The 115,343-nt window shown below is 60.7% G+C and carries 96 protein-coding genes and 4 pseudogenes; 53 read left to right on the forward strand and 47 right to left on the reverse strand.

Features of this window, described 5'->3' with window-relative positions; translation table 11 throughout:
• Positions 1 to 1,062: 1,062 nt before the first annotated feature.
• Positions 1,063 to 2,865, forward strand: a complete 1,803-nt coding sequence (locus AO240_RS27250; protein ID WP_099240815.1) for an acyl-CoA dehydrogenase — start codon at positions 1,063 to 1,065, stop codon at positions 2,863 to 2,865.
• Between the two features lie 11 nt (positions 2,866 to 2,876).
• Here the strand turns inward: AO240_RS27250 and AO240_RS27255 are convergent, their stop codons facing one another.
• Together AO240_RS27255 and AO240_RS27260 are read right to left on the reverse strand one after the other, a co-directional pair.
• Positions 2,877 to 3,170, reverse strand: coding sequence for a cell division protein ZapA (locus AO240_RS27255; RefSeq protein WP_058411785.1), 294 nt, complete (start codon positions 3,168 to 3,170; stop codon positions 2,877 to 2,879).
• Positions 3,167 to 3,397: a hypothetical protein gene (locus AO240_RS27260; RefSeq protein ID WP_058411786.1), complete on the reverse strand. Its 231-nt coding sequence runs from the start codon at positions 3,395 to 3,397 to the stop codon at positions 3,167 to 3,169. The genes AO240_RS27255 and AO240_RS27260 overlap by 4 nt, the downstream gene beginning before the upstream one ends.
• Positions 3,398 to 3,690: 293 nt before the next feature.
• Between AO240_RS27260 and AO240_RS29460 the strand changes: the two are divergent.
• The 6 genes and pseudogenes from AO240_RS29460 to AO240_RS27285 form a co-directional block, all read left to right on the forward strand.
• Positions 3,691 to 4,446, forward strand: a pseudogene (locus AO240_RS29460) (MCP four helix bundle domain-containing protein); the annotation flags it as partial.
• The gene (locus AO240_RS29465; RefSeq protein WP_371918681.1) at positions 4,438 to 5,301 is read left to right on the forward strand and encodes a methyl-accepting chemotaxis protein; all 864 of its coding nucleotides are present in this window, start codon (positions 4,438 to 4,440) and stop codon (positions 5,299 to 5,301) included. The pseudogene AO240_RS29460 and the gene AO240_RS29465, both read left to right, overlap by 9 nt.
• A 232-nt stretch (positions 5,302 to 5,533) precedes the next feature.
• Positions 5,534 to 7,276: a potassium/proton antiporter gene (locus AO240_RS27270; RefSeq protein ID WP_058411788.1), complete on the forward strand. Its 1,743-nt coding sequence runs from the start codon at positions 5,534 to 5,536 to the stop codon at positions 7,274 to 7,276.
• A gap of 57 nt (positions 7,277 to 7,333) precedes the next feature.
• Positions 7,334 to 10,717 carry a mechanosensitive channel MscK gene (gene mscK / locus AO240_RS27275; RefSeq protein WP_099240819.1) on the forward strand — a complete coding sequence of 1,128 codons (3,384 nt, stop codon included), beginning with the start codon at positions 7,334 to 7,336 and terminating at the stop codon, positions 10,715 to 10,717.
• Between the two features lie 48 nt (positions 10,718 to 10,765).
• Positions 10,766 to 12,229, forward strand: coding sequence for a protein adenylyltransferase SelO (gene selO, locus AO240_RS27280; protein WP_099240821.1), 1,464 nt, complete (start codon positions 10,766 to 10,768; stop codon positions 12,227 to 12,229).
• Between the two features lie 11 nt (positions 12,230 to 12,240).
• Positions 12,241 to 12,810 carry a GNAT family N-acetyltransferase gene (locus AO240_RS27285; RefSeq protein WP_099240823.1) on the forward strand — a complete coding sequence of 190 codons (570 nt, stop codon included), beginning with the start codon at positions 12,241 to 12,243 and terminating at the stop codon, positions 12,808 to 12,810.
• Here the strand turns inward: AO240_RS27285 and AO240_RS27290 are convergent.
• Together AO240_RS27290 and AO240_RS27295 are read right to left on the reverse strand one after the other, a co-directional pair.
• Positions 12,803 to 13,204, reverse strand: a complete 402-nt coding sequence (locus tag AO240_RS27290) for a type II toxin-antitoxin system HigA family antitoxin (RefSeq protein ID WP_099240825.1) — start codon at positions 13,202 to 13,204, stop codon at positions 12,803 to 12,805. The genes AO240_RS27285 and AO240_RS27290 overlap by 8 nt on opposite strands.
• Entirely contained in the window at positions 13,201 to 13,497 is a 297-nt protein-coding gene (locus AO240_RS27295; protein WP_099240827.1) for a type II toxin-antitoxin system HigB family toxin, read from the reverse strand. The genes AO240_RS27290 and AO240_RS27295 overlap by 4 nt, the downstream gene beginning before the upstream one ends.
• Before the next feature lie 234 nt (positions 13,498 to 13,731).
• Here AO240_RS27295 and trxC point away from each other — a divergent pair, with 234 nt between their 5' ends.
• Positions 13,732 to 14,166, forward strand: a complete 435-nt coding sequence (gene trxC, locus AO240_RS27300) for a thioredoxin TrxC (protein WP_099240829.1) — start codon at positions 13,732 to 13,734, stop codon at positions 14,164 to 14,166.
• 41 nt (positions 14,167 to 14,207) lie between these two features.
• On the opposite strand, the gene AO240_RS27305 is transcribed toward trxC, so the two are convergent.
• Both AO240_RS27305 and AO240_RS27310 read right to left on the reverse strand, forming a co-directional pair.
• Positions 14,208 to 14,429, reverse strand: coding sequence for a DUF6124 family protein (locus tag AO240_RS27305; RefSeq protein ID WP_099240831.1), 222 nt, complete (start codon positions 14,427 to 14,429; stop codon positions 14,208 to 14,210).
• Between the two features lie 589 nt (positions 14,430 to 15,018).
• Positions 15,019 to 15,789: a ParA family protein gene (locus AO240_RS27310; protein WP_099240833.1), complete on the reverse strand. Its 771-nt coding sequence runs from the start codon at positions 15,787 to 15,789 to the stop codon at positions 15,019 to 15,021.
• Between the two features lie 349 nt (positions 15,790 to 16,138).
• Between AO240_RS27310 and AO240_RS27315 the strand changes: the two genes are divergently transcribed.
• The 19 genes from AO240_RS27315 to AO240_RS27405 are packed head-to-tail and all read left to right on the forward strand — an operon-like array spanning position 16,139 to position 33,013.
• Positions 16,139 to 16,858, forward strand: coding sequence for a beta-ketoacyl synthase chain length factor (locus AO240_RS27315; protein ID WP_058411795.1), 720 nt, complete (start codon positions 16,139 to 16,141; stop codon positions 16,856 to 16,858).
• The gene (locus tag AO240_RS27320; protein ID WP_058411796.1) at positions 16,834 to 17,646 is read left to right on the forward strand and encodes a 1-acyl-sn-glycerol-3-phosphate acyltransferase; all 813 of its coding nucleotides are present in this window, start codon (positions 16,834 to 16,836) and stop codon (positions 17,644 to 17,646) included. Before AO240_RS27315 ends, AO240_RS27320 begins: the two co-directional genes overlap by 25 nt.
• Entirely contained in the window at positions 17,624 to 17,893 is a 270-nt protein-coding gene (locus tag AO240_RS27325) for a phosphopantetheine-binding protein (RefSeq protein WP_058411797.1), read from the forward strand. The genes AO240_RS27320 and AO240_RS27325 overlap by 23 nt, the downstream gene beginning before the upstream one ends.
• A 9-nt stretch (positions 17,894 to 17,902) precedes the next feature.
• Positions 17,903 to 18,157, forward strand: a complete 255-nt coding sequence (locus AO240_RS27330; RefSeq protein WP_058411798.1) for an acyl carrier protein — start codon at positions 17,903 to 17,905, stop codon at positions 18,155 to 18,157.
• Positions 18,154 to 18,708, forward strand: coding sequence for a hypothetical protein (locus AO240_RS27335; RefSeq protein ID WP_099240835.1), 555 nt, complete (start codon positions 18,154 to 18,156; stop codon positions 18,706 to 18,708). The genes AO240_RS27330 and AO240_RS27335 overlap by 4 nt, the downstream gene beginning before the upstream one ends.
• Positions 18,696 to 20,366: an acyl-CoA synthetase family protein gene (locus tag AO240_RS27340; protein WP_099240837.1), complete on the forward strand. Its 1,671-nt coding sequence runs from the start codon at positions 18,696 to 18,698 to the stop codon at positions 20,364 to 20,366. The genes AO240_RS27335 and AO240_RS27340 overlap by 13 nt, the downstream gene beginning before the upstream one ends.
• Positions 20,359 to 21,093, forward strand: coding sequence for a glycosyltransferase family 2 protein (locus AO240_RS27345; protein WP_099240839.1), 735 nt, complete (start codon positions 20,359 to 20,361; stop codon positions 21,091 to 21,093). Before AO240_RS27340 ends, AO240_RS27345 begins: the two co-directional genes overlap by 8 nt.
• A complete protein-coding gene (locus AO240_RS27350) occupies positions 21,090 to 22,025 on the forward strand; it encodes a glycosyl transferase (protein ID WP_099240841.1) in 936 nt (311 codons plus the stop codon). Before AO240_RS27345 ends, AO240_RS27350 begins: the two co-directional genes overlap by 4 nt.
• On the forward strand, positions 22,009 to 23,550 hold the full coding sequence (hutH, locus tag AO240_RS27355; RefSeq protein ID WP_099240843.1) for a histidine ammonia-lyase: 1,542 nt from the start codon (positions 22,009 to 22,011) through the stop codon (positions 23,548 to 23,550). The genes AO240_RS27350 and hutH (AO240_RS27355) overlap by 17 nt, the downstream gene beginning before the upstream one ends.
• Positions 23,543 to 23,968, forward strand: coding sequence for a thioesterase family protein (locus tag AO240_RS27360; RefSeq protein WP_099240845.1), 426 nt, complete (start codon positions 23,543 to 23,545; stop codon positions 23,966 to 23,968). The genes hutH (AO240_RS27355) and AO240_RS27360 overlap by 8 nt, the downstream gene beginning before the upstream one ends.
• A 29-nt stretch (positions 23,969 to 23,997) precedes the next feature.
• The gene (locus AO240_RS27365; RefSeq protein ID WP_099240847.1) at positions 23,998 to 24,648 is read left to right on the forward strand and encodes an outer membrane lipoprotein carrier protein LolA; all 651 of its coding nucleotides are present in this window, start codon (positions 23,998 to 24,000) and stop codon (positions 24,646 to 24,648) included.
• The gene (locus AO240_RS27370; RefSeq protein WP_099240849.1) at positions 24,632 to 26,950 is read left to right on the forward strand and encodes an MMPL family transporter; all 2,319 of its coding nucleotides are present in this window, start codon (positions 24,632 to 24,634) and stop codon (positions 26,948 to 26,950) included. The genes AO240_RS27365 and AO240_RS27370 overlap by 17 nt, the downstream gene beginning before the upstream one ends.
• A gap of 33 nt (positions 26,951 to 26,983) precedes the next feature.
• Complete coding sequence (locus tag AO240_RS27375; RefSeq protein ID WP_099240852.1) at positions 26,984 to 28,231, forward strand: NAD(P)/FAD-dependent oxidoreductase; 1,248 nt, start codon at positions 26,984 to 26,986, stop codon at positions 28,229 to 28,231.
• Positions 28,228 to 28,962 (forward strand): class I SAM-dependent methyltransferase, encoded by a 735-nt coding sequence (locus AO240_RS27380; protein WP_099240854.1) that lies wholly within the window; start codon positions 28,228 to 28,230, stop codon positions 28,960 to 28,962. Before AO240_RS27375 ends, AO240_RS27380 begins: the two co-directional genes overlap by 4 nt.
• Positions 28,959 to 29,441, forward strand: coding sequence for a DUF3261 domain-containing protein (locus AO240_RS27385; protein ID WP_099240856.1), 483 nt, complete (start codon positions 28,959 to 28,961; stop codon positions 29,439 to 29,441). The genes AO240_RS27380 and AO240_RS27385 overlap by 4 nt, the downstream gene beginning before the upstream one ends.
• Entirely contained in the window at positions 29,438 to 30,604 is a 1,167-nt protein-coding gene (locus AO240_RS27390; RefSeq protein ID WP_099240858.1) for a beta-ketoacyl-[acyl-carrier-protein] synthase family protein, read from the forward strand. The genes AO240_RS27385 and AO240_RS27390 overlap by 4 nt, the downstream gene beginning before the upstream one ends.
• Complete coding sequence (locus AO240_RS27395) at positions 30,601 to 31,062, forward strand: hotdog family protein (protein WP_099240860.1); 462 nt, start codon at positions 30,601 to 30,603, stop codon at positions 31,060 to 31,062. Before AO240_RS27390 ends, AO240_RS27395 begins: the two co-directional genes overlap by 4 nt.
• A complete protein-coding gene (gene fabG, locus AO240_RS27400; protein WP_099240862.1) occupies positions 31,059 to 31,787 on the forward strand; it encodes a 3-oxoacyl-ACP reductase FabG in 729 nt (242 codons plus the stop codon). Before AO240_RS27395 ends, fabG begins: the two co-directional genes overlap by 4 nt.
• A complete protein-coding gene (locus AO240_RS27405; protein ID WP_099240864.1) occupies positions 31,787 to 33,013 on the forward strand; it encodes a beta-ketoacyl-ACP synthase in 1,227 nt (408 codons plus the stop codon). The genes fabG and AO240_RS27405 overlap by 1 nt, the downstream gene beginning before the upstream one ends.
• Positions 33,014 to 33,399: 386 nt before the next feature.
• On the opposite strand, the gene AO240_RS27410 is transcribed toward AO240_RS27405, so the two are convergent.
• Complete coding sequence (locus tag AO240_RS27410; RefSeq protein ID WP_099240866.1) at positions 33,400 to 34,293, reverse strand: LysR family transcriptional regulator; 894 nt, start codon at positions 34,291 to 34,293, stop codon at positions 33,400 to 33,402.
• 171 nt (positions 34,294 to 34,464) lie between these two features.
• Between AO240_RS27410 and AO240_RS27415 the strand changes: the two genes are divergently transcribed.
• Positions 34,465 to 35,691 (forward strand): MFS transporter, encoded by a 1,227-nt coding sequence (locus AO240_RS27415; RefSeq protein WP_371918682.1) that lies wholly within the window; start codon positions 34,465 to 34,467, stop codon positions 35,689 to 35,691.
• Between the two features lie 64 nt (positions 35,692 to 35,755).
• Here AO240_RS27415 and hemE read toward each other — a convergent pair whose 3' ends face one another.
• The 10 genes and pseudogenes from hemE to pilM form a co-directional block, all read right to left on the reverse strand.
• Positions 35,756 to 36,823: a uroporphyrinogen decarboxylase gene (gene hemE, locus AO240_RS27420; protein WP_058411818.1), complete on the reverse strand. Its 1,068-nt coding sequence runs from the start codon at positions 36,821 to 36,823 to the stop codon at positions 35,756 to 35,758.
• A gap of 180 nt (positions 36,824 to 37,003) precedes the next feature.
• Positions 37,004 to 38,422, reverse strand: coding sequence for an FAD-dependent oxidoreductase (locus tag AO240_RS27425; protein ID WP_099240870.1), 1,419 nt, complete (start codon positions 38,420 to 38,422; stop codon positions 37,004 to 37,006).
• 123 nt (positions 38,423 to 38,545) lie between these two features.
• Complete coding sequence (gene gltB / locus AO240_RS27430; RefSeq protein ID WP_099240872.1) at positions 38,546 to 42,991, reverse strand: glutamate synthase large subunit; 4,446 nt, start codon at positions 42,989 to 42,991, stop codon at positions 38,546 to 38,548.
• A 351-nt stretch (positions 42,992 to 43,342) separates the two neighbouring features.
• The gene (locus AO240_RS27440) at positions 43,343 to 44,917 is read right to left on the reverse strand and encodes an SPOR domain-containing protein (RefSeq protein ID WP_099240874.1); all 1,575 of its coding nucleotides are present in this window, start codon (positions 44,915 to 44,917) and stop codon (positions 43,343 to 43,345) included.
• A 10-nt stretch (positions 44,918 to 44,927) separates the two neighbouring features.
• Complete coding sequence (gene aroB, locus AO240_RS27445; protein WP_099240875.1) at positions 44,928 to 46,028, reverse strand: 3-dehydroquinate synthase; 1,101 nt, start codon at positions 46,026 to 46,028, stop codon at positions 44,928 to 44,930.
• Positions 46,029 to 46,150: 122 nt separating this feature from the next.
• A complete protein-coding gene (gene aroK / locus AO240_RS27450) occupies positions 46,151 to 46,669 on the reverse strand; it encodes a shikimate kinase AroK (protein WP_058411823.1) in 519 nt (172 codons plus the stop codon).
• Positions 46,670 to 46,673: 4 nt separating this feature from the next.
• Positions 46,674 to 47,927: pseudogene (locus tag AO240_RS27455) on the reverse strand (type IV pilus secretin PilQ); the annotation flags it as partial.
• Positions 47,928 to 48,068: 141 nt separating this feature from the next.
• Complete coding sequence (locus AO240_RS27460) at positions 48,069 to 49,040, reverse strand: pilus assembly protein PilP (RefSeq protein ID WP_099240878.1); 972 nt, start codon at positions 49,038 to 49,040, stop codon at positions 48,069 to 48,071.
• On the reverse strand, positions 49,037 to 49,588 hold the full coding sequence (locus AO240_RS27465) for a PilN domain-containing protein (protein WP_099240880.1): 552 nt from the start codon (positions 49,586 to 49,588) through the stop codon (positions 49,037 to 49,039). The genes AO240_RS27460 and AO240_RS27465 overlap by 4 nt, the downstream gene beginning before the upstream one ends.
• Entirely contained in the window at positions 49,585 to 50,241 is a 657-nt protein-coding gene (pilM, locus tag AO240_RS27470) for a type IV pilus biogenesis protein PilM (protein ID WP_177445879.1), read from the reverse strand. Before pilM ends, AO240_RS27465 begins: the two co-directional genes overlap by 4 nt.
• 220 nt (positions 50,242 to 50,461) lie before the next feature.
• On the opposite strand from pilM, the gene AO240_RS27475 reads away from it, so the two are divergent.
• Positions 50,462 to 52,924, forward strand: coding sequence for a penicillin-binding protein 1A (locus tag AO240_RS27475; protein ID WP_371918683.1), 2,463 nt, complete (start codon positions 50,462 to 50,464; stop codon positions 52,922 to 52,924).
• A gap of 193 nt (positions 52,925 to 53,117) precedes the next feature.
• On the opposite strand, the gene AO240_RS27480 is transcribed toward AO240_RS27475, so the two are convergent.
• Both AO240_RS27480 and rpmE read right to left on the reverse strand, forming a co-directional pair.
• Positions 53,118 to 54,386, reverse strand: a complete 1,269-nt coding sequence (locus tag AO240_RS27480) for a malic enzyme-like NAD(P)-binding protein (RefSeq protein ID WP_099240886.1) — start codon at positions 54,384 to 54,386, stop codon at positions 53,118 to 53,120.
• Between the two features lie 303 nt (positions 54,387 to 54,689).
• The gene (gene rpmE / locus AO240_RS27485; RefSeq protein WP_003237330.1) at positions 54,690 to 54,926 is read right to left on the reverse strand and encodes a 50S ribosomal protein L31; all 237 of its coding nucleotides are present in this window, start codon (positions 54,924 to 54,926) and stop codon (positions 54,690 to 54,692) included.
• Positions 54,927 to 55,322: 396 nt separating this feature from the next.
• Between rpmE and AO240_RS27490 the strand changes: the two genes are divergently transcribed.
• The 6 genes from AO240_RS27490 to AO240_RS27515 all read left to right on the forward strand — a co-directional run bounded on the left by AO240_RS27490 (position 55,323) and on the right by AO240_RS27515 (position 62,770).
• Positions 55,323 to 57,542 carry a primosomal protein N' gene (locus AO240_RS27490; RefSeq protein ID WP_099240888.1) on the forward strand — a complete coding sequence of 740 codons (2,220 nt, stop codon included), beginning with the start codon at positions 55,323 to 55,325 and terminating at the stop codon, positions 57,540 to 57,542.
• Between the two features lie 110 nt (positions 57,543 to 57,652).
• The gene (gene argS / locus AO240_RS27495) at positions 57,653 to 59,389 is read left to right on the forward strand and encodes an arginine--tRNA ligase (protein WP_099240890.1); all 1,737 of its coding nucleotides are present in this window, start codon (positions 57,653 to 57,655) and stop codon (positions 59,387 to 59,389) included.
• 1 nt (position 59,390) lies between these two features.
• Entirely contained in the window at positions 59,391 to 60,092 is a 702-nt protein-coding gene (locus tag AO240_RS27500) for an SPOR domain-containing protein (protein ID WP_058411831.1), read from the forward strand.
• Between the two features lie 246 nt (positions 60,093 to 60,338).
• Complete coding sequence (gene hslV / locus AO240_RS27505; protein WP_017738857.1) at positions 60,339 to 60,869, forward strand: ATP-dependent protease subunit HslV; 531 nt, start codon at positions 60,339 to 60,341, stop codon at positions 60,867 to 60,869.
• 37 nt (positions 60,870 to 60,906) lie between these two features.
• The gene (gene hslU / locus AO240_RS27510; RefSeq protein ID WP_099240892.1) at positions 60,907 to 62,244 is read left to right on the forward strand and encodes an ATP-dependent protease ATPase subunit HslU; all 1,338 of its coding nucleotides are present in this window, start codon (positions 60,907 to 60,909) and stop codon (positions 62,242 to 62,244) included.
• 148 nt (positions 62,245 to 62,392) lie between these two features.
• Positions 62,393 to 62,770, forward strand: coding sequence for a gamma-butyrobetaine hydroxylase-like domain-containing protein (locus AO240_RS27515; protein ID WP_099240894.1), 378 nt, complete (start codon positions 62,393 to 62,395; stop codon positions 62,768 to 62,770).
• 188 nt (positions 62,771 to 62,958) lie between these two features.
• Here the strand turns inward: AO240_RS27515 and AO240_RS27520 are convergent, their stop codons facing one another.
• The 3 genes and pseudogenes from AO240_RS27520 to AO240_RS27530 form a co-directional block, all read right to left on the reverse strand.
• Positions 62,959 to 63,855, reverse strand: coding sequence for a phasin family protein (locus AO240_RS27520; protein WP_099240896.1), 897 nt, complete (start codon positions 63,853 to 63,855; stop codon positions 62,959 to 62,961).
• Positions 63,856 to 63,867: 12 nt separating this feature from the next.
• Positions 63,868 to 64,289 (reverse strand): annotated as a pseudogene (locus AO240_RS27525) (phasin family protein).
• 105 nt (positions 64,290 to 64,394) lie between these two features.
• Complete coding sequence (locus tag AO240_RS27530; protein ID WP_099240898.1) at positions 64,395 to 64,670, reverse strand: polyhydroxyalkanoic acid system family protein; 276 nt, start codon at positions 64,668 to 64,670, stop codon at positions 64,395 to 64,397.
• Between the two features lie 144 nt (positions 64,671 to 64,814).
• Here AO240_RS27530 and ubiE point away from each other — a divergent pair, with 144 nt between their 5' ends.
• The 12 genes and pseudogenes from ubiE to AO240_RS27585 all read left to right on the forward strand — a co-directional run bounded on the left by ubiE (position 64,815) and on the right by AO240_RS27585 (position 75,945).
• Complete coding sequence (gene ubiE, locus AO240_RS27535) at positions 64,815 to 65,585, forward strand: bifunctional demethylmenaquinone methyltransferase/2-methoxy-6-polyprenyl-1,4-benzoquinol methylase UbiE (RefSeq protein ID WP_058411836.1); 771 nt, start codon at positions 64,815 to 64,817, stop codon at positions 65,583 to 65,585.
• Entirely contained in the window at positions 65,585 to 66,208 is a 624-nt protein-coding gene (locus AO240_RS27540; RefSeq protein WP_099240900.1) for an SCP2 domain-containing protein, read from the forward strand. The genes ubiE and AO240_RS27540 overlap by 1 nt, the downstream gene beginning before the upstream one ends.
• The gene (ubiB, locus tag AO240_RS27545; RefSeq protein WP_099240903.1) at positions 66,205 to 67,809 is read left to right on the forward strand and encodes a ubiquinone biosynthesis regulatory protein kinase UbiB; all 1,605 of its coding nucleotides are present in this window, start codon (positions 66,205 to 66,207) and stop codon (positions 67,807 to 67,809) included. The genes AO240_RS27540 and ubiB overlap by 4 nt, the downstream gene beginning before the upstream one ends.
• A gap of 41 nt (positions 67,810 to 67,850) precedes the next feature.
• Positions 67,851 to 68,243 carry a phosphoribosyl-AMP cyclohydrolase gene (hisI, locus tag AO240_RS27550; protein ID WP_012721796.1) on the forward strand — a complete coding sequence of 131 codons (393 nt, stop codon included), beginning with the start codon at positions 67,851 to 67,853 and terminating at the stop codon, positions 68,241 to 68,243.
• A 2-nt stretch (positions 68,244 to 68,245) separates the two neighbouring features.
• Complete coding sequence (locus AO240_RS27555) at positions 68,246 to 68,578, forward strand: phosphoribosyl-ATP diphosphatase (RefSeq protein WP_003209299.1); 333 nt, start codon at positions 68,246 to 68,248, stop codon at positions 68,576 to 68,578.
• A 25-nt stretch (positions 68,579 to 68,603) separates the two neighbouring features.
• Positions 68,604 to 68,894, forward strand: a complete 291-nt coding sequence (locus AO240_RS27560; protein ID WP_058411839.1) for a twin-arginine translocase TatA/TatE family subunit — start codon at positions 68,604 to 68,606, stop codon at positions 68,892 to 68,894.
• Positions 68,895 to 68,904: 10 nt separating this feature from the next.
• Positions 68,905 to 69,336: a Sec-independent protein translocase protein TatB gene (gene tatB / locus AO240_RS27565; protein ID WP_099240905.1), complete on the forward strand. Its 432-nt coding sequence runs from the start codon at positions 68,905 to 68,907 to the stop codon at positions 69,334 to 69,336.
• Complete coding sequence (gene tatC / locus AO240_RS27570; RefSeq protein ID WP_099240907.1) at positions 69,333 to 70,139, forward strand: twin-arginine translocase subunit TatC; 807 nt, start codon at positions 69,333 to 69,335, stop codon at positions 70,137 to 70,139. The genes tatB and tatC overlap by 4 nt, the downstream gene beginning before the upstream one ends.
• Entirely contained in the window at positions 70,136 to 70,843 is a 708-nt protein-coding gene (locus tag AO240_RS27575; protein WP_099240909.1) for a 16S rRNA (uracil(1498)-N(3))-methyltransferase, read from the forward strand. The genes tatC and AO240_RS27575 overlap by 4 nt, the downstream gene beginning before the upstream one ends.
• A 1,235-nt stretch (positions 70,844 to 72,078) precedes the next feature.
• A pseudogene (locus AO240_RS29470) lies at positions 72,079 to 73,047 on the forward strand (methyl-accepting chemotaxis protein); the annotation flags it as partial.
• A 144-nt stretch (positions 73,048 to 73,191) separates the two neighbouring features.
• Positions 73,192 to 73,905, forward strand: a complete 714-nt coding sequence (locus tag AO240_RS29475; RefSeq protein WP_371918684.1) for a methyl-accepting chemotaxis protein — start codon at positions 73,192 to 73,194, stop codon at positions 73,903 to 73,905.
• A gap of 135 nt (positions 73,906 to 74,040) precedes the next feature.
• Positions 74,041 to 75,945, forward strand: a complete 1,905-nt coding sequence (locus AO240_RS27585) for a methyl-accepting chemotaxis protein (RefSeq protein ID WP_099240913.1) — start codon at positions 74,041 to 74,043, stop codon at positions 75,943 to 75,945.
• A 17-nt stretch (positions 75,946 to 75,962) separates the two neighbouring features.
• Here the strand turns inward: AO240_RS27585 and AO240_RS27590 are convergent, their stop codons facing one another.
• The 19 genes from AO240_RS27590 to hutC form a co-directional block, all read right to left on the reverse strand.
• Positions 75,963 to 76,697, reverse strand: a complete 735-nt coding sequence (locus AO240_RS27590; protein WP_099241080.1) for an amino acid ABC transporter ATP-binding protein — start codon at positions 76,695 to 76,697, stop codon at positions 75,963 to 75,965.
• Complete coding sequence (locus AO240_RS27595) at positions 76,690 to 77,649, reverse strand: amino acid ABC transporter permease (protein WP_099240915.1); 960 nt, start codon at positions 77,647 to 77,649, stop codon at positions 76,690 to 76,692. Before AO240_RS27595 ends, AO240_RS27590 begins: the two co-directional genes overlap by 8 nt.
• 47 nt (positions 77,650 to 77,696) lie before the next feature.
• Positions 77,697 to 78,494 (reverse strand): transporter substrate-binding domain-containing protein, encoded by a 798-nt coding sequence (locus tag AO240_RS27600; RefSeq protein ID WP_099240917.1) that lies wholly within the window; start codon positions 78,492 to 78,494, stop codon positions 77,697 to 77,699.
• 211 nt (positions 78,495 to 78,705) lie between these two features.
• The gene (locus AO240_RS27605) at positions 78,706 to 79,515 is read right to left on the reverse strand and encodes a transporter substrate-binding domain-containing protein (RefSeq protein ID WP_099240919.1); all 810 of its coding nucleotides are present in this window, start codon (positions 79,513 to 79,515) and stop codon (positions 78,706 to 78,708) included.
• A 188-nt stretch (positions 79,516 to 79,703) separates the two neighbouring features.
• Positions 79,704 to 82,274 (reverse strand): glucans biosynthesis glucosyltransferase MdoH, encoded by a 2,571-nt coding sequence (mdoH, locus tag AO240_RS27610; RefSeq protein ID WP_099240921.1) that lies wholly within the window; start codon positions 82,272 to 82,274, stop codon positions 79,704 to 79,706.
• Positions 82,267 to 84,042, reverse strand: a complete 1,776-nt coding sequence (locus AO240_RS27615) for a glucan biosynthesis protein G (RefSeq protein ID WP_058411861.1) — start codon at positions 84,040 to 84,042, stop codon at positions 82,267 to 82,269. Before AO240_RS27615 ends, mdoH begins: the two co-directional genes overlap by 8 nt.
• Positions 84,043 to 84,308: 266 nt before the next feature.
• Complete coding sequence (gene dtd, locus AO240_RS27620) at positions 84,309 to 84,746, reverse strand: D-aminoacyl-tRNA deacylase (protein ID WP_099240923.1); 438 nt, start codon at positions 84,744 to 84,746, stop codon at positions 84,309 to 84,311.
• A complete protein-coding gene (gene pip / locus AO240_RS27625) occupies positions 84,743 to 85,714 on the reverse strand; it encodes a prolyl aminopeptidase (protein ID WP_058411849.1) in 972 nt (323 codons plus the stop codon). The genes dtd and pip overlap by 4 nt, the downstream gene beginning before the upstream one ends.
• 179 nt (positions 85,715 to 85,893) lie before the next feature.
• Entirely contained in the window at positions 85,894 to 86,694 is an 801-nt protein-coding gene (gene hutG, locus AO240_RS27630; RefSeq protein WP_099240925.1) for an N-formylglutamate deformylase, read from the reverse strand.
• A gap of 11 nt (positions 86,695 to 86,705) precedes the next feature.
• Positions 86,706 to 87,911, reverse strand: a complete 1,206-nt coding sequence (hutI, locus tag AO240_RS27635) for an imidazolonepropionase (protein ID WP_099240927.1) — start codon at positions 87,909 to 87,911, stop codon at positions 86,706 to 86,708.
• 42 nt (positions 87,912 to 87,953) lie between these two features.
• Positions 87,954 to 89,492, reverse strand: coding sequence for a histidine ammonia-lyase (gene hutH / locus AO240_RS27640; protein ID WP_099240929.1), 1,539 nt, complete (start codon positions 89,490 to 89,492; stop codon positions 87,954 to 87,956).
• 19 nt (positions 89,493 to 89,511) lie between these two features.
• The gene (gene hutH, locus AO240_RS27645; RefSeq protein WP_099240931.1) at positions 89,512 to 91,020 is read right to left on the reverse strand and encodes a histidine ammonia-lyase; all 1,509 of its coding nucleotides are present in this window, start codon (positions 91,018 to 91,020) and stop codon (positions 89,512 to 89,514) included.
• Between the two features lie 95 nt (positions 91,021 to 91,115).
• The gene (locus AO240_RS27650) at positions 91,116 to 91,940 is read right to left on the reverse strand and encodes a glycine betaine/L-proline ABC transporter ATP-binding protein (RefSeq protein WP_099240933.1); all 825 of its coding nucleotides are present in this window, start codon (positions 91,938 to 91,940) and stop codon (positions 91,116 to 91,118) included.
• Entirely contained in the window at positions 91,937 to 92,788 is an 852-nt protein-coding gene (locus AO240_RS27655; RefSeq protein ID WP_099240935.1) for a proline/glycine betaine ABC transporter permease, read from the reverse strand. The genes AO240_RS27650 and AO240_RS27655 overlap by 4 nt, the downstream gene beginning before the upstream one ends.
• Before the next feature lie 71 nt (positions 92,789 to 92,859).
• Entirely contained in the window at positions 92,860 to 93,825 is a 966-nt protein-coding gene (locus AO240_RS27660) for an ABC transporter substrate-binding protein (RefSeq protein WP_099240937.1), read from the reverse strand.
• Positions 93,826 to 93,894: 69 nt separating this feature from the next.
• Positions 93,895 to 95,364: a cytosine permease gene (locus AO240_RS27665; RefSeq protein ID WP_099240939.1), complete on the reverse strand. Its 1,470-nt coding sequence runs from the start codon at positions 95,362 to 95,364 to the stop codon at positions 93,895 to 93,897.
• A 43-nt stretch (positions 95,365 to 95,407) separates the two neighbouring features.
• Positions 95,408 to 97,090, reverse strand: a complete 1,683-nt coding sequence (gene hutU / locus AO240_RS27670; RefSeq protein ID WP_099240941.1) for a urocanate hydratase — start codon at positions 97,088 to 97,090, stop codon at positions 95,408 to 95,410.
• A gap of 473 nt (positions 97,091 to 97,563) precedes the next feature.
• Positions 97,564 to 98,124, reverse strand: coding sequence for a HutD family protein (locus tag AO240_RS27675; protein WP_099240943.1), 561 nt, complete (start codon positions 98,122 to 98,124; stop codon positions 97,564 to 97,566).
• Positions 98,121 to 98,831, reverse strand: coding sequence for a histidine utilization repressor (gene hutC / locus AO240_RS27680; RefSeq protein WP_173668614.1), 711 nt, complete (start codon positions 98,829 to 98,831; stop codon positions 98,121 to 98,123). The genes AO240_RS27675 and hutC overlap by 4 nt, the downstream gene beginning before the upstream one ends.
• A 147-nt stretch (positions 98,832 to 98,978) precedes the next feature.
• Here hutC and AO240_RS27685 point away from each other — a divergent pair, with 147 nt between their 5' ends.
• Complete coding sequence (locus AO240_RS27685; RefSeq protein WP_099240945.1) at positions 98,979 to 100,343, forward strand: formimidoylglutamate deiminase; 1,365 nt, start codon at positions 98,979 to 98,981, stop codon at positions 100,341 to 100,343.
• A gap of 68 nt (positions 100,344 to 100,411) precedes the next feature.
• Here AO240_RS27685 and AO240_RS27690 read toward each other — a convergent pair whose 3' ends face one another.
• The 4 genes from AO240_RS27690 to AO240_RS27705 all read right to left on the reverse strand — a co-directional run bounded on the left by AO240_RS27690 (position 100,412) and on the right by AO240_RS27705 (position 105,139).
• Positions 100,412 to 100,981: a lipocalin family protein gene (locus tag AO240_RS27690; protein ID WP_099240947.1), complete on the reverse strand. Its 570-nt coding sequence runs from the start codon at positions 100,979 to 100,981 to the stop codon at positions 100,412 to 100,414.
• Between the two features lie 30 nt (positions 100,982 to 101,011).
• Positions 101,012 to 101,266, reverse strand: a complete 255-nt coding sequence (locus tag AO240_RS27695) for a hypothetical protein (protein ID WP_058413157.1) — start codon at positions 101,264 to 101,266, stop codon at positions 101,012 to 101,014.
• Positions 101,267 to 101,451: 185 nt separating this feature from the next.
• Positions 101,452 to 102,462 (reverse strand): class 1 fructose-bisphosphatase, encoded by a 1,011-nt coding sequence (locus tag AO240_RS27700; protein WP_099240949.1) that lies wholly within the window; start codon positions 102,460 to 102,462, stop codon positions 101,452 to 101,454.
• Between the two features lie 226 nt (positions 102,463 to 102,688).
• Positions 102,689 to 105,139, reverse strand: a complete 2,451-nt coding sequence (locus AO240_RS27705; protein ID WP_099240951.1) for a glycogen/starch/alpha-glucan phosphorylase — start codon at positions 105,137 to 105,139, stop codon at positions 102,689 to 102,691.
• 237 nt (positions 105,140 to 105,376) lie between these two features.
• Between AO240_RS27705 and AO240_RS27710 the strand changes: the two genes are divergently transcribed.
• Complete coding sequence (locus tag AO240_RS27710) at positions 105,377 to 105,811, forward strand: YkgJ family cysteine cluster protein (protein WP_058413154.1); 435 nt, start codon at positions 105,377 to 105,379, stop codon at positions 105,809 to 105,811.
• A 202-nt stretch (positions 105,812 to 106,013) separates the two neighbouring features.
• On the opposite strand, the gene typA is transcribed toward AO240_RS27710, so the two are convergent.
• On the reverse strand, positions 106,014 to 107,834 hold the full coding sequence (typA, locus tag AO240_RS27715) for a translational GTPase TypA (protein WP_058413153.1): 1,821 nt from the start codon (positions 107,832 to 107,834) through the stop codon (positions 106,014 to 106,016).
• Between the two features lie 139 nt (positions 107,835 to 107,973).
• Complete coding sequence (gene thiI / locus AO240_RS27720) at positions 107,974 to 109,428, reverse strand: tRNA uracil 4-sulfurtransferase ThiI (protein WP_099240953.1); 1,455 nt, start codon at positions 109,426 to 109,428, stop codon at positions 107,974 to 107,976.
• A gap of 334 nt (positions 109,429 to 109,762) precedes the next feature.
• Here thiI and glnA point away from each other — a divergent pair, with 334 nt between their 5' ends.
• The 4 genes from glnA (at position 109,763) to ntrC (ending at position 114,789) form a co-directional block, all read left to right on the forward strand.
• Positions 109,763 to 111,169, forward strand: coding sequence for a glutamate--ammonia ligase (gene glnA, locus AO240_RS27730; RefSeq protein ID WP_058413151.1), 1,407 nt, complete (start codon positions 109,763 to 109,765; stop codon positions 111,167 to 111,169).
• Positions 111,170 to 111,378: 209 nt separating this feature from the next.
• The gene (locus AO240_RS27735) at positions 111,379 to 111,918 is read left to right on the forward strand and encodes a chorismate mutase (protein WP_099240955.1); all 540 of its coding nucleotides are present in this window, start codon (positions 111,379 to 111,381) and stop codon (positions 111,916 to 111,918) included.
• A gap of 352 nt (positions 111,919 to 112,270) precedes the next feature.
• On the forward strand, positions 112,271 to 113,356 hold the full coding sequence (gene glnL / locus AO240_RS27740) for a nitrogen regulation protein NR(II) (RefSeq protein ID WP_046034638.1): 1,086 nt from the start codon (positions 112,271 to 112,273) through the stop codon (positions 113,354 to 113,356).
• Positions 113,353 to 114,789: a nitrogen regulation protein NR(I) gene (gene ntrC, locus AO240_RS27745; protein WP_099240957.1), complete on the forward strand. Its 1,437-nt coding sequence runs from the start codon at positions 113,353 to 113,355 to the stop codon at positions 114,787 to 114,789. Before glnL ends, ntrC begins: the two co-directional genes overlap by 4 nt.
• The last annotated feature ends 554 nt before the right edge of the window (positions 114,790 to 115,343 follow it).

Genomic DNA, 115,343 nt, shown 5'->3' on the forward strand with positions numbered 1-115,343 from the left:
CAAAAGTAACCAAAACGCTCTTGCCCCACCACTCGGCACCTCGCTTAGGCTCGGTGTGCCCTCACTCCGACATTACGGAGCGGGCCGCCGCGACGGGGCGTCCCTGCCCCGTCGCGGCTAAACCGGCGTCCTGCCGGTTTACCCGCTCCGTAATATCTGCGTTCGGCCATCGTGGTTTAACGGGGCGCCTTAGATCAAGATCACAATCAAAAGCAGGCGGCCTGAAAGCCGACCCAATCTCACATGCTGAATGCGGTCAACTGTGGGAGATTCTATGGCTGAAAAAGCCAGACGCAGAGCGTCCGAAGCGGCATTACCACGCAGAGCGTGGGAACGATCATCTAGGCGGCCCGAGAGCCGACCCAATCCCCAAGCCGAATGTGGTCAAACTGTGGGAGGGGGCTTGCTCCCGATGACGGTGTGTCAGATAAATATTTTTCAACTGACACACTGCTATCGGGAGCAAGCCCCCTCCCACAAAAAGCAAAAAAAAAGCAGATCTACTGTGTATGCAAAACCCGCCTTTGATCTGCTTCTGATCTGCTTCAACCACTCAGGTCGGCTTTCAGGCCGCCGTGCTCTTGCTTTTGATCTGCTTTTGATCTGAGAAGCGCCCCGTTAAACCACGATGGCCGCACGCAGGCTTGAATCCGTGGGTAACCCGGCAGGACGCCGGGTTAGCCGCGCTGGGCCAAGGATGGCCCATCGCGGCGGCCCACGGATTCAAGCCTGTGTGCGGGCATGCCGAGCCTAAGCGAGGCACCGAGTGGTGGGGCAAGAGCGTTTTGGTTACTTTTGCGCTGTTCAAAAGTGACTCGCTGTAAGAGCGAAACCGATACAAGCCATCCCCCCAAAGAACGGATATGCACGAAAATCCAAAGACACCCCAAGCCCGCTTGCTGCGCCACAGCGCCACATCAAAGATGCAGTAAAGCCCCCCACAGTTGATAGCATGTCAACTCCTCACCCACGTTTTGCCCCTGCATCACCCAGATCAATCTTGCTATCCAGCATCCATTCGCACACTTAAACTCAAGCGATTCCCTTTAAAGGTAAACCGCCATGTCCGAGACGCTGCTCAGTTCCCGCAATCTGGCTTTCGAGCTGTACGAAGTCCTCGATGCCGAGGCCCTGACCCAGCGCGAACGGTTTGCCGAGCACAACCGCGAAACCTTCGACGCCGCCATCAGCACTGCGCGCAGCATTGCCGAAAAGTACTTTGCGCCGCACAACCGTAAAAACGACGAAAACGAACCACGCTTCGAAGACGGCAAGGCGATTCTGATTCCCGAGGTCAAACCGGCGGTCGACGCGTTCCTCGCGGCCGGCTTCCTCAATGCCGCGCGCAGTTTCGAAGCGGGCGGCATGCAGTTGCCGACCTTGCTCTCCCAAGCGTGCTTTGCGCACTTCCAGTCGGCCAACGCGGCGTCAACGTCCTATCCGTTCCTGACCATGGGCGCCGCCAACCTGATCGAAAGCTTCGGCACCGAGGCGCAGAAACAGCGCTTCCTGCAACCGATGATCGACGGCCGTTTCTTTGGCACCATGGCCCTGACCGAGCCGCACGCCGGTTCATCCTTGTCGGATATTCGTACGCGCGCAGAGCCTGCGGCTGACGGTACTTATCGCCTCAAGGGCAACAAGATCTTCATCTCCGGCGGCGACCATTCGCTGTCAGAGAACATCGTGCACATGGTGCTGGCCAAGCTGCCGGACGCACCGGCCGGGGTTAAGGGCATTTCGCTGTTTATCGTGCCCAAATTCCTGGTCAAGGACGATGGCAGCCTGGGCGCGCGTAACGATGTGCTGCTGGCCGGGCTGTTTCACAAGATGGGCTGGCGCGGCACCACATCCACCGCGCTTAACTTCGGCGATAACGGCAACTGTGTCGGCTACCTGGTGGGTAAACCGCACCAGGGCCTGAGCTGCATGTTTCAGATGATGAACGAGGCGCGCATCGGCGTCGGCATGGGTGCGGTGATGCTCGGTTACGCCGGCTACCTGTATTCCCTGGAGTACGCCCGCGAACGCCCGCAAGGTCGCCTGCCCGACAGCAAAGACCCGGCCACTGCACCGGTTTCGATCATCCAGCACGCCGATATCAAGCGCATGCTGCTGACCCAAAAGGCTTACGTGGAAGGCGCCTTTGACCTCGGCCTGTACGCCGCGCGGTTGTTCGATGACACCACCACGCTGGAAACCGACGCCGAGCGCAAGCACGCCCACGAATTGCTTGACCTGCTCACGCCCATCGTCAAATCCTGGCCGTCGGAGTTCTGCCTCAAGGCCAACGAACTGGCGATCCAGATTCTTGGTGGCCACGGCTACACCCGTGAATACCCGGTGGAACAGTACTACCGCGATAACCGCCTGAACCCGATCCATGAAGGCACGCATGGCATTCAGTCGCTGGATTTGCTGGGGCGCAAGCTCGCGCAAAACGGCGGTGCCGGCTTGAAACAACTGATCCGCCTGATCGCCGAAACCGGCGCACGCGCTCAGCAATACGCGCAACTGACGGCGCTGCGAGAGCCACTGGAACAGTTGGTGGCGCGCCTGCAAAGCGTAACGCTGGGCCTGCTGACCGATCTTGCGCAAGGCAAGGTCAACAGTAGCCTGGCGAATTCGGCGCTGTATTTGAAAGTGTTTGGGCACACGGTGATTGGCTGGCGCTGGCTGGAACAGGCGATTCGCGCCGAAGAAGGCTTGGCCAAGGGCGATGCGGCCGATGTCGCCTTCTATAAAGGCAAGCTCCAGGCCGCCCGGTACTTCCTGACCTGGGAAGTGCCGAGCTGCCATCATGAACTGGCGATTCTGGAGGCACGCGATGACACGTGCCTGGGGATGCAGGATGAGTGGTTCTAACCCCTAGACGCTCACGGCTGCCCGATAGCCTTGGAGATCACGTCGACCGTGGCGCTGACTTGCTCTTGGTAACGGTCGAGTTCCTGCTGGTGATGCTTTTGCATTTCGATCTGCTCGGCACACAGGTTCAGCGCGGCCAGTACCAATAATTTGTCACCGATCAGCGTCGGGTACTTTTTCTTGGTGGTGGCCAGGGAGGCCTTGAGCATGGTCACAGCGTGCATCAGGGTTTGATCTTCCCCTTGCGGCGCCTTGATCGAGTAATCCTCTCCGAGAATCGAAACGACCTTTATTCCTTCGTTCATGCGCCGACAGGACCTGCGCTCACACGCTCAACCAATGCCTGGATGCGCGCGGCCGTGGCGCCGTTTTTTTCTTCCTGCTCCATCAAGTTCAGTTGCAGGCTGTCGTTGTCGTCCTTGGCGCGGGCCAGTTCGGCCTTGAGCGATTCATTGCTGCCCAACAGGTCCTGATTCTGTTGTACCAAGTCGCTGACCAGTTGTTCCAGCTGGCTGAGGGATGCTTCTAACATTTTGATTTCTCGGGCATTTTTAAAGGGCGGTGACGATAAAGAAAATTCACCTCGGATGCCAGGGTTATCCCCGGCGCGCAGCCCGTTTTTTAGCCGCCGGGCCGCGCTTTCGAGCCTTAGTGACTGCAATTACCCCATCTGGTTCCTGAATCCACCCAACCCCCGGTCAGATGCGACAAAAGCGCGCGCCCCCTTAAGACTTTAGTCGCATCGCCGATAGGCCATTCACACCCCGTCTGATGGCCGCATGGATCGCGCTTCTCCCCCAGGATTCCAGCATGTCACTTCGTCATATGAATATTGCTCCAAGAGCCTTTCTCGGTTTCGCTTTTATTGGTGCACTCATGTTGTTTCTCGGTGTGTTCGCCCTGAGTCAACTGGGCAAGATGCGCAGTGCGACCCAAGACATCACCCTGAGCAGTGTGCCGAGCATTCGCGCCCTCGATGAGTTCACCCAATTGACGCTGCGCCTGCGGGTGTTGTCGTACCGTTTGCTGACTAACCGCGAGCCGGAAGTGCAGCAAAAGACCCTCGAAGCCTTTGAGCTGCGCAACCAGCAAATTCGTGCTGCCCAAGGCGTCTACGAAAAACTGATCGAAGGCAACGAGGAGCGCGTCGCCTACGACGAATACGTTCGGCTGCTTGCCCAGTATCATCAGATCGAAGAGCGCATGAAAAGCCTGTCGCGCGCAGGCCAAGTGGATGCGCTGCGCGGCCTGCTGAATACCGAGTTGCTGAGCAACTCCGAGCAAGTCAACAGCGTGCTGACGCGCTTGTTGGACCTCAATAACAAGATGGTCCTGGCCACCAACCGCGACGCCGAAGACCAATACACGTCGGCGTTTTCGATGGTGGTCGGCCTGCTGATTATCGCCACGGCATTGACGATACTGTTCGCGTGGCTACTGACCCGCAGCATCACCCTGCCGATCGCGCAAGCGCTGGAAGCGGCTGAAGCGGTGGCTGAAGGCAACCTGACGCGCCCGATCAAGGTCGACGGCAACGACGAAGCCGGCCGCCTGCTCGCCGCCATGGCCAAAATGCAGGACAAGCTGCGCGACACCCTGCAACGCATCGCAGGCTCCGCCACTCAGTTGGCCTCTGCCGCCGAAGAACTGAACGCCGTCACCGACGAAAGCGCGCGTGGCCTGACGCAGCAAAACAATGAAATCGAACAAGCCGCCACCGCCGTCAACCAGATGACCAGCGCCGTCGAAGAAGTCGCGCGCAATGCCGTCAGCACCTCCCAAGCCTCGCGCGAAGCCACCACGTCTGCCGGTGACGGCCGCGACCTGGTGCAAGAAACCGTCAGCGCCATTGAGCGCATGAGCGGCGAAGTGCAAGCCACCGCCACCTTGATCAGCGACTTGGCCAATGAGTCGCGTGATATTGGCAAAGTGCTCGACGTGATTCGTGGCCTGGCCGACCAGACCAACCTGCTGGCGCTCAACGCAGCGATTGAAGCCGCGCGGGCGGGCGAAGCGGGCCGTGGTTTTGCCGTGGTTGCAGATGAAGTGCGGGCGTTGGCCCATCGCACCCAGCAATCGACCAGCGAAATCGAACGGATGATCGGCAGCATTCAATCCGGCACCGAACACGCCGTGGACTCGATGCGTAACAGCACCGAGCGCGCGGAGTCGACGCTGAGCATCGCCAAAGGTGCAGGTTTGTCGCTGGATACCATTAATACGGCGATTGTGGAGATCAACGAGCGCAACTTGATGATCGCCAGCGCAGCCGAAGAACAAGCGCAAGTGGCGCGGGAAGTGGACCGCAACCTGGTGAATATTCGGGATTTGTCGGTGCAATCGGCGACCGGTGCCAGCCAAACCAGTGCAGCGAGCAATGAGCTGTCGCGACTGGCGGTGGATTTGAACGGGATGGTGGGCCGTTTTCGCCTATAACTGACGCCTCGGCAAAAAATGTGGGCGCGGGCTTGCTCGCGACAGCGGCGTGTCAGATGAGTATTTTTCAACTGACACAGCGCAATCGCGAGCAAGCCCGCTCCCACATTTGGATGTGTGCGATTCAGAAAAACCTTTTTGACAGCACAGCAATTCAACAGGTTAGAATCGCTGGCACGCAGACTGCATGGTCAGTTTGTGCCCGTCTTTCCTGCTCATGGAGTACTGCCCTTTGAATGCGACAACCATCAACAGCCTGTTCTTGATCGGCGCGTTGCTGGTGAGTGCGAGCATTCTGGTCAGTTCTTTATCGTCGCGCCTGGGCATCCCGATCCTGGTGATCATCCTGGCCGTGGGCATGATCGCTGGCGTCGATGGCGGCGGCATCATCTTTGATAATTACCCAACCGCCTACCTGGTGGGCAACCTCGCCCTGGCCGTGATTTTGCTCGACGGCGGCCTGCGCACACGCGTCGCCAGTTTCCGCGTGGCACTGTGGCCGGCGTTGTCGCTGGCCACGGTGGGCGTATTGATCACCACCGGCCTCACCGGCATGGCGGCCGCGTGGCTGTTCAACCTCAATATCATTCAAGGCTTGCTGATCGGCGCCATCGTCGGCTCCACGGACGCCGCAGCGGTGTTCTCGCTGCTCGGCGGCAAAGGCCTGAACGAGCGGGTCACCGCCAGCCTGGAGATCGAATCCGGCAGCAACGACCCGATGGCGGTGTTCCTCACCGTTACCCTGATCGACATGCTCGCCAGCGGCCAGACCGGCTTGCACTGGAGCCTGCTGACGCACTTGGTGCGCGAATTCGGCATCGGCGGCGTCGTGGGCCTCGGCGGCGGCTGGCTGATGCTGCAGATGGTCAACCGCATCAACCTGGCCAACGGCCTTTACCCGATCCTGGTGATCGCCGGCGGCCTGTTCGTGTTCGCCCTGACCAACGCCCTGCACGGCAGCGGCTTCCTCGCCGTGTACCTGTGCGGCCTGGTGATCGGCAACCGCCCGGTGCGCAGCCGTCATGGCATTTTGCACATGCTCGACGGCATGGCCTGGCTGGCGCAAATCGGCATGTTCCTGGTGCTGGGTTTGCTGGTCACACCGCACGACTTGCTGCCCATCGCGCTGCCGGCATTGGGCCTGGCGCTGTGGATGATCCTGTTTGCGCGGCCGCTGTCGGTGATGATCGGCCTGCTGCCGTTCAAGGCGTTCCACGGTCGCGAAAAAGCCTTTATCGCCTGGGTCGGGCTGCGCGGCGCAGTACCGATCATTCTGGCGGTGTTCCCGCTCATGGCCGGCCTGCCGCATGCGCAGTTGTACTTCAACCTGGCCTTTTTTATCGTGCTGGTTTCGCTGCTGGTACAAGGCACCAGCCTGCCGTGGGTGGCCAAGCTGCTGAAAGTGACCGTACCGCCAGACCCGGCGCCGATTTCCCGCGCAGCCCTGGAAGTGCACGTCACCAGCGAGTGGGAGCTGTTCGTGTACCGCCTGGGCGCGGAAAAATGGTGCATCGGCGCGGCCCTGCGGGAGCTGAAAATGCCCGAAGGTACGCGCATCGCCGCGCTGTTTCGTGGCCAGCAACTGCTCCATCCGTCGGGTAGTACGGTGTTGGAAGTGGATGATTTGCTCTGCGTCATCGGCCACGAACACAACCTGCCGGCGTTGGGCAAACTGTTCAGCCAGGCACCGCAACGCGGCCTCGACCTGCGTTTTTTTGGCGACTTCGTACTCGAAGGCGACGCGCAACTGGGCGCGGTTTCCGCCCTGTATGGCCTCAAGCTCGAAGGGATCGACCCGGACATGCCACTGAGCCGCTTCATCACCCAAAAAGTCGGCGGCGCGCCCGTGGTGGGCGATCAGGTAGAGTGGAACAACACTCTGTGGACCGTCGCGGTCATGGACGGGAACAAGATCGGAAAAGTCGGCGTCAAATTCCCCGAAGGAAGTCGTCCAGGCCCTGGACTCTTCCTCTAAACTGCGGGGCTACGGCGTCACGCCCCCAACCTTCTTTACCTTGCTCGACCGGTAACCATGACGACTTTGCGCACTTTTTTAGCCACTGCCCTGCTCGGCCTGACGCTTTGTGTCGGCAGCGTTTACGCCGCCGACCCGCCCAGCGCCGACGCCATCCAGCAATCTCTGGACAAGCTGCCTGACCGCAAGCTGCCCGACGCCGACATGAAGGCGCTGCAATCCATTCTGCAGCAGACCCTGACCTTTCTGGGCAACCAGCAGGATTACGAGCAGCGCCTCACCGACCTCAAGCGCCAGTTGGCCGATGCACCGCGTGAGACCACCGAAAACCAGCGTGATCTGGTGCGGCTGAAAGCCACCAAAATCACCCCGGTCGCACAGCGCTACGCAACACTTGCGGTGCCGCAGCTTGAGCAATTATTGGTGCAGCGCACCACCCAGCAAGGCGATCTGCAAAAAGAGTTGGCCGACGCCAACAGCCTGACCATCGCGGCGCAAACCCGCCCCGAGCGCGCGCAAACCGAAATCAGCAGCAGCCAAACGCGCATCCAGCAGATCAATTCGATCCTCAAGGCGGGTAAAGACAACGGCAAAGCCATCAGTGGCGACCAGCGCAATCAGCTGAATGCTGAACTCGCCGCGCTGAATGCGCTGATCCCCCTGCGCCGCCAGGAGCTGGCCGGCAACAGCCAGCTGCAAGACCTCGGTAACAGCCGGCACGATCTGATCCAGGAACGCACCTCGCGCCTGGAGCAAGAGATTCAAGACCTGCAAACCCTGATCAACCAGAAGCGCCTGGCGCAGTCTCAACAGACCGTTACCCAACAGTCCATCGAAGCGCAAAAATCCGGCGGCAGCAGCATTTTGGCCTCGGAGAGCGCAGCTAACCTGAAACTCTCCGACTACCTGCTCAAAAGCACCGACCGGCTTAACGACCTGACCCAGAAAAACCTGCAGACCAAGCAGCAACTGGACACAGTGACCCAAAGCGACTCGGCGCTGGACGAACAGATCAACGTACTAAAGGGCAGCCTGCTGCTCTCCAAGATCCTCTATAAACAGAAACAAGCGCTGCCGCGCCTTACCGTCGACCGCGACCTGGCCGACGACATCGCCAACATTCGCCTGTACCAGTTCGAGGTTAACCAACAGCGCGAGTTGATCAGCTCGCCGAGCGCCTATGTGGACAACTTGCTGGCCAACCAGCCGCCGGAAGACGTCACCCCGCAACTGCGCCGCACCCTGCTGGAGCTGGCGATCACCCGCAGCGACCTGCTCGAGCGCCTGAGCCGTGAACTGAGCGCACTGCTTAACGAATCGATCACCCTGCAACTCAACCAGAAACAATTGCTGAGCACCGCCAGTACGCTGCGCGCGACCCTCGACGAGCAAATGTTCTGGATCCCCAGCAACAAGCCGCTGGACACCGAGTGGCTGGAAACCGTACCGGCACACCTGAGCAAGCAAGTCACCACGCTGCCGTGGGCTTCCAGCGTCAGCGAACTGTACGACGGCCTGACCCAGCGCCCGCTGCTGTTCCTGCCGCTGTTGCTGTTGATCGGCGTGTTGTTGTGGCGGCGCAAAGCGCTGTACCAGCGCCTCAACAAAGTCCACCTCGACATCGGCCACTTCAAGCGCGACAGCCAGTGGCATACGCCGCAGGCCATCCTGATCAATATTTTGCTGGCGATGCCCGTGTCGCTGGGCCTCGCGCTGTGCGGCTACGCACTGCAGATCGACGCGCGTGGGCAAAACGCCAACCTCGGCGCGGCGCTGCTGCAAATCGCCCAGGCGTGGCTGGTGTTCTACACCGCTTATCGCATTCTGGCGCCGGGTGGCGTGGCGGAACTGCACTTTCGCTGGGAAAAACCCCAGGTCGAATTCCTGCAAGGCTGGGTGCGCAAACTCGGGCTGGTGGTCTTGGCCCTGGTGGCCGTGGTGGCAATCGCCGAACACCAACCGGCGGCGCTGGCCGACGATGTGCTGGGTATCGGCGTGGTACTCACCTGTTACGCGTTGATGGCCTGGCTGCTGGGCCGCCTGTTGCTGCACAGCCCGGCCCACGAAAAGGCCTCGCTGTTTCGTAAAGCCGTGGGCCTGATGTTCACCGCGCTGCCCGTCGCGCTGTTTATCGCCGTGTGTTTTGGCTATTACTACACCGCACTCAAACTCAGCGACCGCTTGATCAACACCCTGTACCTGCTGATGTTCTGGCTGGTGATCGAAGCTACCTTTGTGCGCGGCCTCGGGGTTGCCGCACGGCGCCTGGCCTATGCGCGCGCCTTGGCCAAACGCCAGGCCGCCAAGGAAGCCGGTGACGGTGATGCCGTGATCGAGGAGCCGACGCTGGACATCGAACAGGTCAACGAACAGTCCATGCGCCTGATCCGCCTGGCCTTGCTCTGCGGCTTCATCGCGGCGTTGTACTGGGTGTGGAAAGACCTGATCACCGTGTTCTCCTACCTGGACAACATCACCCTTTACGAATACTCCAGCGGCACCGGCGTGAATATCACCATGGTGCCGATCAGTATCGGCGACTTGCTGGGAGCGTCGATCATCGTCGGCATCACCGTTGCCCTGGCGCGCAACTTGCCTGGCCTGTTGGAAGTACTGGTGCTGTCCAAGCTGGATCTGGCACAAGGCTCCGCCTATGCCACCACCACCTTGCTGTCGTATGTGATTGCCGGCATCGGCGCCGTCTCGGCCTTAGCCACGCTCGGCGTGACCTGGGACAAATTGCAATGGCTGGCGGCAGGCCTCACGCTGGGGTTGGGCTTCGGGTTGCAGGAGATCTTTGCCAACTTCATCTCCGGCATCATCATCCTGTTCGAACGCCCGGTGCGCATCGGTGACACCATCACCATCGGCAACCTGTCGGGCACGGTGAGCAAGATCCGCATCCGCGCCACCACCATCACCGACTTCGACCGCAAAGACATCATTGTCCCGAACAAAACCTTCATCACCGGGCAACTGATCAACTGGTCGCTGACCGACACCATCACCCGCGTCACCCTGAAACTCGGCGTGGACTACGGCTCCGACCTGGACCTGGTGAAGGAGCTGTTGCTCAAGGCCGCCAGGGAAAACCCACGGGTGCTGAAAGACCCGGAACCCCACGTTTACTTCCTCAACTTCGGCGAAAGCACCCTCGACCACGAGCTGCGCATGCACGTGCGTGACCTCGGCGACCGCAACCCGGTGCTGGATGAGGTCAACCGCTACATCAACCGTGAGTTCAAGAAGCAGCACATCAACATCTCGTTCCGGCAGATGGAGGTGTACCTCAAGAACATGCACGGTCAGGAATACAAACTGGTGCCGGCCGAGGACGACCGCAAGACCATCGTCGGCCCTGCGGTTGTGCAGGACGCCCCCGAGCCGCCCGCCGGCAAAGTCGAAGATGCACCGGAACCGCCACCGAGCAAACTCGACTAAACGCCCTATCCCCAGCAGAATGCTCAAACATTCTGCTGGAGATGGCCGGTGAAAGCCCTCGACGAATTGACCTTCGACAACCGCTTCGCACGCCTCGGCGACGCGTTCTCAACCCACGTACTGCCTGAGCCACTCGACGAGCCGCACCTTGTAGCGGCGAGCAGCGCCGCCATGGCCCTGCTCGACCTCGACCCGGCCGTGGCCGAAACGCCGGTGTTCGCCGAACTGTTCAGCGGGCACACGCTGTGGGCCGACGCCGAGCCGCGTGCGATGGTCTATGCCGGGCATCAGTTCGGCGGCTACAGCCCGCAATTGGGCGATGGCCGTGGGTTGTTGCTCGGCGAGGTCTATAACGCCGCTGGCGAACACTGGGACCTGCACCTCAAAGGCGCCGGCATGACGCCTTACTCGCGCATGGGCGATGGCCGCGCGGTGCTGCGCTCTTCGATTCGCGAATTTTTGGCCTCTGAAGCGCTGCATGCGCTGGGTATTCCCAGCAGCCGCGCAGCGTGCGTGATCGGCTCCAGCACCCCGGTATGGCGCGAGAAACAGGAACGCGGCGCGATGGTGCTGCGCCTGGCGCCCAGCCATATTCGCTTCGGCCATTTCGAGTATTTCTACTACACCAAAAAGCCCGAGCAGCAGGCCGAGTTGGCCGAACACGTGTTGAACCTGCACTACCCCGAGTGCCGCGAACAGCCAGAGCCTTACCTGGCGATGTTCCGCGAGATCGTCGAGCGCAACGCCGAAATGATCGCAAAATGGCAAGCCTATGGCTTCTGCCACGGCGTGATGAACACCGACAATATGTCGATCCTCGGCATCACCTTCGATTTCGGGCCGTTCGCGTTTCTGGATGACTTTGACGCGCACTTCATCTGCAACCACTCCGATCATGAAGGGCGCTACTCGTTCAGCAATCAGGTGCCCATCGGGCAGTGGAACCTCAGCGCATTGGCGCAGGCACTGACGCCGTTTATCAGCGTCGATGCATTAAAGGAGGCGCTTGGCCTGTACCTGCCGCTGTACCAGGCACACTACCTGGATTTGATGCGCCGCCGGCTTGGCCTCACCACCGCTGAAGACGATGACCAGGCACTGCTCGAGCGCTTGCTCAAACTGATGCAGAACAGCGGCGTCGACTACACGCTGTTCTTCCGCCGCCTGGGCGATGAACCGGCAGCGCTGGCCGTAACGCGGCTGCGCGATGACTTCGTCGACCTCGCCGGGTTTGATGCCTGGGCCGAGCTGTACACCGCCCGCGTAGCCCGCGACGGCGACCGCGACGAGGCAAAACGCCGTGCGCGCATGCACGCGGTGAACCCGCTGTACATCCTGCGCAATTACCTGGCGCAAAACGCAATTGCGGCCGCCGAGTCAGGCGATTACAGCGAAGTACGCCGGCTGCATGAAGTGCTGAGCAAGCCGTTTGAGGAACAACCGGGGATGGAGCAATACGCCCAGCGGCCGCCGGATTGGGGCAAGCATTTGGAAATTAGCTGTTCGTCATAAGGAGACGCTCGATGAAGCTTTCGGACATCCCGGCAGGGCTATTACGCGGTACGCGCCTGCACCTTGCGGCACCGGCACTCGACAGAGTGTCGGCCATGCATTGCCTGATCAGCGATTTCAGCCAACCCCACGCTGAGTTTTTGATATGGGCGAATGGCACGGCCAGCCTGGAAGATGCCCACGCCAATATGCAAACGGCTGTGGATAACTTCAGCGCCGACAAGAACGAATACAAGTTTTTGATTATCGAAAACAGCTCCGACGCACTGGTCGGCTGCATCAGCCTGTTTATTCACGACCTGCGCATTCCTTACCTGGAAATAGGCTATTGGATCGGCAGCGCCAGCATGGGCAAAGGCTACGCCAGCGAAGCGTGCGCCCTGGTGCGAGACATCGCTGTGGAGTTCTTCAACGCCAAGCGAATCGCACTCACCACGGCCGCGCGAAACACTCGCAGCATTAGAGTGGCAGAACGTTGCGGGTTTGAATGTGAGGCAGTGCTTTCAAATGCGCGTATCGATAAAGCCGGTGTGGTCGATGACACCTGTGTGTATGTGTTCAAAGGTGCCTCGGCTAAATAAAGGTCTCCACCGACACGCCAAACCGCTCGGCCAGCCAGCGAATTTGCCGCACGTTCAGCTGGCGCTTGCCGCTCAACACCTCGGAGACGACCGATTGGGCGCCAATCCCTGGCAGGTCGCTCTGGTTCAAACCGTGCTCGCGCATCATTGCGCGCAGCACGTCGACACCACTGGCAACAGGCATCGGGCGATGCTCAAGATCGTACGCTTCGATCCAGTCGCTGAGAATGTCCACCAAGCTCATCAGCGGATTTGATTCATCCTCACCGACCAAGTCCAGCAGTTCGTCGAGAGCAATCACCAGTACGTCGTAGTCCGCCTCGTTTTTTGGCTTGCGCAGCAAAGGTGAAACAAATTGCCAATGTTCAGCAGCGAGCCGGATGAGTGCACTCATCTGATTTTCTCCTTCCAGTTGTGTTGTTCATATTGGCGGTGATCGAGCAGATACTTGATGTAAATTCTTTGCGTTTGGTAGCGCACGAAAGCGATTAGCCTCAGCTTGTTTCCCCCAATGTCGAACACATGGAACTGCCCAACTTTATCCGTCGCGGGAAAAATGCCTTTCATTGATGCGAAGTCAGCAGGGCTGTTGCGCTTTATCCGACGGTACCATTCATCTAAAGCATTCGCTGAACGTGGCCACTTCTCCTTTGCTTCCCAGATTCTTTTCTCGCTGATCACTCGCATGCAACATCCTTATCGCATCTTGCTATGAAGGTTAAACCTGAATTCGAACTATCGCAATTTGCTATATTCGCAAACAGACGGGTGGCGCAAAACAGGACAAGCTCCAACAGGCTAGATAGGCGATCTCACATCAGCTTGGGTAAACTGTGAGTGGATGAGTCGTTTGCTCCACACCTTGATAAACCCGCTCGCCGACTCCAAATTCACTCCATGGCCAATTCCAAGGAGCCCCCGATGTCCGAACCCCTTGTCATCCCCTGCCCGCATTGCAACGGCCTCAACCGTATCCCCGGCGAACGCCTGAGCGATGCGCCCAAGTGCGGGCGGTGCAAGCAGCCGGTGTTGTTGAGCAAACCTTTTGAGCTGAAACAGGGCGACTACGCCAGCCAGATCAAGGGCGACCTGCCGTTGCTGGTGGATGTGTGGGCCGAGTGGTGTGGGCCGTGCAAGTCGTTTGCGCCGGTGTTTGAACAGGCGGCTGGGCAACTGGCGGGCAGGTGCCGGTTGGCCAAGCTCGACAGCGAGGCCAATCAGCAGCTTTCGGCGCAGCTGGGGATTCGTTCGATCCCCAGTTTGATTCTGTTCAAGAATGGCCGCGAAGTGGCGCGCCAGAGCGGGGCATTTGCGCTGGCGCAGTTGATGAGCTGGCTGCGTAGCCAAGGTGTCTAGTGCGGGAGGCGGCTTGCTGCCTCCCACATTTCGAGCGCGTTTTACCTTGAGGCTGCGGGGGTTTCGCGGTCCATTATCTGGCTTACCAACATGACGCCGAGTTCGCTCAGTTGATGAATCGCCAGGGCCACGTCGCGGTGTTCGCCGGTGAGGTCGTTGGACAGGTTGAGTAACAGCGTGCGGACGGAGGAAAAGGTTTCGTAACTGTTGAGCACGAGGGTTTCGGTGGGCAGGTTGGGTGCAACGGTATAAAGGTTAACCATGGATCGTCTCCGAGCGGGAGCCGCAACCAGCCGCTACTAAACGGAGGGTGGCATCTGTACGCAGGTTAGTAGACCGGGGAGACGCAACCGGCGCGCTCGAAAGCGCCCTTCGTACAGCCACCATCACGTTCAGGAAGGTCCTGACCGAAGAACTAAGGGTGGCAGCTGAACGCAGGTTAGTAGACCGGGGAACATCGAAAAGACCGGCGCACCCGAAAGTGCCCTGCGCACAGCCACCATCAAAGATGGAGCTTGTACGCTTTAAGATGTTCTGCAGGCTACTAAACCCGATCACTGAACATTCAGTGACCGGAGAACCTTAGAGACGCCCATCCAGACGCACAAGCCGGGCGATTCTGGCTTATCTGTAGGCAATGAGACAAGGCACACCCCCGCTTGCCAGACCCTTCCTACACCTCGCGTGGGATAACTCCAAAGCGCCTGCAGGAATGCGGTCAACATGTGGGAGCTGGCTTGCCTGCGATGGCATCACCTCGGTCTAACAGAAATACCGAGGTGCCTGCATCGCGAGCAAGCCCGGCTCCCACACAAGCCCGTTCCCACCGTGGGTTGGGTGTTGCGCTTTGGGTCAGGCGTTTTCGAGCAGGTTATGCAATTCCACAAACTGCTGCGTCAGCTTGTGCCGCGGGTCCAGGTGAATCAGTGGCTTGTTCTGCTGGTGCGACTCGCGCATGCGCACCGAGCTGGTCAGGTACACCGGCAGCACCGGCAACCCTTCGGCAATCAACTCATCGAGCATCTGCTGCGGCAGGCTCGCGCGGGCCTGGAACTGGTTGACCACAATGCCTTCCACTTCGAGGCCTTCGTTGTGGTCTTCCTTCAATTCTTCGATTTCAGCCAGCAGGCCGTACAGCGCCTGACGCGAGAAGCTATCGCAATCGAAGGGAATCAGTACACGATCAGCGGCGATCAGTGCCGATACCGCATAAAAATTCAATGCTGGCGGCGTGTCCAGGTAGATCCGGTCGTAATCTTCGCTCAACTCATCCAGCAGCTTTCGCAGCTTGTTGATCTTGTGCTTGGCCTCAAGCTTGGGCTGCAAGTCGGCAAGCTCGGCCGTGGCGGTGATCACGTGCAGGTTGTCGAACGGAGTTTCGTAGATATCCACCCGGTTTTTCTTCGAAAACGGACCGCTGGACAGGGTTTGCTTGAAAAACTCGGCAATGCCCATCGGTATATCGTTGCCGGTCAGCCCGGTGAGGTACTGGGTTGAGTTGGCTTGTGCATCGAGGTCCACCAACAGGGTTCTGTAGCCTTCACTGGCGCTGACCGCCGCCAGGTTGCAGGCAATGCTGGACTTGCCAACGCCGCCTTTTTGATTGAACACCACGCGCCGCATGGAAAAACCTCCGCGTCTCAATGAATGTTCGAGTGTAGAGGGCAAAAGCGCCTGTTAGCTACCTCGTTTGTGCGTGCACTGCTGCATTGCGCGGCCAGATTCGCAGTCACTGTCATACGCCTCTGACCGATCAAAAGGAATAGTCCTATAACCCCATCAGGCGTGCAGTAGCGGACAATCTATAAATCGTTCGCTAAAAATTGTAATCAGCTGTGAATAATTCTTTACCAAAGTTTGCTAGAACCCCGCAGCACCGGGATAATGCGCGCCATTCGGCCATTGCTCGCTGTCCCGGTTTTCGGGGCCAACGGCCGCATATGGAAGCCCGCAGGGGCGGGATAACGTCTCAGTGATCAACTTCAACATCGCCCAATGGCGCGCCTGGGCTCCTGGCCTGGAGAGTGCGCAGGACTGGCGTGCCTGGTGCCAAGCACCCGTGTTGCTGCCCGCCAGTGTTGCCGCCCCCGACGTGTCATTCCTGCCGGCCATGCAGCGTCGGCGCCTGAGCCGCTTGGCGCGCATGGCTTTCAGCGTGGGCTGGCCGTTGGCTGAGGGCCTGCAAAACCTGCCGCTGGTGTTTATTTCCCGGCACGGCGAAACCCCGCGCACCCTCGATATTCTGAGCGATCTGGCCAACGACGAGCCGTTGTCGCCCACCCAGTTCAGCCTGTCGGTGCACAACGCGGTGATTGGCCTGTGGTCGATCCTGCGTAACGAAACCAGCGAAATGACCGCGCTTGCCGCCGCCGGCGATGGCCTGGAACACGGCCTGCTTGAAGCCGCCGCGCTGCTCAACGAAGGCGCGCCGGCGGTATTGCTGGTGATCACCGAAGAACAAGCGCCCGAAGCCTATGCCAACTGGATCGTTGACGTGCCCTTCCCCTACGCGCTCGGCCTGCTGCTGACACCCGGCGACGAGTGGCAGCTGGAACTCACCACCGGCACTGTCCAACCCACTCAAACCCAGTGGCCCCACGCCCTGAACCTGCTACGCACCCTGCTGACTGAACAGGGCGCCTGCCAACATGCCTGGAAGAACCGCGTATGGAACTGGCAACGCAAGCCCTGAACAACAAGCCACGGGACGCCTATTACTGGCGCCTGTTCGCCACCGCCGCGAGCTTCTTCATGTTCGGCGTCGGCGGGCTGTGCCTGCGCTTACTGGTGTTGCCGTTGCTCAGTTGCTTGCCAGGGAGTGCGCAAAAACACCAGCGCCGCGCCCGCCACACCATCAGCACACTGTTCTGGTTTTTTATCCGTTTGATGCAGCGCGCAGGCGTGCTGACCTACAGCGTCGAAGGCGCCGAAAACCTTGGCCGCCCAGGCCAGATGATCATCGCCAACCACCCGTCGCTGATCGACGTGGTGTTCCTGATCGGCCTGATGCGCCAAACCAACTGCGTGATCAAGCAGAGCCTGTTTCAAAACCCGTTCACCCGTGGGCCGGTGCGCGACGCAGGCTACATCAGCAATGACGGCAGCGCCGACATGCTCGATGCCGCCGCCGACGCCCTGCGTGAAGGCCAGACGCTGATCATTTTCCCGGAGGGCACGCGCACCTCGCCGGGGCAAATGCCGGCGTTTCATCGCGGTGGCGCGGCCATTGCGCTGCGCGGTGCAACGGTCATCACGCCGGTGGTGATCAAGGTCAGCCCCACCACCCTGACCAAAGCCGAACCCTGGTATCGCATCCCCAAACGCCGCTTTCACTTCAGTTTGCGCGTGGGTGCCGATATAGAACCGCAGGCGTTCGCAACACTCGGCCCAGCGCCTCAGGCTTCACGCAAGCTCAACGATTACCTGCACCACTATTTTATTAAGGAGCTCGCCGAAGATGAGCGACCAACACCGCCTTGAGCACGACATAAAAATGCTGATCATCGAGGCCCTGGGCCTGGAAGACATCAGCGCCGACGACATTGGCAGCGAGCAAACCCTGTTCGGCGAAGGCCTGGGCCTGGATTCGGTCGACGCCCTGGAATTGGGCCTGGCGATTCAGAAAACGTACGGCATCAAGATCGACGCCGACGCCAAGGACACGCGCAATCACTTCACCAATGTGGCCAGCCTTGCGGCGTTCGTCACAGCCAGACAGGCAGCTTGAGAGCGGACCATGCAAACTCGTGACGATATTTTCAACACCCTGCGCGACGCCTTGGTGGAACTGTTTGAACTGGAACCTGCGCGCGTCACACTCGACGCCAACCTGTACCAGGACCTGGAAATCGACAGCATCGATGCCGTCGACCTGATCGACCACATCAAGCGCCAGACCGGCAAGAAAATCGCCGCCGAAGAGTTTAAAGCGGTGCGCACGGTAAGCGACGTGGTTGAGGCGGTGTACCGTCTGGTGCAACCTGCCGCATGAGCCGGCTGATCGGCCTTGGCCTGTTGCTGGCGGGGCTGCTGTACCCGTTTGCGGTGTATTACGGCACCGAACACTTTGCGCCGTGGCAATTCGGCCTGCTGCTGGGCAGCCTGTGGTTGTTGCGCGCGCTGATGGGCGCGCAGCAACCCGGCAGCCGCTGGATGGCCGTGGCGGCGATTGTGTTTTGCCTGGCGCTGGCCTGGTTTGACAGCCCGCACTTGCTGCGCTGGTACCCAAGCCTGGTCAGCGCGTTCATGCTGGGGCTGTTTGGCTTGAGCCTGAAATACGGCCCGCCGATGGTCGAGCGCATGGCGCGCATCAGCGAACCGCAGCTGCCGCCCAGAGCGCTGGTGTATACGCGCCAGGTCACGGTGGTGTGGAGTGTATTTTTTTTGTGTAATGGCCTGCTCGCCGCCGCCCTCACCCTGTGGGCGCCGTTGAGCTGGTGGACGTTGTACACAGGCTTTATCGCCTACGGGCTGATGGGGCTTTTGTTTGCCGTGGAATGGCTGGTACGACAAAGGGTTCGAGGCCGCGTATGGAAGGTTTAAAACTTGAGCACCTGTTGCTTGAGCCGCTGCAACAGCGTTCGGTCACCACCGAACCTGCGATGAACCACGCCCAGCTGTGGGCACACTCCCTGAGCCTGGCGGCAGGCCTGCAAGCGCGTGGCATTCAGCGTTTGGCGGTACACCTGGAAGACGCCGGCTTGCTGGCGATTGCCCTGCTGGGCGCCTGGCGTGCGGGTGCCTGCGTGTTGCTGCCGGCCGACCTGCAAGCGCAAACCCGCCAACGCTGGAGCGCTGACGTTGACGCTTGGCTGGTTACAGAGGGCGACTTGGACGCGCTGTATCAAGCGCCGTTGAGCGCCGCCGCGCTCGACCTGGACACTTGCCAACTCAGCCTGTGCACGTCCGGCTCCAGCGGCGAGCCCAAGCGTATCGACAAAACCCTGCGCCAACTGGCCAACGAAGTGGCGGCGCTGGAAAGCCTGTGGGGCGCGGACCTCAAAGGCGCGTGCATCATCGGCAGCGTCGCCACGCAACATATCTACGGCTTGCTGTTTCGCGTGTTGTGGCCGCTGTGTTCCGGGCGCACCTTTGTGCGCCAACAGTTGGCGTTCCCCGAAGACGTGCAGCGCGCCAGCCGCGAGCATGCGCAATTTGCCTGGGTCGCCAGCCCGGCGCTGCTCAAGCGCATGGGCGATAACCTTGATTGGCCCGCGCTGAGCCAGGTGTGCCGGGTGTTTTCGTCCGGCGGCGCCCTGCCGATTGAGGCCGCCGCCAGCCTCTACGAGCGTTTGCAGCAATGGCCGACGGAAATTTTCGGCAGCTCGGAAACCGGCGGCATCGCCTGGCGCCAGGGCGCGCAGCCGTGGCAGCCGTTTGCCGACGTGCAACTGAGCCAGGATGCCGAGGGTGCGCTGCGCGTTGCCTCACCTTACTTGCCCGCCGGGCATATCGAACAGACCGCCGATGCGGCCCGCCTGCAGGCTGATGGCCGTTTTGAACTGCTGGGTCGCTTGGACCGCATCGTCAAACTGGAAGAAAAACGCATCTCGCTGCCCATGCTCGAACAAGCGCTGATGGCCCACGCCTGGGTCGCCGAAACCCGCTTGGGCGTGGTGCAGGAAAACCGCGCCTCCCTCGGCGCGCTGGTGGTGCTCAGCGCCGAGGGTTTGCATGCGCTGCGCAATCAAGGCCGCCGCGCCGTCACCCAGGCATTGCGCCAACACCTGAGCCAACATTGCGAAGCCCTGGCGCTGCCACGCCGCTGGCGTTTGCTGCGCCAGTTACCGCTGAATGCACAAGGCAAACTGCCGCAGGCAGATGTCGCCGCGCTGTTACTCGCGCCGCGGCCGAAAACGCCGCACGTACTGGAGCAAGTCGAAGCCAACGGTGAATGGACCTTGCAACTGGCCGTCCCGCCGGACCTGGCCTATTTCAGCGGGCACTTCCCGGTAACGCCGGTGCTGCCAGGTGTGGTACAGGTGGAGTGGGCCTTCAACCTCGGCCAGCAACTGCTCGACCTGCCCGGCAGCTTTGCCGGCATGGAAGTGCTCAAGTTCCAGCAACTGGTGCGCCCCGGCGACCACATCGAACTGCACCTGCGCTTTGATCAAGAGCGCAGCAAACTGTATTTCGCCTACCGCAACGGCGTCGCCGCCTGCTCCAGCGGCCGCATCCAACTGGTGGACGCGCATGCATAACCCCTGCGCCCTGATCCCGGTCTACAACCATGAAGCCGCCGTGCCGGCCGTCATCCGCAGCCTGTTAAACAGCGGCCTGCCCTGCTTGCTGGTCGACGACGGCAGCAGCCCAGCCTGCGCGGCGGTACTGGCGCAACTGGCGACCCTGCAAAACGTCACCTTGCTGACCTTGCCGCGCAACCAAGGCAAAGGCGGCGCGGTGATGGCCGGTTTCCGCGAAGCCACGCGAATGGGGTTCAGCCACGCGCTGCAAGTGGACGCCGACGGCCAGCACGACCTGCGCGAAGTCGAGAGCTTCCTCGATGCCTCGCGCACCCACCCCAACGCACTGATCTGCGGCTACCCCGAGTACGACGACAGCGTGCCCAAAGGCCGCCTGTACGCGCGCTATCTGACCCACGTGTGGGTGTGGATCAACACCTTGTCGTTGCAGATTCGCGACTCGATGTGCGGCTTTCGCGTGTACCCGCTGGCGCCCACGCTGGCCCTGATGGACTCGGCGTACATCGGCACGCGGATGGATTTTGACTCCGATATTCTGGTGCGCCTGGCCTGGCGCAACCAGCCGATGCGCTGGCTGCCGACGCAGGTGCATTACCCCGCCGACGGGCTCTCGCACTTTCGTTTATTCCACGACAATGTGCGTATTTCAGCCATGCACACCCGGCTGTTTTTCGGCATGTTGCTGCGCGCGCCGATGATCCTGTGGCGACGGTGGCAGGCATGAGCGACAGCACCAGGCATTGGGCCGACCGCAAGGAGCGTGGCAGCTTCTGGCTAATGAAATTCACGGCGGTCGCCGCCAAGGTACTCGGCCGCCGCCTGTTGAGCCCGTTGCTGTACGCCATCGTGCTGTACTTCTTTGTGTTCGGCCGCACCGCGCGCCAAAGCGCCTGGCAGTACCAACAGCGCCTGGCCGACTGGAGCGGGCGCGATGAACTGCGCCCCACGCATAAAAAAGTCTACGGCCAGTTCATGGCCTTCGCCGAGTCCTTGCTCGACAAGCTCGACGTGTGGAACGGCAAGTTGCGCATCGAACACATCGAAATCCACGACCCGGCGCAGTTGCGCGGGCAACTGCGCGGCGGGCGCGGGCAGATGCTGGTGGGCGCGCACCTGGGCAACCTTGAAGTGTGCCGCGCGCTCGCCGAAATAGGCGAGCAAGTCACCATGAACGTGCTGGTGCACACCAAGCACGCCGAACACTTCAACCGCCTGCTGGGCGAAGCCGGCGCCACGCATTTGCGCTTGATTCAGGTCAGCGAACTGGACCCGGCCACCATGCTGCTGCTCAGCCAGCGCCTGGACGAGGGCGAGTGGCTGGCGATTGCCGGCGACCGCGTGCCGCTGCACGGTGGGCGCACGGTGCGCGTGGATTTCCTCGGGCAGCCCGCCGCCTTCCCGCAAGGCCCATGGCTGCTGGCCGGCTTGCTCAAATGCCGGGTGAACCTGCTGATGTGCCTCAAACACGACAAGCGCTACCGCCTGAGCATCGAGCCGTTTGCCGACTTGATCGAATGGAAGCGCAGCACCCGCGAGCAAGTGATTGCCGTGTGGACCGCGCGCTACGCCGCACGCCTGGGCGAGTTCTGCCTGCAAGCGCCCCAACAATGGTTCAACTTTTACCCTTTCTGGAAAACCGATGACCCCGCATCTTGAGCCGGTAACTTTTGGCGAACGCGCGTTGCGCATTGAGGACGTGCTGGCCCTGGCCAACCGTCAGGCGCCCACGCAATTGCAGGACGATGCGGCGTATCGCCAGCGCATCGCCAAAGGCGCGCAGTTCCTCGACTCGTTGCTGAACAAGGAAGGCGTGATCTATGGCGTAACCACCGGCTACGGCGACTCGTGCGTGGTGGCGGTGCCGTTGCAGCACGTCGAGGCGTTGCCGCGTCATCTGTACACCTTCCACGGCTGCGGGCTGGGCAAGTTGCTCGACGCCCAAGCCACGCGCGCGGTGCTGGCGGCGCGTTTGCAGTCGCTGTGCCACGGCGTTTCCGGGGTGCGTGTGGAACTGCTTGAGCGCCTGCACGCGTTCCTCGAACACGACGTGCTGCCGTTGATCCCGGAAGAAGGCTCGGTGGGCGCCAGCGGTGATTTGACGCCGCTGTCTTACGTGGCCGCCACCTTGTCCGGTGAACGCGACGTGCTGTTCGGCGGCGAACGCCGCAACGCCGCCGACGTACACCGCGAGCTGGGCTGGGAGCCGCTGGTGCTGCGCCCCAAAGAAGCTTTGGCATTGATGAACGGCACCGCCGTGATGACCGGCCTTGCTTGCCTGGCCTTTGCCCGCGCCGACTACCTGCTGCAACTGGCCACGCGCATCACCGCGTTGAACGTGGTGGCGCTGCAAGGCAACCCGGAACACTTCGACGAGCGCCTGTTCGCCGCCAAACCGCACCCGGGGCAGATGCAAGTTGCCGCGTGGCTGCGCAAAGACCTGGCGATTGATGCGCCGACCGCGCCGCTGCATCGCCTGCAAGACCGTTACTCGCTGCGCTGCGCGCCGCATGTGCTGGGCGTGCTGGCCGACAGCCTGAACTGGCTGCGTTCGTTTATCGAAATCGAGCTGAACAGCGCGAATGACAACCCGATCATCGACGCCGAGGAAGAACGCGTGCTGCACGGCGGGCACTTTTACGGCGGGCACATCGCCTTCGCCATGGACAGCCTCAAGACCCTGGTCGCCAACGTCGCCGACCTGCTCGACCGTCAGCTCGCGCTGTTGGTAGACGTGCGTTACAACCACGGCCTGCCGAGCAACCTGTCGGGCGCCCCGGCTGACCGCGCGATGATCAACCACGGCTTCAAGGCGGTGCAGATCGGCACCAGCGCATGGACCGCCGAAGCGCTGAAAAACACCATGCCGGCCAGCGTGTTCTCGCGCTCCACCGAGTGCCATAACCAGGACAAAGTGAGCATGGGCACCATCGCCGCGCGCGATGCGATCCGCGTGCTGGAGCTGACCGAACAGGTCGCCGCCGCCACCTTGCTCGCCGCCAACCAGGGCGTGTGGCTGCGTGCCCAGGCCGACGACGCGCGCGCCCTGCCACCGGCGTTGGCCGCCATGCACGAGGAATTGGCCAAAGACTTTGCGCCGGTCATCGAAGACCGCGCGCTGGAAGGCGAACTGCGTCTGTGCCTGAAACGCATTGCCGAGCAACACTGGAGGCTGCATGCGTAGCCCCGGTGTGTTGCATTGCGACACTGAAATCCTCGTGCCGTTTTTCGACGTCGACAGCATGAATGTGGTGTGGCACGGGCATTACGTGAAGTACCTTGAAGTGGCGCGTTGCGCGCTGCTGGACAAGATCGGGCACAACTACACGGCGATGCTGGAGTCGGGCTACGCCTGGCCGGTGATCGATATGCAACTGCGCTATGTGCGTGGCGCGGTGTTCGGCCAAACCATCAATGTGCGCGCCAGCCTGGTCGAGTGGGAGAATCGCTTGAAGGTCAATTACCTGATTACCGACCTCGCCAGCGGCGAGCGTTTGACCCGCGCCAGCACCGTGCAAGTGGCGGTAAAAATTGCCAGCCACGAGATGCAAATGGCATCGCCCAACGTCTTCACGAACGCCGTCGAAAGGGCTTTGAAATGAGATCCACTGTGGGAGCGGGCTTGCTCGCGATGGTCGTTAACGATAACGCTGGTCCACTGACACTACGCCGCGCCCTCAGGTTCTTCGCGAGCAAGCCCGCTCCCACCTTGATCGGGTTGTTGCTGAGCTTCAGCGCGCATGCTTTTGACGTGCAGCAGTTGAGCGACCAGTTAGCCAAGCCATCGGTGATTCACGGCAGTTTCATCCAGGAAAAACACCTGCGTGCGCTGCCCCAACCCTTGGTCAGCAAAGGCACCTTCGTACTCGCCAAAGACCACGGTTTGCTGTGGCGGCTGAAAACGCCGTTGCAACAGGATTACCGCATCAGCGCCCAAGGCATCGCCCGGCGTGACGCCAATGGCTGGCAATTGCTGCCGAACAAGAGCGCCGGCGCCGAGCAGAATCGCTTGTTCCTCGCTGTGCTGCAGGGCGACAGCAGCGGCTTGCAGCGCGATTTTCAATTGCAGCTGCAAGGCGAAGCCAACCAATGGACGCTCACGCTGATACCGCGCTCGTTGCTGCTAAAACAAGTGTTCAGCCAAATCAACATCGACGGCGGCGCGCTGGTGCAAAAAGTCGAACTGCTGGAAACCCAGGGCGACAGCACCGTGCTGCGCATGCAGGACAGTACCGCAGGCCAACCGTTAAGCGACGCGGAGCAACATGACTTTGCTCAGTGAGCGCCTGCTACCGCGCCTGTTCCTGATGCTGCTGGTGGCCGTGCTGGCACTGGCCGGTTGGCAGTGGCGCCATGGCGCGCCGTTGTCGGCCAACCTGATGGAGTTGGTGCCAGGCAACACGCCGGATGCACTGGAGCAGCAAGCCGAACAGCGCATGCAGGAGCCGTTGAACCGCGAGATGCTGGTACTCGTGGGGCATGCCGAGCGCCAGCAAGCCGTGGCGGTGGCGCAACAATTGGGCGAACGCTGGCAGGCCAGCGGGCTATTTGAAAAGGTCCAGTGGAACCTGCAAGCCGACTTGCCGGCGCTGCGTGAGCAACTGCTGCGCGGGCGGTTGGCGATGCTTTCAGCCAAGGACCGCGAGCAACTGATCGAGCAGCCCGAGGCGTTTATTCAACAGCGTGTGCAGGCGCTGTTCGACCCGTTCACCGGGTTCAGCCTGGTGCCAAGCCAGGACGACTGGCTGGGCCTTACCGGGCGCATCCAGAACAGCCAGCCGCAGCATGGCTCGGTGCAGTTGGACATCGGTAGCGGCGCACTGATAGCCGAGGCCGACGGCAAGAGCTGGGTGATGCTGCGTGCGCGCACCACCGGCAATGCGTTCGACATGAAACTGCCGGTGCAAGTGGCCGACTTGCTTCAGGCCAGCCGTGCGCAAGCCAGCGAACACGGCGCGCAATTGCTCGCCGCCAGCGGTTTGCTCTACGCGGCCAATGGGCAGCAACAGGCCAGCCGCGAAATCACCTGGGTCGGCGGCGGCGCAACGTTGGGCATTCTGTTACTGCTGTTGCTGGCGTTCCGTCGCTGGCGCGTGCTGCTGGCCTTTGTGCCGGTGCTGGTGGGCATGCTGTTTGGCGCGGTGGCGTGCGTGGCGCTGTTCGGCCATATGCACGTGATGACCCTGGTGCTGGGTTCCAGCCTGATCGGCGTGGCGGTGGATTACCCGCTGCACTACCTGTCGAAAAGCTGGAGCCTGCAGCCATGGCGCAGTTGGCCGGCGTTGCGCCTCACGCTGCCGGGCCTGAGCCTGAGCCTGGCGACCAGTTGCATCGGCTACCTGGCGCTGGCCTGGACGCCTTTTCCGGCCTTGACGCAAATCGCGGTGTTCTCCGCCGCTGGTCTGCTCGGCGCTTACTTGTCTGCAGTGTGCCTGTTGCCCGCGCTGCTCAAGGGCGTTGAACTGCGCCCCGCGCAATGGCCGCTGCGCATCGCCGAAGGCCTGTGGCAGTTGCGTGCCGGGTTGATCAAACGCGTGCCAAGCGCGGTGCTGCTGGTGTGGGTGCTGCTGTTTTGCGCCGGTGGCCTGTGGCAGTTGAACAGCAAAAACGATATTCGCCAATGGATCGGCGCGCCGCCGCAGTTGCTGCAAGAGGCGCAAGCCGTGGCGCGCATCACCGGCTTCCAGCCCACCAGCCAATTCTTTTTGGTGCGCGCGGACAATCAACAACAGTTGCTGGAACGCCAGGCTGCGCTGGGCCAGCGCCTGGACCAACTGGTCAACATGAACAAGCTGCAGGGCTATTTGGCGCTCAACCAACTGGTCAGTTTGCCCGCCGAGCAACAACAACTGCGCGATGCACTGAGCAGGCTGGCGCCATTCTGGCAGCCGCTGGTCGACCTCGGCGTGCCCGCCAGCGCCTTGCAGGCCGAAGTAGCGCAACTGCAAGCGCTGCCCACCGAAGACATCGACGCCTCGCTGATCGGCCCATTGGCCGAACCCTGGCGCACGCTGTGGCTGGGCCAGGTGGACGGCGGCGTGGCGGCGATGGTCAGCCTGCAAGGCTTGAACAGCCCGGCGTTGCTGCGGGTGCAGGCGCTGGATTTACCCGGCGTGCAGTTGGTGGATCGCCTCGGCGATTTGAACCGGGTGTTCGCCGACACGCAGATCAGCGCGGCTGAATTGAAGTTGATGTCGTGCGTGCTGATCGTGCTGTTGCTGATACTGCCGTTCGGTGTCGGCGGTGCCTTGCGCATCGTCGCCCTGCCGCTGCTCGCGGCACTCTGCAGCTTGGCCAGCCTGGGTTGGCTAGGCCAGCCGCTGACCCTGTTCAGCCTGTTCGGCCTGCTGTTGGTCACGGCGATCAGCGTCGACTATGCGATTTTGATGCGCGAGCAAATCGGCGGCCCTGCCGTGAGTCTTTTAGGTACGCTGTTGGCGGCGCTGACGACCTGGTTGTCGTTTGGCCTGCTGGCGGTGTCGAGTACACCGGCCGTGAGTAATTTCGGCCTGTCGGTCAGCCTGGGCCTGGCGTTCAGCTTTATGCTGGCGCCTTGGGCCGGCCATCAGAAGCACGCCTTATGAATGTGAATATCGCCAAAGTGGCAAGGAGCCTTCGTGCCCACAGTTGAAATGGAACGTCGCCAGGTAGTAGTGATCGGTGCAGGGCCATCCGGCGCTATCGCCGCCGCGCTGCTAAAGCGCAACGGGCATGATGTATTGATCATCGAGCGTGAGCATTTCCCTCGTTTCTCGATTGGCGAGAGCCTGCTGTCGCACTGCATCGACTTTATCGAAGAAGCCGGCATGCTCGACGCCGTGCAGGCGGCGGGTTTTCAGGTGAAAACCGGCGCCGCGTTCGCGTGGGGCGAGCGTTACAGCGCGTTTGATTTTGGTGACACGTTCAGCAACGGCAAGCCCATCACCTACCAGGTACAGCGCGGCGCGTTCGACAAGTTGCTGGCCGATCAGGCGGCGCTGCAAGGCGTGGAGATTCGCTACGGTGAAAGCGTTGTCGGCGTGGACATGGCAGGCAAGTGCCGCTACTTGCACGTGCGCCGCGAAAACGGCAGCGAGTATCACCTCAAAGCCGCCTTCGTGCTCGACGCCAGCGGCTACGGCCGCGTGCTCCCGCGCCTGCTGGACCTGGAAGCACCGTCGAATTTCCCGGTGCGCCAAGCGGTGTTTACCCACGTTGAAGACCGTATCGAACACCCAGGCTTCGACCGCAGCAAGATCCTCATCACCACGCACCCGACCCATCGCGACATCTGGTTCTGGACCATCCCGTTCAGCAACGGCCGTTGCTCGGTGGGCGTGGTCGCCGCCAAGCAGCATTTCGAAGGCCGCGACGCAGACCTGGACGCCTGCCTGCGCGGTTTTATCGCCGAAACCCCAAGCCTTGCGCGCGTGCTGCAACACGCCGTGTGGGATACGCCGGCGCGCACGCTCAGCGGCTACTCGGCCAACGTCAAAACCCTGCACGGCCCAAGCTTTGCGTTGCTGGGCAATGCGGCGGAATTTCTCGACCCGGTATTTTCCTCCGGCGTGACCATCGCCATGCGTTCGGCGAGCATGGCCGCAGGCCTGCTGCATCGCCAACTCATGGGCGAAACGGTGGACTGGCAACGCGAGTTTGCCGAGCCGTTGAAGCGCGGTGTCGACACCTTCCGCTGCTACGTCGAAGGCTGGTACGCGGGGACGTTCCAGGATGTGATTTTTCACCCTGGCAGCTCCAACGACATTCGCCGGATGATCAGCGCAATCCTCGCAGGCTACGCGTGGGATCAGCGCAACCCGTTTGTCAGCGAGCCCAAGCGGCGCTTGCGGGTGTTGTCGGAGATTTGTGCAGGGGATGCCGCGTGAGCAGCCAATACCTGAGCAAAAACTACGTGGAAGAAACCCGCTTCGGCCTGTGGTTCCTGCGTAGCCACACCTGGCAGCACCGTGTGTTGCGCGTGGCGATCAACGACCTGCACGGTTTGTTCAGCGAGCCGTTGCCCGTGGCGCCGGTGTTGCTCGACGCCGGTTGCGGTCAGGGCAAATCGTTCAAGCTGTTGCAGCAAGTGTTCGCGCCGCAGCGCCTGATTGGCCTGGATGCCGACCCTCACAGCCTGGCACTGAGCAAGGCTGAAGCCGCGCGCCAGGGCTTGGCCGTCGAGCTGGTCGGCAGCGACTGTGCGACCCTGGAGGTGCCGGACGCGAGCGTCGACATTTTGTTCTGCCATCAGACCTTTCACCATCTGGTAGAACAGCATCGCGCACTCCAGGAGTTTTACCGGGTGCTCAAGCCGGGCGGCTATTTGCTGTTTGCCGAGTCCACCGAAGCGTATATCGACACGTGGGTGATTCGCTGGCTGTTCCGCCACCCGATGCACGTACAAAAAAGCGCTGAAGAATACTTGGACATGCTGCGCGAGCAGGGCTTTGAATTCGGCCCGCAAAACGTCTCGTACCCGTATTTGTGGTGGAGCCGCACCGGCGATTTCGGCCTGCTCGAACGCTTGGGCCTGCGCAAGCCGCCGCCGGTGGGCCAGCGTGAAGAAACCCTGGTGAACTGCGTGGCGCGTAAACCTTTAACGAGCGCCGCTACATGATCCGCCTGTTCTTGATGGGCTGCCTATTGCTGCTGAGCGCCTGCGCCAGCCAGCCACCGCTGCCCGAGAAAAACCCGGCGCTGGCCTTGCCGATGCAATTGCATGTGCAACGCAAGGAAGGCGGGCAAAGCCAGGATTGGCTGCTGGTGATTCAGCGCGAAGGCGCCGCCCTTCGCTGGTCGATGATGGACCCGCTGGGCATTCCTCTGGCCCGGCAAAAGCTGGTCAATGGCCAGTGGCAGGCCGATGGCTTGCTGCCGCCCAATCCGCAGGCGCGCGAGCTGTTTGCCGCCTTGCTGTTTGCCTTGACCTCAGCGGATGAGCTGCGCGCGCTTTACCCGAGCGCCCAGGCGATGGACCTCACGCGCACGTTGCCGGGGCATTGGCAAATTGTGTATCAGTCGTCGCAGGTGTTCAGCGTGAACATCAGCGGTCAGCCGTTGAGCTACCGCGTCACGCCGCTGGGGGTTGAGCGATGACGGTCTACCTGAATGCACTCGGCGTGATCTGCGCCCTCGGCCGTGGCCAGGCCGAGGTCAGCCGCAGCCTGTTCGCCGGTGACTGTTCGGGCATGCGCGCCGAGAGCGGCTGGGTGCCTGAGCGCGTGGTGCCGGTGGCCGGCGTGCATGGCGCACTGGCGAGCCTGCCGGTGCAACTGAACCAGCACAGCAGCCGCAACAATCAGTTGCTGCTGGAAGCGGCGCTGCAGATCGAAGATGAGATCCGCCAAGCGATCCACACCTATGGCGCCTCACGCGTGGCCGTTGTGTTGGGCACCAGCACCTCGGGCATCGACGAAGCCAGCCGTGGCATCGCGCGTTACCTGCGCGACCAGCAGTTCCCCGGCGACTACGACTACCAGCAACAGGAGCTCAGCGCCCCGGCAAATTTTCTCGCCGAGTGGCTGCAATTAAGCGGCCCGGCTTACGTTATTTCCACCGCCTGCACCTCCAGCGCCCGCGCCTTGATGAGTGCCCAGCGCCTGCTCGACCTTGGCGTGTGCGATGCGGTGATCTGCGGCGGCGTGGACAGCCTGTGCAAACTGACGCTTAACGGGTTTGCCGCGCTGGAAGCGGTGTCGAACCAACGCTGCAACCCGTTTTCAGTGAACCGCAATGGCATCAACATCGGCGAAGCGGCCGTGCTGTTCGTGATGAGCCGGCAAACCGCACCCATCGCCTTGCTGGGCAGCGGCGCGAGCTGCGACGCGCACCATATTTCGGCGCCCGAACCCACCGGCAAAGGTGCGTTGCAGGCGATGCGCAAGGCCTTGGCCAGCGCCAAACGGCTGCCCGAGCAGCTCGGTTACCTGAACCTGCACGGCACCGCGACCCACCACAACGACGCGATGGAAAGCCTGGCCGTGGCCAGCGTGTTCCCCAACGGCGTGGCGTGCTCATCGACCAAGCCCATGAGCGGCCACACACTCGGCGCTGCGGGAGCATTGGAAGCCGCGTTCTGCTGGCTGAGCCTGGCCCACGGCGTGATCCCGCCGCACGTGTGGGACGGCCAGGCCGACCCGGCGCTGCCGGGGTTACAGTGGGCGCACGCTGGCGACACTTTGAAAAAACGCTGCCTGATGAGCAACTCGTTTGCCTTCGGCGGCAACAACGTCAGCCTGATTATTGCAGAGGCCCCATGATCACTTGGCCACTCGCCGAACTGCTGCCCCACGCGGGCGACATGATCCTGATCGACCAGGTGCTGTCGTTCGATGAAGAGCAGGTTCACACCCGCGCCACCGTCACGCCCGGTGGCCTGTTCAACCGGCCCGACGGCAGCCTGCCCGCCTGGGTCGGTATCGAGCTGATGGCGCAGAGCGTGGCCGCGTATGCCGGTTGCCACGCGCGCCAAAAAGGCCAGGCGGCGGAACTCGGTTTCCTGCTGGGCACGCGCAAGTTTGTGTGCAACGTTGAGCACTTCCCCGCAGGCGCCGAGCTGCACATCCACGGTCTGCGCTCGCTGGAGGACGACAACGGCATGGGTGTGTTCGAATGCCACCTCACCGGCGTGGGTATCCAGGCCAGCGCGCGCCTGAACGTATTTCGACCGCCGCAGGCGACCCACTATTTAGCTGAATTGAAGGACCAAACGCCATGACTGAATCCGTACTGGTGACCGGCTCCAGCCGTGGCATCGGCCGCGCCATTGCCCTGCGCCTGGCGCAGGCCGGGCATGACATCGTGCTGCATTGCCGCAGTGGCCGGGTTGAAGCCGACGCGGTGCAGGCCGAGGTCGAGGCCTTGGGCCGCAAGGCGCGCGTGCTGCAATTTGATGTGGCAGACCGCGCCAGTTGCAAAGCCATCCTGGAGGCCGATGTGGAACAGCACGGCGCCTATTACGGCGTGGTCTTGAACGCTGGTCTGACCCGCGACGGCGCATTCCCGGCCTTGTCGGAAGACGATTGGGACGTGGTGATGCGCACTAACCTCGACGGCTTCTACAACGTGCTGCACCCGGTAATGATGCCGATGATTCGTCGGCGCGCCGCTGGCCGTATCGTCTGCATCACCTCGGTTTCCGGGTTGATCGGCAACCGTGGGCAGGTCAATTACAGCGCCTCGAAAGCTGGCCTGATCGGCGCGGCCAAGGCGCTGGCCATCGAGCTGGGCAAGCGCAAGATCACCGTCAACTGCGTCGCTCCCGGCTTGATCGACACCGCAATGCTGGATGAAAACGTGCCGGTCGAAGAACTGATGAAGATGATCCCGGCGCAACGCATGGGCACCCCGGAAGAAGTCGCCGGCGCGGTGAACTTTCTGATGTCGGCCGAAGCCAGCTACATCACGCGCCAGGTGTTGGCCGTGAATGGAGGCCTGTGCTGATGAAGCGCGTTGTAGTCACCGGCATGGCCGGCATGACCTCGTTGGGCAGCGATTGGGAGACCATCGCCGCCAACTTTCGCGCCAACCGCAGCGGCATTCGGCGCATGGACGAGTGGGACCGCTTCATCGAATTGAACACACGCCTGGCCGGGCCAATCGACGACTTTGTGGTGCCCGCGCACTGGACGCGCAAGCAACTGCGCAGCATGGGCCGCGTCTCACGCCTGGCGGTGTGGGCGGCGGAGCAAGCGTTGCAGGATGCCGGGTTGCTCGGCGATGAATCGATCAAGGACGGGCGCATGGGCGTGGCCTGCGGCTCGTCCACCGGCAGCACCGACGAGATCAAGGCGTTCGGCAATATGCTGTTGAACTCGGTGGCCGAGGGCCTGAATGCCAACTCCTACGTGCGCATGATGCCGCACACCACGGCAGCGAATATCAGCATCTTTTTCGGCCTCACCGGGCGGCTGATTCCCACGTCCAGCGCCTGCACCAGCGGCAGCCAGGGCATTGGTTATGCCTACGAGGCGATCAAGTTCGGCCGTTTGCCGTTGATGCTCGCAGGCGGCGCCGAAGAGCTGTGCCCCACCGAAGCCATGGTGTTCGATGCGCTGTACGCCACCAGCCTGAAAAACGACGCGCCGCAAACCAGCCCGCGCCCTTACGACAGCGGCCGTGACGGCTTGGTGATCGGCGAAGGCGGCGGCATGCTGGTGCTCGAAGAACTCGAACACGCGTTGGCCCGCGGTGCGCACATCCACGCCGAGCTGGTGGGTTTTGGCAGCAACGCCGACGGCCAGCACACCACGCGCCCGGAACAGAAAACCATGCGCCGCGCGATGGAGCTGGCGCTGGAAGACGCCGGGCTTGAACCCGGCGCCATCGGCTACGTCAACGGCCATGGCACCGCCACCGATCAAGGTGACACCGCCGAAACGCTGGCCACCCACAGCCTGTTCGGCAGCCGCATGCCGATCAGCTCGCAAAAAAGTTTCCTCGGCCACACCTTGGGCGCCTGTGGCGCGCTGGAGTCGTGGTTCAGCATCGAAATGATGAACCGCGACCAATACGTGCACACCTTCAACCTCGATTGCGTCGACCCGCACTGCGGCGAGCTGGATTACCTGCAAGGCGGGTTTCGCGAGATGCACAACGACTACGTGATGAACAACAACTTTGCCTTTGGCGGCGTCAACACCTCGCTGATCTTCCGCCGCTGGCGCTGAGGTATTAACCGACGGGCTACTTCATCAGCTACCGCGACAGCCTGACCGCACTGCGCAGCAATGGCACGAATGAGTGGGTTGAGCGAACAGGCACCGCGAAGCAAAACTGAGAATCGCAGTGAGTCGGAAACGACAAAGGGCGCCTTTCGGCGCCCTCTTCACAAACAGGTTGGCTTGTCATCGCCACCTCCTGCCTGGATCTGCGATGGCTGGTTAGCCAGGATCCTCAGAGTCTCACAAGTCCCTTTCGGGAACTGGGCGAGTATGCCTGAAAACAGACCGCCTGCAATCGGTGGCAAAGCGCCGCTTATTTGTTCTACATACACAATAAACTGTGGCGAGCGGGCTTGCTCGCTCGCCACAGAAGCCCGCCTGATCGCCGGGTTTTACTGAGTGGATTTGCGCGTCAACAGGTCCACAAACGCTTTGGCCATCGGCGTTTGCGCGCCTTTGCGCTGCACCAGCCATACCGACGTTACCGCCTCCTGGTCGAGCAAGGTGCGATACACCACGCCATCAATGCGTATGCGCTGGTAAGACGCCGGCAACACCGACACGCCCAAACCCGCTGCCACCAGCCCGATAATCGTCATGGCCTCGCCAGCTTCCTGGGCGAAGTGCGGGCTGAAGCCGGCGTCACGTGCCAGGTTGATAAGCTGTGCGTACAGGCCGCTGCCGTAGCTGCGCGGGAAAAATACAAACGGCTCCTCAGCCAGTTGCGCCAGGTGCAAGCCGCGCTCACTGCCCGCCACCAACGGGTGACCGGCGCTGAGTACCGCGACCAAAGGCTCGCGCATCAGCTCAACCACGCTCAGTGAATCCGGCAATGGCAGCGGGCGCATCAAGCCGACTTGAATCGACTCATCCACCAGCGACTCGGCGACTTCCGTGCTGCTCATCTCTTGCAGGTTCAGGTGCACCGCCGGGAACGCCTGGCGAAACGCGAAGATCGCCTGCGGAATGCTCGCGTTGAACGGCGCCGACGAGGTGAAGCCGATCTTCAATTCGCCCAGCTCGCCCAACTGCGCGCGACGCGCCACGTCCGCCGCTTTATCGACTTGAGCCAGCACCAGCCGTGCCTCTTGCAGGAACAGTCGCCCGGCTTCGCTCAACTCAACCCGACGATTGGTGCGCTCAAATAACCGCGCACCCACTTCCCGTTCCAGCGCTTGAATCTGCTGGCTCAACGGCGGTTGCGAGATGCCCAGCACCTGCGCGGCGCGACCGAAATGCAGTTCTTCGGCGACGGCAATGAAGTACCGCAGGTGACGTAATTCCATGCAAACTCCATCAGGTCGTAAAAGCTCTCAAACAGGTCGAACAATATATTGGAAAGAATCATTAGGCAGCTATATTCTTTTTCCATTGCCAGTCCTGGCAGGCTTTCCCTCCCCGAGGTCCTTGTGAAATCTGCTGTCGCGCCCTTTGCTCAAGAAGTCCCGCCTTCCGCCCTGGATGAGGTGGTGGCCCAGCTCAACGAGGAGTACATCGAAAAAGGCACACCGATGTTCATGCGCACAGTACTGGCGCTGTTCTCCGGTGGTTTCGCCACCTTTGCCCTGCTGTATTGCGTGCAGCCGATGATGCCGGCGCTGTCCCATGAGTTTTCCATCAATGCCGCGCAAAGCAGCCTGATCCTGTCGGTGGCGACAGCCATGCTCGCGCTGGGTTTGCTGATCACCGGGCCGGTTTCCGACACACTCGGGCGCAAACCGGTGATGGTTGCGGCGCTGTTCTGCGCGGCGCTGGCGACTATCGCCAGCGGCTTGATGCCGACATGGGAAGGGATTCTGCTGATGCGCGCGCTGGTCGGCCTGTCTTTAAGCGGCTTGGCCGCCGTGGCGATGACTTACCTGAGCGAAGAGATTCATCCGCAACATATTGGCCTGGCCATGGGCCTGTACATCGGCGGCAATGCGATTGGCGGCATGAGCGGGCGCTTGATCATGGGCGTGCTGATCGACTTTGTCAGTTGGCACACCGCGACGCTGATCATCGGCGCCCTGGCACTGATCGCGGCCACGGTGTTCTGGAAAATCCTCCCCGAATCGCGCAACTTCCGCGCCAGCAGCCTCAAGCCACGCAGCCTGGTGGAAGGTTTCGTGATGCACTTCAAGGACGCAGGCCTGCCGTGGTTGTTCCTCGAAGCGTTTCTGTTGATGGGCGCGTTCGTCACGCTGTTCAACTACATCGGCTATCGCCTGCTGGCCTCGCCCTATGAGCTGAGCCAAGCGGTGGTCGGCCTGCTCTCGCTGGTGTACCTGTCGGGCATCTACAGCTCGGCGAAAATCGGCTCGCTGGCCGACCGCCTCGGCCGCCGCCGCGTACTCTGGGCCACCATCGTGTTGATGCTCGCAGGCATCGCCCTGACGCTGTTCAGCCCGCTGTGGCTGGTGGTGCCCGGCATGCTGATCTTCACCTTTGGCTTCTTCGCCGCCCACTCGGTTGCCAGCAGCTGGATCGGCCGCCGCGCGCTGAAAGCCAAAGGGCAGGCCTCATCGTTGTACCTGTTCTGCTACTACGCGGGGTCGAGCATTGCCGGTACAGCGGGCGGGTTCTTCTGGCACTTTGCCGGCTGGAACGGAATTGGCGGGTTTATCGTGGCGCTGTTGATCGGTGCGCTGCTGGTGGCGTTGAAGCTGGCGAAGTTGGCGCCTCTGAGGAATGTGCAGGCCTAAGGCTTTCTGGGTTTAAATGTGTATTTGCCCATGAAAAAGCCCGGCATCAAGCCGGGCTTTTTTATTACTCGTGATACTGCGCCGACAGCTCATGCACCGCGCGCAGGAACGCGCCGGCATGCTCCGGGTTCACTTCTGGCGTGATGCCGTGGCCGAGGTTGAATACGTGGCCGCTGCCTTTGCCGTAGCTTTGGAGAATACGCCCGACTTCGCTGCGGATCGCTTCCGGCTTGGCGTAGAGCACGGTCGGGTCCATGTTGCCTTGCAACGCGACCTGGTTGCCGACGCGGCGTCGGGCTTCGCCGATGTCGCAGGTCCAGTCCAGGCCGAGCGCGTCAGCACCGGCGTCGGCGATGCTTTCCAGCCACAGGCCGCCGCCTTTGGTGAACAGGATCACCGGCACTTTGCGGCCTTCGTGTTCGCGGATCAGGCCGCTGACGATTTTGCGCATGTAAGCCAGGGAGAACTCCTGGTACGCCGCCGCCGACAGGTTGCCGCCCCACGTGTCGAAAATCTGCACCGCTTGCGCGCCGGCCATGATCTGGCCGTTGAGGTAGCTGGTGACCGACTGCGCCAGCTTGTCCAGCAGCAGGTGCATGGCTTGCGGGTTGTCGTAGAGCATGGCCTTGGTTTTGCGGAAGTCTTTCGACGAGCCGCCTTCGACCATGTAGGTGGCCAGCGTCCATGGGCTGCCGGAGAAGCCGATCAGCGGCACGCGGCCGTTCAGTTCGCGACGGATGGTGCTGACGGCGTCCATCACGTAGCCGAGGTCTTTGTGCGGGTCGGGGATCGGCAGGGCTTCGATATCGGCCAGGGTGCTGACGACCTTCCTGAAACGCGGGCCTTCGCCGGTCTCGAAGTACAGGCCTTGGCCCATGGCGTCAGGGATGGTGAGAATATCGGAGAACAGAATGGCCGCGTCCAGTTGTGGATAGCGGTCCAGCGGCTGCATCGTGACTTCGCAGGCGAACGCAGGGTTCATGCACAGGCTCATGAAGTCGCCGGCATGGGCGCGACTGGCGCGGTATTCCGGCAGGTAGCGACCGGCTTGACGCATCATCCACACGGGCGTGACGTCTACGGGTTGCTTGAGCAGGGCACGAAGGAAACGGTCGTTCTTGAGGGCAGTCATGTCGGCATCCGCAAAAAAAGTGCGGGCATTTTCTCAGAGCGCGAGGCAAAAGGCACGGTATGCGCCGTGCCTTTTGTCTATCGGGTCGATTTGTCGCATAAAAGCAGCGCCAAGCTGCAAGCTGCAAGCATCGAGGCTTCTAGCTTGCAGCTAATTGCTTGAAGCTTACTGCTGGCGTCGTCAGACGCCCAGGTAATCGAGGATGCCTTCGGCGGCATTGCGGCCTTCGAAGATCGCCGTCACTACCAGGTCCGACCCGCGCACCATATCGCCACCGGCGAAGATTTTCGGGTTGCTGGTCTGGTGCTTGAACTGACCTTGTTCCGGGGCAACGACGCGGCCCTGGCTGTCGGTCTGGATCTCGAACTGCCCGAACCACGGCGCCGGGCTTGGGCGGAAACCGAAAGCGATGACCACGGCGTCGGCCGGGATGATCTCTTCGGAACCCGGAATCGGCTCAGGGCTGCGGCGGCCACGCGCGTCCGGCTCGCCGAGACGCGTCTCGACCACCTTCACGCCTTCGACGCGGTCTTCACCGACGATAGCGATCGGCTGGCGGTTGTAGAGGAATCGCACGCCTTCTTCCTTGGCATTTTTTACCTCTTTGCGCGAGCCCGGCATGTTGGCTTCGTCACGACGATACGCACAGATCACCGACTTGGCGCCCTGGCGAATCGAGGTACGGTTGCAGTCCATCGCGGTGTCACCACCGCCCAGCACCACGACCTTTTTACCCTTCATGTCGACGAAATCTTCCGGAGCCTTTTCAAAGCCCAGGTTGCGGTTGACGTTGGCGATCAGGTAGTCGAGCGCGTCATACACGCCCGGCAAATCCTCACCGGCAAAGCCGCCCTTCATGTAGGTGTAGGTGCCCATGCCCATGAACACGGCATCGTATTCGGCGAGCAGTTGCTCCATGGTCACGTCTTTGCCGATCTCGGTGTTCAGGCGGAACTCGATGCCCATGCCGGTGAACACTTCACGACGGTTGCTCAGTACGGTTTTTTCCAGCTTGAACTCGGGGATGCCGAAGGTCAGCAAGCCGCCGATTTCCGGGTTCTTGTCGAACACCACCGGGGTCACGCCGCCGCGCACCAGCACGTCGGCACAGCCCAAACCCGCCGGGCCTGCGCCAATGATCGCGACGCGTTTGCCGGTCGGCTTGACCTTGGACATGTCCGGGCGCCAGCCCATGGCGAACGCGGTGTCGGTGATGTACTTCTCCACCGAGCCGATAGTCACTGCGCCAAAACCGTCATTGAGCGTGCAAGCGCCCTCACACAGACGGTCCTGTGGGCAAACGCGGCCGCACACTTCCGGCAGGGTGTTGGTTTGGTGCGACAGCTCGGCGGCGGCGAGGATGTTGCCCTCGGCCACCAGTTTCAGCCAATTGGGAATGAAGTTGTGCACCGGGCACTTCCATTCGCAATACGGGTTGCCGCACCCCAGGCAGCGGTGGGCCTGGTCGGCCGAGTGCTGGGGTTTGAAGGGTTCGTAGATTTCCACGAACTCTTTTTTGCGTTGACGCAACAGCTTCTTCTTCGGATCTTTGCGCCCGACATCGATGAATTGGAAGTCGTTATTGAGACGTTCGCCCATCTTCAAAACCTCTTACACGACAGCTCCAAGCGGCAAGCTTGAAGCTGCAAGAAAATCACATTAACCGGCACACCGCGCACTGCATCTAACTTGCGGCTTGAAGCTCGCCGCTTGCAACTGCCCTTATTGCGGGTTGGCACGGATGCTGGAAAGCAACGATTTCAGGTTGGCAGCCTTGGGCTTGACCAGCCAGAAACGACGCAGGTAGTCGTCCAGGTTTTCGGCGAGGTTACGCCCCCATTCGCTGCCGGTTTCCTCGACGTACTCGTCCAGCACGTGCTGCAAGTGGTTCCGGTAGGATTCCATGGCTTCGCCGCTGATCCGCTGGATCTCGACCAACTCGTGGTTGACCTTGTCGACGAAGGTGTTGTCCTGGTCGAGCACGTAGGCGAAACCGCCGGTCATGCCCGAACCGAAGTTGTAACCGGTCTTGCCGAGTACCGCGACAAAACCGCCGGTCATGTACTCGCAGCAGTGATCGCCAGTGCCTTCCACCACGGTGTGGGCACCGGAGTTACGCACGGCGAAACGCTCACCAGCCGTACCCGCAGCAAACAGCTTGCCACCGGTGGCGCCGTACAAGCAGGTGTTGCCGATAATCGCGCTGTCTTGCGACTTGTAAACGCTGCCCGCTGGCGGAACGATCACCAGCTTGCCGCCTGTCATGCCCTTGCCCACGTAGTCGTTGGCGTCACCTTCCAGGTACATGTGCAGGCCGCCGGCGTTCCACACGCCGAAGCTCTGGCCCGCAGTGCCCTTGAAGCGGAACGTGATCGGCGCCTTGGCCATGCCCTGGTTGCCGTGCTTGCGCGCGATTTCGCCGGAAATGCGTGCGCCGATGGAGCGGTCGCAGTTGCAAATATCCAGAGCGAATTCGCCACCGCTGGCGTCATTGATCGAGGAGCCGGCCATGTCGACCATCTTCTCGGCCAACAGGCCTTTATCGAACGGCGGGTTGCGCTCCACCTGGCAGAACTGTGGCTTGTCGGCCGGGATGTGATCGCTGCCCAACAGCGGCGTCAGGTCCAAGTGCTGTTGCTTGGCGGTCTGGCCTTGAATGATGTCGAGCAGGTCGGTGCGGCCGATCAGTTCTTCCAGCGAACGCACGCCCAGCTTGGCCAGCCACTCACGGGTTTCTTCGGCGACGTAGGTGAAGAAGTTCACCACCATGTCGACGGTGCCGATGTAGTGATCCTTGCGCAGCTTTTCGTTCTGCGTCGCGACGCCGGTGGCGCAGTTGTTCAGGTGGCAGATGCGCAGGTATTTACAGCCCAGCGCGATCATTGGCGCAGTGCCGAAGCCGAAGCTTTCGGCGCCGAGGATCGCGGCCTTGATCACGTCGAGGCCGGTTTTCAGGCCGCCGTCGGTTTGCACCCGCACTTTGCCGCGCAGGTCGTTGCCGCGCAGGGTCTGGTGAGTTTCAGCCAGGCCGAGTTCCCACGGTGCGCCCGCGTACTTGATCGAGGTCAGCGGCGAAGCGCCGGTGCCGCCGTCGTAGCCCGAGATGGTGATCAGGTCGGCATAAGCCTTGGCCACACCGGCGGCGATGGTGCCCACGCCGGCTTCTGCGACCAGTTTCACCGAGACCAGCGCCTGCGGGTTGACTTGTTTCAAGTCGAAAATCAGCTGCGACAGGTCTTCAATCGAGTAGATGTCGTGGTGCGGCGGTGGCGAAATCAGGGTCACGCCGGGGACTGCGTAACGCAGCTTGGCGATCAAACCGTTGACCTTGCCGCCAGGCAACTGGCCGCCCTCGCCGGGCTTGGCGCCCTGCGCGACTTTGATCTGCAGCACTTCGGCGTTGACCAGGTATTCGGGGGTTACACCGAAACGGCCGGTCGCGACCTGCTTGATTTTCGAGCTTTTGAGGGTGCCGTAGCGCGCCGGGTCTTCACCGCCTTCGCCGGAGTTGGAACGCGCACCCAGGCGGTTCATGGCTTCGGCCAGGGCTTCGTGAGCCTCAGGCGACAACGCGCCAAGGGAAATACCCGCGGAGTCGAAACGCTTGAGGATCGATTCCAGCGGTTCGATTTCGCTGATCGCCAGCGGCGTGTCGAGGGTTTTGACCTTGAACATATCGCGGATCATCGACACCGGGCGGTTATCCACCAGCGCGGTGTATTCCTTGAACTTGGCGTAGTCGCCCTGCTGCACAGCGGCTTGCAGGGTGCTGACCACGTCCGGGTTGTACGCGTGGTATTCGCCACCGTGCACGAACTTGAGCAGGCCGCCTTGCTGGATCGGCTTGCGCGCGCTCCAGGCTTCGGCCGCCAGGGCTTTTTGTTCGGCTTCGAGGTCGACGAAACGCGCGCCCTTGATGCGGCTCGGCACGCCACGAAAACTCAGCTCGCAGACTTCTTCGGACAGGCCGATAGCCTCGAACAACTGCGCGCCACGGTACGAGGTAACGGTGGAGATGCCCATCTTCGAGAGGATCTTCAACAGGCCCTTGGTGATGCCCTTGCGGTAGTTCTTGAACACCTCATAAAGGTCGCCAAGCACTTCACCGGTACGGATCAGGTCACCCAGCACTTCGTACGCCAGGAACGGGTAAACCGCCGAGGCGCCAAAGCCGATCAGCACCGCAAAGTGGTGCGGGTCGCGGGCGGTGGCGGTTTCCACAAGGATGTTGGAGTCGCAACGCAGGCCTTTTTCGGTCAGGCGGTGGTGCACCGCGCCGGTGGCCAAAGAGGCGTGGATCGGCAGTTTGCCTGGGGCAATGTGGCGGTCGGTCAGTACGATCTGGGTACGCCCGGCACGCACTGCTTCTTCGGCCTGATCGGCGACGTTGCGCACAGCGGCTTCAAGGCCGAGGCTTTCGTCGTAGTTCAGGTCGATGATCTGGCGGTCGAAGCCTGGGCGTTCCAGGGTCATCAACGACCGCCACTTGGCTGGCGAAATGACCGGCGAACTGAGGATCACGCGTGACGCGTGCTCCGGCGATTCCTGGAAGATGTTGCGCTCGGCACCGAGGCACACTTCCAGCGACATCACGATGGCTTCACGCAGCGGGTCAATCGGCGGGTTGGTGACCTGCGCAAATTGCTGGCGGAAGTAGTCGTACGGCGTGCGCACGCGCTGCGACAGCACGGCCATTGGCGTGTCATCGCCCATCGAGCCGACGGCCTCGTAGCCTTGCTCGCCGAGCGGGCGCAGCACTTGGTCGCGCTCCTCGAACGTGACCTGGTACATCTTCATGTACTGCTTGAGCTGGTCCACGTCATAGAAAGCCGAACCGTGGTCGTTGTCTTCCATGGTCGCCTGGATGCGCAAAGCGTTCTTGCGCAGCCATTGCTTGTACGGGTGACGCGACTTCAAGCGGTTGTCGATGGCGTCGGTGTCGAGGATCTGCCCGGTTTCGGTGTCCACGGCCAGGATCTGGCCAGGGCCTACACGGCCTTTGGCGATAACCTCTTCAGGCTTGTAGTCCCAAACGCCGATTTCCGACGCCAGGGTGATAAAACCGTTGGTGGTGGTGACCCAACGCGCCGGGCGCAGACCGTTACGGTCGAGCAGGCACACCGCGTAGCGGCCGTCGGTCATTACCACACCGGCCGGGCCGTCCCACGGTTCCATGTGCATCGAATTGTATTCGTAGAACGCCCGCAGGTCCGGGTCCATGGTCTCGACGTTCTGCCACGCAGGCGGAATGATCATGCGCACGCCACGGAACAGGTCGATGCCGCCGGTGACCATCAGCTCAAGCATGTTGTCCATGCTGGAGGAGTCGGAACCCACGCGGTTAACCAGCGGGCCGAGTTCTTCCAGGTCCATCAAGTCGTTGGCGAACTTGGTGCGACGGGCCACGGCCCAGTTGCGGTTGCCGGTGATGGTGTTGATCTCGCCGTTGTGGGCGAGGAAGCGGAATGGCTGAGCCAGCGGCCATTTCGGCAGGGTATTGGTGGAGAAGCGCTGGTGGAACACGCAAATGGCGGTTTGCAGGCGCTCATCGCTCAGGTCTGGATAGAAGGCGGTCAAATCCGCCGGCATCATCAGGCCTTTATAAATGATGGTCTTGTGCGAAAAGCTGCAGATGTAGTGGTCGGCGTCGGCTGCGTTGGACACCGACGAGCGACGACGCGAGGTGAACAGCTTGATCGCCATGTCCTGGTCGCTCAGGCCGTCACCTGCAATAAACACTTGTTCGATCTGCGGCAGGCGCTCCAGGGCCAGGCGGCCGAGCACGCTGGTGTCGATCGGCACTTTGCGCCAGCCCACCAGTTGCAGGCCGGCAGCCAGGATCTCGCGGTTCATGTTCTCGCGAGCGGCTTGCGCTTTAACCGGGTCCTGGTTGAAGAACACCATGCCCACGGCGTACTGCTTGGGCAGGTCGACAGCAAATTGCTCTTTAGCAACAGCGCGCAGGAACTGGTCGGGCTTTTGAATCAGCAAGCCGCAACCGTCACCGGTCTTGCCATCGGCGTTGATCCCACCGCGGTGGGTCATGCAGGTCAGGGCCTCGACGGCCGTTTGCAAAAGGGTATGACTGGGCTCGCCCTGCATGTGGGCAATCAGGCCGAAACCGCAGTTATCCTTGAATTCATCGGGTTGGTACAGACCTGCTTTCATAGACACTTTCTCACCAGGCTGCCTCTTATTTCGAGACAAATTTCTTTTCAATTCAACCGGTTACCTTCCGCGCCGAACGTCTGCCGGCTTAGCGGGGGCAAAAGGGAGGTCATTGTACACACCGACACTTAGGCTCACAAATTTAGCGACGAAATGTCGCAAATGTATGTCGCATTTATGAAAGGTTTAAAGCGATATGCTGTGCTAGTCAAAACCTTTTTAATTTTGACTGCTACGACTCAATAGCTACTGTGACGCAGACACTACAAAGCGCGCGGCCTTGAGGGCAGCACGCACTTGCGGTTTTCTTGAGGTGCCGGGAGAGGCGGCCTGGGTAAGGCCGCCGAATCTTCAGCGAGTTGTTGCCAGTTCCTGTTGGACGCTGGCGACAGTGCGAGGCCAAGGTTTACCAGCCTGAACCTTCGCTGGCAAGGCCTTGATGGCGGAATCGGCCGCTGCACGGCTGGAGAAATTGCCGTAGGTGATCACGTAGAGAGGCTTGCCGTTGAGCACTTTCTTGAAATAACGGTACTCGCCGCCCTGCTCTTTCACGAACGCCTGGGCGTTGGCTTCAGAGCTTGTGCCGAGGATCTGCACCACGAAGTTGCCGGTCGGTTGGCTGGCGTACCAGCTGCTGCCGGCAGCGCCAGCCTTGGCAACGGTGGCGGCCGGTTTTTCAGCAGGCTTGGCCGCCGGGGCGGGTTTGGCGGCTGGCGCAGGTGCGACCGGTTTGGTCACAGGCGCAGGCTTGGCGGTGGCGACAGTGGGAGCCGGTGTCGGCGTCGGCGCGGGTTTGGCAGCGGCAGTCGCCGCCGGGCCAGCCGGTACGCCGGCAGGTGGCGCGGTGGTGGTAACCGTCGGCGGGGTGGCGCTGGAGCCTTCAACCGGCACGCCATCGTCGCCTTCGGCAATGCCACCGGCTTCTTCAGCGAGCGGGCCGCGCATCACGGGTTGGCCGACCATCGGCAGGTTGGTCGGTTGGCCGGAGTTGGCGAATTCGACATTTGGCGTGGGCTTGCCCAGTGGCAACTGCGCCTGTTCGGTTGGCGCGCCGGCCGTGCTGGGCGCTTTGCTGCGACCTGGAATCAACCAGGCAGCGGCGACAGCGACCACGACAACGGCGGAAATAGCCAATACGTGCTTCTTAGGCATAGTAAACCCCATCTTTGGACGCTTAACCGCAGAACGGCTGGCAATCATGGCTTCGATCAAGGCATCGCGAGCGACCTGGTTGATGGTGCCAGGCCAACCGTCGGAGCTTTCGTGAATATCAGAGATCTGCGAAGCAGAGAAAAGTTCGATGCCCGCGCCTGCGCCTTCGAGGCGTTGAGCCAGGTATTCGCGGGTTTCTTCCTCTTCGTACGGCTGCAGTTCGATGACGTGAAACAGCTCCTGATCACCGCTGATCTGCTCCAGATCGGCGATTAACGACGACTCACCAAACAAGAACACGTGCGGGCGACCTTCCGGCGTACCCGCCGCCAGCGCCAGCAACGCTTCCAGGGCGGATTCGTCGAGCTGCTCGGCGTCATCCACCAGCAAGTAGACTTCCTGCCCGGTCAGGCCCAACTGCACCACTTGCTTGAGGATCGCATTCGGCTCGGCGGTGGCCACGTTCAGCGCCTGCGCCACTTGGCGCAACACGCCTGCCGCATCACCGGCACCGCGTGCCGACACCACCACGCTCTGTACCGATTGCTTATTGGTGCTGGCAACCAGCGCCTGGCGCAGCAAGGTCTTGCCGCTGCCCAATGGGCCGGTGACCACCAGCAACAACTGGCTGTAGCGCGCCAGATGGTGCAATTGGCCAAGCACCGGCTTGCGCTGGGCAGGGAAAAATTTGAAACCAGGCACCCGTGGAGCGAATGGGTCGTGGCTTAACTGGTAATGGCCGAGGAACGCCTCGTCGGCATGCAAACTAGTCATCGGGATCTTATTAACCTTTCAGCTGGGCCAGGGCACGGTAATCCGCTCCCAGCGTAGCCTGTAAAATCTCTTTCGGATAATCGTCGGTCACCACAGCTTCGCCAATGTGGCGCAGCAGCACCAGTCGCAGTCGACCGTCGATCACTTTCTTGTCTATTGCCATATGTTCGAGAAAATCCGCCTCAGTCATTTCCGACGGCGGAATAACCGGCAAACCGGCGCGCTGGAACAGGCGGATACCGCGATCCCGCTCTTGCGCGCTGATCCAGCCCAAGCGTTGCGACATCTCCAATGCCATCACCGTGCCAGCCGCAACGGCCTCGCCATGCAGCCACACACCATAGCCCATGTGCGTTTCGATCGCATGGCCGAAGGTGTGGCCCAGGTTGAGCGTGGCGCGTACGCCGGACTCACGTTCGTCGGCATTCACTACCAGCGCCTTGGCGGCGCAGGAGCGCGAAATCGCTTCGGTCAGCGCCACTTGGTCGAGGGCGCGCAGCGCGTCCACATGCGCTTCGAGCCAGGTCAAAAACGGCTCGTCGCAGATCAGCCCGTACTTGATCACCTCTGCCAGCCCCGCCGACAGCTCGCGCGGCGGCAGGGTATTGAGGGTAGCGGTGTCGATCAGTACGGCCTGCGGCTGGTAAAACGCGCCGACCATGTTCTTGCCCAACGGGTGATTGATGCCGGTTTTGCCGCCCACCGACGAATCGACCTGGGACAACAACGTGGTCGGCACCTGGATAAAGTCCACGCCACGCTGGTAACAGGCGGCGGCAAAACCGGCCATGTCGCCGATCACACCGCCGCCCAAAGCGACCACGGTGGTACGACGGTCATGGCGCGCAGTCAGCAGGCCATCAAATATCAGTTGCAGGGTTTCCCAATTCTTGTGGGCTTCGCCGTCAGGCAAGATCACCGAAATCACCGAGTACGCCGCCAGGCTGCGGCTCAGACGCTCAAGGTACAACGGCGCGACCGTTTCGTTGGAGATGATCGCCACCTGCCGACCAGCAATATGCGGCGCAAGCAACTCGGGCAGGTCCAACAGACCTTCACCAATATGGATTGGGTAGCTGCGCTCGCCTAGATCGACCTTAAGTGTCTGCATGTGTCCCCGCGTGAAGATGTATGTACGATCGGCAACGCTCAGTTGACGCCGCCTGATGGCTCTGCGCCACACCTCGAACCGTGATGACGCGCCGCCGAGAATAGCGCATTTCGGGCTTGGCTTTAACGGGGTGGCAACTGCTGCAAGCGCTCAAGAATGTCGAGAACCACCATCCGTGGCGGCCGTTCATCGGTTTCAACCACCAGATCGGCGATTTCCCGATACAGCGGATCGCGCAGCGTCAGCAGATCCTTGAGGGTTTTGGCCGGGTCGGCGGTGCGCAGCAACGGGCGATTGCGATCACGGGCGGTACGGCCCACTTGCTGTTCAACCGACGCATGCAGGTAAACCACGCGCCCACCGGCATGCAGCGCCCGGCGGTTTTCATCGCGCATGACAGCGCCGCCGCCGGTGGCCAACACCACGCCGTCGAAGCCGCACAGCTCGGCAATCATCGCCTGCTCGCGGTCGCGAAAGCCCAGCTCGCCTTCCTTATCGAAAATCCATGGGATATTGGCGCCCGTGCGCAATTCAATTTCCTTGTCGGAATCTTTGAATGGCAGGCGCAGCTCTTTGGCCAGCAAACGGCCGATGGTGCTTTTTCCAGCCCCCATCGGTCCTACAAGAATCAAATTTCGCACAGAATCAACGACTCACAGCAATCGCCTGGTTATTCATAATACGCGGAGTCAGGAATACCAGCAGCTCGGATTTTCTTTGTGCCAGCACATCGCGCCGGAAAAGGCGGCCAAGATACGGCACATCGCCCAAAAATGGCACTTTATCTACGACTTTGCTTTGGGTATCTGAAAAAACCCCGCCGATGACGATGGTCTCGCCATCCTTGACCAGCACCTTGGCGTTGACTTCGTTTTTCTTGATGGGCGGAACGTCGTTGAGCTTGTTCAAATAGTCCGGCTCGTCCTTGGTGACTTTGACCTCCATGAACACCCAGCCGTCAGGGGTGATTTGCGGGGTTACCTCGAGTGACAGCGAGGCTTCCTTGAATGACACCGACGTGGCGCCCCTGGAGGTGGATTCCTGATAGGGAATCTCGGTGCCCTTGAGGATACGTGCGGTTTCTTTGTCGGAAGTGACCACCTTGGGCTGTGAGACGATTTCACCGTTGCCGGTTTTCTCCATGGCGGTGAGTTCCAGGTCGAGCAACAGGTTGTCGGTGATAAAACCGATGCCCAGGCCCGCAGTACCGGTGAGCGAACCCAGGTCGACAAACGACGAACCGGGCGGGCTCGCCGATGCTTCAGCGCCCTCGGCCAAAGGCTTGCTTAGCCCGCCGGCGCCCCAGTTGCCACGGTTGAGCCGACCACCCCAGCGCACGCCGAGGCTTTTGTCGTAGTCGACATTGGCTTCGACGATGCGTGCCTCGATCATCACCTGGCGTACCGGAATATCCAGCTGCGCCACGATGCGCCGCAGCTCTTCAAGCCGCTCGCCGGTCTGGTAGGCGATGATGTTATTGGTGCGTTCATCCACCACCACCGAGCCGCGCTCATCGGGCACGCCTTCGATACTGGTCACCGACTGAAACAACTTGGCCAAGTCCGCCGCCTTGGCGTAATTGACCTGCAACAGCTCCCGGCGCAACGGCGCCAACTCGGCCAGTTGCTTGCGTGACTCAAGCACCAGCAGTTCGCGGGCGGCCAACTCTTCGGCAGGCGCCACCAGCAAAACACCCGCCGTCACGCGCTTGTCCAAGCCTTTGGTTTGCAACACCAGGTCCAGCGCCTGGTCCCAAGGCACGTCCTTGAGCCGCAGCGTAATCGAGCCTTGCACCTCATCGCTGGCAACCAGGTTGAGCCCGGCGACATCGGCGATCTGCTGCAATACCGCACGCAACTCGATGTTCTGGAAGTTAAGGTTCAGCGTTTCACCGCGGTAAGCGCCCAAACCTGCGCTGCCGGGGGGCGGCAGCTGGATCAGGTCCACACGATGAGGCACAGCAAAGGCCATCGGTGCCGTGAACGCTATCCATAGCGCCACACCGAAGGACGAGAAAGTCCTTTTCATTGTTTGATTCCGTTATGAGTTGACGTTTAAAACGAGGGTTCGCGAACGCTGCAGCCATGCGCCCTGTTCATCCGGGAACAGCTCGGCCAGTTCGATGTGGCCGGCATGAATGGCCGTGACCTGGCCGTGGTTCGGCCCCAGGTAGTCGCCGATCGCAAGCCGATGCACGCTGGATGCGGCGCGCAGCAAGACGAAGGTGTGCACACCCCGGGACAAGGTGCCGACCATTTTGAACTGGTCGACGGCCAGACCTTCAAGCACTCCACGCGCCCGCGCGAGGTCTGGCGCAGGTACCGGGCGGCCAGGCGCATGATCGACCTGCAAGGCGGGTGGCCGGAACGGGTCACGCAGCGAGGCGGCGCTGTAGGCAAATCGCGGCAGCGGCTCAACCAGCACACCCGAGGGGCTGCGCGGCGATGTACTCCGATAGGTCTTGGCCAGCAGCGCCAGGTGCACCCGCGCGCCATCAGACCGCAGCACAACATCGTGCACGCTGACGACCCGCGACAACCCGCCCAGAGCGCTCACGAACGTCGCCAAGTCGTGGTAGGCGCCCACAACACCGACCTGCACAGGCTCCTCGATAAACAACGGCTGAGGTTGCTCGTCCAGCACGGTGACGCCCTCTACCGCCAAACCGTTGGCAACCGCCAGCCGAGCAATGTCTTCGAGCAAGCCGGGGGTGTCTGATACGCCGGGCATTTGCCGTAAAAGCCCGGCAACCGCCTCCTGCATCACCTGAGCGTGACGCGTGCGGTCCTCAACGCTGGCAGCCAAGCCCGCCTTTTGCGCCAGCGCCTGTCGCAGCTCAACCGCTTGCGCCTCGGACGCATTAAGCCGCTCACGCGCAGGGCTCAGGTACATACCGTTACCCACTAAAAACACTAGCCCTGCCAGCGCGCAGCCGAATAGAACCTTGCCCGGCAAGGGCCATTTCGCAGCGTTGTGAGAGAGCGTGAAGAAGTCGAGCCTGGGCAGGCTCATGGCAGCGCCTCGGTGGAATCGCCTTGGCGCACCACCAGTTGAAATTGGTTAGCGCCGCGCTCGCCTTCCGCTCGCACATGCCGCAACCGAGCGGCGTGGGCACCTTCAGAAGCCTCCAGGCGGCGCATCAACTGCGCGATGTCCTGGCTGGACTCGGCACTGCCGCTGATGCTGACGGTGTCGCCCTTGGCGACCACCTCATGCAGGTGCACCCCATCGGGCACCGCACGGGCCAGTTTGTCCAAAAGCTCGGCGCTGGCGGAGCGGGCTTCGTGCACATCCTGCACGACCTTCATGCGCTCGGTCATTTGCAGGCTCTGCTCCTGCAAATCGTCGATGGTCTTGATAAGCGAATCCTGAACGGTGACGGCTTTGCTCAGGTGATCGTTACGCGTTACCTGCCGGTCGATAGCCTGATCGATAACTTGATCTGCCAGCCACACCGCCGCCAGCGCGACACCTGCGAACACCAGCAAAAACACCAGGAAGTATTTGCGCCGCCGCTCGGCCAGCGCCTGACGCCAAGGCAAAAGATTGATCCGTGTCATCCTGCGAAACTCCTCAGGGCCAACCCACAAGCAATTCCCATCCCGTGGGCATCCACCGCCCATTGTGCGCCATCGACACGATGGCACGGCGTGAAGCTGGCGAAATCCTGACTGCAAGCGCGCTCCAATGCAAACCCTTCAACATCCACCACTCGCGCCACCAGCCCGGCCAGGGCTAAAACCGCCTCGCGGGCCTCGACCTGCTCCCGGAGGCAGGCGGCCAACACTACTTCGACCCTCAAAGGGTCTTGGGCGCACGGGCCGCGAACCTGAAAGTCGATGGCGACATCATCCAATGGGTAAGGGATGTATTGATCGGCCTCCATCTGGATGTTCCAGACCATCTCGTCGTCGCTGAGCCCGGCTTGCATTTCGATCACCCGTGTAATCACCGAAGGCCCCGCCACTGCCACCGCCGCCCGGCGCGTTGAGGTGCGCAACCGCGATAACGCCTGGCGCAGTGCTTGCCCTATCGCTGCAAGGTCCAACAAGGTGCCGTCGACGACCGCGTGGGCCGGCAATGCCTGGGTGGCGTAGCCCTGAATGGTGTAGCCGTCGGCTGACCGGCCCAGCTCAACCAGCTTGAGGCCTGCGTCATTGATGTCGATGCCCAACACGGCGTCGACTTTTTGCCTGAAAAATCCTTTTCGCATAAAACTCCCTAAAATTTTGCCTGTCATACCGCCTGATTGCGCGTTGGCGTGGTGCATTCGGTCGACTTGTTTGAGTAGCACGAATGACGCCCCAAGCCGAAAATGCTTTAATGCCCAGCGTTTTTCCCCGCTTTTTATCTGCTGCTCGGGTCGATCCATCGTTTGCCATGCATGCCCCGACGCGTAACTCTTTCTTTTCTCTGGAAATCCAAAAGCCTTGATTCGTCTGCTGAAGTTTTTCGGGTACTCCATTGTCGCGGTCGTCTGCGGGCTACTGCTCGTACTCAGCGGTGCATACCTCTACCTTAGTCCGGGTTTGCCCTCCGTAGAGGCACTCAGAAGTATCCAGTTGCAGATTCCTTTGCGGGTCTACAGCAGCGATGAAAAACTGATCGCGGAGTTCGGCGAGATGCGCCGCACACCGATCCGTTTCGCCGACATTCCGCCCAACTTCATCAGCGCCTTGCTGTCGGCTGAAGACGATAATTTTGCCAATCACTATGGTGTCGACCCTGGCAGCCTGGTGCGTGCGGCCACTCAGTTGGTAAAAAGCGGACACATTCAGTCCGGCGGCAGCACCATCACCATGCAAGTGGCGAAGAACTTCTTCCTCACCAGCGAGCGCAGTTTTTCGCGAAAAGCCACCGAGATCCTGCTGGCGCTGCAAATTGAACGTCAGTTGACCAAGGACGAAATCCTTGAGCTGTACGTCAACAAAATCTACCTGGGCAACCGCGCCTACGGGATCGAGGCGGCGTCGCAGGTTTACTATGGCAAGTCGATTCGTGACGCCAGCCTGGCGCAGATGGCAATGATTGCCGGCCTGCCCAAGGCGCCCTCGCGTTTTAACCCGCTGGCCAACCCGGCACGCAGTAAAGAGCGTCGCGACTGGATCCTGGGCCGCATGTACAAGCTCGGCAAAATCGACCAGGCCGCTTATGAAAGCGCCGTGGCCGAGCCGTTGAATGCCAGCTACCACGTACCGACGCCGGAAGTGAACGCACCGTACATCGCTGAAATGGCGCGGGCCGAAATGGTCGGTCGCTATGGCAGCGAGGCCTACACCGAAGGCTTTCGCGTGACCACCACCGTGCCGAGCGACCTGCAGGAAATTGCCAATACCTCGGTGCATTCAGGTTTGGTCACCTATGACCAGCGCCATGGCTATCGCGGCCCCGAGTCCCGCCTGCCGGGCAAAACCCTGAGCGCCTGGACCACCGAACTGAGCAAACAGCGCCCGATCAGCGGCCTGGAACCCGCCATCGTCACCCAGGTGATGAAAGATGGCGTGCAGGTGCTGACCCGCACCGGCGAAGCGCATGTGGCGTGGGACAGCATGAAGTGGGCGCGGCCCTTCTTGAACACCAACAGCATGGGCCCGATGCCCAAGCAGCCGTCGGACGTGGCGCAGGTGGGTGATTTGATCCGCGTGCATCGCCAGAAAGACGACAGCCTGAAATTCAGCCAAGTGCCCGTGGCGCAAGGCGCGCTCGTGTCGCTGGACCCACAGAACGGGGCTATCCGCGCGCTGGTCGGCGGCTTCGCCTTTGAGCAAAGCAATTACAACCGCGCGACCCAGGCCAAGCGTCAGCCGGGTTCGAGCTTCAAGCCATTTATCTACAGCGCCGCGCTGGACAACGGCTACACCGCCGCCAGCCTGGTCAACGATGCGCCTATCGTGTTCGTCGACGAGTACCTGGACAAAGTCTGGCGCCCGAAGAACGACACCAACACCTTCCTCGGCCCGATCCGCGTGCGTGAGGCGCTGTACAAATCGCGTAACCTGGTGTCGATCCGTTTGCTGCAGGCGATGGGCGTCGGCAAAACCATCGATTACATCACGCGCTTTGGCTTCGCCAAGTCTGACCTGCCACCGAATCTGTCGCTGGCCCTCGGCACCGCAACCCTTACGCCGATGGAAATCGCTACGGGCTGGAGCACGTTTGCCAATGGCGGCTACAAGATCACGCCGTACCTGATCGACAAGATCGAGAGCCGCAATGGCGACACCCTGTTCACCGCCAACCCGCCACGCGTGCCGGGTGACGTGGTCAACGGCGTGGCGGCCACCGACGGCCTCGCGGCGCCGAGCAACGGCGGCATCACCATCGAGCCGACGCCAGGCGCAGCGCCCGCCACCAACGCCACTGCCCCGGCCGAGCCACAAGCACCGGCCGTGGCTGAGCGCATCGTCGACGGCCGCACCACCTACATTCTGAACAGCATCCTTGAAGACGTGATCAAGAAGGGCACCGGCCGACGCGCACTGGCCCTCGGCCGTGCCGATATCGCGGGCAAAACCGGCACCACCAACGACTCCAAAGACGCCTGGTTCTCCGGCTACAACGCCGACTACGTAACCACCGTGTGGACGGGCTACGATCAGCCGGAAAGCCTCGGCCGTCGCGAGTTTGGCGGCACCGTCGCGCTGCCGATCTGGATGAGCTACATGGGCGCGGCCTTGAAAGACAAGCCGCTGCACACCCAGCCCGAGCCGGAAGGCATCCTCAGCCTGCGGATTGACCCGGTCAGTGGCCGCACAGCATCGCCAAGCACCCCGAACGCCTACTTCGAGCTGTTCAAGAGCGAAGACACGCCGCCATCCGTCAACGAGTTGGGCAACGGTGTTGCACCGGGCAGCCCACTGCCAGCGGATGAAGGCGCGCCAATCGACCTTTTTTAGCAGCGGCAAGCGGCTATTAGCAGCGGCAAGCTTCAAGCTACAAGCTGCAAGGAAGAGCCGTGCAGCACCGCTCTCAGCTTGCAGCTTGCAGCTTGTAGCTTGTAGCTTGTAGCTTGTAGCTTGAAGCTTGCAGCTTTCCCCGTCCCACAAAAAAACCCGGCCTTCTGAGCCGGGTTTTTTGTGGGGCAAGGGCTTAGCCGTTGAACACATCATCCACGCTTTGCAGCGGGTAGTGCTTGGGATACGGCAGGGTGGCCACACCGGTCTCGATGGCGGCTTTGGCCACGGCATCGGAGATCAGGGTGATCAGGCGCTTGTCCATTGGTTTCGGGATGATGTACTCACGACCGAATTCCAGCTTGGCGCCACCGTAGGCGTCGCACACGTCCTGAGGAACCGGCAGTTTGGCCAGTTCACGCAGGGCGTTGGCGGCAGCTACTTTCATTTCTTCGTTGATGCGCTTGGCGCGAACGTCCAGTGCACCACGGAAGATGAACGGGAAGCCCAGTACGTTGTTGACCTGGTTCGGGTAGTCCGAACGGCCAGTCGCCATGATCACGTCGTTACGGGTGGCGTGAGCCAGCTCCGGCGAGATTTCCGGGTCCGGGTTGGAGCAGGCGAACACGATCGGGTTGGCCGCCATGGATTTCAGGCCATCAGCGCTCAGCAGGTTCGGGCCGGACAGGCCGACGAACACGTCTGCACCGTTTAGGGCATCCGCCAGGGTGCGCTTGGACGACGGGTGGGCAAACATCGCCTTGTACTGGTTCAGGTCGGTACGCTCGGACTGGATAACGCCCTTGCTGTCGACCATGTAGATGTTTTCCAGCTTGGCGCCCATGCTCACGATCAGCTTCATGCAGGAGATGGCCGCAGCGCCAGCGCCCAGGCAGACGATCTTCGCGTCAGCCAGGGTTTTGCCAGCGATTTCCAGGGCGTTGATCATGCCGGCCGCAGTCACGATTGCGGTGCCGTGCTGGTCATCGTGGAATACCGGGATGTCGCACTGCTCGATCAGGGCCTTTTCGATTTCAAAGCACTCAGGCGCCTTGATGTCTTCCAGGTTGATGCCACCGAACGTGATGGAAATGCGTTTGACGGTGTCGATGAAAGCCTGCGGGCTTTCGGAATCGACTTCGATGTCGAACACATCGATACCGGCAAAGCGCTTGAACAGCACGCCTTTACCTTCCATGACAGGCTTGGAAGCCAATGGGCCGAGGTTACCCAGGCCGAGAATCGCGGTGCCATCGGAAATCACTGCAACCAGGTTGCCTTTGCCGGTGTACTTGTACGCCAGTTCAGGATCGCGGGCGATTTCACGTACGGGCTCGGCAACGCCAGGGCTGTAGGCCAGCGACAGGTCGCGGGCGGTGGCAGTGGCTTTGGTGAGCTCTACACTCAGCTTTCCTGGACGAGGATGAGCATGATATTCGAGAGCGGCAGTTTTCAAATCAGACATATCGGCATTCCGCTTTTACTGTTGGTCGACGGACCGCCGAGGATACGCGTGTCGCAAAGTCCCCACAAGACTGGTCAGTCACAGGTGTCAAGGCCGCTGCGCTAAGACTTTCGGCCAAGAGCCACGCGGCACAAGGGCTTAACTGTTCACAATCTGATTAAAAAATGTCTACAATTTTTTGTTTCAGCATTGCTGTGAGCGACGCACTACCGGATGCAGTCGGCCACATTTCAGGCACAAAAAAGGCGCCCGCGATGGGCGCCTTTTTCAACAGCTTGCAAAAACCCATAGGGCTTTTGAGCCTTACTCTGCTGGAGTAGCTGCAGCAGGCTTCTTGCCGAAAGCACCAAAGCGATCTGCGAAGCGCTGTACACGGCCGCCGGTGTCCAGAGTTTTCTGCTTACCGGTGTAGAACGGGTGGCACTCGTTGCATACGTCAGTACCCAGTGGCTTGCACAGGTTCGAACGTGTTTCGAACTTGTTGCCGCAGCTGCAGGTTACTTCGATGGTTTCGTACGCTGGATGGATATCGGCTTTCATGGTGACTTCCTCGGGCTAGCGTGCCGCCACTCAACACTATTGTCGAATACCGCACGTAATTAGGCCGCGGATTCTACCAGACCTTTTAAAACGCGCAAGCGCAGGTTACGGCCGAACACCCGTGTAAAAGCACCTTTCATCAGAAAACCGGCAGCGCAGATGCCGGGGCGGGCTCCCAAGCAGAATGCAGTCAACTGTGGGAGCGGGCTTGCTCGCGATAGCATCAACTCGGTATGCCTGATGCTCCGAGGTGCCTGCATCGCGAGCAAGCCCGCTCCCACAAAGGCGCTTTGCCCGTTAACCACGATGAGCACACCCGAGACACGACACCTCCACCGCCGGTCTGCTAGTCTCCCGCCCCTGCGCCACCGCCTGCCTTTATATGAGACCCCTCGCGTGCCCGACGCCATTTTGCGCCTAGCCCTGCCCTCGCCCCTGCGCCGCCTGTTCGACTACCGGGCCCCGGCCGGCGTGCTGCGGGCGCAGTTGCAACCGGGCATGCGCGTGCGCGTGCCGTTTGGGCGCCGGGAAATGATCGGCATCCTGGTAGAAGTCGCCGACCACAGCGAAGTCCCGGCAGAAAAGCTCAAACCCGCGCTGGCCATCCTCGACGCCACGCCGCCACTGCCGCCCGCGCTGTTCAAGTTGTGCCTGTGGACCGCCCAGTATTACCAGCACAGCCTGGGTGACACCTTGAGCTGGGCGCTGCCGGTGTTGTTGCGCCAGGGCGAGCTGGCCGAAGCACGCCAGGAACGCTTCTGGTCGATGGTGCCCGGCGCCCGCCTGGATGACCCGCGCATTGCCCGCGCGCCGCGCCAGCGTGAAGCGTTGGCGACGCTGGCGCAGCACCCGCATGGCGTCGCCCATCAGCTCCTCAGCAAGCTGATGCTGAGCAAAGACAGCCTCGACCTGTTGCTCGCCAAGGGCCTGGTTCAGGTCGAAATCCGCAAGCATGCACCCAGCCCGCGCCATGAACACTGGCTGGCTCAGCCGGAGTTGCCGCTCAACCCCGAGCAACGCGCTGCCTATGAGGCGATCCGTGCGGGTTTCGACAGCTTCCACGCGTTCCTGTTGGCGGGTGTCACCGGCAGCGGCAAAACCGAAGTGTATTTGCAGCTTATCCGCGAAACCCTGCAGGCTGGCAAACAGGCACTGGTGCTGATCCCCGAGATCAACCTCGGCCCGCAAACCCTGGCGCGTTTCGAACAGCGTTTCAACGCGCGCATCGCCCTGGTGCACTCGGCGGTCAACGACCGGGAACGCCTGGAGTCTTGGCTGGCGGCGCGTGACGGCGACGCCGACATTATTATCGGCACCCGTTCGGCGCTGTTTACGCCAATGAAGAACCCCGGGCTGATCATCATCGACGAGGAGCATGACGGCTCCTATAAACAGCAAGAAGGCTTGCGCTACCACGCCCGCGACCTGGCGCTGGTGCGCGCGCGCCAGGAAGACATTCCGATTGTGCTGGGCTCGGCCACGCCGTCCCTCGAAAGCCTGCACAACGCCTACACCGGGCGTTATGGGCTGCTGCGCCTGAATGAGCGCGCAGGGGGCGCCAAGCAACCCCGCTTCCTGCGCCTGGACGTAAAAAGCCGCCCGCTGGACAGCGGTATTTCCGGGCCGATGCAGCAAGCCATCGGCCAGACCCTCGCCGCCGGCCAGCAAGTATTGGTGTTTCTCAACCGCCGCGGGTTTGCGCCGACGCTGCTGTGCCACGATTGCGGCTGGATGTCTGAGTGTGAACGCTGCGATGCGCGGATGACCGTGCATCAGCGTCATGGCGAGTTGCGCTGCCACCACTGCGGCCACGTGGAGCGGGTGCCGCGCCACTGCCCGCAATGCGGCAAAGTCGACCTGCGCCCGGTGGGTGCCGGCACCGAGCGCGCCGAGGAACGCCTGGGCATTCTGTTCCCGGATTACCCGGTGCTGCGGGTCGACCGCGACAGCACCTCGCGTAAAGACGCAATGAACCAGCTGTTCGCGACCATTCAGAAGGGCCAACCGTGCATCCTGGTGGGCACGCAGATGCTTGCCAAAGGGCACCACTTCCCCCGGGTAACGCTGGTGTCGATCCTCGACGCGGACGGTGGCTTGTTCTCCGGGGATTTTCGCGCCAGCGAGCGCATGGCGCAGTTGATCGTACAGGTCGCAGGCCGTGCCGGGCGGGCCGAAGAGCCGGGCAAGGTGATTATCCAGACGCACCTGGCCGACCACCCGCTGTTGATTCAGTTGACCGAGCAAGGCTACTTCGCCTTCGCCGAACAGGCGTTGAGCGAGCGCCGCTCGGCCGGGTTGCCGCCGTTTGCGCACTTGGCGTTGCTGCGCGCCGAAGCCCACAAACCGGGGCAGGCCGAAAGTTTTTTGGATGAGGCATGCAGCGCGGCCGAACGTTTGCTCGGCGAATTGGGTCTGAACGGCATCGAACTGCTCGGCCCGGTGCCCGCGCCCATGGAGCGCCGTGCCGGGCGTTATCGCGCTCAGCTACTGTTGCAGGCCACCTCGCGCGCACCGCTGCATCGGCTGTTAAGTAGCTGGTTGCTTGCCCTGGAGCAAATGCCCAGCGGCCGGCAAGTGCGATGGTCGCTGGATGTAGACCCGGTAGATTTGTATTAAGCCCGGCCACAGGTCCCGCGAAGGTTGGCAAGCCCGCCCTCGCCACGGATAATGCCGAGCTTTTCCACCTGCGCATTGCGCGCCGCCGCTTGCGGCCGAAAGAGAACACCATGAAAGACACCATTCGCCAGCTGATCCAACAAGCCATCACCCAACTCGTCAATGAAGGTGTGTTGCCTGAAGGCCTGACGCCGGCGATCCAGGTGGAAAACACCCGCGACAAGACCCACGGCGACTTCGCCAGCAACATCGCGATGATGTTGGCCAAGCCGGCAGGCCTGAAGCCACGCGACCTGGCCGAGAAAATCATCGCTGCGCTGCCTGCTGACGAGAGCGTCACCAAGGCCGAGATCGCCGGCCCTGGCTTCATCAACTTCTTTCAGAACACCCAAGCCCTGGCGTCGCGCCTGGACGCGGCCCTGGCCGACGCCAACATCGGCGTGCGCAAGGCCGGCCCGTTGCAGCGCGTGGTCGTTGACCTGTCGGCACCCAACCTGGCCAAAGAGATGCATGTGGGCCACCTGCGCTCGACCATCATTGGCGACGGTGTGGCGCGGATGCTGGAGTTCCTTGGCGATACCGTGATCCGTCAAAACCATGTGGGCGACTGGGGCACCCAGTTCGGCATGTTGATGGCTTACCTGCAGGAAAACCCGATCACCAGCAACGAACTGGCCGACCTCGAAAACTTCTACCGCGCCGCGAAGAAGCGCTTCGACGACTCCGCAGAATTCGCCGAACGCGCGCGTGGCCTGGTGGTCAAGCTGCAAGCCGGTGACGCCGAATGCCTGGCGCTGTGGGGCCGCTTCCGCGAGATCTCGCTGTCGCACTGCCAGGAAATCTACCAACTGCTCAACGTTAAATTGAGCATGGCCGACGTGATGGGCGAAAGCGCCTACAACGACGACCTGATCAACGTGGTCAACGACCTCAAGGCCAAAGGCCTGTTGGTCGAGAGCAACGGCGCGCAGTGCGTGTTCCTCGAAGAATTCAAGAATGCCGACGGCGAGCCGCTGCCGGTGATCATCGTCAAGGCCGATGGCGGTTACCTCTACGCCACCACCGACCTGGCGGCCGTGCGCTACCGCAGTGGCGTGCTCAAGGCGGATCGCGCGCTGTATTTTGTCGACCAGCGCCAGGCCCTGCACTTCCAGCAAGTGTTCGAAGTGGCACGTCGCGCGGGTTTCGTCACCCACCCGATGCACATGGAACACATGGGTTTCGGCACCATGAACGGCGCCGACGGCCGCCCGTTCAAAACCCGCGACGGCGGCACCGTGAAGCTCATCGACCTGCTGAACGAAGCCCAGGAACGTGCCTACAACCTGGTCAAGGAAAAGAACCCGGAACTGGCCGAGGCCGACCTGCGCAACATCGCCCGTGTAGTGGGGATTGGCGCGGTGAAATACGCCGACCTGTCCAAGCACCGCACCAGCGACTACAGCTTCAACTTCGAACTGATGCTCAATTTTGAAGGCAACACCGCGCCGTACCTGCTGTACGCGTACACCCGCGTGGCCGGTGTGTTCCGCAAGCTGGGCAAGGACTTCAGCGAAGTCCAGGGCCAGATCAACCTTGAAGCGCCACATGAACAGGAGCTGGCGGCCAAACTCGCGCAGTTCGGCGAAGTGCTGAACAGCGTCAGCGAGAAAGGCACGCCGCATATCCTCTGCACCTATTTGTACGAAGTGGCGGGTTTGTTCTCGAGCTTCTACGAGAACTGCCCGATCCTCACCGCCGACGACGAAGCCCAGAAGCAAAGTCGCCTGCGCCTCGCCGCACTGGCTGGACGGACCCTCAAGCAAGGCCTGGAACTGTTAGGCCTGGAAACTCTGGAGCGTATGTAAGTTGGCTGCCAAGAAAAAACCTGCACCCAAGCGCGGCGCCAGCCGCTACCAGGCACCGGCAAAGAAGCCTATTCCAGGCTGGCTGTGGATGGCCATCGGCCTGGCGGTCGGTGCGTTTGTAGTGATTCTGATGAAGCTGGAGCCGGGCAAGGGCGATGACGTCAAACGCGTCAAGCAAGAGCAGCAGAAGGCCAGCAAAATGGCCGAAGCCAACAAGACGGCGCCTAGCCCGACCGCTCCGGTGAAGCCAAAATACGACTTCTACACGTTGCTGCCGGAATCGGAAGTGATCGTGCCGCCGGACGCCGTGCCGGAGAAAACCCTGCCGACGCCGCAAGTGCCGACCACCCCGGTAACGCCAGCCGAAGCTGCGAAAATCGACACCGCGCGGGCGCAAGCTGCGTTGGCCGGGATCACCCCGCCGCCAGCGCCGCCGGTTGCGGCCACCAAGGCGGCACCGGTGACCAAGTTCTTCCTGCAGGCGGGTTCGTTCCCAAAACAGGCGGATGCGGATCGCGTGCGGGCGCAGATCATTCTGTTGGGCCAGGCGGTGACGGTGGAGTCCGGCACGGTCAAGGAAGCGACCTGGTATCGCGTGTTGGTAGGGCCGTTCAGCAACCGCGAGCAGTTGACGGTGGCGCAGAAACAACTGGCGGGCGCAGGGTTTAGTAACCTGTTGTTACAACAACGCCAGAGCCGCTGATTCAGGCTAAAACAGGTACACATGTGGGAGGGGGCTTGCTCCCGATAGCCGTAAATCAGTCACTATTTTCAGTGACTGACACACCGCCATCGGGAGCAAGCTCCCTCCCACAGTTGGTTTTGGGCTGCTCTGAAAAGAGTGTCAGCCGCGTAAACCCGCTCCCGTCCTACGGTTGAAATCCCCCTCAGTACCCCCATATCAGTTTCCATCAGGGCATTTTCGCCCCGCTGCGTGGAGACTCTCCCCTTGACCACCATCGTTTCAGTACGTCGCCACGGCAAAGTCGTCATGGGCGGCGACGGCCAGGTTTCCCTTGGCAACACCGTGATGAAAGGCAACGCCAAAAAAGTGCGCCGCCTGTACCACGGCCAGGTGCTTGCGGGCTTTGCCGGCGCCACTGCCGACGCATTCACCCTGTTCGAGCGCTTCGAAGGTCAGCTGGAAAAACACCAGGGCCACTTGGTTCGCGCTGCCGTCGAACTCGCCAAAGAATGGCGCACCGACCGCTCACTCAGCCGCCTCGAAGCCATGCTCGCGGTCGCCAACAAAGACGCGTCCCTGATCATCACCGGCAACGGTGACGTGGTTGAGCCGGAAAACGGCCTGATCGCCATGGGCTCCGGCGGTGGTTACGCGCAAGCTGCGGCCAGCGCACTGTTGAAGAAAACCGACCTGTCGGCCCGCGAAATCGTCGAGACTGCCTTGGGCATCGCTGGCGACATTTGCGTGTTCACCAACCACAATCTGACCATTGAGGAGCAGGACCTCGCCGAGTAAGCCGTAGGCTTATTTGCGCTTGAGGCCGCCAAACACTATGTCCATGACTCCCCGCGAAATCGTCCATGAACTTAATCGCCATATCATCGGCCAGGACGATGCCAAGCGCGCCGTTGCCATCGCGCTGCGTAACCGCTGGCGCCGGATGCAACTGCCGGAAGAACTGCGCGTTGAAGTAACCCCGAAAAACATCCTGATGATCGGCCCTACCGGCGTCGGTAAAACCGAGATCGCGCGGCGCCTGGCCAAGCTGGCCAACGCCCCGTTCATCAAGGTCGAAGCCACCAAGTTCACCGAAGTGGGCTATGTAGGCCGCGACGTCGAGTCGATCATTCGCGACCTGGCCGACGCTGCCCTGAAGCTGCTGCGCGAACAGGAAATGACCAAGGTCAGCCACCGCGCCGAAGACGCCGCCGAAGAACGCATCCTTGACGCCCTGCTGCCACCGGCGCGCATGGGGTTTAACGAAGACGCCGCACCGGCCTCCGATTCCAACACACGTCAGCTGTTCCGCAAGCGCCTGCGCGAAGGCCAGCTGGACGACAAGGAAATCGAGATCGAAGTCGCCGAAGTGTCCGGCGTCGACATCTCCGCGCCGCCCGGCATGGAAGAAATGACCAGCCAGTTGCAGAACCTGTTCGCCAACATGGGCAAGGGCAAGAAGAAAAGCCGCAAGCTCAAGGTCAAGGACGCGCTGAAACTGGTGCGTGACGAAGAAGCCGGGCGCCTGGTCAATGACGAAGAGCTGAAGGCCAAGGCGCTGGAAGCCGTCGAGCAACACGGCATCGTGTTTATCGATGAGATCGACAAGGTGGCCAAGCGCGGTAATTCCGGCGGTGTCGACGTGTCGCGCGAGGGTGTACAGCGCGACCTGCTGCCGCTGATCGAAGGCTGCACGGTGAACACCAAGCTGGGCATGGTCAAGACCGACCACATCCTGTTTATCGCCTCTGGCGCGTTCCACCTGAGCAAGCCAAGCGATTTGGTGCCGGAGCTGCAAGGCCGCCTGCCGATTCGCGTGGAACTCAAGGCGCTGACCCCGGGCGACTTCGAGCGCATCCTCAGCGAACCGCACGCCTCGCTCACCGAGCAGTACCGTGAGCTGCTGAAAACCGAAGGCCTGGCCATCGAGTTCCTGCCGGACGGCATCAAGCGTCTGGCCGAGATCGCCTGGCAGGTTAACGAGAAAACCGAGAACATCGGTGCCCGCCGCCTGCACACCTTGCTTGAGCGCCTGCTTGAGGAAGTGTCGTTCAGCGCCGGTGACATGGCCGGTTCGCAAAATGGCGAAGCGATCAAAATCGACGCCGACTACGTCAACAGCCACTTGGGCGAATTGGCGCAGAACGAAGACCTGTCGCGTTACATCCTGTAAGCCTCACTCAGGGCCGCTTTGCTTTACTGTGGGAGCGGGCTTGCTCGCGAATGCGCTGTATCAGTATCAGAGGTGCTGACTGACACACCGTATTCGCGAGCAAGCCCGCTCCCACATTTTTGAGCCGGTTCCTTCAGGATCATCTGCAATGTCGAAATTCCCCACTGCTGTAAACCTGCACAAAACCTCCAACACCCTCGGGCTCACCTACGGGCCCGACGAGGTCTACCAGCTGCCTGCCGAACTGCTGCGCGTGCATTCGCCTTCCGCCGAGGTTCAGGGCCACGGCAAACCTATCCTGCAATTCGGCAAGCTCAACGTACGCTTGGTCAAGATAGAACCGGCCGGTCAGTACGCACTGAAATTAACCTTTGACGACGGGCATGACAGCGGCTTGTTCACTTGGGACTACCTCTACCAACTGGCCGTGCGCCAGGAAGCGCTGTGGGCCGATTATCTGGCCGAACTCAAAGCGGCCGGCAAAACCCGCGACCCGAATCAGTCGGTCGTGCGGCTGATGCTCTAGCGCAGGCTTCTTGCTGTTTAGAGGGCGTTTACTAATCTCATCTGCTTGAATGCCCTGTCGCGTGGCCAATCATTGACCCGTTTGCGAAAAAATTTCGCGAGCAAGCCCGCTCCCACATTTGAACGCATTCTGCGGGCGAAAAAATGCCCGACCTCTGCAGGCCGGGCATTTTTTGTAGCCTGAAAAAATCAGGACTGACTGGATGGCGTCGGGGTTACCGGCGATGCCGTCGGGGTAGCACCAGCGTGTGTCGGCGCGGAAGCCGAGTTGGCTGTTGAAGCCGCCGGCGCTGTGGTTGCAGGCTTGGCCGCAGCAGCAGGCTTTTTGGCGGCTGGCTTCTTCGCTGCGGCAGGTTTTGCCGCTGGCTTGGCCGCTGCAGGTTTTGCTGCAACAGGTTTTGCTGCAGCAGGCTTGGCCGCTGCGGTTTTAGCCGCGGGTTTCGCAGCCGCCTTGGCTGCAGGTTTAGCCGCTGGCTTGGCAGCAGCTTTAGCCGCCACTGGCTTGGCCGCGGGCTTGGCAGCTGCAGTTTTGGCGGCAGGTTTTGCCGCCGCTTTTGCCACAGCCTTGACCGCTGGTTTTGCAGCCGCTTTAACCAAAGGCTTGGCCGCCGTTTTCGCGGCAGGTTTGGCAGCTGCGGTTTTAGCGACAGGCTTGGCAGCAGGTTTAGCCGCCGCCGTTTTAACCGGTGCCGCTTTGGCGCCAGTGAGTTTTTCGATTTGCCTGGTCAGGGTATCGACCTTGCTGTGCAGCGTCTTCAGTTCAGCCTTGCTCGGTACACCGAGTCGTGAAATGGCATTGTTGAAGCGTTTGTCGAACGTTTCTTCCAACTTGCCCCACGTGTCAGAAAGGCTCGACTTGGCAGAACCGGCAGTTGCCTTGGCCGCATCAACTTTTTTACCCACTGTACTCTTGGTCAACTTCTCGGCCTTCTCGCCGTCCTTGACCAAGGTCTCGAAGTATTTACCGCCGTCACTGCTAACCTTCGAGTACACGCCTAAACCAGCAAGCCAGATCTTGCGGGAATATTTTTCAACTTCCCCGACCCACGAGCTGCTTTCTTTCTGAGTAGTCTTTTTAACAGCCATCCGGATGTCTCCTTAGTGTTTACGCGCGACACGTTCCAGCAATGCCGTCAGCTCTTCGAGCTTAGCAGAGAGTGTCTCAACATCATGTTTAGACGCAATGCCAATCCGATTCAAGGCACTGGCAACACGCGTGTCAAAAGCGCGCTCAACTTTATCCAGTTGAACTTCAACCACGCCTTTGATGCTTGAGACATTACTCTTTACTTGATCAATCTGACTGTTGGCGGCATCAAGTTGTTCAACTACAACTTTTTTGCCTTTACTTTCAACATGTTGAACCGCCATAGCGAGCTCTTTGAAGTAATCGCGGCCTTAGCTGCCGACCTTGGCATAGGCGCCAAGCCCTGCCAGCCAGATCTTTCAAGCATGGCTTTTAACGTCACTCAGGGGGCGGATTGAACGTCGATTTTTTTCTTCAGCATAACCTTGGCCATGGTGCACCTCACTCAAAATGGGCTGGAGCAACGGCCCACAGAAGTTGAGGGCTTGGGCACAACCCAGGCTGAAAAATTAGAATCGGCACCCTAAGCGCACGCCGGTCAGGCCAGTGCCTTATCCAGGGCTTTCTCGATTTCGGACTTGAGGGTGCCACTCATGGCCGACATCAACAGGCCCAATTCAACCTCAATACGCAGTGAGTCTTCGGCGACCAATACCGTGCCCTTAACCCCCGAGCGTTTAAGGTCCAAGGTATCGCCCGACCACGAGGGCTCAAGGCCATATCGTTCCTTGAGTTTGCTCGCCAACTTCTCGGCCTTCGCGCGTGCGCCTGCTTTGCCCAAGGTATGCGCACGTTCAACCGTAATACGCGCCATTACAATGACTCCTCTTTATAGCGACTGGAACACCTGCCATGCGGCAAAAAACCTCGGTGACCGTCTATCTTACCTTCAGCCTTGCCAAGACAAAGCAGGCCTTGGGGATTATCATGTGGCGCATTCTCTTTTGGTGACAGCGATATGACTGATCAGCGCAAAGGCAGCGATGCCGAACCCACCACTCACTTCGGCTTCAAGAACGTTCCGGAAAGCCAGAAAGCGGAAAAAGTCGCTGAGGTGTTTCATTCCGTAGCCGCCAAGTACGACCTGATGAACGACGTGCTGTCGGGCGGCATGCACCGCCTGTGGAAGCGTTTCACTATCGAACTGTCGGGCGTACGCACCGGCAACCGCGTGCTGGATATTGCCGGCGGTACGGGCGATCTGGCCGCCAAGTTTTCCAAACTCGTCGGCCCAACCGGCCAGGTCGTGCTGGCGGACATCAACGGCTCGATGCTCAAGGTCGGCCGCGACCGCCTGCTGGATAAAGGCGTGGCCGGCAATATCGAATTCGTCCAGGCCGACGCTGAAAAGCTGCCGTTCCCGGACAACCATTTTGACTGCGTGACCATCGCCTTCGGCCTGCGCAACGTCACCCACAAAGAGGACGCGATCCGCTCGATGCTGCGCGTGCTCAAGCCGGGTGGCCGCCTGTTGGTACTGGAGTTCTCCAAGCCGACCAACGCGCTGATGTCCAAGGTCTACGACACTTACTCGTTCGCCTTCATGCCGTTGATGGGCAAGCTGATCACCAATGACGCCGAGAGCTACCGCTACCTCGCCGAATCGATCCGCATGCACCCCAACCAGGAAACCTTGAAGTCGATGATGGTAGAGGCCGGTTTTGACCGCGTGACCTACCACAACATGACCTCGGGCATTGTCGCCCTGCACCGCGGCATCAAACCCTGATGCTGTTCGCAGGCCTCCTCGCCAGCGTAGAACACGGCCTCAACCGTGTGCTGCGCCTGGACAGCACCGCCCTGGCGCGGCTGGCGCACTTGAATGGCAAAATCATTGCCGTCGACTGCACAAGCCCCGCCTTGCAGCTGTTTATTCTGCCCAGCGAGGAAGGCCTGCTGCTCGCGACCCAATGGGCCGCCGAGGCCGACTGCACCCTGCGCGCGCCGGCTTCAAGCCTGCTGCACCTGGCGCTGAGCCGCAACAAAACCGCCATCCTGCACAGCCCCGAAGTGGCGCTGGAAGGCGACAGCGCGGTGCTGATGGAATTGGCCGCCGTGCTGCAAGACCTGGAACTGGATTGGGAATACGAGCTGTCGCGCTGGCTCGGCCCCGTGGCCACCCAGCTGATCAGCGGCCACCTGCGCAGCCGCGCGCGCTGGTACCAGCAAGGGTTCGCCAGCCTCAACCAGAACCTCGCCGAATACCTGAGCGAAGAATCGCGCACCCTGGTCGGAGAACGCGAAGCGCAAGCGCGCTTTCGTGAACTCGACAAGGCCAAAATCGACCTGGAACGCCTTGAGGCCCGCTTCGAGCGCTTGAGCCGTTCCCTTGATCCAAGCGATAACGCATGAAGCTGCTCGCCGTCCGCCGTTTGTTTCGTATCCAGCGCGTGGTAATTCGCTACCGCCTTGATGACCTGCTGTTCGCCCTGCCCTTGCCGTGGTTCCTGCTGGCGGTGCGCTATGTGCTGCCGTGGCGCTGGTTGCCGCGCAAAACGCTGACGCTGAGCCGTGGTGCACGCGTGCGCCTGGCGTTGCAGGACCTTGGGCCGATTTTTATCAAGTTCGGCCAGATCCTCTCGACCCGCCGCGACTTGCTGCCCGAAGACATCGCCGACGAGCTGATGCTGTTGCAGGACCGCGTGCCGCCGTTTGACTCGCAGCAGTCGATGAAGCTGATCGAAGAGCAGCTGGGCAAGAAAATCAGCGAAGTGTTCAGCCGTTTCGACGTTGCCCCGCTGGCCTCGGCCTCGGTGGCGCAAGTGCATGCGGCGCAGCTCAAGACCGGCGAAGAAGTGGTGGTGAAGGTGATTCGCCCCGGCCTCAAGCCGATCATCGGCCAGGACCTGGCGTGGCTGTTTATTCTTGCCCGCGCCGCCGAGCGTTTCTCCGCCGACGCGCGCCTGCTGCACCCGGTGGACGTGGTTGCCGACTACGAAAAAACCATCTACGACGAACTCGACCTGCTGCGCGAAGCGGCCAACGCCAGCCAGCTCAAGCGCAACTTTGAAGGCTCGCAATTGCTGTACGTGCCGCAAGTGTATTGGGACTGGTGCCGCCCCAAAGTGCTGGTGATGGAGCGTATCTACGGCGTGCAGGTTACCGACCTCGCGACCCTGGCCGACCAGCGCACCGACATGAAAATGCTTGCCGAACGCGGCGTCGAGATTTTCTTCACCCAAGTGTTCCGCGACAGTTTCTTCCACGCCGACATGCACCCGGGCAACATTTTTGTCAGCACCGTTAACCCGTGGAGCCCGCAGTACATCGCGATCGACTGTGGCATCGTCGGCAGCCTGACCCCGGAAGACCAGGATTACCTGGCACGCAACCTGTTTGCCTTCTTCAAGCGCGACTACCGCCGCGTTGCGCAATTACACATTGATTCGGGTTGGGTGCCGGCTGAAACCAAACTCAACGAATTCGAAGCGGCGATCCGCACCGTGTGCGAGCCGATCTTCGAAAAACCGTTAAAAGATATTTCATTCGGTCAGGTGCTGATGCGCCTGTTCCAGACCGCGCGGCGCTTCAATATGGAAGTGCAGCCGCAGCTGGTTCTGTTGCAAAAAACCCTGCTCAACATCGAAGGCCTGGGCCGCCAGCTGTACCCGGACCTCGACCTGTGGACCACCGCCCAGCCGTTCCTCGAACGCTGGATGCGCGAACGCGTCAGCCCGAAAACCCTGCTGGGCAACCTGCAAAGCCAAGTCGAACAACTGCCGCACCTGGCCAACATGACCCGCGACTTGCTGGAGCGCATGTCCCAGCCGCACGCCAAAGACCCCGCGCCGCCCTGGCAGAAGCGCAAGGACGATTGGTTCCTGCGCCTGCTCGGCGCCGCGCATCTGGTCGGCGGCGTGATGCTGGCCATCGGTGGGCCGCTGAACCAATTGGGCCACTGGCCGGCCGGGATCATGGTCGCCGTGGGTGTTTATCTGATCGTGCGTCGATAGCCGATCCGGTTATACACTGTCGCAAATTGCCGGAGCCGAACATGAAAGACTGGCTGGACGAGATCAAGTGGGACAGTGACGGCCTGGTGCCGGCCATTGCCCAGGACTACAAGACCGGGCGCGTGCTGATGATGGCCTGGATGAACCGCGAGGCCCTGAGCCTCACCGCCACTGAGCAGCGCGCCATTTACTGGTCACGCTCACGTGGCAAACTGTGGCGCAAGGGCGAAGAGTCCGGGCACGTGCAAACCCTGCACGAGATGCGTATCGACTGCGACGCCGATGTGGTGATTCTCAAGGTCGAACAAATCGGCGACATCGCCTGTCACACAGGGCGTCACAGCTGCTTCTACCGCGTGTTCGAGAACGGCGAGTGGAAGGTAGTCGAACCGGTGCTCAAAGACCCGCACGCCATTTATTCGGCAGGACATTGAACATGAGCGATACCCTGAACCGTGTGGCCCAGGTGCTGGAAGACCGCAAGGGCGCGGACGCCGACAGCTCTTATGTCGCCAGCCTGTACCACAAGGGCCTGAACAAAATTCTGGAAAAACTCGGCGAAGAATCCGTCGAAACGATCATCGCCGCCAAAGACGCTCAGATCAGCGGCGACTGCAGCGATGTCATCTACGAAACCGCCGATTTATGGTTCCACAGTCTGGTCATGCTCGCCCAACTGGGGCAGCATCCGCAGGCAGTGCTGGATGAACTGGACCGCCGCTTCGGCTTGTCCGGGCATGCCGAAAAGGCCTCGCGCCCGTCCGCCTGAATAACTTTCACAGAGGAATTGCAGCATGGGCATTTTTGACTGGAAACACTGGATCGTCATTCTGGTGGTGGTTGTTCTGGTGTTCGGCACCAAAAAACTCAAGAACCTCGGCACCGACGTGGGCGAATCGATCAAGGGCTTTCGTAAAGCCATGAACGACGACGAAAAACCCGCCGACCCGGTGGTTAACCCCGTCGTTAACCCGGCGCCGCCGGTGCAGCCAGTGCACCCGCAGGCCACCCAGCCGATCCCCGAGCGTCGCACCTTTGACGTACAGGCTGAAAAAGTCCAAGAGCCGACCCGCAAAGACTCGTGAGCACTGACTAATGTTTGGTATCAGCTTCTCTGAACTGCTGCTTGTCGGCCTCGTCGCCCTGCTGGTGCTGGGGCCGGAACGCCTGCCCGGTGCCGCGCGCACCGCCGGCTTGTGGATCGGGCGCCTGAAACGCAGTTTCAACGCCATCAAGGATGAAGTTGAACGGGAAATCGGCGCCGACGATATTCGCCGCCAGTTGCACAACGAACATATCCTTTCGTTGGAGCAGGAAGCGCGCAAAATTCTGTCCCCGGTGAATGAGCCAGGCAAATCGGCCGCGCCAGTCGCCGAGCACAGCATCGCGCCGCCTCCGGTGGCCGAGGTTTTACCGGTGGCGGAACAGCCGCCGGCACCGCCCGCACCCGCCCCGACAGAGCCAGCGCCGACGCCTATCGCGCCGCCCGCTCCCCATGACCCTACATTGCCGCCGCGAGCCCCATGAGCGCTGATAAACCGGAAAACGACCAGCACATGCCACTGGTCTCGCACCTCACCGAGCTGCGCACTCGCCTGCTGCGCTGTATCGCGGCGATCTTCATCATATTTGCCGGGTTGTTTGCCTTTACCCAGCAGATCTACACCTTCGTCTCCACGCCGCTGCGCCAGTACCTGCCGGCCGGTGCGACGATGATTGCCACCGACGTGTCGTCGCCGTTCCTGACGCCGCTGAAGCTGACGATGATGGTCTCGCTGTTCCTGGCGATCCCGGTGATCCTGCACCAGATCTGGGGTTTTATCGCACCGGGTTTGTACAAGCATGAAAAACGCATCGCCGTGCCATTGCTGGTGTCGAGCATCCTGCTGTTCTACACCGGCATGGCCTTCGCGTACTTCCTGGTGTTCCCGCTGATCTTCAAATTTTTCGCCGCCGCCACCCCGGCCGGCGTGGAAATGATGACCGACATCACCAGCTACCTCGACTTCGTGATGACGTTGTTCTTCGCCTTTGGCGTGGCCTTCGAAATCCCGGTGGCCGTGGTGCTGCTGGTATGGATCGGCGTGGTCGACGTCAAGTACCTGAAAAAAATCCGCCCGTACGTGATCATCGGCTGCTTCGTGGTCGGCATGATCCTTACGCCGCCGGACATCTTCTCGCAGACCCTGCTGGCCGTGCCGATGTGGATGCTGTTCGAGATCGGCATCCTGTTCAGCGGTTTGATCAGCAAGCGTGGCGAACACCCCGATGACCAACCCGCCGATGCCGACCCAGGCCCGGACGACCAGCCGCCAGCGACCCAGCCGTGAACCTGCTGCTGCTTGAGGAGGCCGACTTTATCGCGGCCGACCGGGTGGTTCTGCGTGATCGGCGCCTGGTGCATATGCAGGAAGTTCACCGCGCGGCGGTCGGCGACAGCCTGCGCGTCGGCCGCATTGGCGGGTTGATGGGCACTGCGCAAGTGCTGCGCCTGGAAGCGTCTGAGGCCGAGCTGCAAGTGCGCCTCGACCAGCCGCCGCCGGCCAAGCTCCCGCTGACCCTGCTGCTGGCCCTGCCGCGCCCGAAGATGCTGCGCCGCGTGCTGCAAACCGTGGCGGCGATGGGCGTACCGAAGGTGGTGCTGCTCAACAGCTACCGTGTGGAAAAGAGCTTTTGGCAAACGCCGTTTCTGGAGCCCGAGGCGATCCGCGAGCAACTGATTTTGGGTTTGGAGCAGTCGCGTGACACGCTGCTGCCGGAAATCGTCATCGAAAAACGCTTCAAGCCGTTTGTTGAAGATCGCCTGCCGGCAATGACCGAAGGCACCCTCGGCCTGATCGGCCACCCCGGTGATTACCCGGCTTGCCCGCGTGGGCTGAATGAACCGATCACCCTGGCCATCGGCCCGGAAGGTGGCTGGATTCCCTACGAAGTAGAGTTGCTGGCCAAGGCCGGCATGCAGCCCGTGCAATTGGGCGCGCGCATCCTGCGCGTCGAAACCGCCGTAACCGCCCTGCTCGCCCGCCTGTTCTAACCTGCGGAAGGGAGCTTGCTCCCGATTGCAGTATGCCTGTGCCAGATGTACTGACGACCCGCCGCCATCGGGAGCAAGCCCCCTCCCACAGTTTTGACCAGGTTCAGCCGGCCCACTCTCCAACATGCCGGTGATGGGTTTGGGGCTGGAAACAGATGGCCTGATTAACACAGAACAATTGTGGGAGGGGGCTTGCTCCCGATTGCAGTATGCCTCTGCCAGATGTGCTGACTGACACCCCGCCATCGGGAGCAAGCCCCCTCCCACAGTTTTGACCGAGTTCAGCCAGTCCACTCTCCAAATTGCCGGTGGTAGGTTTGGGGGCTGGAAACAAATGGCCTGATTAACACACAGAACAATTGTGGGAGGGGGCCTGCTCCCGATTGCGGTATGCCTGTGCCAGATGTGCTGACTGACCCGCCGCCATCGGGAGCAAGCCCCCTCCCACAGTTTTGGCCGAGTTCAGCCAGCCCACTCTCCAAAATGCCAGTGATGGGTTTGGGGGCTGGAAACAAATGGCCTGATTAACACACAGAACAATTGTGGGAGGGGGCTTGCTCCCGATTGCAGTATGCCTGTGCCAGATGTGCTGACTGACACCCCGCCATCGGGAGCAAGCCCCCTCCCACAGTTTTGGCCGAGTTCAGCCAGCCCACTCTCCAAAATGCCGGTGATGGGTTTGGGGCTGGAAACAGATGGACTGATTAACACACAGAACAATTGTGGGAGGGGGCTTGCTCCCGATTGCAGTATACCTGTGCCAGATGTGCTGACTGACACCCCGCCATCGGGAGCAAGCCCCCTCCCACAGTTTTGACCGAGTTCAGCCAGTTCACTGTCCTGAATGCCGGTGATCGGTTTGGGGGTTGGAAACAGATGGCTTGATTAACACACAGAACAATTGTGGGAGGGGGCTTGCTCCCGATGGCGGTATGCCTGTGCCAGATGTGCTGACTGACACCCCGCCATCGGGAGCAAGCCCCCTCCCACAGTTTTGACCAGGTTCAGCCAGTTCACTGTCCTGCATGCCGGTGATGGGTTTGGGGCTGGAAACAGATGGCGGGGATACAGCGCAGCTACAGAATTGTGTATCCAGGCCGATAACCCTGAAATAAGTCCAAGCGTTGTATCAGGGAGGTTGCAGCATGTATCGTCGGTTAGCCGAAAAGCTGGGGAATGTCAGTGTCAAAACCAAGCTGGGTGTAGGCTTTGGCCTGGTTTTGATCCTCACGCTTATGATCACTTTCACCGGCTGGGCCGGGTTAGGCAATGTGACAAGTCGCGGTGACAAACTGGGCTATATCTCAAGCCTGACTGAACTGACCAAAGACCTGCGCCTGGCTCGCCTGGACTACGAAATGCGCCGCGGCGAACAAGGCCCAGCCGCCGTCAACGAGCTGGTGAGCAAGCTTGAAAGCAGCCTCAAAACCGCCGACGACCTGATCGATCAGCCAATCGACAACTTGCTGGTCGACCAACAACTGGTCGCGATTGATCAATACAAAGCCGCGTTCAGCGAGATGGTCCAGGCTGGCGCCAACCGTGAAAACGCCCGCAGCAAGCTGGGCGATACCGCCGACAATGCGGTGCTCAAGGTCGGCGAAGTTGAAAAAGCCTTGCTGCAGGGTGACAGCGTCACCCAGTTCAACAGCGTGGTCGACCTGAGCAAGCTGATCCAGCAAGCGCGGTTTCAAGTGCGCGGTTACACCTACAGCGGCAAGCTCGAAGCGCAAAAGCCGGCGCTGGACGCCATCGATAACGCCCTGACAAAAATCAGCGCGCTTGACGGCCAACTGCCCGAGCAATACGCCACCAATTTGCAGCAGGCCAGCGTTTCCCTACAAGCCTACCGCGCAGCCGTCAGCCAATTCGGCGACTCCCAGGTCGCCAACCTCGCGGCCACAAAAAAGATGGCCGAGCAAGGCGACATCCTGATCGACCGCAGCAAAAAACTCACCCTTTCGCAAACGCTCGTACGCGATGTGGATGTCGCGCACGCCAAGCAACTGCTGCTATTGGCCAGCGCACTGGCGCTGATCTTCGGCTTGGTGGCCGCTATGGCCATCACCCGTCAGATCACCCTGCCGCTGAATCAAACCCTGCTGGTGGCCGAACGCGTGGCCTCCGGCGACTTGAGCCAAAACCTGACCTCCACACGTCAGGATGAACTGGGCCAGTTGCAACGCGCCATGCAAAGCATGACGGTGGGCCTGCGCGAGTTGATCGGCGGCATCAGCGACGGCGTCACCCAGATCGCCAGCGCCGCCGAACAGCTGTCAGCGGTCACCGAACAGACCAGCGCCGGGGTCAACAGCCAGAAGATCGAGACCGACCAGGTCGCCACCGCGATGAATGAAATGACCGCGACCGTGCAGGAGGTGGCGCGTAACGCCGAGGAAGCGTCCGAAGCCGCCGTGGCCGCAGACCAACAAGCCCGCGAAGGCGACAAGGTGGTGGGTGAGGCCATCGCTCAGATCGAACGCCTGGCCACCGAAGTCGGCAACTCGACCGAAGCCATGGGCCACTTGCAGCGCGAAAGCGACAAGATCGGCAGCGTGCTCGACGTGATCAAGTCGGTTGCCCAGCAAACCAACTTGCTGGCGCTTAACGCGGCGATTGAAGCGGCGCGTGCCGGTGAGGCCGGGCGTGGTTTTGCGGTGGTGGCTGACGAGGTGCGCAGCCTCGCCCAGCGCACGCAGAAGTCCACCGAAGAGATCGAAGAGTTGATCGTCGGCCTGCAAAGCGGCACTCACAAAGTGGCGACGATCATGGACAACAGCCGTGGCCTCACTGAAAGCAGCGTCGAACTGACCCGCCGCGCGGGTCAGGCGCTGACTAACATCACCCGCACGGTCTCGGCGATCCAGGCGATGAACTCGCAGATCGCCACCGCCGCTGAGGAGCAAACCGCTGTGGCCGAGGAGATCAACCGCAGCGTGCTGAACGTGCGTGATGTGTCTGAACAGACCTCTTCGGCCAGTGAAGAAACTGCCGCGTCCAGTGCAGAACTGGCGCGCTTGGGCATCTACTTGCAGACGCTCGTAGGCCGCTTCCGTATCTGAATGCCCCTGCGGCGGCCAATCCAGGCCGCCGCACCGCGCAACTTGTGAAATTTCCTACGCAGTTATCAGCCCGCCATTGCCCCAAATCGAATTAGCGTTTCATCAGAAGCGCTCTCTCTGATTTGGAGGTTCACCATGTTTCGGCTGACCGGTTTTCTGGCCAACGCCAGCGTCCACCTCAAACTCGCCGTGGGTTTCGCCCAAGTGCTGATCTTGAGCTTCATGATCGCAGCAACAGGCTGGCACGCTTTAAACGCTGCTCTGTATCGTTCCAGCAGCCTCACCACCCTCGGGCAGTTGGCGGTCGACGCAGAGACCCTGCGCGCCGACCGCATTGTGTACCGCACCCTCACAGACGCCGACAGTCTGGGCAAAATGTCGGCGCAAATCAAAAAGATCGACCAGCACCTGGCTGACCTTTCAACGAGATTGATCGACCCGGCCGACCTGCAGAAACTTCAACAGGCGACGCGCCAGGTGGAGGGCTTCAAGGCCGCGCTGGCGGCACTGCCGCCGCTGGTCGAACAACGCGAGAGCCTGCGCCCTGCGCTCAAGCGCACCGCGCTGCAGGCCAGCGACACCCTCGCGCAATTCGCCAGCGACTTACCCGATCAACAAGATGAAGCAGCCCTCGACGCCATTGAGCATCTGCGCCAAACCATGGAGCAGGCAGAGGATCGCGCTCAAAGCCCGGCCTGGGCCGCCGAATCGCTGGCGAGTTATACCGATGCCGTCGCCAAGGCGCTCGACGCGCTGCAGGTGGCGCAAACCACGGTGACCGCGCTGCCGGTGGACGCGGCGCAGCTCAACACCGACCAGGCAAGTTATCGCGAGCAATTGGTCAAGCTCAAGGATGCCCAGTTCAAGACCGAAACCGTGCAAAACCTGTTTGAACAACAGCTCAATGGATTACGCGAGCAAAGCGCTTTGCTGAGCCAGAGCCAGAACGCCAAGCGTGACAGCGAAGCGGATCAAACCCGCACTTTATTGATCAGCGTGACGGCGGCCGCGTTGTTGTTGGGCGTGCTGGCCGCGTGGTGGATCGCCCGGCAGATTGCCCTGCCGCTGCGAGAAGTACTCAGCGCCGCCCATCGTATTGCCGACGGCGACCTGAGCCACGACACACAGGTGAGTCGCCGTGATGAACTCGGCCAGTTGCAACAAAGCATCGGGCAAATGACACGTAACCTGCGCAGTTTGATCAGCGGCATTGGCGACAGCGCCCGACAGATCACCAGCGCGGCCGGGCAATTGGCGACGATCACCGAGCAGACCCGCGCTGGCATCAACAACCAGAAAGAGGAGACCGACCAGGTTGCTACGGCGATGAACCAAATGCTCGCCACCGCCCAGGAGGTCGCCCGGCACGCCGAACAGGCATCGGTGGCGGCGGATGAGGCGGATCAACAGGCAACCGTCGGCGACAAGGTCGTCGCGCAGGCGATCGATAAGATCGGCCACCTGGCCCATGAAATGACGCGCTCCAGCCAAGCGATGATCGCGCTGCAGCACGAGAGCCAAAAGATCAGCGGCGTGCTCGACGTGATCAAATCAGTGTCGCAGCAGACCAACCTGCTGGCCCTCAACGCCGCCATTGAAGCGGCGCGCGCCGGCCCGGCAGGTGAAGGTTTTGCGGTGGTTGCCGATGAAGTGCGCAGCCTGGCCCGGCGCACACAAGAGGCGGCCGAAGAAATCGAAGGGCTGATTCTGGGGCTGCAGACCGGCACCCAGCAGGTCGCAGACATCATGGACGGCAGCCGCGCCCTGACCGATTACAGCGTCGACCTGAGCCGCGATGCAGGTGATGCACTGACCGCGATTATCCGCACCGTATCGATCATCCAGGAAATGAACCCACAGATTGCGGCAGCCGCAGAGCAGCAAAGCGCGGTGGCCGAAGAGATTAATCGCAGCGTGCTAAAGGTGCGGGATGTGTCGGAACAAACCGCCGCCGCCAGCGAAGAAACGGCAACGGCCAGCGTGCAATTGGCGCGGCTGAGCCTGGACTTGCAGACGTTGGTCGGCAAGTTCAGGCTCTAGCGCAGAGCAGGCACGCTTTACAGCACTTGGCGCAGGAAGGCTTGGGCTCTCGGGTCTTTGGGGGCGTCGAAAAACGCCGCCGGGGAGGCGTCTTCCAGCAACTTGCCATGATCAAAGAACAGCACGCGGTCGGCTACTTCGCGGGCAAAGCCCATTTCGTGGGTGACGCAGACCATGGTCATGCCTTCCAGGGCCAGGGTCTTCATCACGTCGAGTACTTCGCCGACCATTTCCGGGTCGAGGGCCGAGGTCGGCTCGTCAAACAGCATCACCTTGGGTTCCATGGCCAACGCGCGGGCGATCGCCACGCGTTGTTGCTGACCACCGGAAAGCCGCGAGGGAAACTCGTTGGCCTTTTGTGCAATACCGACCTTTTCCAGCAACGCCAGCGCCTTGGCTTCACGCTCTTTTTTGCCGCGCTTGCGCACGACTTTTTGCGCCAGGCAGAGGTTTTCCAGCACGGTCATGTGCGGGAACAAATTGAAGTGCTGGAACACCATGCCGACTTCGCGGCGGTAGGCGTTCACGTCGGTTTTCGGGTCGGCCAACTGCAGGCCGTCGATGCTGACCGAGCCTGCGTCGAATTCTTCCAAGCCGTTAAGGCAGCGCAGAAAGGTGGATTTACCCGACCCCGATGGGCCGATCACCACCAGCACTTCACCCTTGGCGACGTGTGTGCTGACGTGGTCTACCGCGCGCACCACGTGGCCACGCGTGTCGAAGACTTTTACCAGGTCGCGAACTTCAATCACTTTGCGCAAGCCTCCGCTCAAGCCGGCTGGCCATTTTTGACAGCGGCAGGTTGATCAGCAGGTAAAGGCCTGCCACACAAAACAGGATTTCAAACGGCGAAAACGAGGTGGTGATCACTTCGCGGCCACTTTTGAGCAGTTCGGTAATCGCGATGACCGACACCAGGGACGTGTCTTTGACCAAGCTGATAAATTGCCCGGCCAGCGGCGGCAACACGCGTTTGAAGGCTTGTGGCAACACCACGTGACGCATCGACTGGCCGGCACTCAGGCCCAGCGAGCGTGCGGCCTCGTTCTGGCCGCGGGTGATGGATTGCACACCCGCGCGCACGATTTCCGCCACGTAGGCGCCGGTGAACAGCGACAAGGCGGCGACCCCGGCGAACTCCCGCGACAGGTTAAGGACCGTGCCGATGAAGAAGTAGAAGATGAAGATCTGCACCAATAGCGGCGTACCGCGCACCAGCTCGACGTAGATCGTCGACAGATCGCGCAAGGTCGGGTTGCTCGACAAACGGCACAACCCCGTCGCCAAGCCAATCGCCAAGCCCAGCACGCCGGAGACCACCGACAGCCATAACGTGGTCCACAAACCCCACATCAGCGGGCCGAGCGCCCAATGTCGGGTGACTCCCACCACATCACCTTCGGCCACGTCATCGCCACGCGCCACTTGCAGGCTATTGCTGGCCACGCTCAGCGTTTGCTCTGCGCCGGCGTCGTTGCGCAGGGTGACGTCGGCGACGTCGCCTTTGCGCACCAACTCAATCACGGTGGAAATGTCGGCGGCGCGCTGGGACTCTTCAGCCTGGTAGGCGAAGTATTGCGGCACGCGGTTCCAGCGCCATTCGTAGGCCATCAGCGAGGTGGCGTAGTACAACGCACCCGCCAGGCCAACCAACACAACCACGGTCAGCAGGTGCCAGGGCCACTGGGCTTTTTTCTGTTTCATTACTCAACATCCAAAAAGGGCGGGCGCTCACTCGCAGTAGCTTGAGTTTATTCCATGTCCTTGAGCCACTCGGCGCTCTTGAACCACTTGTCATGGATGCGATCGTAGGTGCCGTCGTTGCGAATCTGGTGCAAAAAGTTGTTGATGTAGTTGAGGCTGTCGTAATCGCCTTTCTTCAAGCCGAACGCCAACGGTTCAAACGTGAAGGGTTCGTCCAGAAACACCAGCTTGCCAAGGCCGACTTTTTTCTCGGCAACCACGTTGTACGGCGCGTCGTACACAAAGGCATCAGCCTTACCGTTAACCACGTCGAGCACGCCTTCCTGCTCGTTGTCATAGCCGTGGTACTTGGCCTTGGAGATCAGCTTTTTGGCGACCATTTCACCGGTGGTGCCAAGCTTGGAGGTCAGGCGATATTTCTCGTCATTGAGGTCTTTGTAGGACTTGATGGTGCCTTCAAGGTCTTTGCGAATCAGCAGGGTCTGGCCAACCACGATGAACGGTTCGCTGAAGTTCAGGCGCAGGTTGCGTTCCTGGGTCAGGGTCATGCCGCTGCCGATCATGTCGAACTTGCCGGTCAGGAAGGCCGGGATGATGCCGTCATAACCGGTGGACACCAGCTCCAGCTTGACGCCCATCGACTTGGCCATGGCCTTGAGGATGTCGACTTCGAAACCGATGATTTCACCACGCTTGTCGGTCATTTCGAACGGCATGTAGGTCGGGTCCATGCCGACTTTCAACGTGCCACGCTTGACCGCGTCATCGATGGCGCCAGCGTGGGAAGCCGTTGCGGCAACCAGCGCGGCAAGGCCGAGCATCAGCGTCGAAAGATACTTTTTCATCATCAAGTCCCCTGAACGATTCTTGTAAGGTCGGCGCGCAAAAGGGCTGCACCAATTCGGGGTGCGATGCTAACCCACTCGATGCCCGTCACAAAGGTTTCACGGGTAAATGTTAACGGCGCGTGTCGGAAAAGCCCCACAACGGTGCAGAACAGCGCAGGCGGCAGACACTTCAGCGCAAGGAATCGGTAATTGATTGATGTGTAAGTAGTTATGACGGCCAGTCGATCTCCGCCATCCAGGCGGTGTCGTTAAACCATTTGTCGTGCAGGCGATCGTAGGTCCCGTCCTGCGCCACCTGGTTGAGGAAATGATTGATCCAGTTAAGGCTGTCGTAATCGCCTTTTTTCAGGCCGAACGCCAGCGGCTCAAAGGTAAACGGCTGCTCAAGTGACAACAGTGAGCGGTTTTCCGGCCGGGTCATGGCGATCAGGTTGTAGGGCGCATCGTTAACAAATGCATCCGCCTTGCCTTCCGCCACCTGCCGCACGGCCTCATCTGCGGTGGCGAAACTGCTCAACTGAGCCGCCCCGAGAAAACGTTTGGCTGCGGCTTCCCCGGTGGTGCCCTCGGCGGCCGCGATCCGGTAGCCCGCATCGTCGAGGTCTTCGATACTGAAAATTTTGCCGGCAAGGCTGGGATGCAGCAGCACGGTTTGGCCGACCACGATAAAGGAGTCGCTGAAGTTCAGTTGCAGATTGCGCGCCTGCGTGACCGTCATGCCGCTGCCGATCAGGTCGAATTTTTTCTCGATCAACCCCGGCAGCAATTCGCTGTAGGGCACCGCGACCAGTTCAAGCTTGACGCCCAAGGCACGGCTCATCGCCTGCAGCAAATCGATCTCGAAGCCGACGATGCGCCCCTGCTTGTCGGTCATCTCAAAGGGCACATAGGTGGGCGTGGTGCCGACTTTCAGCACACCTCGTCGAACGGCGTCATCCAGCGCGCCGGCACTCAGCCAACCTGCATAACCCAATGCTACAAGGCCGATAAGCCATACCGAACAATACCTTTTGATCATGAATAACCCCCGTGGCAAATCAGTTTTCGGGGGGCGATGCTAACCCAGTCACAGGCACGGCAATACGCTTCGCACAAAGGTCTTTTGTGTCGAAATAACAAGGGCTTGGTAATCAAGGGAAGAGGTGCAAAACGCTGTAGGACCAGCGCTTGAAACACCCCCGAGGTGAACCCTCGGGGGCGTCTGAATCAGGCCGGTTGGGCCTGCGATGACAGCGGTTGCAGCGGCAGCAAAGGCGCGTGCGGATCGGCCTTGACCGATGCGCGCCAAGCGTCGAGCCACTCAGCATGCCCCTCGCTCCACACCTGTTCGTGCAGACGGGCGAGTGCCACCGGGTCGCTGAGCAACGCCACGCGTTCGCCGTTGTTGAGGCCGGCAGGGCCGACTTTCAACGCGTGACGAACACGCTCGATGCGCAGGAACTCGATGGGCTCTGCTTCGCGGTGACGCGAGGTCGCCAGGGCACATGCCAGCGCGTTCTGCTGCGGGTCGACCACCGAACGCACAAACCCGTCATGCAAGGCATGCCAGCGGTTTTCGTGGGTGTATTTCTCTGTCGAGAGCAAGGCTTGCGGCGGATTGTATTCCTCAGGAATCAGGAACAGGCTCTCGTCGCGGGACTTGAGGCCGAGGTTGACCCGGCTGGAAATCACCGACACCGGGATCGACAGCATCAACGAACCGACGATCGGCACCAGCCACCACAGGAAGCTCGGGTTCAACCACACCACCAGCAGCGCCCAGAAGAAGCCGAGCAAGGTCTGCGTGCCGTGGCGCTTGATCGCCTCGCCCCACGGCGTGGAGTCGTCGTCACGCTGCGGCGAGTTCCAGGTCGCGGCCCAGCCGAGGAACGCGGCCAGTACGAAACGCGTGTGGAAGATCATGCGCACCGGCGCCAGCAGCATGGAGAAAAGCATCTCCAGCAGCATCGACAGCGTTACCTTGAACTTGCCACCGAACTCTTTCGCGCCCTTGGCCCAGATCAGGATGATGCTCAGCAACTTGGGCAGGAACAGCAGCACGATGGTGGTGGAGAACAACGCCACCGCCTTGTCCGGGTGCCATTGTGGCCACAGCGGGTACAACTGGCGCGGGGCCATGAAGTACTGCGGTTCCATCAACGTGTTCACCGCCAGCAAGGCCGTGGACAACACCAGGAACAGGAACCACAACGGCGCCGACAGGTAGGACATCACGCCGGTCAGGAACACCGCACGGTGCACCGGGTGCATGCCCTTGACCAGGAACAGGCGGAAGTTCATCAGGTTGCCGTGGCACCAGCGACGGTCACGCTTGAGTTCGTCCAACAGGTTCGGCGGCAGTTCTTCGTAACTGCCCGGCAGGTCGTAGGCAATCCACACGCCCCAGCCGGCACGGCGCATCAGCGCTGCTTCAACGAAGTCGTGGGACAGAATCGAACCGGCAAACGCGCCTTTACCCGGCAACGGCGCCAGGGCGCAGTGCTCGATAAACGGCTTCATGCGGATGATCGCGTTGTGGCCCCAGTAGTGGGATTCACCCAACTGCCAGAAGTGCAGGCCGGCAGTGAACAGCGGGCCGTAAACACGGGTAGCAAACTGCTGCATGCGCGCATACAAAGTGTCCATGCCCGACGCCCGTGGCGCGGTCTGGATAATCCCCGCATCCGGTGTGGCTTCCATCAAGCGCACCAGGCTGGTCAAGCATTCGCCGCTCATTACGCTGTCGGCGTCGAGCACCACCATGTACTTGTATTCACCGCCCCAACGACGGCAGAAGTCGTCGAGGTTGCCGCTTTTACGTTTGACGCGACGGCGACGGCGGCGATAGAAGAGCTTGCCGAAACCACCGGCTTCGCGGCACACGTCAAGCCAGGCTTGCTGTTCGGCGATGCAGATGTCGGCGTCATTGCTGTCGCTGAGTACGAAGAAATCGAAGCGGTCGAGGTCGCCTGTGGCGGCCACCGACTCGAACGTGGCGCGCAAACCGGCAAATACCCGTGGCACGTCTTCGTTGCAGATCGGCATCACCAGTGCGGTGCGCGCGTCTTTCGGGATCGGCTCGTCACCGGCACTTTTACCGGAAATACGGTATTTATCGTGCCCTGTGAGCAACTCCAGGAAGCCCATCAGCGCGGTCCAGAAACCGGCCGACACCCAGCAGAACAAGATCCCGAACATGATCAGGATGCTGGTTTGCAACGCGTAAGGCAGCACTTGGGTGGCGGTTTGCAGCAGCGTCTGGTTGCGGATCTCGTCGAAGTCGACCAGCGACCAACCCTGGTACGGCATGATGCCTTTCATGTACCAGCCGGCGACGATGGTTTGGCCGAGCATCAGCACCAAGAGGATGTAGCGACGAATCGACCCCACGGTGCGCCAGCGCGCGGCCGGCAACACACGTTCATCCTTCGGCGGAGCCGGCGGGTTGGTGCGACCGGTCATCCGGCGCCAACCGCGCACCAGAATGTTGGTGCGCCAAGGCTCTGGCACTACTTTAGTCCGACGGATCGGCGGCGTGGCCTTCAGGCAAACCCGGCCACTGGCGTCGAGCCCGAGCATTTCGGCTTCTTGCAGCTCTTCGGCGCTGTTGAGGGTCAGCCGACGGCCGACCGACGCTTGGGCAGCGTCGGTCGGGGCGTCGAAGGTTTTTGACGACAAACGTTCGTGCAGCTCACTGAAAGAGCTGCAGCCCGCCAGTTCGGCGCGCTGCTCTGCAGTCATCGGGAGGTGCGCCAGGTACTCGGACAGAGTCTCTGGCGTGGCTTGAGAATTACTCATCGGCAGGCAACTGATAGCTCCAGGTTTCGGTCAGGACGTGTTCTGTCTTGGCCGGCTCCGGGTTAGAGAGTGGCGTGGCCGGGGCAGCTTCTGGCTGCTTGGCGTCCTTATCTTCCTTGTCTTTCGCGTCTTTTGCGTCCTTCGCGTCTTTCTTGGCCTGCTTCTCGTGCTGCTTGGCCAAAACCTTGTCGGCCTTGAGCACTTGGGTCGAAACAGCCTCAGGTTCTGGCTCCGGGATGTCCTCGACCAGCGCCGCGCGCATTTCGGTCGGCTTGCCTGCGTCCTTGATTTTCATGCGCAGGGTCAAGCGCCAGCCTTTGGTGTGCTCGTTGTAACGCACGCTGTTTTCAACCACTTCAGCGTTGTCACCGACACTCACCTGAGCGCGCACCGGGGCGTCTGCCGGCAGGTTCTTGAGGGACGGGCCTTCAAAGTCCACCAGGTACGCCACGCTGCCGTCCGGCTGACGGATCAGGTTGGATTGCTTCACATCACCGGTGGAACGCAGGGTCTGCTTGACCCACGCGCTGTCAGCCGGGTGCAGGGCTTTCTCGTCCATGGTCCAGTGCAGGCGGTAGCTGATGTCCAGCGGCTCGCCGACTTTTGGCAACTCGGCCGGGCTCCAGAACGCAACGATGTTGTCGTTGGTTTCATCGGCGGTCGGAATCTCTACCAGGTCGACGGAACCCTTGCCCCAGTCACCTTCAGGCTCGATCCAGGCGCTTGGGCGCTTGTCGTAGTTGTCGTCGAGGTCTTCGTAGTGGCTGAAGTCACGGCCACGTTGCAGCAGGCCGAACCCGCGCGGGTTCTCGACGCTGAAGTTGCTGACCGACAGGTGTTTTGGATTGTTCAGTGGGCGCCAGATCCACTCGCCGTTACCGGCATGAATCGACAGGCCGCTGGAATCGTGCAGCTCACGACGGTAGTTGAGCACTTTCGACGGCTGGTTCGCGCCGAACAGGAACATGCTGGTCAACGGCGCAACGCCGAGTTTGGTGACCTTGTCGCGCAGGAACATCTGCGACTTGACGTCGACGATGGTGTCGGTGCCAGGGCGCAGCGTCAGGCGGTAGGCGCCGGTAGCGCGTGGCGAGTCCAGCAGGGCAAAGATCACCAGCTGTTTTTCACCCGGTTTTGGACGTTCGATCCAGAACTCGGTGAAACGCGGGAATTCTTCGCCGGACGGCAACGCAGTGTCGATCGCCATGCCACGCGCGGACAGGCCATAAGCCTGGCCTTTACCAACGACGCGGAAGTAGCTGGCGCCGAGCATGGTCATGATTTCGTCTTGTTTGTCGTCTTTGTTGATCGGGTAGAGCACACGGAAACCGGCATAACCCAGTTGTTCGGTGGCTTTTGGATCAAATTTCACGTCGCCGAAATCGAAACGCGTCGGGTCGTACTTGATCTCATGCACGCTGTCGGCAGTCACTTCGTTGATTTTCACCGGCGTATCAAAGTGCATACCCTGGTGATAGAAGGACAGCTTGAACGGCGTGTTCTGATCGGCCCACTCGGCTTTTTCGTTACGGAAGCGAATTTTCTGATAATCGGCGAATTTCATTTCGCGAAATTCGTTCGGCAGATTGCTGCGCGGTGCTTCGTATTTTTGCCCGGCCAGCTCTTTAGCTTTGGCCGACACATCATCCAGACTGAATGCCCACAGTTGACCCGCGCCGAACAGGCAAAACAGGGCAGAGCCCGTTACCAGTGCGTTTCGTAACCGTTTGGCAGACAATTTTGGTGCATTACAGGGACTAACAATCACGAGCAACCCTCGCCGAAAACGAATCAAAAAACCAACGGCCAGCTATCTATATGCCAGGTTGGCGAGCATTGTTCCGACTCCCTTGGGTGAAAATGATTCCCCAATGAACGTCGGACAAGTCTCTACCTAAGTCAAAAATGGACCAAACAACGCTGATCCCCGTAGCGCGCGATTATCTAGTAGCCCGCGGTACAACGCATCAGGGACAACGAAGTATTTGTAGCGAAACCGTACGTTTTTAGGCATTAAAGTCGTTTTTGAACCATTCATGTCTGTATGAGGAATGTCACAGGGCCATCATTGACCAAATGCACCTGCATATCCGCGCCAAAACGCCCTGAAGCCACCTTGCCATGCAATTGTTGCGCTTGTAACAACAAGTGATCAAAAAGCGCTGCCCCGACGGCCGGAGGCGCCGCCGTGGAGAAGCTCGGCCGCAACCCGCTTTTGGTATCCGCCGCCAGAGTGAACTGCGAGACCAGCAGCAAACCGCCGCCGACGTCCTTCAACGACAGGTTCATCTTGCCTTCGTCGTCGCTGAACACCCGATAGTTAAGCAGCTTGTGCAACAGTTTGTCGGCGCTCTCTTGCGTATCTAAAGGCTCAACGGCCACCAGCACCAGCAAACCCTGATCAATCGCCCCTACAATTTCGCCCGCGACCTCGACTCGGGCGCCACTCACCCGTTGCAACAGGCCCTTCATGCTTCTTCTGGTGGCAGATCAAGCAGGCGCCGTGCCATCTCGCCGGTTGCGCGCACCAAAGCATCGGTAATGCCGGGCTCGGACGCGGCATGGCCGGCTTCGCGAATCACTTGCAACTCACTGTTGGGCCACGCCTGGTGCAGGTCCCAGGCATTGTCCAGCGTGCAGATCATATCGTAGCGGCCATGGATGATTACGCCAGGCAGATGAGCGATCTTGTGCATGTCGCGAATCAGCTGGTTGGGCTCCAGGAAGGAGTTATTGGTGAAGTAGTGGCATTCAATACGCGCAATGGACAGCGCACGCTGCGGCTCGGAAAACCGCTCAACGTGCTGCGGGCTCGGGCACAGGCCCAACATGCGCCCTTCCCAGCCGGACCAGGCTTTGGCCGCGTGCATCTGGGCGATCTGGTCGTTGCCGGTCAGGCGTTTGTGGTAAGCGGCGACCATGTCGTGGCGCTCATCGGCCGGGATCGGCGCAATGTAGTCCTGCCAGTAATCCGGAAACAGGCGGCTGGCGCCCTCCTGGTAGAACCAGCGAATATCCTGCGGGCGCGCCAGGAAAATGCCGCGCACGATCAGGCCGTGTACGCGCTCGGGGTGGGTTTGCGCATAGGCCAGCGCCAGGGTCGAGCCCCAGGAACCGCCGAACAGCACCCATTTATCGATACCCAAGTGTTCGCGGATACGCTCAAGGTCTGCGACCAGGTCCCACGTGGTGTTGTTTTCCAGGCTGGCGCGAGGCGTGGAGCGACCGCAACCGCGTTGGTCGAAGGTAACGATTCGGTACAGGTTTGGATCGAAGTAGCAGCGGCTTTGGGCGTCGCAACCCGAGCCAGGGCCACCATGGATAAATACGACGGGCAAGCCTTCGGGGGAGCCGCTTTCATCGACGTACAGCGTGTGGGTGTCATCGACTGCCAGATCGTGGCGGGCATAGGGTTTGATCTGCGGGTACCAAGTCTGCATTGCGCGCTCCGTAGGGTGTCGGGTCCATCCCTGGGGGGACGTCGATTATTCTTGCCGTCCGGCATCATAAACCCGAATTGTGCAATGAGCATGTCCTTGAGCAATTAGACGTGTTTTGGCCCTTTGGCGAGCGGACTGTTGTGGCAGGCTCGCCACAACAGCCCTCACTTCATGGCTTATCAGCCGTAGCGCTTGCGCCCCCACGCCAGCAGGCTTTGCAGCAATTGCTTGAGCACCACGCGCGTCGGTTCGGCCAGGTCGGCGCGATAACGGAACGGCTCGAACTCTTCCATATAAGTGCTTTGGCACAACTCCAGCTGCACGGCGTGAATAGCCTGCGCCGGGTTGCCGTAGTGCCGGGTGATATGCCCGCCCTTGAAGCGCCCGTTCAGCACGTGGGTGTACTGCGGATGAGTGGCGCAGATGGCTTCCAACTGGCTGGCCAGTTCCGGGTCGCAGGCAGCACCGTTGAAGGTACCGAGGTTGAAGTCCGGCAGCTTGCCGTCGAACAGGTGCGCGATTACCGAGCGAATCGAGTGCGCGTCAAACAACAGCGCATAACCAAATTCGGCCTTGAGCCGTGCCAGCTCGTCTTGCAGGGTGCGGTGGTAGGGCACCCAGATTTTCTCCAGGTACGTAGCGCGCTCTTCCCTGGACGGCTCCAGCCCCTCACGGAACAACGGCACGCCCTCGAACAAGGTTGCCGGATAAAGCCCGGTGGTGGCGCCGGCATACAAGGGCGTGTCGTCCGAGGGCCGATTCAGGTCGATGACAAACCGCGAGTACTCGGCTGCCAACGTACTGGCCCCCAGCGCCTCGGCAAAGTCGTACAGCGTGGGGATATGCCAGTCGGTGTCCGGCAGGCTTTGCGCCGCGTCGATCAAACCGGCCTCAACCGCAGGCGTCAGGCGCAACCCCGCATGCGGCATGCTGATCAGCAGCGGCACGCGGCCTTGTTTGAAGCTCAGAACCTTATCCACAGCACTCCTCCTTAAACCGTCACGTCGACGCCGTGGCGCACCACGCGTTTATCCAACTCGCCACCCAGCCAGTAGGCCAGGTCAGCGGGGCGATCAATTTGCCAGGCGACAAAATCGGCGACTTTGTCGACTTCCAGCGAACCATGCGTGTCGCCCATGCCCAACGCGCTGGCGGCGTGTTGCGTGGCACCGGCCAACGCCTCTTCCGGGGTCATGCGAAACAGCGTGCAGGCCATGTTCAGCATCAACCGCACCGACAACGCCGGCGAGGTGCCGGGGTTAAGGTCGCTGGCAATGGCGATTTTCACGCCGTGTTTGCGCAGGGCGTCCATCGGCGGCAACTGGGTTTCGCGCAGGAAATAAAACGCTCCGGGCAGCAGCACGGCGACGGTGCCGGACGCCGCCATGGCGATGGCGTCTGCTTCGGTCATGAATTCCAAATGGTCGGCGGACAACGCGTGGTAACGCGCGGCCAGGCTGGACCCGTGCAGCGACGACAGTTGCTCGGCGTGCAACTTCACCGGCAGGCCAAGTTGCCGGGCGACTTTAAACACGCGTTCCACCTGCGCCGGGGAAAACGCCAGGTATTCGCAAAAAGCGTCCACCGCGTCCACCAGCCCTTCTGCGGCGAGTGCCGGCAGCATCTCGTCGCAGATGTGATCGATGTAGTCGTCCGCGCGATCCTTGTACTCCGGCGGTAACGCGTGAGCCGCAAGGCAGGTGGCACGCACGCTGACCGGCAGCGCTTCGCCGAGGCGACGAATCACCCGCAGCAGCTTGCGCTCGCTGGCAAGGTCGAGGCCATAGCCGGATTTAATCTCCACCGTGGTCACGCCGTCACGCAGCAAACTGCGCAAGCGTTTGTGGGCGCTGTCAAACAGCTGATCTTCGCTGGCAGCGCGGGTGGCGCGTACGGTGCTGGCAATGCCGCCACCCTGGGCGGCGATGTCGGCGTAGCTTGCGCCTTCAAGGCGCTGCTCGAATTCGCCGCTGCGATTGCCGCCGAACACCGTGTGCGTATGGCAGTCGATCAGCCCGGGGGTGACCCACGCGCCGTGCAGGTCATGCACCTGGGCATAATCGGCGGCCGGCAGCTCGCTGCGCGGGCCGATCCATGCGATCAGCGAACCGTGCGTGACCAGCGCGGCGTCTTCGATGATCGAATACTTGCCGTCGGCCATGGTTGCGATGTGGCAGTGTTGCCAGAGCGTTTTCATCAACGCCTCCCTGAATTATCGATGAGACAAAGCCTTGCGCGCTCAGAGGCTCGGCAGCAGTTGCGCAGGCACCAGTTCATTCAGGCAGCGGCTGGCGAGCAGCTCAGTGGCGGCGATGATGTCGGGGGCGAAGAACCGGTCCTTGTCGTAGAACGCGACTTTGTCGCGCAGAATTTCGCGGGCTTTTTCCAGCGTTGGCGAGGTTTTCAAACCGTTGCGCAGGTCCAGGCCCTGGCATGCCGCCAGCCATTCCACCGCCAACACACCACGGGTGTTCTCGGCCATTTCCCACAGACGTTTGCCCGCAGCGGGCGCCATCGACACGTGGTCTTCCTGGTTAGCCGAAGTTGGCAGGCTGTCGACGCTGTGCGGATGCGCCAGTGCTTTGTTTTCGCTGGCAAGCGCCGCAGCGGTGACTTGGGCGATCATGAAACCGGAGTTCACGCCGCCATTGCCGACCAGAAACGGCGGCAGTTGCGACATGTGCTTGTCCATCATCAGCGAGATACGCCGCTCACTCAGCGAACCGATTTCGGCGATGGCCAGCGCCATGTTATCGGCGGCCATGGCCACCGGCTCAGCGTGGAAGTTGCCGCCGGAAATCACGTCACCTTCGGCGGCAAACACCAGCGGGTTATCCGACACGGCGTTGGCTTCCACCACCAGCACGTCGGCGGCCTGGCGGAACTGGGTCAGGCAGGCGCCCATGACTTGCGGCTGGCAACGCAGCGAGTACGGGTCTTGCACCTTGTCGCAGTTCTGGTGCGACTGCGACACCTGGCTGCTTTCACCCAGCAGCGCGCGATACGCCGCCGCCGAGTCGATCTGCCCACGCTGGCCACGCGCTGCATGAATACGCGCGTCGAAAGGCGAGCGCGAGCCCAGCACAGCCTCGACGGTCAGGGCACCACAGGCGAGTGCGCCGGCGAATAAGTCTTCACCTTCAAACAGGCCGCGCAATGCATACGCGGTAGACACCTGGGTGCCGTTGAGCAGCGCCAGGCCTTCTTTGGCGGCAAGGGTCAGCGGCGTCAGGCCGGCGACTTTCAGCGCCTCGGTCGCCTCCAGCCATTCGCCCTTGTAGCGCGCTTTGCCTTCGCCCAGCAGCACCAGCGACATGTGCGCCAGTGGCGCCAAATCGCCGGAGGCGCCGACCGAACCTTTCAGCGGAATGTGCGGGTACACCTCGGCATTGATCAACGCGATCAGCGCGTCGATGACCTGCCGACGAATCCCCGAGAACCCACGGCTCAGGCTGTTGACCTTGAGCACCATGACCAGCCGCACCAGCGCGTCGCTGATCGGCTCGCCAACACCGGCCGCATGCGACAGCACCAGGGAACGCTGGAGGTTTTGCAGGTCTGCACTGGCAATGCGGGTCGAGGCCAGCAGGCCGAAACCGGTATTAATGCCGTAGGCGGTGCGGTTCTCGGCGAGTATCTGCTCCACGCAGGCCACGCTGGCGTCGATCTGCGCCGTGGCGCTGTCATCCAGGCTGAGGGTTACCGGCTGCTGGTAGATGGCCCGCAGTTGGGCAAGGCTCAGTTGGCCTGGAATCAGGTTTAGCGCAGTCACATTCATGCTCCTTGAAAATTATTGTTCAACGCAAATGGGGTAAAGCGGTGTCTTTGAGCAGCTTGGCGGCGCTCGCAATATCCGGCGCCAGCCAGCGGTCTTGCGCGTAAGCCGGTACGACCTCACGCAACAGACGCCAAGCCTTGTCGGTGCCAGCGCCGAAACGCTGGCCCTTGAGAAACTCGAACGCCTGGGCCGCCAGCAAGTACTCGATGGCAAGAATTTGGGTGACGTTGGCCAACAGCTGATGCAGTTTGAGCGCAGCGTTGGTGCCCATGCTCAGGTGGTCTTCCTGCAGGCCCGAGGTGACGAAGTTGTCGAGCACCGCCGGTTGCGCCAACTGGCGGTTTTGCCCACACAAGGACGCGGCGACGTACTGCACGATCATCATCCCGGAGTTAACCCCGGGGTCGCTGACCAAAAAGGCCGGCAAGCCGCTGACGTGCGGGTTGATCAGGCGGTCGAGGCGGCGTTCGGCCACCGAGCCGATTTCGGCCATGGCGATGGCCATAAGGTCGGCGGCCAGCGCCACAGACTGCCCGTGCGGGTTGGCCTGTGAAACCACGCGGTAGTTGCCCGGCGTGCCGAGTACCAGCGGGTTGTCGGTGGCGCTGTTGAGTTCGGTCTCGACCTGGCGAGTCGCGTGTTGTATTTGGTCACGCGCCGCGCCGTGAATCTGCGGGATCGAGCGAATGCTCAAGGCGTCCTGGGTGCGCAGGCCTTTGCTGCTGGCGATCACCTCACTGCCGTCGAGCAAGGCACGCAAGTTGACGCCGACGAGCTGCATGCCTGGATGGCGTTTGAGGGCGATGATTTCTTCGTCAAACGCGTCGATCTGCCCGCGCTGCGCTTCAAAACTCATGGCACCAATCACGTCGGCCCATTGCAGCAAATGCTGCGCGTCCGCCAGGGCCAGACAGCTCAGGCCGGTCATGCACGGCGTGCCGTTGACCAGGCACAGGCCGTCTTTGGCGCCGAGCACCACCGGCTGCAAACCCTCGGTGTTCAGGGCGTGTTGTGCGCTGACGATTTGGCCGCGATAGCTCACCGTGCCAACACCGAGCAAGGCCACGCCCACGTGGGCCATGTGGGTCAAATAACCCACCGAACCCTGCGACGGCACCTGCGGCGTGATGCCGTGGTTGAGCAGCGCGAGCAACGCCTGCACCACCTGCGGGTGCAGGCCGGATTTGCCGTGGCTGTAATTGATGATTGCGGCGCAAATAATCGCGCGGGTTTGCTCTTCGCTGAGCGCCGGGCCGACGCCACAGGCATGGCTCAGCAACGTGTTGCGCGACAACTGGCTGAGTTGCTCGTCCTTAAGCGACACATTGCACAGCGCGCCCAGCCCGGTGTTGATGCCATACGCACGTTCGCCGCTGGCGACGATGCGCTGCACGATGGCTTGGGCGTTGTCGATGCGCGCCCAGGCCTGCTCCGAAAGCTCGAGCGCGGCGCCGTGGCGGGCCACGGCGACCACGTCCTGCCAACGCATCGCAGCGTCTGCGATGATCACTTTTGCTGCCTGGGACATGTTTGTACCTTCTTCAATGCTTTGATCGTTCCCATTCCAAATGTGGGAGCGGGCTTGCTCGCGAAAGGGCCAGCAGCCGCACCACACCTTTCGGATCAGACCACCGCCGCGCGCCGCTGAACAAAACGGTCCACATACTCATCCGCCGGCGAATGCAGAATCTCGCGCGGCGTGCCGACCTGGATCAGCTTGCCGTCCTTGAGGATCGCAATGCGGTTGCCGATGCGCACAGCCTCGTCGAGGTCGTGGGTGATGAACACGATGGTTTTGTGCAGGGTCTTTTGCAGCTCCAGCAACTGGTCCTGCATCTCGGCGCGGATCAGCGGGTCGAGGGCGCTGAAGGCTTCGTCCATCAGGATGATGTCGGTGTCGGCCGCCAGCGCGCGGGCCAGGCCGACACGTTGGCGCATGCCGCCGGACAACTGATGCGGGTATTTGTTTTCGTAGCCCTTCAGGCCCACGGTTTCGACCCAGTGCAGGGCGCGTTCGGCGCAGACCTGCTTGGTTTCACCGCGCACTTTGAGGCCGTAGGCAACGTTGTCGAGTACGCTCTTGTGCGGCAACAGGCCAAAGCTCTGGAACACCATGCTGATCTTGTGCCGACGAAATTGGCGCAGGGCTTCCATGTCGAGTTGCAGGATGTCTTCGCCGTCCACCAGGATCGCGCCACTCGTAGGGTCGATCAGGCGGTTGAAGTGGCGCACCAGCGTGGACTTGCCCGAGCCCGACAGGCCCATGATCACAAAAATTTCGCCGGTAGCGATGCTCAGCGACAAGTCGTTCACGCCCACCACGCAACCGGTTTCGGCCAGCACTTGGTCTTTGCTCTTGCCCTGACCAATCAGCGCCAGGGCTTCTTTGGAGCGGTTACCGAAAATCTTGAAGACGTTTTTAACTTCAATTTTGCTGACAGTAGTCATTTGCTCGCCTCATGCCGTGGACGACCATAGGCCTGGGTAATGCGGTCGATGACCACTGCAAGAATCACGATCGCCAGCCCGGCTTCCAGGCCTCGGCCGACGTTGAGGGTCTGGATGCCCACCAGTACATCTTCACCCAAGCCACGCGCGCCGATCATCGAGGCGATCACCACCATCGACAGCGCCATCATGGTGGTCTGGTTGATACCGGCCATGATGCTTGGCAATGCCAGCGGCAGTTGCACGCCGAACAGTTGCTGCCAACGGTTGGCACCGAACGCGTTGATGGCTTCCATGACCTCGCCATCGACTTGTCGAATGCCCAAATCGGTCAGGCGGATCAGCGGCGGCGCGGCGTAGATCACCGTGGCGAAAATCGCCGGCACCTTGCCCAGGCCGAACAGCATCAACACCGGAATCAGGTACACAAAGCTAGGCATGGTTTGCATGATGTCGAGCAGTGGCATCAACACCGAACGCAGGCGATTGCTGCGCGCCGACAAAATGCCCAGCGGAATACCGATCAGCACCGAGATCACCGTGGCGACCATCATCAGCGCCAGGGTTTGCATCAGCTTGTCCCACAGGCCAACCGCGCCCACCAGGAACAGCAAACCGACAATCACCGCCGTGGTCAGCACCTTGCGGGTGGCGTGCCAGGCAATGCCGCCGACGATGGCCAACATCAGCCACCAGGGCGCCGCGCGCAACACACCTTCCAGGTTGACGATGGCCCATAGCAGGGTGTCGGAAATGTGCCGGAACACATCACCGTAATTGGTGACCAGTGAGTCGACCCAACCGTTGACCCAGTCGGCGATGGAAAACGTAAAACTCTCAGGAAACATAGCGTGCTCTCGATCCAGTGGGTTGTGGCTGGGCGCCCGCTCGCCGGTTGAGGCGTGCGGGCGCACTCAACCTACAAGGCCGCGTCGATTTTTTTGGCTGCGTCTTCACTTACCCAGGCGTGCCAGACTTCAGGATGTTCCTTGAGGAAAATTTTCGCCAGTTTCGGCGACTCAATTCGTTCCTTGGCCATGCGGCCCAAGTTCTGGTTCAGCAGGTCGATGGGCAGGTTGACCTTTTCCAGCACGGCGACCAGTTCAGGCGCTTGCTCGTGGAAGGCTTTCGACAGGCCAACCTTGATGCTCACGCTTTTATCCACGCCGGGTTTTTCTTCCAGCTTGACCAGGTCGACCTGGCCCATCAGCGGGGTTGGCGACCAGTAATAGAACAGAATCGGCTCGCCGCGCTTGTAGCTCGACAGTACTGCCGCATCCAGCGCCGGGCCGGTGCCTGGGCGGAAGTTAGTGTAGGTGCTTTCGAGGCCATAGCTTTTGAGCATTTCGCTGTTGTCCAGCTCACAGGTCCAGCCGGCCGGGCAGTTGTAGAAACGGCCCTTGGACGGTTCTTCCTGGTCCTTGAATACGGCGGCATATTTGGCCAGGTCGGCGATGCTTTTCAGGCCCGGCGCCTTGGCTTCGAGTTTGCGTTTGGCATCGCCTTCGATCACGTAACGCGGCACGTACCAACCCTCAATGGCGCCCACAATCGGCGCACCCACGCCGACGACTTTGCCGGCCTTTTCGGCCTTGTTCCAGACTTCGCTGCGACCGACCCATTCTTCGGCGAACACCTGAATGTCATTGCTGCTCAGGGCGTTTTCCATGGTGATGGAATTGCCCGGCAGGCTGTCGGTTTTGCAGTCGTAGCCTTTTTCGAGGACGGTTTGCAGGATGTCGGTGAGCAACATGCCGCTTTCCCAGTTCAGGCCTGCGAATTTCACCGGTTTACCGGATTCGCACCAGCCGGCCGCCTGCGCGCCAGCACTCGCCAACACGCTCGCAGAGAGCACTGTAGCCAGCAGGGTCTTAGTCATTTTCATTGTTGTGACGCTCCCAATCTTGAAATGGATTACGGCAGTCAGTAGGCGTCCTGCCCTGTCCACGTCCCATCAGGCTTGTGCAGCCAGCCCGTTATTTTTAGGGGTAGTTATGCGTGTGCCGCCCTGCTCTACCGGCAGAATCAGGTGGTCGGGGACTGCGCCGTGCCATTTTTTCGCACACAGGTAATAAAGGGCGGCGGGCAGCACCAGACCGATGATCCAGGAAATATCCACATCACCCAGCGCGGCCACCAGCGGGCCGGTGTAGAACTTGGTGGAGATGAACGGCAATTGCACCAGCACACCAAACACGTAAACGCTGATACCGAGCGGGTTCCAGCGGCCGTAGCGACCGGTCGGATCGGCCAGCGCCGGTACGTCATAACGGTCGCGGGTGATGCAGTAGTAGTCCACCAGGTTGATCGCACTCCATGGCGTAAAAAACGCCAGCAGGAACAAGATGAAGGACTTGAATGCACCGAGGAACGAGTGCTGGCCGAGCAAGGCGATCAAGGTTGCAGCACCAACGATCACCAGCACGAACACCAGCCGCTGCAAGCGCGTCACCTCCAGGCGCCCGCGAAAGCCACTGATGATGGTCGCAATGCACATGAAGCTGCCGTAGGAATTGAGCGTGGAGATAGTCACTTTGCCGAACGCGATGCTGAAGTACAGCAACGCAGCCGTCGCACCGGTGCCGCCCAACCCGACGATGTAGGCCACTTCGTGACCGGCGAACTGCCCGTTGGACATGGCGGCGGCAAACACGCCGAGGATCATCGCCACCTGTGCGCCAATCACCGAGCCCGCGCCAGCCGCCAGAAAGGTTTTCAGCGACGACGTGTTGCTCGGCAAGTAGCGTGAATAGTCGGCCACGTAAGGGCCGAAAGCGATTTGCCAGGAGGCCGCGAGCGACACTGCGAGCAAAAAACTGCTCCAACTGAAGTGGCGGATCTGCAGGAGTGCGCCCACGTCGGTCTGGCTGATCAGCCGACTGAACAGGTAAACAAAGGCGATCACACCAATGACGCTGGCGACACGCCCGATGAAATGGATCACGCGGTAGCCGAGCACCGTGACCAGCACGATGACACTGGCGAAGATCAGGATGCCAACGCTGTCGCTGACGCCAAACAACTGGCCCAGCGCCTGGCCGGAAAGCACCGTGCCGGTTGCGGTGAACCCCAGGTACATCAAACACACCAGCACGATCGGGATGGCCGCGCCATACACGCCGAACTGCACGCGGCTGGAAATCATCTGCGGCAGCCCGAGCTTTGGCCCTTGCGCTGCGTGCAACGCCATGACGCCGCCGCCGAGCAATTGACCGATCAGCAGGCCGATCAACGACCAGAACACATCACCGCCCAACACCACGGCCAACGCCCCGGTGACGATGGCGGTGATCTGCAGGTTGGCACCCAGCCACAGGGTGAACTGGCTGAATAGACGGCCGTGGCGTTCCGCTTGTGGGATGTAGTCGATCGAACGCCGCTCGATCAACGGGGTGGTGCTTGCACGCGCGTCATTTGCAGCCATGTGTGTTCAACCTCTGATGGATTGTTTTCTGGGTGGCGCTGGCTTACTTGATCATCGGCAGGTTCAAGCCCTGCTCTTTGGCGCAGTCGATGGCGATCTGGTAACCGGCGTCTGCGTGACGCATCACGCCGGTGGCCGGGTCGTTGTGCAGCACGCGGGCAATACGCTCGGCCGCCTCATCGGTGCCGTCGCACACAATCACCATGCCCGAATGCTGGGAGAAGCCCATGCCCACGCCGCCGCCGTGGTGCAGCGAAACCCAGGTCGCGCCGCTGGCGGTGTTGAGCAAGGCGTTAAGCAGTGGCCAGTCGGACACGGCGTCGGAGCCGTCTTGCATGGATTCGGTTTCGCGGTTGGGGCTTGCAACCGAGCCGGAGTCGAGGTGGTCACGGCCGATGACGACCGGCGCCGACAACTCGCCGCTGCGGACCATCTCGTTGAACGCCAGGCCCAACTTGGCGCGCTGGCCGAGGCCAACCCAGCAGATACGCGCCGGCAAGCCCTGGAAGCTGATGCGCTCGCGGGCCATGTCCAGCCAGTTATGCAGGTGGGCGTCGTCGGGGATCAGCTCTTTAACTTTGGCGTCGGTTTTGTAAATGTCCTGCGGGTCGCCCGAGAGTGCAGCCCAGCGGAACGGGCCGATGCCACGGCAAAACAGCGGGCGGATGTACGCCGGCACAAAACCGGGGAAGTCGAAGGCGTTTTCGACGCCTTCTTCTTGCGCCATCTGGCGAATGTTGTTGCCGTAGTCGAAGGTCGGAATGCCCTGCTTTTGGAACTCGAGCATCGCTTTTACGTGTACGGCCATCGACTGTTTGGCGGCCTTGATCACGGCTGCCGGTTCGGTCTTGGCGCGGGCGCGGTATTCGTCCCACGTCCAGCCAGCCGGCAGGTAACCGTTGAGCGGGTCGTGGGCGCTGGTCTGGTCGGTGACCATGTCGGGGCGCACGCCGCGCTTGACCAGTTCCGGCAAAATTTCAGCCGCGTTGCCCAGCAGGGCGATGGAGATGGCCTTGCCTTCTTGGGTGTATTTGGCGATGCGCGCCAAGGCGTCGTCGAGGTCGGTGGCTTGCTCGTCGACATAACGACTGGCCAGGCGGAAATCGATGCTGACTTGCTGGCATTCAATGTTCAGCGAGCAGGCGCCCGCCAAGGTAGCGGCCAACGGCTGCGCGCCGCCCATGCCGCCGAGCCCGGCGGTGAGTACCCAACGGCCCTTGAGGTTCGAATCGTAGTGCTGGCGCCCGGCTTCGACGAAGGTTTCATAGGTGCCCTGGACGATGCCCTGGCTGCCGATGTAGATCCAGCTGCCGGCGGTCATCTGGCCGTACATGGCCAGGCCCTTGGCATCCAGTTCGTTGAAGTGTTCCCAACTGGCCCAGTGCGGCACCAGGTTGGAGTTGGCGATCAATACGCGCGGCGCGTTGCTGTGTGTCTTGAACACACCGACCGGCTTGCCGGATTGCACCAGCAGGGTTTCGTCGTCATTCAGGTGGGTGAGGCTCTCGACGATTTGGTCGTAGCACTCCCAGTTACGCGCTGCACGGCCGATACCGCCGTACACCACCAGTTCTTTCGGGTTCTCGGCCACTTGCGGGTCAAGGTTATTCATCAGCATGCGCAGCGGTGCTTCAGTCAGCCAGCTTTTGGCGGTGAGCTTGTTACCGCGGGCTGCGCGGATTTCGACGTCACGGTATTTAGTAGGCTTAGCGGAAAAATCGGTCACAGCTGGACTCCTCGGCACGATGCGCGAACATGGAGGGTGCGAAAGGGAGTCTTACGCACACACCTTTACTTGTACATACAAGCATATGCAATCGGGCGGCCAACTTTCTGAGTGAGCTGTAGGGATTTTTTTGCGGGGCGTGCAAAAGCCTTGAAAATTAAGGCTTCGGGGCGGGATTAAATTTGTTTTGGGGGAGGTTTGCAGCGCAGGCGAGTTGTCACGACAGCGAGCGTTTGCGCCACGCTGGGGCATTCGGTAACAAATTGGTGCACAGCTGAAAATGATGTGTGAAAGCAATGGAGATCAACTGTGGGAGGGGGCTTGCTCCCGATAGGGGTGTGTCAGCCAGTACATCTGGCACTGACACACCGCCATCGGGAGCAAGCCCCCTCCCACAGGTTTCCACAGTTTCCACAGTTTGCAGAGCTTGCAGAGCTTGCAGAGCTTGCAGAGCTTGCAGAGCTTGCAGCATTTTAACCGCGTGCGGTCAGTTCGATCAGGCAGCAGCGGCCGGTGACGGCGAGATCCAGCAGGCCAGTGTTACCGTCCACTTGCAGGCAGTCGTGATGGCCGAGCTTTTGGTCGAGCACTTTCACCTCATCCGCCACGCTGAACACCAACACCGTCTGCGCGGTGCTGAAAAACCGCTGCACGCCGTCAATCCACTGCAGGCGCGCATGGTAGCGCTCAGGCGAATAAATCAGGTTGAAGTCGCGGATCGGCCCGGTGATCAAGCGGCATGACACTTGGCTCTCACCCTTGAACGCAAACGGCTGCAGCGTTAACAAACCGCGCTGCTCCTCGCCGTCCACTGTCAGCACCATGCCGGCGCCTTTGATCACGGTGATCACGCGCTGATAACCTTCGAAGGTCGAAAAGCCGCCTGACTCGGCAATGTCGGCAATCGACAGGCGCCAACCAAAACCCTCCAGGCCGGTGCCTGCGTCACGCGTGATTTCTTCGGTGCTGCCGCCGCCGTTTTTCCACGGCATGCGAATGTAATCGGCGGCGCGCCAGACTTTCACTTCACTCATTTACTGAAACGTCCTTCCAGGCTATGACGGGAACCGGGGTGGATCAAACGCGCGGCGGTCACCGGCTGGCGACCCGACCAGGTGCGCCTGCGAATCAACAGGCACGGCTCGCTGGGCTCGATCTGCAACAGCTTGCACTCGGCGGCATCGGCGAGGATCGCTTCAACCACGTGCTCGCCTTCGGTCAGCGGCGCCACCTGGTTCAAATACGCGTAGGGGGTTTGCTGGGTGAAATCCTGTTGCAGGTATTCCGGCGCGACCAGTGCATTGACGAACCGGTCTTCGATTTGCACCGGAATATCGTTTTCAAAATGCACGATCAGCGAGTGGAACACCCGCCCGCCTTCGCGCATTTCCAAGGCGACGGCGCGCTCGGAACCGGCGGCCTCTTCGCCCAGGGTGATGACTTGGCAGGTGTGCCGATGACCGCGGGAGGCAATCTCATCGGCAATGTTGTGCACTTCAAACAGTGCCGATTGGCTCTTGGGCTCGGCGACGAAAGTGCCGACGCCTTGCATGCGCACCAGCAACCCTTCGGCGGTGAGTTCACGCAGCGCGCGGTTGATGGTCATGCGGCTGAAGCCCAACTGGCTGACCAGTTCGCTCTCTGACGGTACGCGGTAATGCGGCGGCCAGTTGCCGTTGAGGATCTGCTGACTGATCATCTGTTTGACGCGGGCATACAAGGGCGCCGGACTTTCGTCCATGTGGGCAGCCAGCGAAGACTTGGCAGGCGGAGTCGGCACAGGGAATCCTTGCAGGGGGAAAAGATGCATAGATTGCCGGAGTTTACCGAGCAGGCAAACGTCTGTATATGTATATACAAATAAACACACGACCGGGGTGCCTTGATCATGTCCGCTTTCTTTGCCGAACGCGCGCTGCTGCCTAGTGGATGGGCCAACGATGTACGCTTTGAAGTCAGCGCCGATGGCCTGCTGACACACGTTGAGCCGAATGCCAGTGCAGACCGCGCCGAACGGCTGAGAGGCCCGGTGTTGGCGGGTATGCCCAACCTGCATTCGCATGCATTCCAGCGTGCCATGGCCGGTTTGGCAGAAGTGGCCGGCAACCCGAATGACAGTTTTTGGACCTGGCGCGATTTGATGTACCGCATGGTCGGCAAGATCAGCCCGGACCAATTGCAGATCATCGCGCGGCAGCTTTACATCGAAATGCTCAAGGCCGGTTACACCTCCGTGGCTGAGTTTCACTACGTGCACCACGACGCTGGCGGCCAACCGTATGCCGACCGCGCCGAGCTGTCGCGGCAGATCAGCCAGGCGGCGGCGAGCAGCGGGATTGGCCTGACACTGCTGCCAGTGCTGTACACCCACGCAGGCTTTGGTGGCCAGGCGCCGAACGAAGGCCAGCGACGCTTTATCAACAGCACCGAGGCTTACCTGGACCTGCAAGCGCGCCTGAAACCGATTCTGGCCGCACAACCGGCGCAGCAATCAGGCCTGTGTTTTCACTCGCTGCGCGCGGTCACGCCGCAGCAAATCCATGAAGTACTGGCCGCCAGCGACAAGGCTTGCCCGGTGCATATTCATATCGCCGAGCAGCAAAAAGAAGTCGACGACTGCCTGGCCTGGAGCGGCAAACGCCCGCTGCAATGGCTGTATGACAACGTTGAAGTCGATGAGCGCTGGTGCCTGGTGCACGCCACTCACGCCGATGCGGATGAGGTTACGCGCATGGCCAACAGCCGCGCGATTGCCGGCTTGTGCCTGACCACTGAGGCCAACCTGGGCGACGGAATTTTCCCGGCGGTGGATTTTCTTGCCCAAGGCGGGCGCATGGGCATTGGCTCCGACAGCCATGTGTCGCTGAGCGTGGTGGAAGAATTGCGCTGGCTCGAATATGGCCAACGCCTGCGCGATCAGCGGCGTAATCGCGTGTATCGCAGTGATCAGCCGATGGTCGGGCGCACGCTGTTCGATGCTGCACTGGAAGGCGGCGCGCAGGCGCTGGGCCAGCCAATTGGCCGGCTGGAAGTGGGCAAGCGCGCGGACTGGTTGGTACTTGACGGCAACGACCCGTACCTGGCGACCGCGACTGAAGACGCCATTCTCAATCGCTGGCTGTTTGCCGGTGGCGATCGGCAAGTGCGTGACGTACTGGTGAACGGCAAGTGGGTGGTGCGCGATGGGCATCATGCCGGCGAGGAAGAGAGCAGCCGTGCATTCACGCAAGTGTTGAGAGACCTGCTCGGCTAACAGACGACACCTGACAAATGTGGGAGCCGGCTTGCCAGCTCCCACATTAGATCAATGGCCTTCTCGGATTACTGCGAGGTTTTGGCCATCTGTTTGTCCGAGGTACGCCAGATCAGTCGCGTGGTGTCATACCCTTGTTGGCGCGCCCTGCTCAGCAGGTCTTCGCGGGTGTCGGTACTCACCGTCGGGGTGCGCGACAAGATCCACATGTAGCGTCGGCTCGGGCTGCCGACGATGGCGGTTTTGTAGTCATCGCTGACGTACAGCACCCAATAATCGCCCTTGGCAACGCCGGGCAGCAGCGCGGTGAACCAGTTATTGAATTCGACCCAGAGCTTGTCGGTCTTGCCAGGCACTTGCGGCGTGGCCGTGCCCTTGGCTTCTTCCCACTTCCACTCGCTGGTGAGGCAGCGGTTAAACACCGACATATCGCCATCAGGCAGCAAGGTGTAGCGGGCTTCGGACTGCGCGCAGTTGCGCTGGAAGTACATCGGCAACCTCGCCAATTCATACCAGGTGCCCTGGTAACGCTTGAGATTGACGTTGCTGGCTGTTTTGGGTTGCAGATCATCGCCAGAATGACTGGCGCAGCCTGCCAAAAACAGGCTGGCACAAAGGCATAAAACAAAACGCATCATTCTTCTTCTCCCGCAGGCTCGCGCCCCGGTTTACTTCAGGCCTTGCCCGGAAAACATCAGAACCTTGTCACCGGCATATTGAACGCTGATAAAGCTTTCTTTATCGCCCCATGTGCAGCTGGACATGCCCAGCGCGCCGGAACAATCGGTTGGCGTGCCCAGCAACGACTCCACCTCAGCCTTGGCCATGCCCGCCGACAACTTCGCGTAATTTTCTTGGTTAACCTTGCTGCAAGCGGCCAAAAGCACGCAAAAAGTCAGCAGGGCGAGACGGCGTAACGACATGGAAAAACTCCTGGAGGGACAACGCAGCTGGGGTATCTGCCAGAAGCTTAGAAGGGAAAAGCGGGGTCTGGTTCCCGGTGCGCGAAAACAAAAAAGCCCCGCAAACGCTGAAACGTTTCGGGGCTTGTTGCCGTTCAAAACCTCACGTCTTGAACGTAGCGAGGGAGCAAGCTCCCTCACCGCACTTACTTTTTGTGGTAACCGGTCACACGCTCAACTTCTTCCTTCGAGCCCAGGAACACCGCTACGCGCTGGTGCAGGCCTTCAGGCTGGATGTCGAGGATGCGCTGGTGGCCGTCGGTGGACGCACCGCCCGCCTGCTCAACCAGGAACGACATCGGGTTGGCTTCGTACATCAGGCGCAGTTTGCCCGGCTTGGCAGGCTCACGGCTGTCACGTGGGTACATGAACAGGCCGCCACGGGTGAGGATGCGATGCACGTCGGCGACCATCGCGGCCACCCAGCGCATGTTGAAGTTCTTCTTCAACGGGCCTTCTTCGCCTTCCATCAACTCGTTCACGTAGCGCTTCACCGGTTCTTCCCAGTGGCGCTGGTTGGACATGTTGATCGCAAATTCCTGCGTGGAGGCAGGAATGGTGATGTCTTCGTGGGTCAGCACGAAGCTGCCCATTTCGCGGTCCAGGGTGAAACCTTTGACGCCATCGCCCAGGGTCAGCACCAGCATGGTTTGCGGGCCGTAGATCGCGTAACCGGCGGCCACTTGCTCGGTGCCTGGCTGCAAAAAGGCGTTTTCGTTGAGGGCTTCGTTCTGGCTCAGGTATTCGTTCGGGCAACGCAGTACCGAGAAGATCGTGCCGACCGGTGCGTTGATGTCGATGTTGGACGAGCCGTCCAGTGGGTCGAACACCAACAGGTAGGCGCCTTTCGGGTACTTGCCCGGGATCTGGTAGGCATTGTCCATTTCTTCGGACGCCATGCCGGCCAGGTGACCGCCCCATTCGTTGGCTTCGAGCAGGATCTCGTTAGAGATCACGTCGAGTTTTTTCTGCACTTCGCCTTGCACGTTCTCAGTGCCCATGCTGCCCAGGACACCGCCCAGCGCGCCTTTGGATACGGCGTGGCTGATTTCCTTGCAAGCACGCGCCACCACTTCGATAAGGAAGCGCAGATCGGCAGGCGTGTTGTTGCTGCGGGTCTGCTCGATCAAATAGCGACTCAGGGTAACGCGGGACATGGAAGGCTCCGGACGACAATGGGGGGCTTGAAAACCCGCGCAGTTTAGCGCGAGTCGAGGGTTATTTCCTCTAATCAGAGGAATTAACGCCAATAGAGTTCATGGCTTGCGCCTAAACAATGTGGGAGGGGGCTTGCTCCCGATGGCGGTGTGTCAGTCGACTTATTGGTTAACTGGCGGACCGTCATCGGGAGCAAGCCCCCTCCCACAATTACTGCCGCTGGGTTTAGTCGAGGGCTTTCCAGATCTCCGTTGCGTACTCGCGGATGGTGCGGTCGGACGAGAACCAGCCCATGCGCGCGGTATTCAGCACAGCCGAACGCCACCATGCCTTGGAGTCATGCCAATGCGCCTCGACGCGCGCCTGGGCGTCCCAGTAGGCATCGAAGTCGGCACACACCAGGAAGCGGTCGTAGTCGATCAACCCGTCGATCAAGCCGACATAACGGCCCGGGTCATCCGGCGAGAACACGCCGCCCCGGATCGCTTGCAGCACATCGTTCAAACGATGCGAAGCTGCGATGTCCGGCCCGGCGTTGAACTCACCGGCGTGCTTGCGGGCTTCGACTTGCTGCGCGCTGAGGCCGAAGATGAACATATGATCGGCGCCTACGCGCTCGTGCATCTCCACGTTGGCGCCGTCCATGGTGCCGATGGTCAGCGCGCCGTTGAGGCCGAACTTCATGTTGCTGGTGCCCGAGGCTTCAAAGCCGGCGGTAGAGATCTGCTCCGACAGGTCCGCTGCCGGAATAATGCTTTCCGCCAGGCTGACGTTGTAGTTCGGCAGGAACACCACTTTGAGCAAACCACGCACGGTCGGGTCGTTATTGACGGTGCGCGCGATGTCGTTGGTCAACTTGATGATCAACTTGGCCTGGTGATAACTCGCGGCAGCCTTGCCCGCGAAGATCTTCACGCGGGGCACCCAATCGGTGCCCGGCTCGGCACGAATCGCCTGGTAGAGCGCCACGGTGTGCAGTAGGTTGAGCAACTGACGTTTGTATTCGTGAATGCGCTTGACCTGCACATCGAACATCGCCGCCGGGTTGACCGAAATACCTAGGCGCTCGTGGATGATCTCGGCCAGTGCGCGCTTGCTGTGCAGGCGCTGATCAGCGAAGGCCTTGCGGAAGGTTTGCTTCTCGGCGAAGGTTTCCAACTCCGTCAGGCGGGTTTCCATGGTGTCGAGAATATCCGGCCCCAGCGCTTCGACCAGCATCGACGTCAGCTTCGGGTTGGCCTGGTACAGCCAGCGGCGGAAGGTAATGCCGTTGGTTTTGTTGTTGATGCGATCCGGGTAGAGCTTGTGCAGTTCGGAGAACACCGTGTTGCGCATTAACTGGGTGTGCAAACCCGATACGCCATTCACGCTGTGCGAGCCGAGGAACGCCAGGTTGCCCATGCGCACGCGGCGGCCGTTGTCTTCTTCGATCAGCGACACGGCGCGCAGTACGTCGAAATCGTGAACGCCCTTGGCGCGCAGCGAATCGATGTGCTGTGCGTTGATCAGGTAGATGATCTGCATGTGCCGCGGCAGCATGCGTTCCATCAAGCCGACCGGCCAGGTTTCCAGCGCCTCGGGCAGCAGCGTGTGGTTGGTGTACGAAAGCGTCTCGACGGTCACATCCCACGCGGCTTCCCACGGAATATCGTGCAGGTCGACCAGTTGACGCATCAACTCGGCCACGGCAATCGAGGGGTGCGTGTCGTTAAGCTGGATCGCGGCGTGTTCGCCCAGGCTCAGCACCGAGCCGTGCATGTTCTTGTGGCGGCGCAGCAAGTCCTGGAGTGAGGCAGAGACGAAGAAGTATTCCTGGCGCAGGCGCAGTTCCTGCCCCGCCTCGGTGCTGTCGGCCGGGTACAGCACGCGCGAGATGCTTTCTGCACGGGCCACTTCGGCGACGGCGCCCAAGTGGTCACCGGCGTTGAAGCGCTCAAGGTGCAGGTCTTCCACGGCGCGTGCACGCCACAGGCGCAGGGTGTTGACGCTGGCACCGCGCCAGCCGACTACCGGGGTGTCGTAGGCCACTGCGCGTACGGTTTCGTTCGGGCTCCACACCTGAATCATCTTGCCGGAGGCGTCCGGCAGGGTTTCGACGCTGCCGCCAAAACCGATCGGGTAAATCACTTCGGCCCGTTCAAATTCCCACGGGTTGCCGAAATCCAGCCAGCGTTCGGTTTGTTCCTGCTGCCAGCCATCAACAATCGCCTGGCGGAACAGGCCGTGCTCATAGCGAATGCCATAACCGTGGCCAGCAATGCCCAAGGTCGACATGCTTTCCATAAAACACGCCGCCAAACGGCCCAGGCCACCGTTGCCGAGCGCCGCGTCGGGCTCCAGCAGGCGGATGCGCTCCAGGTCGACACCCAGCTCGGACAGCGCTTCGCGAGCGATCTCCAGCACACCGAGGTTGCTCAGGCTGTCGTAGAGCAAACGGCCAATCAGAAATTCCAGGGAAAGGTAGTAAACCCGCTTCTGGCCTTTGCGATAGATCCGCCGTGTGTGGTCCATCCAGTGGTCGACCATCTGGTCGCGGGCGGCCAGTGCAATGGCTTCGAACCAGTCGTGGTCGAAGGCGTGGTCGGGGTCTTTACCCACCGCGTAAGTGAGTTTGGTCAAGACAGCATCGCGAAATGCGGCTACCTCTGCTTCTCGTGCTAGCGGTTCCTGAGACATCGATGCGACCTCGGGCGAGATTGAAAGAGTTGCTAAAGCCTAGTCGGTCTGACAGACGGCAGGGGCTCTGGTTCGGCAGTTTTTTAACTCATTCACCGTTGCAGGGATTTGATGCAGGGGTCGTGCCTGATCGGCCGCCGCCTCAACCTTTGAGCTGAAACCTGCAAAATGTTGTTCAAAAAATCACCAATCCCGGTATGATCGCGCGCCCGGATACAGCCCCACCTTGGAACCCTGATGAAGCCTCAACTGATCGCCGCCGCGGAACTCGACCGTCTCGAGACATGGCAGAAATATTCCGCCCACATGTGCGGTGGCTGCGTGTCCAGCTGCTGCACGCTGCCGGTCGAAGTGAAGATCAAGGACCTGATCCGCATTGGCATCGTCGATGAGTTCGAGCTCGGCGACCCGCCGAAGAACATCGCCAAGCGGTTGCAGAAAGAAGGCATCGTGGAGCGCTTCAATTCCAAATCCGAGATTTTTACCCTGCAGCGCATGAGCAACAACGATTGCCTGTACCTGGATCGTAAAACGCGCTTCTGCACTATTTATGACAAGCGCCCGGATACTTGCCGCAACCACCCGAAAATCGGCCCACGGCCAGGGTATTGCGCGTACAAGCCGAAAGAAGTGGTGCGCGAGACCACGTTCAAGACCCTCGACAAGTTCTGATCCAAATTTTGTGGGGCTCTAACTGGCCCTATCGGGAGCAAGCCCCCTCCCACATTTGAATGCATTCCAAAGTTGGAACTCGGTCAAATGTGGGAGGGGGCTTGCTCCCGATGAGGCCAGCACCGTCACCACTTAATCTGCAGGCATAAAAAAACGCCCCCGGCCTTTCGACCGGGGGCGTTTTTATTCAGCCTGAGCTAACTCAGTTCTTGGCTTTCTTGGCAGCGCGGGTACGCTCGCCTTCGTCCAGGATCTTCTTGCGCAGGCGGATCGACTTAGGCGTAACTTCGCACAGCTCGTCGTCCTGGATGAATTCCAGGGCTTGTTCCAGGGTGAACTTCACCGGTGGAACCAGAGCGATGGTTTCGTCTTTGCCCGAAGCACGCATGTTGTCGAGCTTCTTGCCTTTGGTTGGGTTAACGCCCATGTCGTTGTCGCGGCTGTTCAAGCCAACGATCTGACCGTTGTAGATCTCTTGACCGTGTTCAACAAACAGCTTGCCACGCGCCTGCAGGGTTTCCAGGGAGTAGGTCAGCGCCTTGCCGGTTTCTACCGATACCAGAACACCGTTTTGACGGCCGGACATGTCGCCGGACTTCATGGTGTCGTAGCGATCGAAGATCGAGGTCAGGATGCCGGCGCCGTTGGTCAGGGTCAGGAACTGGTTACGGAAACCGATCAGACCACGTGCAGGGATGTTGTATTCCAGACGCACACGGCCTTTGCCATCCGGCACCATGTTGGTCAGGTCGCCCTTACGCAGGCCCATCTCTTCCATGACCTTGCCCTGGGATTCTTCAGGGGTGTCGATGGTGACGTTTTCAAACGGTTCCTGCTTCACGCCGTCAACTTGACGGATGATCACTTCTGGACGACCAACGCCCATTTCGAAGCCTTCGCGACGCATGGTTTCGATCAGTACCGAGAGGTGCAGCTCACCACGGCCGGAAACCTTGAACTTGTCAGCCGAGTCGCCTTCTTCAACGCGCAGTGCAACGTTGTACAGCAGCTCTTTGTCCAGACGCTCACGGATGTTACGCGAGGTTACGAACTTGCCGTCTTTACCGCAGAAAGGCGAGTCGTTTACCTGGAAGGTCATCGAAACGGTTGGCTCGTCAACGGTCAACGGCTTCATCGCTTCAACGGTGTCAGGGTGGCACAGGGTGTCGGAGATGTTCAGCAGGTCGAAGCCGCTGATGCACACGATGTCGCCTGCAGCTGCTTCTTCAACGTCTACACGGTGCAGACCGTGGTGACCCATCAGCTTCAGGATACGACCGTTACGCTTCTTGCCATCAGCACCGATCGCTACAACCGGAGTGTTTGGCTTGATGCTGCCACGCGCGATACGGCCAACGCCGATAACACCCAGGAAGCTGTTGTAGTCGAGTGCCGAGATTTGCATCTGGAACGGGCCGTCACGGTCAACAGCCGGCGCAGGTACGTTGTCGACGATCGACTGGTACAGCGGGGTCATGTCGTCAGCCATGTCGTTGTGGTCCAGACCGGCAATACCGTTCAGGGCCGAGGCGTAGACGACTTTGAAGTCCAGCTGTTCTTCGGTAGCACCGAGGTTGTCGAACAGATCGAAGATCTGGTCCAGAACCCAGTCCGGACGCGCGCCTGGACGGTCAACCTTGTTGATGCAGACGATTGGACGCAGGCCGGCTTCGAAAGCCTTCTTGGTCACAAAACGGGTTTGCGGCATAGGGCCGTCTTGAGCGTCAACCAGCAGCAGAACGGAGTCAACCATCGACATTACACGTTCAACTTCGCCGCCGAAGTCGGCGTGGCCCGGGGTGTCCACGATGTTGATGTGGTAGCCGTTCCAGTTGATAGCGGTGTTTTTAGCCAGGATGGTAATACCGCGCTCTTTTTCCTGGTCGTTGGAGTCCATCACGCGCTCGTCGTTGAGCTCGTTGCGCTCCAGGGTGCCGGATTGACGCAAGAGTTTGTCTACCAGGGTGGTTTTACCATGGTCAACGTGAGCAATGATGGCGATGTTACGTAGATTTTCGATCACTTGTGTATCTCGATCAGAGGATTCGGTGTGCTGACAGGTCGTGGCAGCGATTAACAGTAGAGTCAGGCCTTGCCGTTACAGCTTGACGGCAGAGTCGGGGGGCCGGTGACGCAGGCCACAGGCAAACAGCCCCGGGCTCTTAGCTCGGTCGATAAACGCGCACATTGGCATGCCCCTCACTGAGCAAATGGTGGGCATGCAGGCGACTCATCACGCCTTTGTCGCAATACAGCAGGTACTGACGGCTGTTATCCAGTTCCTTGAAACGCGCGTTCAGTGCGTAGAACGGCAGCGCTTGCACGTCGATGCCAGCGATTTCCAGCGGCTCATCTTCAGCGGCATCCGGGTGACGGATATCGACGACGATTTGACCGGCCAGGGCTTCGCTGACTTCTTCGATCTGTACATCCTGGCCCAATTCGTCGATTACACGATCGATTGGCACCATCTTGGCGTTCTCAAGCGCACGCTCGAGAATCGCCATGTCGAACTGTTGTTCTTCGTACTCCACGCGGTTGCGCTTGGCGTGGGTCTTGGGGTTCACCGAGATGACCCCGCAATATTCAGGCATGTGCTTGGCAAAATCCGCCGTGCCGATTTCTTCGGCCAAGTCGATGATGTCTTGCTTGTGACTGGCGATCAGCGGGCGCAATACCAGCTTCTCGGTCACGCAGTCGATCAGCGACAGGTTGGGCAGCGTCTGGCTGGCCACTTGGGAAATCGCTTCACCGGTGACCAGCGCGTCAATTTGCAACTGATCGGCAATCTGTGACGCAGCGCGCAACATCATACGCTTCAATACTACGCCCATATGACTGTTATCGACTTTTGCGAGAATTTCGCCGAGTACTTCCTCGAATGGCACGCTCACAAATAGCACGCGCTGGGAGCTGCCGTACTTCTTCCAGATAAAGTGCGCGACTTCCATCACGCCCAATTCGTGTGCACGCCCGCCCAGATTAAAGAAGCAGAAATGGCTCATCAGCCCGCGGCGCATGATCTGGTAAGCCGCGACCGTGGAATCGAAACCGCCAGACATCAATACCAAGGTTTGTTCCAGGGCGCCCAGCGGGTAGCCGCCGATGCTGTTGTGCTGGCTGTGGATCACAAACAACCGTTGGTCGCGAATTTCCATGCGCACTTCAATTTGCGGTGCTTTCAGGGAAATTCCGGCGGCGCCGCACTCGCGACGCAGCTTGCTGCCGACGTATTTTTCGACGTCCATGGAGCTAAACGGATGCTTGCCGGCACGCTTGCAACGCACCGAAAAAATCTTCCCCTCAAGCTCATTGCCGAAGTGTTGTTTGCACTTTGCGGTGATGTCGTCAAAGTCGCCCAGCGGGTACTCGTCGACTTGCAGGAAATGCGCGATGCCCGGCATGCAGCTCAGGCGCTCGGTCATGTCCTTCAAGGCTTTGGCGTCGGTCAGGCGGGTTTCCAGTTCGAGGTTGTCCCACACGCCGTTCACCACCACAGCCGGGTCCAGATCGCGGAGCACGGCACGGATGTTTTTGGCCAACTGACGGATGAAACGCATCCGTACCGGTCGGCTCTTGATGGTGATTTCGGGGAAGACTTTTACGATTAATTTCATGGAAACAGCGCGCGCAGAGCCTGCCGAAAAAGGGGGGCGCGGATTATAGCGGAAATCGCTCAAGGTTTGACCAGTTAATATGCATCGCACTCTTCGCGCACCAAAAAGGATCACCCACGCACATTAACGCTGCATTGCAGTGCGCCATTTGCTGTCATTTTACAAATTGCACCGTTATAGGGGCTATTTTGAGGCAAAAAGGCCATGTTGGCGCACTGGCATGCAATTTGCTCTCTTGTGAGGCAGGTTGCCTTGGTCGACTATTCGCGCCGGCATCACCCACATTCTAAGGGCTAACTCCACTACCCCAGCCCGAAGCCACCCGGAGGACACCATGTCGAAGTCGGTTCAACTCATCAAAGATCATGACGTTAAATGGATTGATCTGCGCTTCACGGACACAAAAGGCACTCAGCACCACGTGACCATGCCGGCTCGCGACGCGCTGGATGACGCTTTCTTCGAGGAAGGCAAAATGTTCGACGGTTCCTCCATTGCCGGCTGGAAAGGCATTGAAGCTTCCGACATGATCCTGATGCCGGACGACAGCACTGCCGTACTCGACCCGTTCACCGAAGACCCAACTGTGATCATCGTGTGTGACGTGATCGAGCCTTCGACCATGCAAGGCTACGACCGCGACCCACGTGCGATCGCCAAGCGTGCCGAGGAATACCTGAAGTCGACCGGTATCGGTGACACCGTATTCGTAGGCCCGGAGCCAGAATTCTTCATCTTTGATTCGGTCAAGTTCAAGTCCGACATCTCCGGCTCCATGTTCAAGATCTTCTCCGAACAAGGTTCGTGGATGTCTGACCAGGACATCGAAGGCGGCAACAAAGGCCACCGTCCAGGTATCAAAGGTGGCTACTTCCCGGTTCCGCCATTCGACCATGACCACGAAATCCGTACCTCCATGTGCAACGCCATGGAAGAAATGGGCCTGGTTATCGAAGTTCACCACCACGAAGTGGCCACTGCTGGCCAGAACGAAATCGGTGTGAAGTTCAACACCCTGGTGGCCAAGGCTGACGAAGTTCAGACCCTGAAGTACTGCGTACACAACGTGGCTGATGCCTACGGTCGTACCGCTACCTTCATGCCTAAGCCGCTGTATGGCGATAACGGTTCGGGTATGCACGTTCACTTGTCGATCGCCAAAGAAGGCAAGAACACCTTCGCTGGCGAAGGTTATGCCGGCCTGTCCGACACCGCCCTGTACTTCATCGGCGGCATCATCAAGCACGGTAAAGCCCTGAACGGCTTCACCAACCCGTCGACCAACTCCTACAAGCGCTTGGTTCCAGGTTTTGAAGCACCGGTAATGCTGGCCTACTCGGCGCGCAACCGTTCCGCTTCGATCCGTATTCCTTACGTGTCCAGCCCGCGCGCTCGCCGTATCGAAGCCCGCTTCCCGGACCCGGCGGCCAACCCATACCTGGCCTTCGCTGCGCTGGTAATGGCTGGCCTGGACGGTATCCAGAACAAGATCCACCCTGGCGACGCCGCCGACAAAAACTTGTACGACCTGCCGCCTGAAGAGGCCAAAGAGATCCCACAAGTGTGCGGCAGCCTGAAAGAAGCCCTGGAAGAGCTGGACAAGGGCCGTGCGTTCCTGACCAAAGGCGGCGTATTCAGCGACGACTTCATCGACGCTTACATCGAGCTGAAAAGCGAAGAAGAAATCAAAGTACGCACCTTCGTACACCCACTGGAATACGAGCTGTACTACAGCTGCTGATCCGGTAGCGCCGCTTAACGCGGCGTGATGAAAAAGACCTCCTTCGGGAGGTCTTTTTTTGCCTGCGCTTTAGCGAGCAGTGCTGCCGTGGCAAGCGTCCTTGCCACACAGGCTCGCTGGCACTGTGCTGCGATAGCGCAAAACCAGTTACATGTTGTATTAGTTATCCTCCGCCATTGCGGGAACGCCCGCCCCACAGGAGATAACCCTTGAAGTCTCGACTTGTATTCGCTCTGTTATTCGTCAGCGCCAGTGCGAGCGCTGCGCCACCTTCTTCGCTCACCCCGCTGCTCAACAGCATCGCAGAACGCCTGGAGATTGGTGAACAAGTGGCGCTGAGCAAATGGGACAGCCACAAGGCTGTAGAAGACCGACAGCGAGAGCAGGACGTGATCGCCAGCGTGGTTAACCAGGCCCCCAACTACAAACTGCCGCCCGCCGCCGCCGAGCAATTTTTCTCGGCGCAGATCGAGGCCAACAAGCTGGTGCAATACACCTTGTTGTCGGACTGGCAATTTCAAGGCAAGGCGCCCGACACCCCGCGCCCGGACCTGGTGAAGCAAATTCGCCCGCAACTGGACCAACTGCAAAAACGCCTGCTCAAGCAATTGGCCGATTTCACCCCGCATCGCACCGACCCTCAGTGCCCGCAATGGGTAGCGCAGGCCGTGCATGAGCCGCAAAACGACCCAATGCGCCAACTGGCGATGATTCGCGCAACCGCCGAGCTGTGCATCTACAAAGGCTGAAAACTGCAAGCCACCTCCCCCACTGACGCCAATATTCAATGTGGGAGGGGGCTTGCTCCCGATAGCAGTGGTTAAGCCACACATAAGCTGACTGACCCACTGCTATCGGCAACTTCCTGAACACACCTTTCTAAACTGCACTATATTGGTGCGACGCACTGCACCCTTCCCAGCCGAACAGCCCATTTTGGTTCGAATCTTCCCGACCAAGCTGGCAGAGCGCCACAGTTGCGAGCCACAAACCCCTATTTCAAAGCTTTAGCGCTTCTTTTCGGAGCCTTGGTTTGGTTTTTGCATTTTCATTGTATCAGCGTGTGCCTCAAGCCCGCGCCTTGCTCCAAAAGAGGTCCTGATGACCATTAGCGATGCACTGCACCGTTTGTTACTCGACAACCTGACCACCGCCACCATCCTGCTCAATGACGACTTGCGTCTTGAGTACATGAACCCGGCGGCGGAGATGCTCCTGGCCATCAGCGGCCAGCGCAGCCATGGGCAGTTCATCAGCGAATTGTTCACCGAGTCGGCCGAAGCCTTGAGTTCATTGCGCCAAGCAGTGGAGCAGGCGCACCCGTTCACCAAACGCGAAGCGATGCTCACCGCCCTCACCGGCCAAACGCTGACGGTCGACTATGCGGTGACGCCGATCCTGAGCAATGGCGCCACGCTGCTGTTGCTTGAAGTGCACCCGCGCGACCGCCTGCTGCGCATTACCAAAGAAGAAGCGCAGCTGTCCAAGCAGGAAACCAGCAAAATGCTGGTGCGCGGGCTGGCCCACGAGATCAAGAACCCGCTCGGCGGGATTCGCGGCGCCGCGCAGTTACTGGCCCGCGAGCTGCCCGAAGAACACCTCAAGGATTACACCAACGTCATCATCGAAGAGGCCGACCGCCTGCGTAACCTGGTCGACCGCATGCTCGGCTCCAACAAGCTGCCGTCGCTGGCCATGACCAACGTGCATGAGGTGCTGGAGCGCGTCTGCCACTTGGTCGAGGCCGAAAGCCAGGGCTGCATCACCTTGGTGCGCGACTACGACCCAAGTATTCCCGACGTATTGATCGACCGCGAACAGATGATCCAGGCGGTACTGAACATCGTGCGCAACGCCATGCAGGCCATCAGCAGCCAGAACGAGCTGCGCCTGGGCCGTATCAGCCTGCGCACACGCGCGCTGCGCCAGTTCACCATCGGCCATGTGCGCCATCGCCTGGTGACCAAAGTCGAGATCATCGACAACGGCCCGGGCATTCCTGCGGAACTGCAGGAAACCATTTTCTTTCCCATGGTCAGTGGCCGCCCGGACGGTACCGGGCTGGGCCTGGCCATTACCCAGAACATCATCAGCCAGCATCAGGGTTTGATCGAATGTGAGAGCCATCCTGGCCACACCACCTTCTCGATCTTTCTGCCTCTGGAACAAGGAGCCCCATCGACATGAGCCGTAGTGAAACTGTGTGGATCGTCGATGACGACCGTTCTATCCGCTGGGTCCTTGAAAAAGCCTTGCAACAGGAAGGCATGACCACCCAAAGCTTCGACAGCGCCGACGGGGTGATGAGCCGCCTGGCTCGCCAGCAGCCGGACGTGATCATCTCTGACATTCGCATGCCCGGCGCCAGTGGCCTGGACTTGCTCGCGCGCATCCGCGAGCAACACCCGCGCCTGCCGGTGATCATCATGACCGCGCACTCCGACCTGGACAGCGCTGTCGCCTCCTATCAAGGCGGCGCCTTTGAATACCTGCCCAAGCCGTTCGACGTGGACGAGGCGGTGGCGCTGGTCAAGCGCGCCAACCAGCACGCCCAGGAACAGCAAAACCAGCAAGCGCCACCGGCGCTGACGCGCACCCCGGAAATCATCGGCGAAGCCCCGGCGATGCAGGAAGTGTTTCGCGCCATCGGGCGCTTGAGCCACTCCAACATCACCGTGCTGATCAACGGCGAGTCGGGCACCGGTAAAGAGCTTGTGGCGCATGCACTGCATCGCCACAGCCCACGGGCAGCCTCGCCGTTTATCGCGCTGAACATGGCGGCAATTCCCAAGGACTTGATGGAGTCGGAGCTGTTCGGCCACGAAAAAGGCGCGTTTACCGGTGCCGCCAACCTGCGTCGCGGCCGCTTTGAACAAGCCGACGGCGGTACGCTGTTCCTCGATGAAATCGGCGACATGCCGGCCGACACCCAAACTCGCTTGCTGCGCGTGCTGGCAGACGGTGAGTTCTACCGCGTTGGCGGGCACACGCCGGTCAAGGTCGACGTGCGCATCATCGCGGCGACGCATCAGAATCTGGAAACCCTGGTGCAGGCCGGCAAGTTCCGCGAAGACTTGTTCCACCGCCTGAACGTGATCCGTATCCACATCCCGCGCATGTCGGACCGTCGCGAAGACATCCCGACCCTCGCCCGCCACTTCCTCAGCCGCGCCGCGCAAGAACTGGCCGTCGAGCCGAAGCTGCTGAAAAGCGAGACCGAGGAATACCTGAAGAACCTGCCGTGGCCCGGCAACGTGCGCCAGTTGGAGAACACCTGCCGCTGGATCACGGTGATGGCTTCCGGCCGCGAAGTGCACATCAGCGACCTGCCGCCAGAGCTGTTGAGCTTGCCGCAGGATTCGGCCCCGGTGACTAACTGGGAACAGGCGCTGCGCCAATGGGCCGATCAGGCGCTGGCACGCGGCCAGTCGAACCTGCTGGACAGCGCCGTGCCGGCCTTCGAGCGAATCATGATCGAAACCGCGCTCAAGCACACCGCAGGTCGCCGCCGCGACGCCGCCGTGCTGCTGGGTTGGGGCCGCAATACCCTGACTCGCAAGATCAAAGAGCTGGGGATGAAGGTTGACGGTGCGGATGATGATGACGGCGACGACGCCTGAATCACCAAGCCGTAAGCCGCTAATCCACTGAAAATCTAATGTGGGAGGGGGCTTGCTCCCGATGGCGGGGAGTCAGTCAAACAAGTGTCCACTGACATTCCGCCATCGGGAGCAAGCCCCCTCCCACATTTGTATCATCACAAAATACGGGATCTGTGCACCGCTTCAATGCACCGCGAACTGGCATCGCGCACGGATCCAATGCGTGAACGCTCAGGTTTACTGAGAAAAATCTAAATACTGAAAACAGCAAAGCCCCGAATTCCGGGGCTTTGCGCTTTCTGACGAAAATATTTTGCAAACCTTGGCCGTGCTGGCACGCGCCCTGCAATAACCCTTGTACTACCCAGTTTCGGGGACCTTGGTACAGGCAGGCCGAGAATCCCCTCTTTACACCCGGAGTGCTTGATGCGAATCGCGTCGCGCTCCACACCGTTTTGGGAGCCCTGGTACAGGCAGGCCGGGAACTCCCTTCTTTACACCAGGAGCTTATGCGCCGCAGCGCCCATAGCTCCAGCCCGTTTCGGGGACCTTGGTACAGGCAGGCCGGGGAT

The organism is Pseudomonas sp. ICMP 460 (genome assembly GCF_002723595.1).
Classification (GTDB): Bacteria; Pseudomonadota; Gammaproteobacteria; order Pseudomonadales; family Pseudomonadaceae; genus Aquipseudomonas; species Aquipseudomonas kitaguniensis.

Bases quoted from the DNA above. Each gene is read 5' to 3' on its own strand.
- AO240_RS27250 (WP_099240815.1), top strand. From the start codon at position 1,063: ATGTCCGAGACGCTGCTCAGTTCCCGCAATCTGGCTTTCGAGCTGTAC.
- AO240_RS27255 (WP_058411785.1), bottom strand. From the start codon at position 3,170: ATGAACGAAGGAATAAAGGTCGTTTCGATTCTCGGAGAGGATTACTCG.
- AO240_RS27260 (WP_058411786.1), bottom strand. From the start codon at position 3,397: ATGTTAGAAGCATCCCTCAGCCAGCTGGAACAACTGGTCAGCGACTTG.
- AO240_RS29465 (WP_371918681.1), top strand. From the start codon at position 4,438: ATGCAGGACAAGCTGCGCGACACCCTGCAACGCATCGCAGGCTCCGCC.
- mscK (WP_099240819.1), top strand. From the start codon at position 7,334: ATGACGACTTTGCGCACTTTTTTAGCCACTGCCCTGCTCGGCCTGACG.
- AO240_RS27285 (WP_099240823.1), top strand. From the start codon at position 12,241: ATGAAGCTTTCGGACATCCCGGCAGGGCTATTACGCGGTACGCGCCTG.
- AO240_RS27290 (WP_099240825.1), bottom strand. From the start codon at position 13,204: ATGAGTGCACTCATCCGGCTCGCTGCTGAACATTGGCAATTTGTTTCA.
- AO240_RS27295 (WP_099240827.1), bottom strand. From the start codon at position 13,497: ATGCGAGTGATCAGCGAGAAAAGAATCTGGGAAGCAAAGGAGAAGTGG.
- trxC (WP_099240829.1), top strand. From the start codon at position 13,732: ATGTCCGAACCCCTTGTCATCCCCTGCCCGCATTGCAACGGCCTCAAC.
- AO240_RS27305 (WP_099240831.1), bottom strand. From the start codon at position 14,429: ATGGTTAACCTTTATACCGTTGCACCCAACCTGCCCACCGAAACCCTC.
- AO240_RS27310 (WP_099240833.1), bottom strand. From the start codon at position 15,789: ATGCGGCGCGTGGTGTTCAATCAAAAAGGCGGCGTTGGCAAGTCCAGC.
- AO240_RS27320 (WP_058411796.1), top strand. From the start codon at position 16,834: ATGGAACTGGCAACGCAAGCCCTGAACAACAAGCCACGGGACGCCTAT.
- AO240_RS27325 (WP_058411797.1), top strand. From the start codon at position 17,624: ATGAGCGACCAACACCGCCTTGAGCACGACATAAAAATGCTGATCATC.
- AO240_RS27330 (WP_058411798.1), top strand. From the start codon at position 17,903: ATGCAAACTCGTGACGATATTTTCAACACCCTGCGCGACGCCTTGGTG.
- AO240_RS27335 (WP_099240835.1), top strand. From the start codon at position 18,154: ATGAGCCGGCTGATCGGCCTTGGCCTGTTGCTGGCGGGGCTGCTGTAC.
- AO240_RS27340 (WP_099240837.1), top strand. From the start codon at position 18,696: ATGGAAGGTTTAAAACTTGAGCACCTGTTGCTTGAGCCGCTGCAACAG.
- AO240_RS27345 (WP_099240839.1), top strand. From the start codon at position 20,359: ATGCATAACCCCTGCGCCCTGATCCCGGTCTACAACCATGAAGCCGCC.
- AO240_RS27350 (WP_099240841.1), top strand. From the start codon at position 21,090: ATGAGCGACAGCACCAGGCATTGGGCCGACCGCAAGGAGCGTGGCAGC.
- hutH (WP_099240843.1), top strand. From the start codon at position 22,009: ATGACCCCGCATCTTGAGCCGGTAACTTTTGGCGAACGCGCGTTGCGC.
- AO240_RS27360 (WP_099240845.1), top strand. From the start codon at position 23,543: ATGCGTAGCCCCGGTGTGTTGCATTGCGACACTGAAATCCTCGTGCCG.
- AO240_RS27365 (WP_099240847.1), top strand. From the start codon at position 23,998: ATGGTCGTTAACGATAACGCTGGTCCACTGACACTACGCCGCGCCCTC.
- AO240_RS27370 (WP_099240849.1), top strand. From the start codon at position 24,632: ATGACTTTGCTCAGTGAGCGCCTGCTACCGCGCCTGTTCCTGATGCTG.
- AO240_RS27385 (WP_099240856.1), top strand. From the start codon at position 28,959: ATGATCCGCCTGTTCTTGATGGGCTGCCTATTGCTGCTGAGCGCCTGC.
- AO240_RS27390 (WP_099240858.1), top strand. From the start codon at position 29,438: ATGACGGTCTACCTGAATGCACTCGGCGTGATCTGCGCCCTCGGCCGT.
- AO240_RS27395 (WP_099240860.1), top strand. From the start codon at position 30,601: ATGATCACTTGGCCACTCGCCGAACTGCTGCCCCACGCGGGCGACATG.
- fabG (WP_099240862.1), top strand. From the start codon at position 31,059: ATGACTGAATCCGTACTGGTGACCGGCTCCAGCCGTGGCATCGGCCGC.
- AO240_RS27405 (WP_099240864.1), top strand. From the start codon at position 31,787: ATGAAGCGCGTTGTAGTCACCGGCATGGCCGGCATGACCTCGTTGGGC.
- AO240_RS27410 (WP_099240866.1), bottom strand. From the start codon at position 34,293: ATGGAATTACGTCACCTGCGGTACTTCATTGCCGTCGCCGAAGAACTG.
- hemE (WP_058411818.1), bottom strand. From the start codon at position 36,823: ATGACTGCCCTCAAGAACGACCGTTTCCTTCGTGCCCTGCTCAAGCAA.
- AO240_RS27425 (WP_099240870.1), bottom strand. From the start codon at position 38,422: ATGGGCGAACGTCTCAATAACGACTTCCAATTCATCGATGTCGGGCGC.
- gltB (WP_099240872.1), bottom strand. From the start codon at position 42,991: ATGAAAGCAGGTCTGTACCAACCCGATGAATTCAAGGATAACTGCGGT.
- AO240_RS27440 (WP_099240874.1), bottom strand. From the start codon at position 44,917: ATGACTAGTTTGCATGCCGACGAGGCGTTCCTCGGCCATTACCAGTTA.
- aroB (WP_099240875.1), bottom strand. From the start codon at position 46,028: ATGCAGACACTTAAGGTCGATCTAGGCGAGCGCAGCTACCCAATCCAT.
- AO240_RS27460 (WP_099240878.1), bottom strand. From the start codon at position 49,040: ATGAGCCTGCCCAGGCTCGACTTCTTCACGCTCTCTCACAACGCTGCG.
- AO240_RS27465 (WP_099240880.1), bottom strand. From the start codon at position 49,588: ATGACACGGATCAATCTTTTGCCTTGGCGTCAGGCGCTGGCCGAGCGG.
- pilM (WP_177445879.1), bottom strand. From the start codon at position 50,241: ATGCGAAAAGGATTTTTCAGGCAAAAAGTCGACGCCGTGTTGGGCATC.
- AO240_RS27480 (WP_099240886.1), bottom strand. From the start codon at position 54,386: ATGTCTGATTTGAAAACTGCCGCTCTCGAATATCATGCTCATCCTCGT.
- rpmE (WP_003237330.1), bottom strand. From the start codon at position 54,926: ATGAAAGCCGATATCCATCCAGCGTACGAAACCATCGAAGTAACCTGC.
- argS (WP_099240890.1), top strand. From the start codon at position 57,653: ATGAAAGACACCATTCGCCAGCTGATCCAACAAGCCATCACCCAACTC.
- hslU (WP_099240892.1), top strand. From the start codon at position 60,907: ATGTCCATGACTCCCCGCGAAATCGTCCATGAACTTAATCGCCATATC.
- AO240_RS27515 (WP_099240894.1), top strand. From the start codon at position 62,393: ATGTCGAAATTCCCCACTGCTGTAAACCTGCACAAAACCTCCAACACC.
- AO240_RS27520 (WP_099240896.1), bottom strand. From the start codon at position 63,855: ATGGCTGTTAAAAAGACTACTCAGAAAGAAAGCAGCTCGTGGGTCGGG.
- AO240_RS27530 (WP_099240898.1), bottom strand. From the start codon at position 64,670: ATGGCGCGTATTACGGTTGAACGTGCGCATACCTTGGGCAAAGCAGGC.
- ubiE (WP_058411836.1), top strand. From the start codon at position 64,815: ATGACTGATCAGCGCAAAGGCAGCGATGCCGAACCCACCACTCACTTC.
- AO240_RS27540 (WP_099240900.1), top strand. From the start codon at position 65,585: ATGCTGTTCGCAGGCCTCCTCGCCAGCGTAGAACACGGCCTCAACCGT.
- ubiB (WP_099240903.1), top strand. From the start codon at position 66,205: ATGAAGCTGCTCGCCGTCCGCCGTTTGTTTCGTATCCAGCGCGTGGTA.
- hisI (WP_012721796.1), top strand. From the start codon at position 67,851: ATGAAAGACTGGCTGGACGAGATCAAGTGGGACAGTGACGGCCTGGTG.
- AO240_RS27555 (WP_003209299.1), top strand. From the start codon at position 68,246: ATGAGCGATACCCTGAACCGTGTGGCCCAGGTGCTGGAAGACCGCAAG.
- AO240_RS27560 (WP_058411839.1), top strand. From the start codon at position 68,604: ATGGGCATTTTTGACTGGAAACACTGGATCGTCATTCTGGTGGTGGTT.
- tatB (WP_099240905.1), top strand. From the start codon at position 68,905: ATGTTTGGTATCAGCTTCTCTGAACTGCTGCTTGTCGGCCTCGTCGCC.
- tatC (WP_099240907.1), top strand. From the start codon at position 69,333: ATGAGCGCTGATAAACCGGAAAACGACCAGCACATGCCACTGGTCTCG.
- AO240_RS29475 (WP_371918684.1), top strand. From the start codon at position 73,192: ATGAATGAAATGACCGCGACCGTGCAGGAGGTGGCGCGTAACGCCGAG.
- AO240_RS27585 (WP_099240913.1), top strand. From the start codon at position 74,041: ATGTTTCGGCTGACCGGTTTTCTGGCCAACGCCAGCGTCCACCTCAAA.
- AO240_RS27595 (WP_099240915.1), bottom strand. From the start codon at position 77,649: ATGAAACAGAAAAAAGCCCAGTGGCCCTGGCACCTGCTGACCGTGGTT.
- AO240_RS27600 (WP_099240917.1), bottom strand. From the start codon at position 78,494: ATGAAAAAGTATCTTTCGACGCTGATGCTCGGCCTTGCCGCGCTGGTT.
- AO240_RS27605 (WP_099240919.1), bottom strand. From the start codon at position 79,515: ATGATCAAAAGGTATTGTTCGGTATGGCTTATCGGCCTTGTAGCATTG.
- mdoH (WP_099240921.1), bottom strand. From the start codon at position 82,274: ATGAGTAATTCTCAAGCCACGCCAGAGACTCTGTCCGAGTACCTGGCG.
- dtd (WP_099240923.1), bottom strand. From the start codon at position 84,746: ATGAAGGGCCTGTTGCAACGGGTGAGTGGCGCCCGAGTCGAGGTCGCG.
- pip (WP_058411849.1), bottom strand. From the start codon at position 85,714: ATGCAGACTTGGTACCCGCAGATCAAACCCTATGCCCGCCACGATCTG.
- hutI (WP_099240927.1), bottom strand. From the start codon at position 87,911: ATGAAAACGCTCTGGCAACACTGCCACATCGCAACCATGGCCGACGGC.
- hutH (WP_099240929.1), bottom strand. From the start codon at position 89,492: ATGAATGTGACTGCGCTAAACCTGATTCCAGGCCAACTGAGCCTTGCC.
- hutH (WP_099240931.1), bottom strand. From the start codon at position 91,020: ATGTCCCAGGCAGCAAAAGTGATCATCGCAGACGCTGCGATGCGTTGG.
- AO240_RS27650 (WP_099240933.1), bottom strand. From the start codon at position 91,940: ATGACTACTGTCAGCAAAATTGAAGTTAAAAACGTCTTCAAGATTTTC.
- AO240_RS27655 (WP_099240935.1), bottom strand. From the start codon at position 92,788: ATGTTTCCTGAGAGTTTTACGTTTTCCATCGCCGACTGGGTCAACGGT.
- AO240_RS27660 (WP_099240937.1), bottom strand. From the start codon at position 93,825: ATGAAAATGACTAAGACCCTGCTGGCTACAGTGCTCTCTGCGAGCGTG.
- AO240_RS27665 (WP_099240939.1), bottom strand. From the start codon at position 95,364: ATGGCTGCAAATGACGCGCGTGCAAGCACCACCCCGTTGATCGAGCGG.
- AO240_RS27675 (WP_099240943.1), bottom strand. From the start codon at position 98,124: ATGAGTGAAGTGAAAGTCTGGCGCGCCGCCGATTACATTCGCATGCCG.
- hutC (WP_173668614.1), bottom strand. From the start codon at position 98,831: ATGGACGAAAGTCCGGCGCCCTTGTATGCCCGCGTCAAACAGATGATC.
- AO240_RS27685 (WP_099240945.1), top strand. From the start codon at position 98,979: ATGTCCGCTTTCTTTGCCGAACGCGCGCTGCTGCCTAGTGGATGGGCC.
- AO240_RS27690 (WP_099240947.1), bottom strand. From the start codon at position 100,981: ATGATGCGTTTTGTTTTATGCCTTTGTGCCAGCCTGTTTTTGGCAGGC.
- AO240_RS27695 (WP_058413157.1), bottom strand. From the start codon at position 101,266: ATGTCGTTACGCCGTCTCGCCCTGCTGACTTTTTGCGTGCTTTTGGCC.
- AO240_RS27700 (WP_099240949.1), bottom strand. From the start codon at position 102,462: ATGTCCCGCGTTACCCTGAGTCGCTATTTGATCGAGCAGACCCGCAGC.
- AO240_RS27705 (WP_099240951.1), bottom strand. From the start codon at position 105,139: ATGTCTCAGGAACCGCTAGCACGAGAAGCAGAGGTAGCCGCATTTCGC.
- AO240_RS27710 (WP_058413154.1), top strand. From the start codon at position 105,377: ATGAAGCCTCAACTGATCGCCGCCGCGGAACTCGACCGTCTCGAGACA.
- thiI (WP_099240953.1), bottom strand. From the start codon at position 109,428: ATGAAATTAATCGTAAAAGTCTTCCCCGAAATCACCATCAAGAGCCGA.
- glnA (WP_058413151.1), top strand. From the start codon at position 109,763: ATGTCGAAGTCGGTTCAACTCATCAAAGATCATGACGTTAAATGGATT.
- glnL (WP_046034638.1), top strand. From the start codon at position 112,271: ATGACCATTAGCGATGCACTGCACCGTTTGTTACTCGACAACCTGACC.
- ntrC (WP_099240957.1), top strand. From the start codon at position 113,353: ATGAGCCGTAGTGAAACTGTGTGGATCGTCGATGACGACCGTTCTATC.